This window comes from Brevibacterium sediminis, assembly GCF_013623905.1.
Classification (GTDB): domain Bacteria; phylum Actinomycetota; class Actinomycetes; order Actinomycetales; family Brevibacteriaceae; genus Brevibacterium; species Brevibacterium sediminis.
In genome coordinates this window covers 1-115343 of the sequence record NZ_JABKDD010000008.1, presented here as the reverse complement: position 1 = coordinate 115343, position 115343 = coordinate 1, and the positions used below count along the sequence as shown (strand labels likewise).

The 115343-nt window shown below is 64.1% G+C and carries 92 protein-coding genes, 1 tRNA gene and 1 pseudogene (1 of these 94 running past the window's edge); 60 read left to right on the top strand and 34 right to left on the bottom strand.

Annotated features, from left to right (window positions below):
- The 3 genes from der to HK108_RS12335 form a co-directional block, all read left to right on the top strand.
- On the top strand, window positions 1-1004 hold the 3' portion of the coding sequence (gene der / locus HK108_RS12345) for a ribosome biogenesis GTPase Der (RefSeq protein WP_139469735.1). The gene continues 508 nt to the left of window position 1, outside the view; 1004 of the gene's 1512 nt are visible here — the last part of the coding sequence; its start codon lies off the left edge, out of view; it ends in the stop codon at window positions 1002-1004.
- Window positions 1005-2315 (top strand): AI-2E family transporter, encoded by a 1311-nt coding sequence (locus tag HK108_RS12340; protein WP_229664123.1) that lies wholly within the window; start codon window positions 1005-1007, stop codon window positions 2313-2315.
- Between the two features lie 147 nt (window positions 2316-2462).
- The gene (locus HK108_RS12335; RefSeq protein ID WP_101546252.1) at window positions 2463-3089 is read left to right on the top strand and encodes an L-threonylcarbamoyladenylate synthase; all 627 of its coding nucleotides are present in this window, start codon (window positions 2463-2465) and stop codon (window positions 3087-3089) included.
- A 158-nt stretch (window positions 3090-3247) separates the two neighbouring features.
- Here HK108_RS12335 and HK108_RS12330 read toward each other — a convergent pair whose 3' ends face one another.
- The 5 genes from HK108_RS12330 to HK108_RS12310 all read right to left on the bottom strand — a co-directional run bounded on the left by HK108_RS12330 (window position 3248) and on the right by HK108_RS12310 (window position 7934).
- Window positions 3248-3952 (bottom strand): ABC transporter ATP-binding protein, encoded by a 705-nt coding sequence (locus tag HK108_RS12330; protein ID WP_139908273.1) that lies wholly within the window; start codon window positions 3950-3952, stop codon window positions 3248-3250.
- On the bottom strand, window positions 3952-4719 hold the full coding sequence (locus HK108_RS12325; protein ID WP_181271740.1) for an ABC transporter ATP-binding protein: 768 nt from the start codon (window positions 4717-4719) through the stop codon (window positions 3952-3954). Before HK108_RS12325 ends, HK108_RS12330 begins: the two co-directional genes overlap by 1 nt.
- A 2-nt stretch (window positions 4720-4721) precedes the next feature.
- A complete protein-coding gene (locus HK108_RS12320) occupies window positions 4722-5828 on the bottom strand; it encodes a branched-chain amino acid ABC transporter permease (protein ID WP_229664122.1) in 1107 nt (368 codons plus the stop codon).
- A 5-nt stretch (window positions 5829-5833) separates the two neighbouring features.
- Window positions 5834-6700: a branched-chain amino acid ABC transporter permease gene (locus HK108_RS12315; RefSeq protein WP_139469740.1), complete on the bottom strand. Its 867-nt coding sequence runs from the start codon at window positions 6698-6700 to the stop codon at window positions 5834-5836.
- Window positions 6701-6785: 85 nt separating this feature from the next.
- On the bottom strand, window positions 6786-7934 hold the full coding sequence (locus tag HK108_RS12310; protein ID WP_229664121.1) for an ABC transporter substrate-binding protein: 1149 nt from the start codon (window positions 7932-7934) through the stop codon (window positions 6786-6788).
- Between the two features lie 512 nt (window positions 7935-8446).
- Here HK108_RS12310 and HK108_RS12305 point away from each other — a divergent pair.
- Both HK108_RS12305 and HK108_RS12300 read left to right on the top strand, forming a co-directional pair.
- Entirely contained in the window at window positions 8447-9190 is a 744-nt protein-coding gene (locus tag HK108_RS12305) for an SDR family oxidoreductase (protein ID WP_181271738.1), read from the top strand.
- A 51-nt stretch (window positions 9191-9241) separates the two neighbouring features.
- Window positions 9242-10441 carry an acetyl-CoA C-acyltransferase gene (locus HK108_RS12300; protein ID WP_181271737.1) on the top strand — a complete coding sequence of 400 codons (1200 nt, stop codon included), beginning with the start codon at window positions 9242-9244 and terminating at the stop codon, window positions 10439-10441.
- A 162-nt stretch (window positions 10442-10603) separates the two neighbouring features.
- On the opposite strand, the gene HK108_RS12295 is transcribed toward HK108_RS12300, so the two are convergent.
- Window positions 10604-13531, bottom strand: a complete 2928-nt coding sequence (locus HK108_RS12295; protein ID WP_181271736.1) for an HNH endonuclease signature motif containing protein — start codon at window positions 13529-13531, stop codon at window positions 10604-10606.
- A 295-nt stretch (window positions 13532-13826) separates the two neighbouring features.
- Between HK108_RS12295 and HK108_RS12290 the strand changes: the two genes are divergently transcribed.
- Window positions 13827-15143: an MATE family efflux transporter gene (locus tag HK108_RS12290; RefSeq protein ID WP_181271735.1), complete on the top strand. Its 1317-nt coding sequence runs from the start codon at window positions 13827-13829 to the stop codon at window positions 15141-15143.
- Complete coding sequence (locus HK108_RS12285) at window positions 15140-16030, top strand: GNAT family N-acetyltransferase (protein WP_181271734.1); 891 nt, start codon at window positions 15140-15142, stop codon at window positions 16028-16030. The genes HK108_RS12290 and HK108_RS12285 overlap by 4 nt, the downstream gene beginning before the upstream one ends.
- An 84-nt stretch (window positions 16031-16114) precedes the next feature.
- Here HK108_RS12285 and HK108_RS18915 read toward each other — a convergent pair whose 3' ends face one another.
- Together HK108_RS18915 and HK108_RS12270 are read right to left on the bottom strand one after the other, a co-directional pair.
- Window positions 16115-17578, bottom strand: coding sequence for a M1 family metallopeptidase (locus tag HK108_RS18915; protein WP_229664127.1), 1464 nt, complete (start codon window positions 17576-17578; stop codon window positions 16115-16117).
- Complete coding sequence (locus HK108_RS12270; protein ID WP_181271733.1) at window positions 17571-21530, bottom strand: Pls/PosA family non-ribosomal peptide synthetase; 3960 nt, start codon at window positions 21528-21530, stop codon at window positions 17571-17573. The genes HK108_RS18915 and HK108_RS12270 overlap by 8 nt, the downstream gene beginning before the upstream one ends.
- A gap of 256 nt (window positions 21531-21786) precedes the next feature.
- Between HK108_RS12270 and HK108_RS12265 the strand changes: the two genes are divergently transcribed.
- The 4 genes from HK108_RS12265 to HK108_RS12250 all read left to right on the top strand — a co-directional run bounded on the left by HK108_RS12265 (window position 21787) and on the right by HK108_RS12250 (window position 26411).
- On the top strand, window positions 21787-23001 hold the full coding sequence (locus HK108_RS12265) for a metal-dependent hydrolase family protein (protein WP_181271732.1): 1215 nt from the start codon (window positions 21787-21789) through the stop codon (window positions 22999-23001).
- A gap of 151 nt (window positions 23002-23152) precedes the next feature.
- Window positions 23153-23656 (top strand): DedA family protein, encoded by a 504-nt coding sequence (locus HK108_RS12260; protein WP_181271731.1) that lies wholly within the window; start codon window positions 23153-23155, stop codon window positions 23654-23656.
- Window positions 23657-23850: 194 nt separating this feature from the next.
- Entirely contained in the window at window positions 23851-25242 is a 1392-nt protein-coding gene (locus HK108_RS12255) for a sodium:proton antiporter (protein ID WP_139469748.1), read from the top strand.
- Window positions 25239-26411, top strand: a complete 1173-nt coding sequence (locus HK108_RS12250) for an MFS transporter (protein ID WP_139469749.1) — start codon at window positions 25239-25241, stop codon at window positions 26409-26411. Before HK108_RS12255 ends, HK108_RS12250 begins: the two co-directional genes overlap by 4 nt.
- Before the next feature lie 165 nt (window positions 26412-26576).
- On the opposite strand, the gene HK108_RS12245 is transcribed toward HK108_RS12250, so the two are convergent.
- A tRNA-Pro gene (locus HK108_RS12245) sits at window positions 26577-26653 on the bottom strand.
- Between the two features lie 230 nt (window positions 26654-26883).
- Between HK108_RS12245 and gcvH the strand changes: the two genes are divergently transcribed.
- Genes gcvH through HK108_RS12225 form a run of 4 tightly spaced genes read left to right on the top strand, consistent with a single transcriptional unit; the run spans window position 26884 to window position 30346 of the window.
- Window positions 26884-27288, top strand: a complete 405-nt coding sequence (gene gcvH / locus HK108_RS12240) for a glycine cleavage system protein GcvH (RefSeq protein WP_139469750.1) — start codon at window positions 26884-26886, stop codon at window positions 27286-27288.
- Complete coding sequence (locus HK108_RS19120) at window positions 27288-28445, top strand: FHA domain-containing protein (protein ID WP_139469751.1); 1158 nt, start codon at window positions 27288-27290, stop codon at window positions 28443-28445. The genes gcvH and HK108_RS19120 overlap by 1 nt, the downstream gene beginning before the upstream one ends.
- 10 nt (window positions 28446-28455) lie before the next feature.
- Entirely contained in the window at window positions 28456-28941 is a 486-nt protein-coding gene (locus HK108_RS12230; RefSeq protein ID WP_101546269.1) for a bifunctional nuclease family protein, read from the top strand.
- Window positions 28942-28951: 10 nt separating this feature from the next.
- Window positions 28952-30346, top strand: coding sequence for a class II 3-deoxy-7-phosphoheptulonate synthase (locus tag HK108_RS12225; RefSeq protein ID WP_139469752.1), 1395 nt, complete (start codon window positions 28952-28954; stop codon window positions 30344-30346).
- Window positions 30347-30515: 169 nt separating this feature from the next.
- Here the strand turns inward: HK108_RS12225 and HK108_RS19115 are convergent, their stop codons facing one another.
- Window positions 30516-32783 carry a protein kinase domain-containing protein gene (locus tag HK108_RS19115; protein ID WP_181271730.1) on the bottom strand — a complete coding sequence of 756 codons (2268 nt, stop codon included), beginning with the start codon at window positions 32781-32783 and terminating at the stop codon, window positions 30516-30518.
- On the bottom strand, window positions 32780-34018 hold the full coding sequence (locus HK108_RS12215) for a lytic transglycosylase (protein ID WP_181271729.1): 1239 nt from the start codon (window positions 34016-34018) through the stop codon (window positions 32780-32782). Before HK108_RS12215 ends, HK108_RS19115 begins: the two co-directional genes overlap by 4 nt.
- 129 nt (window positions 34019-34147) lie before the next feature.
- Here HK108_RS12215 and HK108_RS12210 point away from each other — a divergent pair, with 129 nt between their 5' ends.
- The gene (locus HK108_RS12210; protein WP_101546273.1) at window positions 34148-34498 is read left to right on the top strand and encodes an Rv2175c family DNA-binding protein; all 351 of its coding nucleotides are present in this window, start codon (window positions 34148-34150) and stop codon (window positions 34496-34498) included.
- Window positions 34499-34599: 101 nt separating this feature from the next.
- Here the strand turns inward: HK108_RS12210 and HK108_RS12205 are convergent, their stop codons facing one another.
- Together HK108_RS12205 and HK108_RS12200 are read right to left on the bottom strand one after the other, a co-directional pair.
- The gene (locus tag HK108_RS12205) at window positions 34600-35880 is read right to left on the bottom strand and encodes a polyprenyl synthetase family protein (RefSeq protein WP_229664120.1); all 1281 of its coding nucleotides are present in this window, start codon (window positions 35878-35880) and stop codon (window positions 34600-34602) included.
- Window positions 35877-36422 (bottom strand): hypothetical protein, encoded by a 546-nt coding sequence (locus tag HK108_RS12200; RefSeq protein ID WP_229664119.1) that lies wholly within the window; start codon window positions 36420-36422, stop codon window positions 35877-35879. Before HK108_RS12200 ends, HK108_RS12205 begins: the two co-directional genes overlap by 4 nt.
- A gap of 60 nt (window positions 36423-36482) precedes the next feature.
- Here HK108_RS12200 and dinB point away from each other — a divergent pair, with 60 nt between their 5' ends.
- The 3 genes from dinB to HK108_RS12185 all read left to right on the top strand — a co-directional run bounded on the left by dinB (window position 36483) and on the right by HK108_RS12185 (window position 39005).
- Window positions 36483-37718 (top strand): DNA polymerase IV, encoded by a 1236-nt coding sequence (gene dinB, locus HK108_RS12195; protein ID WP_181271728.1) that lies wholly within the window; start codon window positions 36483-36485, stop codon window positions 37716-37718.
- Window positions 37719-37849: 131 nt separating this feature from the next.
- Window positions 37850-38257 carry a DUF3040 domain-containing protein gene (locus HK108_RS12190; RefSeq protein WP_139469756.1) on the top strand — a complete coding sequence of 136 codons (408 nt, stop codon included), beginning with the start codon at window positions 37850-37852 and terminating at the stop codon, window positions 38255-38257.
- Between the two features lie 61 nt (window positions 38258-38318).
- Window positions 38319-39005, top strand: a complete 687-nt coding sequence (locus tag HK108_RS12185; RefSeq protein ID WP_229664118.1) for a YdcF family protein — start codon at window positions 38319-38321, stop codon at window positions 39003-39005.
- A 123-nt stretch (window positions 39006-39128) separates the two neighbouring features.
- Here HK108_RS12185 and HK108_RS12180 read toward each other — a convergent pair whose 3' ends face one another.
- Genes HK108_RS12180 through HK108_RS12170 form a run of 3 tightly spaced genes read right to left on the bottom strand, consistent with a single transcriptional unit; the run spans window position 39129 to window position 43907 of the window.
- Window positions 39129-41657 (bottom strand): transglutaminase TgpA family protein, encoded by a 2529-nt coding sequence (locus HK108_RS12180; RefSeq protein WP_181271726.1) that lies wholly within the window; start codon window positions 41655-41657, stop codon window positions 39129-39131.
- Window positions 41654-42913 carry a DUF58 domain-containing protein gene (locus HK108_RS12175; protein WP_181271725.1) on the bottom strand — a complete coding sequence of 420 codons (1260 nt, stop codon included), beginning with the start codon at window positions 42911-42913 and terminating at the stop codon, window positions 41654-41656. The genes HK108_RS12180 and HK108_RS12175 overlap by 4 nt, the downstream gene beginning before the upstream one ends.
- A gap of 4 nt (window positions 42914-42917) precedes the next feature.
- Window positions 42918-43907 (bottom strand): AAA family ATPase, encoded by a 990-nt coding sequence (locus tag HK108_RS12170; RefSeq protein ID WP_101546280.1) that lies wholly within the window; start codon window positions 43905-43907, stop codon window positions 42918-42920.
- A gap of 458 nt (window positions 43908-44365) precedes the next feature.
- Here HK108_RS12170 and mraZ point away from each other — a divergent pair, with 458 nt between their 5' ends.
- The 22 genes from mraZ (at window position 44366) to nrdR (ending at window position 70399) form a co-directional block, all read left to right on the top strand.
- Window positions 44366-44797 carry a division/cell wall cluster transcriptional repressor MraZ gene (mraZ, locus tag HK108_RS12165; RefSeq protein ID WP_039208349.1) on the top strand — a complete coding sequence of 144 codons (432 nt, stop codon included), beginning with the start codon at window positions 44366-44368 and terminating at the stop codon, window positions 44795-44797.
- 165 nt (window positions 44798-44962) lie between these two features.
- The gene (gene rsmH / locus HK108_RS12160) at window positions 44963-45925 is read left to right on the top strand and encodes a 16S rRNA (cytosine(1402)-N(4))-methyltransferase RsmH (protein ID WP_181271724.1); all 963 of its coding nucleotides are present in this window, start codon (window positions 44963-44965) and stop codon (window positions 45923-45925) included.
- Window positions 45922-46488 (top strand): cell division protein FtsL, encoded by a 567-nt coding sequence (gene ftsL, locus HK108_RS12155; RefSeq protein ID WP_229664117.1) that lies wholly within the window; start codon window positions 45922-45924, stop codon window positions 46486-46488. Before rsmH ends, ftsL begins: the two co-directional genes overlap by 4 nt.
- Before the next feature lie 75 nt (window positions 46489-46563).
- Complete coding sequence (locus tag HK108_RS12150) at window positions 46564-48345, top strand: peptidoglycan D,D-transpeptidase FtsI family protein (protein ID WP_139908253.1); 1782 nt, start codon at window positions 46564-46566, stop codon at window positions 48343-48345.
- Entirely contained in the window at window positions 48342-49916 is a 1575-nt protein-coding gene (locus HK108_RS12145) for a UDP-N-acetylmuramoyl-L-alanyl-D-glutamate--2,6-diaminopimelate ligase (RefSeq protein WP_181271723.1), read from the top strand. The genes HK108_RS12150 and HK108_RS12145 overlap by 4 nt, the downstream gene beginning before the upstream one ends.
- A 1-nt stretch (window position 49917) precedes the next feature.
- Window positions 49918-51384, top strand: coding sequence for a UDP-N-acetylmuramoyl-tripeptide--D-alanyl-D-alanine ligase (locus HK108_RS12140; protein ID WP_139908251.1), 1467 nt, complete (start codon window positions 49918-49920; stop codon window positions 51382-51384).
- Window positions 51381-52469 carry a phospho-N-acetylmuramoyl-pentapeptide-transferase gene (gene mraY, locus HK108_RS12135; RefSeq protein WP_139469765.1) on the top strand — a complete coding sequence of 363 codons (1089 nt, stop codon included), beginning with the start codon at window positions 51381-51383 and terminating at the stop codon, window positions 52467-52469. The genes HK108_RS12140 and mraY overlap by 4 nt, the downstream gene beginning before the upstream one ends.
- Window positions 52462-53982, top strand: coding sequence for a UDP-N-acetylmuramoyl-L-alanine--D-glutamate ligase (gene murD / locus HK108_RS12130; RefSeq protein ID WP_219922352.1), 1521 nt, complete (start codon window positions 52462-52464; stop codon window positions 53980-53982). The genes mraY and murD overlap by 8 nt, the downstream gene beginning before the upstream one ends.
- Window position 53983: 1 nt before the next feature.
- Window positions 53984-55594 (top strand): putative lipid II flippase FtsW, encoded by a 1611-nt coding sequence (ftsW, locus tag HK108_RS12125; protein WP_181271722.1) that lies wholly within the window; start codon window positions 53984-53986, stop codon window positions 55592-55594.
- A 1-nt stretch (window position 55595) separates the two neighbouring features.
- Entirely contained in the window at window positions 55596-56696 is a 1101-nt protein-coding gene (murG, locus tag HK108_RS12120) for an undecaprenyldiphospho-muramoylpentapeptide beta-N-acetylglucosaminyltransferase (protein WP_181271721.1), read from the top strand.
- A gap of 2 nt (window positions 56697-56698) precedes the next feature.
- Window positions 56699-58114 (top strand): UDP-N-acetylmuramate--L-alanine ligase, encoded by a 1416-nt coding sequence (gene murC, locus HK108_RS12115; RefSeq protein ID WP_181271720.1) that lies wholly within the window; start codon window positions 56699-56701, stop codon window positions 58112-58114.
- A gap of 5 nt (window positions 58115-58119) precedes the next feature.
- Window positions 58120-58875: a cell division protein FtsQ/DivIB gene (locus HK108_RS12110; RefSeq protein ID WP_181271719.1), complete on the top strand. Its 756-nt coding sequence runs from the start codon at window positions 58120-58122 to the stop codon at window positions 58873-58875.
- Window positions 58876-59145: 270 nt separating this feature from the next.
- Window positions 59146-60333 carry a cell division protein FtsZ gene (ftsZ, locus tag HK108_RS12105; RefSeq protein WP_139469770.1) on the top strand — a complete coding sequence of 396 codons (1188 nt, stop codon included), beginning with the start codon at window positions 59146-59148 and terminating at the stop codon, window positions 60331-60333.
- 1 nt (window position 60334) lies between these two features.
- Window positions 60335-61093, top strand: a complete 759-nt coding sequence (gene pgeF, locus HK108_RS12100; protein WP_181271718.1) for a peptidoglycan editing factor PgeF — start codon at window positions 60335-60337, stop codon at window positions 61091-61093.
- Between the two features lie 78 nt (window positions 61094-61171).
- Window positions 61172-61690, top strand: a complete 519-nt coding sequence (locus HK108_RS12095) for a cell division protein SepF (RefSeq protein WP_101546293.1) — start codon at window positions 61172-61174, stop codon at window positions 61688-61690.
- 93 nt (window positions 61691-61783) lie between these two features.
- Complete coding sequence (locus HK108_RS12090; RefSeq protein WP_101546294.1) at window positions 61784-62083, top strand: YggT family protein; 300 nt, start codon at window positions 61784-61786, stop codon at window positions 62081-62083.
- 303 nt (window positions 62084-62386) lie between these two features.
- The gene (locus HK108_RS12085) at window positions 62387-63190 is read left to right on the top strand and encodes a DivIVA domain-containing protein (RefSeq protein WP_181271717.1); all 804 of its coding nucleotides are present in this window, start codon (window positions 62387-62389) and stop codon (window positions 63188-63190) included.
- Window positions 63191-63314: 124 nt separating this feature from the next.
- Window positions 63315-63851 (top strand): signal peptidase II, encoded by a 537-nt coding sequence (locus HK108_RS12080; RefSeq protein ID WP_139469774.1) that lies wholly within the window; start codon window positions 63315-63317, stop codon window positions 63849-63851.
- Window positions 63844-64767 carry an RluA family pseudouridine synthase gene (locus HK108_RS12075; RefSeq protein ID WP_139908244.1) on the top strand — a complete coding sequence of 308 codons (924 nt, stop codon included), beginning with the start codon at window positions 63844-63846 and terminating at the stop codon, window positions 64765-64767. Before HK108_RS12080 ends, HK108_RS12075 begins: the two co-directional genes overlap by 8 nt.
- Before the next feature lie 240 nt (window positions 64768-65007).
- Window positions 65008-68517, top strand: coding sequence for a DNA polymerase III subunit alpha (gene dnaE / locus HK108_RS12070; protein WP_219922360.1), 3510 nt, complete (start codon window positions 65008-65010; stop codon window positions 68515-68517).
- A gap of 71 nt (window positions 68518-68588) precedes the next feature.
- Window positions 68589-69899 carry a histidinol dehydrogenase gene (hisD, locus tag HK108_RS12065; protein WP_181271715.1) on the top strand — a complete coding sequence of 437 codons (1311 nt, stop codon included), beginning with the start codon at window positions 68589-68591 and terminating at the stop codon, window positions 69897-69899.
- 2 nt (window positions 69900-69901) lie between these two features.
- Complete coding sequence (gene nrdR, locus HK108_RS12060) at window positions 69902-70399, top strand: transcriptional regulator NrdR (protein ID WP_025777954.1); 498 nt, start codon at window positions 69902-69904, stop codon at window positions 70397-70399.
- A gap of 257 nt (window positions 70400-70656) precedes the next feature.
- Here nrdR and HK108_RS12055 read toward each other — a convergent pair whose 3' ends face one another.
- Complete coding sequence (locus tag HK108_RS12055) at window positions 70657-72888, bottom strand: HelD family protein (RefSeq protein WP_181271714.1); 2232 nt, start codon at window positions 72886-72888, stop codon at window positions 70657-70659.
- 233 nt (window positions 72889-73121) lie between these two features.
- Window positions 73122-73874 carry a spermidine synthase gene (locus HK108_RS12050; RefSeq protein ID WP_229664115.1) on the bottom strand — a complete coding sequence of 251 codons (753 nt, stop codon included), beginning with the start codon at window positions 73872-73874 and terminating at the stop codon, window positions 73122-73124.
- Between the two features lie 295 nt (window positions 73875-74169).
- On the opposite strand from HK108_RS12050, the gene HK108_RS12045 reads away from it, so the two are divergent.
- Both HK108_RS12045 and HK108_RS12040 read left to right on the top strand, forming a co-directional pair.
- The gene (locus tag HK108_RS12045; RefSeq protein WP_181271713.1) at window positions 74170-75342 is read left to right on the top strand and encodes a DUF4192 family protein; all 1173 of its coding nucleotides are present in this window, start codon (window positions 74170-74172) and stop codon (window positions 75340-75342) included.
- Window positions 75343-75637: 295 nt separating this feature from the next.
- The gene (locus HK108_RS12040) at window positions 75638-77107 is read left to right on the top strand and encodes an RNA polymerase sigma factor (RefSeq protein WP_181271712.1); all 1470 of its coding nucleotides are present in this window, start codon (window positions 75638-75640) and stop codon (window positions 77105-77107) included.
- A gap of 84 nt (window positions 77108-77191) precedes the next feature.
- Here HK108_RS12040 and HK108_RS12035 read toward each other — a convergent pair whose 3' ends face one another.
- Window positions 77192-78040 carry an N-acetylmuramoyl-L-alanine amidase gene (locus tag HK108_RS12035; RefSeq protein ID WP_181271711.1) on the bottom strand — a complete coding sequence of 283 codons (849 nt, stop codon included), beginning with the start codon at window positions 78038-78040 and terminating at the stop codon, window positions 77192-77194.
- A 126-nt stretch (window positions 78041-78166) separates the two neighbouring features.
- On the opposite strand from HK108_RS12035, the gene HK108_RS12030 reads away from it, so the two are divergent.
- A complete protein-coding gene (locus HK108_RS12030) occupies window positions 78167-80278 on the top strand; it encodes a DNA gyrase/topoisomerase IV subunit B (protein ID WP_181271710.1) in 2112 nt (703 codons plus the stop codon).
- 75 nt (window positions 80279-80353) lie between these two features.
- Here the strand turns inward: HK108_RS12030 and HK108_RS12025 are convergent, their stop codons facing one another.
- The gene (locus HK108_RS12025) at window positions 80354-81247 is read right to left on the bottom strand and encodes a M56 family metallopeptidase (protein ID WP_181271709.1); all 894 of its coding nucleotides are present in this window, start codon (window positions 81245-81247) and stop codon (window positions 80354-80356) included.
- 18 nt (window positions 81248-81265) lie between these two features.
- The gene (locus tag HK108_RS12020) at window positions 81266-81628 is read right to left on the bottom strand and encodes a BlaI/MecI/CopY family transcriptional regulator (RefSeq protein ID WP_092013109.1); all 363 of its coding nucleotides are present in this window, start codon (window positions 81626-81628) and stop codon (window positions 81266-81268) included.
- Between the two features lie 242 nt (window positions 81629-81870).
- Here HK108_RS12020 and HK108_RS12015 point away from each other — a divergent pair, with 242 nt between their 5' ends.
- The 3 genes from HK108_RS12015 to cydC are packed head-to-tail and all read left to right on the top strand — an operon-like array spanning window position 81871 to window position 88025.
- Window positions 81871-83442 (top strand): cytochrome ubiquinol oxidase subunit I, encoded by a 1572-nt coding sequence (locus tag HK108_RS12015; protein ID WP_172169970.1) that lies wholly within the window; start codon window positions 81871-81873, stop codon window positions 83440-83442.
- A 12-nt stretch (window positions 83443-83454) separates the two neighbouring features.
- Window positions 83455-84477, top strand: coding sequence for a cytochrome d ubiquinol oxidase subunit II (cydB, locus tag HK108_RS12010; RefSeq protein ID WP_181271708.1), 1023 nt, complete (start codon window positions 83455-83457; stop codon window positions 84475-84477).
- Window positions 84474-88025: a thiol reductant ABC exporter subunit CydC gene (gene cydC, locus HK108_RS12005; RefSeq protein WP_181271707.1), complete on the top strand. Its 3552-nt coding sequence runs from the start codon at window positions 84474-84476 to the stop codon at window positions 88023-88025. Before cydB ends, cydC begins: the two co-directional genes overlap by 4 nt.
- On the opposite strand, the gene sepH is transcribed toward cydC, so the two are convergent.
- Complete coding sequence (gene sepH / locus HK108_RS12000; RefSeq protein ID WP_181271706.1) at window positions 88000-89121, bottom strand: septation protein SepH; 1122 nt, start codon at window positions 89119-89121, stop codon at window positions 88000-88002. The genes cydC and sepH overlap by 26 nt on opposite strands.
- 328 nt (window positions 89122-89449) lie before the next feature.
- Between sepH and HK108_RS11995 the strand changes: the two genes are divergently transcribed.
- Window positions 89450-90562 (top strand): ferrochelatase, encoded by a 1113-nt coding sequence (locus HK108_RS11995; RefSeq protein ID WP_181271705.1) that lies wholly within the window; start codon window positions 89450-89452, stop codon window positions 90560-90562.
- 70 nt (window positions 90563-90632) lie between these two features.
- On the opposite strand, the gene HK108_RS11990 is transcribed toward HK108_RS11995, so the two are convergent.
- The gene (locus HK108_RS11990) at window positions 90633-90860 is read right to left on the bottom strand and encodes a hypothetical protein (protein WP_139469789.1); all 228 of its coding nucleotides are present in this window, start codon (window positions 90858-90860) and stop codon (window positions 90633-90635) included.
- Window positions 90861-91147: 287 nt separating this feature from the next.
- Between HK108_RS11990 and HK108_RS11985 the strand changes: the two genes are divergently transcribed.
- Entirely contained in the window at window positions 91148-91447 is a 300-nt protein-coding gene (locus tag HK108_RS11985) for a DUF4193 domain-containing protein (protein WP_135541258.1), read from the top strand.
- Between the two features lie 132 nt (window positions 91448-91579).
- Here HK108_RS11985 and HK108_RS11980 read toward each other — a convergent pair whose 3' ends face one another.
- Window positions 91580-92035 (bottom strand): DUF3093 domain-containing protein, encoded by a 456-nt coding sequence (locus tag HK108_RS11980; RefSeq protein ID WP_139469790.1) that lies wholly within the window; start codon window positions 92033-92035, stop codon window positions 91580-91582.
- Window positions 92036-92099: 64 nt separating this feature from the next.
- Between HK108_RS11980 and dut the strand changes: the two genes are divergently transcribed.
- From dut to HK108_RS11965, 3 genes are read left to right on the top strand one after another with little or no spacing between them, the layout of a single operon-like run.
- Window positions 92100-92573 (top strand): dUTP diphosphatase, encoded by a 474-nt coding sequence (gene dut / locus HK108_RS11975; RefSeq protein ID WP_229664113.1) that lies wholly within the window; start codon window positions 92100-92102, stop codon window positions 92571-92573.
- Window positions 92574-92579: 6 nt separating this feature from the next.
- On the top strand, window positions 92580-93428 hold the full coding sequence (locus HK108_RS11970; protein WP_181271704.1) for a DUF3710 domain-containing protein: 849 nt from the start codon (window positions 92580-92582) through the stop codon (window positions 93426-93428).
- 6 nt (window positions 93429-93434) lie between these two features.
- Window positions 93435-93812 (top strand): OB-fold nucleic acid binding domain-containing protein, encoded by a 378-nt coding sequence (locus HK108_RS11965; protein ID WP_139469793.1) that lies wholly within the window; start codon window positions 93435-93437, stop codon window positions 93810-93812.
- 65 nt (window positions 93813-93877) lie between these two features.
- On the opposite strand, the gene HK108_RS11960 is transcribed toward HK108_RS11965, so the two are convergent.
- Together HK108_RS11960 and HK108_RS11955 are read right to left on the bottom strand one after the other, a co-directional pair.
- Window positions 93878-94564, bottom strand: coding sequence for a potassium channel family protein (locus tag HK108_RS11960; protein ID WP_181271703.1), 687 nt, complete (start codon window positions 94562-94564; stop codon window positions 93878-93880).
- Window positions 94561-95235 (bottom strand): potassium channel family protein, encoded by a 675-nt coding sequence (locus HK108_RS11955; protein WP_181271702.1) that lies wholly within the window; start codon window positions 95233-95235, stop codon window positions 94561-94563. The genes HK108_RS11960 and HK108_RS11955 overlap by 4 nt, the downstream gene beginning before the upstream one ends.
- A 136-nt stretch (window positions 95236-95371) precedes the next feature.
- Between HK108_RS11955 and HK108_RS11950 the strand changes: the two genes are divergently transcribed.
- Both HK108_RS11950 and HK108_RS11945 read left to right on the top strand, forming a co-directional pair.
- The gene (locus HK108_RS11950) at window positions 95372-97282 is read left to right on the top strand and encodes an APC family permease (protein ID WP_181271761.1); all 1911 of its coding nucleotides are present in this window, start codon (window positions 95372-95374) and stop codon (window positions 97280-97282) included.
- Between the two features lie 7 nt (window positions 97283-97289).
- Window positions 97290-98675 carry a class I SAM-dependent RNA methyltransferase gene (locus HK108_RS11945; protein ID WP_181271701.1) on the top strand — a complete coding sequence of 462 codons (1386 nt, stop codon included), beginning with the start codon at window positions 97290-97292 and terminating at the stop codon, window positions 98673-98675.
- Window positions 98676-98688: 13 nt separating this feature from the next.
- Here HK108_RS11945 and HK108_RS11940 read toward each other — a convergent pair whose 3' ends face one another.
- Window positions 98689-98883: a hypothetical protein gene (locus HK108_RS11940; protein ID WP_181271700.1), complete on the bottom strand. Its 195-nt coding sequence runs from the start codon at window positions 98881-98883 to the stop codon at window positions 98689-98691.
- Window positions 98884-99193: 310 nt separating this feature from the next.
- Here HK108_RS11940 and acnA point away from each other — a divergent pair, with 310 nt between their 5' ends.
- Window positions 99194-101878 (top strand): aconitate hydratase AcnA, encoded by a 2685-nt coding sequence (gene acnA, locus HK108_RS11935; protein WP_219922351.1) that lies wholly within the window; start codon window positions 99194-99196, stop codon window positions 101876-101878.
- Between the two features lie 667 nt (window positions 101879-102545).
- Here the strand turns inward: acnA and HK108_RS11930 are convergent.
- The 4 genes from HK108_RS11930 to HK108_RS11915 are packed head-to-tail and all read right to left on the bottom strand — an operon-like array spanning window position 102546 to window position 106966.
- A complete protein-coding gene (locus HK108_RS11930; protein WP_181271699.1) occupies window positions 102546-103691 on the bottom strand; it encodes an NAD(P)/FAD-dependent oxidoreductase in 1146 nt (381 codons plus the stop codon).
- Window positions 103688-105121, bottom strand: a complete 1434-nt coding sequence (locus tag HK108_RS11925; protein ID WP_181271698.1) for a sodium:solute symporter family protein — start codon at window positions 105119-105121, stop codon at window positions 103688-103690. Before HK108_RS11925 ends, HK108_RS11930 begins: the two co-directional genes overlap by 4 nt.
- On the bottom strand, window positions 105118-106269 hold the full coding sequence (gene solA, locus HK108_RS11920) for an N-methyl-L-tryptophan oxidase (protein WP_229664112.1): 1152 nt from the start codon (window positions 106267-106269) through the stop codon (window positions 105118-105120). Before solA ends, HK108_RS11925 begins: the two co-directional genes overlap by 4 nt.
- Window positions 106256-106966: a GntR family transcriptional regulator gene (locus tag HK108_RS11915; RefSeq protein ID WP_172169937.1), complete on the bottom strand. Its 711-nt coding sequence runs from the start codon at window positions 106964-106966 to the stop codon at window positions 106256-106258. Before HK108_RS11915 ends, solA begins: the two co-directional genes overlap by 14 nt.
- Before the next feature lie 257 nt (window positions 106967-107223).
- Here HK108_RS11915 and HK108_RS11910 point away from each other — a divergent pair, with 257 nt between their 5' ends.
- The 3 genes from HK108_RS11910 to HK108_RS11900 all read left to right on the top strand — a co-directional run bounded on the left by HK108_RS11910 (window position 107224) and on the right by HK108_RS11900 (window position 110464).
- Entirely contained in the window at window positions 107224-107793 is a 570-nt protein-coding gene (locus HK108_RS11910) for a helix-turn-helix domain-containing protein (RefSeq protein WP_181271697.1), read from the top strand.
- A 115-nt stretch (window positions 107794-107908) separates the two neighbouring features.
- Window positions 107909-109309 carry a peptide MFS transporter gene (locus tag HK108_RS11905; protein WP_181271696.1) on the top strand — a complete coding sequence of 467 codons (1401 nt, stop codon included), beginning with the start codon at window positions 107909-107911 and terminating at the stop codon, window positions 109307-109309.
- 27 nt (window positions 109310-109336) lie between these two features.
- Complete coding sequence (locus HK108_RS11900) at window positions 109337-110464, top strand: FAD-dependent oxidoreductase (RefSeq protein WP_181271695.1); 1128 nt, start codon at window positions 109337-109339, stop codon at window positions 110462-110464.
- An 83-nt stretch (window positions 110465-110547) separates the two neighbouring features.
- Here the strand turns inward: HK108_RS11900 and HK108_RS11895 are convergent, their stop codons facing one another.
- The 3 genes from HK108_RS11895 to HK108_RS11885 are packed head-to-tail and all read right to left on the bottom strand — an operon-like array spanning window position 110548 to window position 113380.
- The gene (locus HK108_RS11895; protein ID WP_181271694.1) at window positions 110548-111690 is read right to left on the bottom strand and encodes a histone deacetylase-like amidohydrolase; all 1143 of its coding nucleotides are present in this window, start codon (window positions 111688-111690) and stop codon (window positions 110548-110550) included.
- On the bottom strand, window positions 111687-113177 hold the full coding sequence (locus HK108_RS11890) for a sodium:solute symporter family protein (protein ID WP_181271693.1): 1491 nt from the start codon (window positions 113175-113177) through the stop codon (window positions 111687-111689). The genes HK108_RS11895 and HK108_RS11890 overlap by 4 nt, the downstream gene beginning before the upstream one ends.
- 2 nt (window positions 113178-113179) lie before the next feature.
- Complete coding sequence (locus HK108_RS11885; RefSeq protein ID WP_181271692.1) at window positions 113180-113380, bottom strand: hypothetical protein; 201 nt, start codon at window positions 113378-113380, stop codon at window positions 113180-113182.
- A gap of 170 nt (window positions 113381-113550) precedes the next feature.
- Between HK108_RS11885 and HK108_RS11880 the strand changes: the two genes are divergently transcribed.
- Complete coding sequence (locus tag HK108_RS11880; RefSeq protein ID WP_181271691.1) at window positions 113551-114546, top strand: LacI family DNA-binding transcriptional regulator; 996 nt, start codon at window positions 113551-113553, stop codon at window positions 114544-114546.
- 623 nt (window positions 114547-115169) lie between these two features.
- Window positions 115170-115343 (top strand): annotated as a pseudogene (locus HK108_RS19230) (IS1634 family transposase); the annotation flags it as partial.

Sequence of the window (115343 nt, the reverse complement as noted above, 5' to 3'; positions counted from 1 at the left end):
TGCGCCGGAAGAAGAAGCCGGTCCTCCTCGCCGCGAACAAGGTTGACGACGAGCGCGGCGAGCTCATGGCCGCCGAACTCTGGGGCCTGGGCCTCGGCCAGCCGTGGACCGTCTCGGCTCTGCACGGTCGGGGAGTCGCCGACCTGCTCGACGAAGTGCTCACGATCCTGCCGGAGGTCTCGGCCGTCGACACCCGCGTCGAGGAGGGCGGACCGCGTCGTGTGGCCCTCGTCGGCCGTCCGAACGTCGGCAAGTCGTCCCTGCTCAACCAGCTCATCGGTTCCGACCGGGTGCTCGTCGACAATGTCGCGGGCACCACTCGTGACCCGGTTGACGAGCTCATCGAGCTCGGCGGTAAGCAGTGGCGCTTCGTCGACACTGCCGGTATCCGCCGTCGCGCTCATCAGGCCAGCGGTGCCGACTTCTATGCAGCGCTGCGCACGCAGACCGCGCTCGAACGCGCCGAGGTGGCTCTCGTCCTCATGGAGGTCCAGGATCCCCTGAGCGAGCAGGACGTCCGCATCGTCACGACCGCCGTCGAGGCGGGACGTGCCGTGGTGCTGGCGTTCAACAAGTGGGATCTGCTCGATGACGAACGTCGCTTCTATCTGGAGCGGGAGATCGAACGGGATCTCGGCCATGTGGCATGGGCACCGCGCGTGAACATCTCGGCGAAGACCGGCCGCCATGCGGAGAAGCTCGTACCGGCGATGGAGACCGCTCTCGAAGGCTGGGACACCCGTATTCCGACGGGACGACTCAATGCGTTCCTCGGTGAGCTGGTCGCGGCCAACCCGCACCCGGTGCGCGGCGGTAAGCAGCCGCGCATCCTCTTCGGCACTCAGGCGCAGTCGCGTCCGCCGAAGTTCGTGCTCTTCACCACCGGCTTCCTCGATCCCGGTTACCGCCGGTTCATCATCCGTCGCCTGCGTGAGACCTTCGGCTTCAAGGGCACTCCCATCGAGGTGTCGATGCGCATTCGCGAAAAGCGTCGGGGACGCTGAATGAACGAGGACGAGCGGGCGCAGGCGTCGGGCGCCGCTGACGGTGCGGTCGGATCAGCCGGCGATGCCGCGCGCCCGGCCGAGCCTGCACCGTCCTCAACACCGTTAGCCGGTTCGACGTCCGGGCACACGGGCCCTGTGGCGGACTCGGAGTCTTTACACGCTGACTCTGCGTCAGGGAAGGTCGGATACGCCGCCTCCGACGCAGCGGGCGAGGCACGGCCCTGGCATGCGCGGCCGCCGGCACGGGCGCTGATGATCGCGGTGACGCTGGCGGGCCTGGCGTACGCGCTGATGTTCTTCCGCGGACTCCAGGACATCGTGGCTCCGGTGTTCCTCGCGCTCAACTTCTATATCGTCGTCTACCCGGTGCAGAGGCTGCTCACTCGGATCAAGGTGCCGCGGGCGATCGGGGCGTGCATCTCGGTCGTGCTCGTGCTGTGCATGATCTTCGCTTTCTTCGGCCTCACGGCATGGTCCGTCGCCGAGCTCGTCATCCTCATCCCCAGCTACAGCAATGAACTCGTGGCCACCTACCAGAGCACTCTGGCGCTGCTGTCGGACATCGGGGTGACATCCTCGGTGATCCAGCAGCAGCTCTCGGCTTTCGACGTCCGCTCCGTCCTCGACGCCGTCTATCCGCTGCTGACGAACCTGTCGTCGGTTGCGGGCCTGCTGACCACGGTGATCATGGCGGTGTTCTTCGTGGCGATGGACTCGATGGGCATCGACAAGCGGATGGCGATGCTGCTCGATGTGAAGCCCTCGCTGACGGCGTCGATCGGCGACTTCGCCAGTGGCGTCCGCCGCTACTGGGTGGTCGCCACGGTCTTCGGCCTCATCGTCGCATTCCTCGATGTCATCGCCTTGGCGATCATCGACGTCCCGCTCATCTGGGTGTGGGGAGTGCTCGCATTCCTGACGAACTACATCCCGAACATCGGCTTCGTCATCGGCCTCGTCCCACCGGCCCTGCTGGCACTGGTCGACAGCGGCTGGCAGTCGGCTCTGTGGGTGGTCATCGCCTACAGTGTGCTCAACTTCGTCATCCAGGCGATCATCCAGCCGAAGTTCACAGGTGAGTCGGTGGGGGTGACCCCGCTGATCTCCTTCCTGTCACTGCTGTTCTGGGTGTGGATCCTCGGCTGGCTCGGCGCTCTGCTCGCACTGCCGGCGACACTGCTCATCAAGGCTCTGCTGGTCGACGCGGATCCCAGAGCCAGGTGGGTGAATATCCTTCTCGCCTCCGATCCGCGCACCGGCCGAGCCGAATTGGTCAAGGGCCTGAAGAAGCCAGTGACGGCGGACTGATCAATACCTCTTGCTCGGTCTGGGAATCTGACGGACCGGCCCGACGCCGCCGAAAGGTTTCGGCTCGAAGAGCCCACCGTTTTCGCATTGCCGGGCACTTGTCCGTCAACCCCTCGCACTGTGGCGGCAGAGTGGTTAGCATGAAGTATGGCGACACTACTGAATATCCATCCGGAGAACCCGCAGGACCGACTGATCGAGAAGGCCGCTGAGTCACTCAGGAACGGTGGCCTGATCGCCTATCCGACTGATTCCTGTTATGCCCTCGGCTGCGCATTGGACAACAAAGAAGGCATCGAACGGATCACCCGCATCCGGCATCTCGGTTCGAAGCACCATTTCACGCTGATGTGCCATGACTTCGCTCAGCTGGGTCAGTTCGTCATCGTCGACAATTCCGATTTCCGAGCCATCAAATCGATGACGCCGGGGCCGTACACGTTCATCATGAAGGCGACGAAGGAAGTCCCGCGCCGGATGATGCACCCGAAGAAGCATTCGGTCGGCGCTCGGATTCCGCAGAACGTCACGGCCCTCGCCCTCGTCGAGGCGATGGGGGAGCCGATCCTGTCCTCGACGCTGCTGCTGCCCGGCGATGAGGATCCGCTGACTCACGCCGAGGATGTCATGGACCAGCTCGGCAATGACCTCGATATCGTCATCGAGTCCGGTGTCCCCGGAGTCGTGCCGACCTCGGTCATCGACTTCACCGGACGGTACCCCGAGGTGGCTCGCGTCGGAGCCGGGGACGTCTCCCGGTTCCAGGATGAGTGAGACGGCCGGGCACGCCCAACCGAATTGAATGAGTGTGACTGACCGTTCTGGACGTTCGGAACGATCAACTCAGCGAAATCTCGCCGAGGTGGCCGGGCCGCCTCGGCGAGATCTTTGTACTGCGCAGTCTTCCTGCACGAATGGGAGGCGTCCGCTCGTCAGAGGCCGAGGTAAGCCGCCTGCACCTCGGGGTTGTCGAGCAGCCGAGAGGCATCATCAGCGAGGACGATCCTCCCCTCAGCAAGGACGTATCCTCTGTGGGCGATCGCCAGCGATGCCTTCGCGTTCTGCTCGCTGAGCAGGACGCCGATGCCGTTTCGATTGATCTGGGCGACTGACTCGAGCACCTGCTCGACGACGATGGGAGCCAGGCCCATCGACGGCTCATCCAGGATCAGCAGGCTCGGGTCGGACATCAATGCTCGTCCGATTGCGACCATCTGCTGCTGTCCGCCGGACAGGGAGCCTGCTGGTTGCTTCGCCTTCTCTTTGAGGATCGGAAACATATCGAGGACCTCAGCGTAGACCTCTTCTGTTCGCGATCTGTTCCGGTGAGGATAGGACCCCAGACGCAGGTTCTTCTCCACCGACATCTTGCCGAACAGGTGGCGACCTTCCGGGCAGTGCGCGATACCGGCTTTGACGATGGCATTCGGGCGAGCTCGTTGCAGCTGACGACCCTCATAGGTGATCGACCCGGCACGGACACGCATCAGTCCGCTGATGGTTCTGAAGAGTGTCGTCTTGCCTGACCCGTTCGCTCCGAGGACCACGGTGAGCTCTCCTGGATTCGCCGTGATGCTCACCCCGTGGAGAACGTTCGTGGCATCGTACCCGGTGCTGACATTGTCGAGCGTGAGCATCAGTTCTCCTCCTGTGCTGTCGAACCGAGATAGGCACGGATGACATCCGGATTCGTTTGGATCTCCGCCGGTGCGCCGAGCGCCAGCTTCTGCCCGTGGTCCAGGACGAGGATCGTGTCCGCGAGGTCCATGATCATCGTCATCTTGTGCTCGACGAGGAGGACGGAAACGCCTCGCTGTGGCAACGACCGAATCAGGTTGCCGAAATCGACGGTCTCCTCTTCGGGGATGCCGCCGGCGGGTTCGTCGAGCAGCAGCAGCTCGGGCTCCGTGGCCAGCGCCATGGCCACTGCGGTGCGTTTCTGCACCTCCTGCGGAACATTGGACGCCAGATCGTGCCGATATTCCGCGACCCCGCAGGACTCAAGAGCTTCCATCGCCTTGTCTTCGTTGATACGTGATTCACGACGATGGCGAGGCGTGTGGAAGACCGCGTCGAAGACGTTGGACTTCGAACGGACGATTCGACCGGCCAAGACGTTTTCCAACAGAGTGCTGTCATCGAACAGGTTCGTTGTCTGGAATGTGCGGGCAATGCCGCCGGCCACAGTCCGGTGTGGTGAGGAATGAGTGATGTCCTCACCCTTGAAGCTGATGGTCCCGGCTGTGGGCCGATAGAATCCATGGACAAGGTTGAACAGCGTTGACTTGCCTGCTCCATTGGGACCGATGACTGCAGTGATCTGACCTGCCTCGACGTCCAGATTGACGTCCTTGACCGCATCGAGCCCGCCGAAGCGCTTACCGAGGTCTCGTATTTCAAGCATTGTCATTTCGTCTCCTCGGAAGAGGGGGTGCCTCCGGTCCGGCCGGCACCCGATTCGATCCCGTCGGCGACGTTGCGTGCGCGGTGGTCGCCTGTTCCGCCGGAGGTCGAAGCACCTGTCGAATCGAGATCGTCGTCGGCACCACGGGCTTCCTCCGCCCTGCGCCGTCGATTGCGTCTGTCGACGAAACCGCCGAGGTATCCGACGATTCCCCGCGGCGCGAAGATCACGAGGGCGACGATGATGGGACCCAGCACGATGAATCGATAGGCCTGGAAGTCCTGGAAGAGTTCGAACAGGAATGTCACGATCATGCTTCCGAGCAGAGGACCCGCGACAGTGCCCATGCCTCCGACGAGAATGAACATGAGGAATTCGAAGGTCTTGTCGATCGATGCCGCGTCGGGTCCGATGAAACCGACCACTGTTGCGTAGAGGCCGCCGCCGACTCCGCCGAAGACAGCCGAGGCGGCGAAGGCGAGCTGTTTGCTGAAGCCGACGCGCACTCCGATCGCATCCGCCAGGTCTTCGCTCGTCCTGATGGTCAGCAGTGTGCGGCCTACGCTCGAACGCCTGATCGCATAGGTCGTGTAGACACAGATGAGCAGGATTGCGAACACCAGGTAGAACATCGCGACCGGAGATTCGAAGTCGATGAGCCCTCCGCCTTCGGGGAATTTCACATTGTTGACCCCGGAATGGGCATGAGTCACGGGCTCCCAGCGGCTGATGACGAGGAAGATGATGAAGCCGATGGCCATTGTGAAGATGGCGAAGTACTCATCCTTGGTCCGCAGGGCGATCAGCCCGCAGAGGTAGCCGATGACCGCAGTCCCGATGACTGACACGACGAAGGCTGCCCAGAAGCTCCAGTCGTAATCGGTGGTGAGCAGCCCGACTCCATAGGCGCCGATTCCGAAGAACCCGCCTTGAGCCAGGTTCAGCTGTCCCGTGAAGCCGAGGATGATGTTGAGGCCGTAGACAGCGATCGCCGCACACATGCCCACGGTGATCACTCGCATCGCGTAGTTCTCCTGTGCAAACGCCAGGGGCGTCAGACCGAGCAGAATGATGACGGCGATGGTGCCGATGATTCGAGGATTCTTCATTGGGTTCATCGCTGCACCGCCTTCGTGAACAGTCCGTTCGGCTTGATGGCCAGCACGGCGACGAGAACGATGAATGCCACGGCCTCACCGACGGCTGAGGAGATGTAGGTCGCCGTCATCGTCTCTGCGATAGCGAGTGCGAAACCGCCGACGATGGCGCCGGGAAGCGACCCCAGACCACCGAGGATGATGATGGCGAACACCTTGAGATTGAGTGCGTCGCCCATCGTCGGAGACAGGAGATTGATCGGTGCGACGAGGCCCGCCGCGATCGTGGCCAGGAGGGCGGACAGCCCCAGTGTCAGCATTGAAACCATCGACGGGTTGATGCCGACCAGCGATGCACCGACGCGGTCCTGTTCGATCGCTTCGATCGTCTGGCCATGGATGGACCGCTTGATGAACAGCGCCAACAGGGCCAAGACGATCACAGCGGTGACGATGATGACGATTCGCTGCGCAGAGATCTCGGCGCCGAGAATGCGGAGTTCGCCGGTGATCGGTGTGTCCATGCGTCGGAAGTCAGCGCCCCAGATCGCTTGAGCCAGTGCTTGGAAGAAGAACATCGCACCGACGGCCGCGATCATGTGGTGAGTATGCGGGGAGTTGCGCAAGGGGTGGAAGACGAGGCGCTCGAGACCGACTCCGACAATGAAGAGCATGATCGCAGCGATGCCGATTGCGGCGATATAGGGAACGCCGACGGTTGTCAGGAAGAAGTAGGTGATGTAGGCGCCGAGCATATACAGCGCACCGTGAGCCAGGTTGGGAATGCGCAGCACTCCGAATACCAATGTCAGCCCGATCGCAGCGAGACAGTAGACACCGCCCAGCGCGAGGCCATTAAAGAGTTGTTGGATGAAGAGGGTCATGATTGTCGGGTCCTCTGCAGGCATGAGTGCGGCCCGGGTGAGGCGCACCGATGCGCCTCACCTTAAGAACGGCCGTTGACGGAGATTACTTGTCGTCGGATACCTGTTCGATCGGCACCTTGGTGTATTTGCCGTCCTCATTGAGGAAGGTTGCTTCCAGGTTGGGATTGAGGAGGTGGCCCTGTTCTGTGATCTCGTCGGGGAAGCCATTGACCTTGTACTTGTCATCGACCTCAGGCAGTGCCTCGCTGATGGCTTCGCGAATCTTCTCGGGGTCGTCGGTCGTCCCCGCAGCTTCCATCGCCTTCGCGATGATCGCAATTCCCTGGTAGTTCAGTGCCGTTTCACTGGTCGGGACCTTCTTCTCTCCGGCCTTCTCAGCAAATTTCTTCAGGAAGTCCTCGGTACCGGGATCCTCATATTCGGAGACTGGCAGGACACCGACCGAATTCTTGAGATTGTCGAGCTTCGTCACCGTGGCCATTTCATCCAGTTTCGCCTGGTCCATGACGAGGAAGCTGCCCTTGAAGCCCTGCTTTCGAGCTTCTTCCATGATCAGCGCTGTCGGTTGGGAAGGTCCGCCGACGAAGATGGCGTCGGGCTTCTCTGACAGGGCTTTCGAGACGGGGCCCGCAAAGTCGGACACGGTGGCGTAGTCGACACTGTTGTCGCCGCCGATCTTCCCGCCGGCTTCACTCCAGGCATCCTTGATCGACTTGGTCCACTGTTGTCCGTACTCACTCTGAGTACCTAGCAGAGCGAGCTTCTTGCCTCCGTGCTCCATGGCAGTTTCGGAGAATTCCTCGGCATAGGACTCGAAGTTCGGAGGAATCATCATCGTCAGAGGGTTGTCGGCCTGCACGATCGCCGGGTCAGAGGTGTAGGCGGAGATGAGGAAGTTCGACCTGCCGCTGTTGATCTGCTGAATCGCCTTGATCGCTCCGGCGTTCGGGGAGACGACCACCGGGGCCTTGTCCTGATCGGCCAATCGTTGAGCATTGCTTGCCGCGGTGGATGGTGCGTATTTGTCGTCGAGGGACTTCAGCTCCAGTGTCACGGGATTGCCGTCGACCTCTACACCGTCTGCGTTGAGGTCGTCGATGGCCATTTCGAGACCGATCTTCACGTTCTCGCCGTACGCGGCGCCTCCTCCGCTGAGCGGTCCGGTGTAGCCGATGACAACCGTGTCACCCTCACCCGAGCCACCACCTCCTCCGCAGGCTGTGGCAGTCAATGCGATTGCTCCCAAAACTGCGGCTGCCGAGAGTCTGCGGCGGCGACTTCGCGAGACAGAGTTCATCTTTTCTCCTTTGAAAAGCTCCTGGAGCGGGCTCGCTCCACACGTTGCCCGAGCCGTCGTCAGTGACGGTGCTCGGAGTCGTCGGCAATCCGTAATGGACTTCGACTGATGTGAACACTTCCAAATCACTCTGGTGAAGTCAATGGTTTTGAGCTAGTTTTTTGAACGTTCGATAATCTGCCGGGCGAGCCGGGCAGGGAGAACAAAAGGCGAGGTCGGGGTGCTTGTGAGCGGAGCTTCGCAGAACGGCGTCGAGGTTTTGAGTCGCTGGACCCAGCTATATGTCTGAAAGATGAGCAAACAATCGTTCAGTGACGGAATTGGTCTACAGTGGCCTTAGCTGCATGGGAGAGCTGTGTCACATCGGTTCCGGTGCAGACGCGAACCGCAGTCGAACACTCGGTTCCCCACGGCAATGACGCAACATCATCTTTAGGAGCTTGTTCATGACTCGTACAGCAATCGTCACAGGTGGAGGCCGCGGCATCGGAGCCGCCATCGCCAAGCGACTCGGAGCCGACGGACTCAAGGTCGCCGTTCTTGATATGGGCCCCACCGATGAGACCGTTGCCGCCATCAAGGAAGCCGGCGGCGAAGCGCTCGGCCTCGAAGCCGATGTCTCTGACGAAGGCTCGGTCAACGCTGCGGTCAAGCAGGTCGCCGAGACCCTCGGCGCGCCGACCGTTCTGGTCAACAACGCAGGGATCCTGCGTGACAACCTCCTGTTCAAAATGACTCACGAGGAGTTCAACAAGGTTCTCTCCGTCCACCTCGGGGGAGCGTTCCTCATGGCTCGGGCCGTGCAGTCGTACATGGTCGAAGAGAAGTTCGGCCGCATCATCTCGATGTCCTCCACCTCGGCTCAGGGCAACCGCGGACAGACGAACTACTCCGCTGCCAAGGCCGGCATCCAGGGAATCACGAAGACCTGGGCGATCGAGCTCGGCAAGTTCGGCATCACCGCGAACGCCATCGCTCCCGGCTTCATCGAAACCGATATGACCAAGGCCACCGCCGAGCGCGTAGGTATGGGCTTCGAGGAGTTCGTCGAAGCTTCGGTCAAGCAGATCCCCGTGGCACGATCGGGCAAGCCCGAAGACATCGCCCACACGGCATCGTTCCTCGCCTCCGAGGGTGCCGGATTCGTCTCCGGTCAGGTCATCTACGTCGCCGGTGGTCCGAAGGACTGATCGCCACCGTCCTCACGACGAGTTCACGAACATCTTCGAAAGGTGAGACCCATGAGAGAAGCAGTGATTGTGTCGACGGCTCGCACGCCGATCGGCAAGGCCTACCGTGGTGCCTTCAACGACACCCAGGCTCAGGAGTTGGCCGGCCATGCGATCAAGCATGCTGTGGAGCGCGCCGGTCTGGAAGGCGGTGAGGTCGAGGACGTCGTCTTCGGTGCCGCTCTGCAGCAGGGCAGCCAAGGGACGAATGTCGCTCGACAGGCAGCGCTGCGAGCCGGTCTTCCTGTGACGGTTCCAGGCATGTCGATCGACCGGCAGTGCGCTTCCGGGCTGATGGGCATCACGACCGCGGCGAAGCAGGTCCTCTTCGACGGCCAGGAGATCGCCGTCGGCGGTGGCGTGGAGTCGGTGTCGCTGGTCCAGAATGACAAGATGAACACGTTCCGGGCCAAGGATCCGTGGCTCGTGGAGCGCATCCCGGGCATCTACTACCCGATGCTGGCGACGGCCGAGGTCGTGGCCGAACGTTACGGCGTCAGCCGTGAGGCTCAGGACGAGTACTCCTTGTCTTCGCAGCAGCGTACCGCCGCTGCTCAGGAGGCCGGACGGTTCGATGACGAGATCGTGCCTCTGCCGACGACGAAGGTCGTCGTCGACAAGGAGACGAAGGAGACCTCGCGCCAGGATGTGCTCCTCGAAGCCGACGAGGGCAACCGCCCATCGACGACGCTTGAGAGCCTTGCCGGACTCAATCCGGTGCTCGATCCCGGCGTGGCGTCGAAGGTTCCGAGCATCACCGCCGGCAACGCCTCGCAGCTCTCCGACGGAGCCTCTGCTTCGGTGGTCATGTCGAGCGACGAAGCCAGTCGGCGCGGACTCGAACCGCTGGGCGTCTACCGCGGTATGGCCGTGGCCGGCTGTGAGCCGGACGAAATGGGCATCGGACCGGTGTTCGCTATTCCGAAGCTGTTGAAGACCCATGGCTTGTCGATCGATGACATCGGACTCTGGGAACTCAACGAGGCCTTCGCCGTGCAGGCGCTGTACTGCCGTGACCGCCTCGGCATCGACCCGGAGAAGTACAACGTCGACGGCGGCGGTATCTCCGTTGGACATCCCTATGGAATGACCGGTGCCCGTCTCGTCGGTCACGCTCTCATCGAGGGACGTCGCCGCGGAGTGAAGTACGTCGTCGTCACGATGTGCATCGGCGGCGGCCAAGGCGCAGCCGGACTGTTTGAGGTCTGCTGAGGCATTCCGCCGGCAGCTCAGCAGGAACGGAGGGCCGACGATTCTCTGGTCATTCTGACCGAGAACCGCCGGCCCTTTCTGCGTGCTCCGTTGATGTGGAGAGCGACGACTCTCAGGTTGAGAGGACCTGCCTCAGGGCATTGCGGGGTTGTCGGAGTCGTCTCAGAACGGTGGAGGTTCGCCGTTGTCCCAGAACCAGCTGCGCAGTTCGGCGTTGTCCTCGTCTGTACGCGCGGTGCCAGATGTGGTGCCGGAACTGCTCGGAGCAGGTGCGGGTGTGAAAGCGAAGAGGTCCTCGCCGGTGAGCTCCCTCCAGCCAGGGGATCCGTCGGCCGCGGCCGGTTCAGGGCATTCCCGTGCTCGCTTCCGATCGCCGGGCGCGGGATCAGCGGTGTGTGCATCGCCGCTGTGTGCATCGCCGCTGTGTGCATCGCCGCCCTGTGCGGACGACGTCTCGGCGCCAGACTCAAGATCGCTGCCGGACCCAGGACCGCCGTTTGACCCAGGACCGCTGTTGGACCCAGGACCGCTGCCGGACTCGTGCTCGGCTACTGGAGCGCTTTCGCGAGTCAGAGGACCCTCTGTGCTCAAATCCTCCGGTGCTGCTGCTCGTCCCGTGCGCGAGAGGCCCCTGCCGAACCGTTCGAGGAACAGCCGCGCATGCTCAACGCTGATCGGGTTGTCCGGTGAGACGACCTCCACGGTGACGCCCTTGCGGAAGACGTACTCCAGGTGGCCGGGTTCGGCCATCCGCACGTCGAAACTGCCGTTGGTCTTCTGCATGTGGTGGGCTTTGCACAGGCAATGGAGATTTCCGAAGCGAGTAAGACCACCCTGGGTCGGGTCGGAGCGGTTGAACGGGTCGATGTGGTCCACCTCTGACACCTCGGCGGGCTGAGTGCACCCGGGGAAGGTGCACGTAACGAACTGAGCGACGAGTGTTTTGCGTACGCTGTTGGGAATGGCGTAGGACGTTGCCTTCGCATCGACCGGTGTTCCGGTCGCAGGGTCGGTCAGCAGCCGGGTCCAGGTGGTGGAGTATCCTGCGACCCGCCGTGCCATGTCGGCGGGAATCGGCGACCCGTCTGGAAGCATGCCCGCCAGATCGCACACCTCATTTGAGGTCAGCGGTCCGTCAGGTCCTGTGGTCGGTGTGTTTGAGTTGGTCGGTGTGGTCGGTGCGGTCGGTGGTTCGGCCGTGGGCGGCAGGTCCGGGGAAACTATGGGCGGCGGTGGCGCATCAGGGGGATCGGTGCTCAGTGGCGGTGGACCCGGCGGATCGTTTGTCGGCGGCGGCGCACCCGGGGGATCGGCGGTAGGTGGCGGAACGTTGCCGTCTTCCGACTGGAATTGGGTGAGCAGAGTCAGCAGAGGAACGGTGATGAAGGTGCTGGCCTGATTTGCCAGCCAATACTCACTGGTCGGCATATCAAGCAGGAACTCGAAACTGATGCGGCGCTCGCCGGCGTCGAGGATGGGATTGCCGAAAGCATCGATTACTCCCGCTGTCTCTGCTCCGGTGCCCTCAACTGCGGGGCGAGCTCCGCTGGCACGCGATCCGATGAAAGTTGAGAGCGCGTCGACCTTGTCGCGGTCCGTGGCGCTGTTGCTGCTGAGGATGGCCTCGAGCATCTGGGATTCGAAGACGCGGTCGGCCGGTGTGGTGGGTGCATCGGTGGTGGAGCCATCTTGAGCGGAGGTTTCCGAATCGGTTGGCACAGGTTGAGCCTGTGATTGGCAGCCGGTCTTGTCCATGTCGTCGAATACCCGCTCGATGTAGTCGAGCAGGGACTCACCCTCGTGCATCGGTGTGCCGTCGGGTCCGGCGAAGAGGCCGTCGAGAGGGAAATCGGTGCTTGTCGACGAGCTGTCGGTGTCGTTCGTGCTGATGATGCGCAGCTTCAGCTGCGGACGCGTGCGCGTGAGGATGTCGAACATGAGAGCCGAGATCGTACGCTCCTCATCAAAGCAGTCTCCAGCCTTCAACTGACCTGAGAACGCACTCGTATTGCTCTTATGCACTGCCCGGGCAAAGGCGTCGAGCCTTCTGAAGCACGCTTGAAGCTCCGGTGCGGGCCCGGTCAGGGTGAGGTACGCAGTCCCATCGTCGCCGCTGCTGAAATCGACCCGACGACGCAGTGAAACACTCTTCAGAGTGTCCTCGGCCGGTTGGATTACCGCGATTTTCAAGGCGACCGAGCGCTTGAACGTCTCGATCGTGATGTCGGCGCGTCTGTGCGCCAGATAATCGTCGAACTCCGGCAGGTGCTCGAAGTGCAGGTCACGGCATGCGCGAGTGACACAATCGACGTGCTCGATCGTGAAGTCCCCATCGAGGCATCGCTTGAGGAACTTCGGAAGTCCCTGGGTCAGCGTCATCGACGAGGTCATATGCCTGAGCGAGTTACTCGTCGTTGCCCCGAGGAGACTCGAATAGACCCCGGCCTCGGTCGGTTCGATGCTGCCGCGCAGCCACGTGAAGAACGTCAGTTTCGGGTCGTAGCCGGGAAAGTCGGGCAGCAGAGCGGGGTCGGTCAGCAGCTGCTTTGCCAGCTTCTTCACGCGACGAGTGCGGCGACCGGCAGCGCGGTCCTTCTTCCGTCCTTTGTCTGCGTCGATCTTCCTCCCGGTTTCGGCCTCGACGGCGGCCAGTGCCTGGGTCCATGCACGTGTCTCTCTTCGGGTCCAGCTTCTGGTCGACGAGAATGCGTCGTCGTCAGCAACGTCGACGATGCAGTCGTCGCCGTCGGACTCACGATCGACTCCCTTGTCCTCGGGCAGACGGTGCCGGGCAGCGGTTCTGGTAAAAGATGCGAATTCGTAGACCGTATCGAGCCGAGTGCCCATGAGCCCCAGAGCGTAGGCGACATCCTGGGCCACGACGTGGCTGGTGGCGATAAAGGAATTGACCTGGGCGAGGCTGCTCTGCGCATAGGTGCTCAGCAGGTCGACAAGCTCATTCTCCTCGGCGATCTCCATGCGACGTCCGTGAGCGCGGCGGAACTGGGACAGAGCTCGACGGTCAGCCCCTGCAGGGGGAGCGGTGGGCAGACCGAATGCCTGTCCGTCGCTGTCTCCGATGTTCTTCATCGGTCTCTCACCTCTCCACGCCTCTGTGGAAGTCAGTCGTCAGGGAAGTCGGCTATCTCAATTATACGATCCCCAGAATGAATTGAAAGTCACAATTCGATTGCAAATAGAACTGATAATACATAATGTTGCGTCCAAGGTTGTTAGTTTGAGTCCGGTCGGTCACTGACCTGTTTGTCGTCCGACTCTACAGTTCGGCACTGACACGACATTGCGATCCGGCCTGAACTCGCGTCCCCGCTACAGCATTCCTGCGAAACCGTCCCCGGCGCACCGGTTCGCTAGAATCGGGGACGTGGCAGCGATCGACAAAGACATTCTCCGTTTGGCCCTACCCGCACTCGGAGCCCTGATCGCCGAACCCATTTTCCTGCTCACGGACACGGCCATGGTGGGCCACCTCGGTGCCGGTGCCCTGGGATCGCTGGCGATCGCCTCGACGATCCTGCAGACGGTGCTCGGCCTGATGATCTTCCTCGCCTATGCTACGACGCCGCGGGTGGCGAAACGGATGGGATCGGGGGACCGGCCGGGCGCGATCACGGCCGGATTCGACGGAATCTGGCTGGCACTGGGAACCTCCGTCCTGCTCATCATCATCGGGCTGCCCCTGCTGAATACAGCGATCGAGGCCTTCGACCCGGATCCGATCATCACCGCGGGTGCACACTCCTACCTTGCGATCTCATGGTGGGGGCTGCCATTCATGCTCATGGTCATCGCGGCCACCGGACTGCTGCGCGGACTTCAGGACACGAAGACCCCGCTACTCGTCGCGGCCGCCGGCTGCATCGCCAATATCGGCCTCAACGCCATCTTCATCTACGGCCTCGACATGGGAGTCGCGGGATCGGCGATGGGCACGGTCATCGCGCAGGCCGGAATGTGCACGGTCTACCTCACCATCTCCATCCGCGCGGCCCGTCGCCTCCACGCCAGCATCCGCCCTGACTGGACAGGCGTGTTCACCTCGGCGAAGACCTCCGGATGGCTGTTGGTGCGCAACGCCTCGCTGCGTGCTGCCCTCATCCTCCTCGTCTTCCTGGCCACGGCGATGGGCACGACGGACCTCGCCGCGATCCAGGTCGCTCAGAGCATCTTCTTCGCTCTCGCTCTCGCCCTCGATTCCTTGGCCATCGCGGGCCAGGCGATGATCGGCCTCGAGCTGGGGGCGAAGAACACCGAGGCGGTCGCCGCGATCAACCGCCGCCTGTGCCTGTGGGGGATCGTCTTCGGCATCGTCGTCGGCGTCGTCCTGTTCGCCGGCTCCGGAATCATCCCCCGTGCCTTCGCCTCGGACCCGGCCGTGGTAGCGGCACTGGCCGCCCTCCTGCCGGTCCTCGCCTTGAGCATGCCGATCGCAGGCTTTGTCTTCGTCCTCGACGGAGTGCTCATGGGAGCTGAGGACGCGAAGTATCTGGCTCTGGCACAATTGGTCGCTGTGATCGGATACGCAATTCTGCTCATCCCGATCATCAGCATCTGGCCGGGAGCACCCGGACTCTGGGCCGGCTTCTGCATCGGATTCGTCGGTTTCCGCGCCCTGACACTGGGCTGGCGAGTACGCAACCGGGCGTGGATCGAACGCGCCGTCGAGAAAGGAATCTCATGAACGCTGCACACACTGACGCTCATGATTCGCAGAACACTTCCGCTGATTCGCAGGACACTTCCGCTGATTCGCCGGACACCACCGCTGATTCGCCGGACACCACCGCTGAGGCGGCCGCCGCCTCCCTGCGCGGACGGATCCGTCCGCTCCCGGCCGAGACCGATGACGAGACCTTCCTGCCCTTCCTCGATCTGTGCTTCAACTGGTCGATGGACAGACCCCGGATCGAAATCGAGGACCTCCGGTACCGCAGCGATGCCGTCTTCTACTACCGCGGCTGGGGACGCGAGGGAGATATCGCCGTCGCCGCGCACGCCGAAGCCGATGCGCAGTCACCGATCGTTGGACTCGCCTGGGTTCGCCTGGCCGATATCGACGATGTCGTCGGGAGGGCCGACGAAAAGGTGGGTGGAGACTTCGCCGCCGCCCTGGACAAGACCGGCACCGAGGTGGTGCGCAGCGAAGTCGTGACCGAGGGTGACGCTGATGCTGATGCTGATGCTGATGCTGGGGCTGTGGCTGGCTCGGGTTCAGACGTACCGGCCGGCACCGACACCGACGGGTCCGCTGACGCAGACGACGCAGCCACTGAGCCAGCGGCCGCCGATCTGACGCCGTCGGATGAGCAGATGCCCTTCACCGGGTACGGCTGGGTCGCAGCCGACATTCCTGAACTCTCGATGGCAGTGCTGCCCGACCACCAGGGGCAGGGAATCGGCGGAGCCCTTCTCGACACGGTCTGTGCGCTGGCGCGGATGAGCGGCTTTCCCGCCGTCAGCCTGTCCGTCGAGGACGGCAACGGGGCGGCGAAACTCTACACCGACCACGGATTCGTGTCCGTCGGACGCAACGGCGACTCGAACGTGCTCGTCCGCAAGCTCGGCTGAGGCACACCGCTGCCGAGAGTTCGCAACAGCTTCTGGAGCTGGAATTTACTTAGGCGCAGTCAGCTCCTCAGCCCCCTGGCCCTTTTATGGAAGGTCCGGAAGATTCGGAAGTTCGAGTTCCTCGAGCCAAGGCCGGACCACCTCGGCGATGTCACGGTCTGCCACTTCGGAGACACAGCGGATGAACTCCTCGGTGCTCACCGACGAATGACGGTACCGCTTCGTCCACTCGCCGACGGCGGTGAAGAACTCCGCATCGCCGAGTTCGATGCGCAGAGCATGCAGGCACAGGGCACCGCGCTTATACACGCGGTCATCGAACATGTCCGGCCCACCCGGATCACCGAGCAAGATGTCCTGAGGCTGAGCGGACAGCTCCTCCCACCACTGCCGCGCACGCTCATCGGCACTCGCACGCCCGGACTCCTCCGACCACAGCCACTCCGCATAGCAGGCGAAGCCCTCATTGAGCCAGATGTCCCTCCACCGTGACGGTGTGAGCGAGTTTCCGAACCACTGGTGCGCCATCTCGTGGGCGACGAGACGCTCGGCCTCCCACTCCGGTCCCAGATGATTGGGACCGAGCACGGACAGCGGCTGCGACTCGAGCGGGATCTCGAGCACATCATCGGTCACGACCACGTCATAGACGTCGAACGGATAGGGTCCGAAGCGGTCGATGAACAGGTTCATCATTCCGTGTTGGACGCCGAGGCGTTCGACTGCCACATCCCAATGATCATCGGCATAGACACCGAGGGAAACAGGGGACTCGCTGCGGCTGTGCCTCGTTCGCTTGCCCGACGAATCGTGAACAGACACGTCCTTGCCGGCAGCGCCGGCGACTCCTCGGACAGCGCTCGATAGGGCGTCTCTGGCCGAACCGGCAACGGCATCCTTCGCCGCCCCGCGCATCGCGGCGCCGAACCTCGTCGCACCGGAGCTCAATGGAATCTGCCCGTACTTGTAGCGACCGATCTGCACCGTCGCCAAATAGGTCGCCAGGGGAGTCGTCGACTCATAGGTCCAGCGGGTCCGCCCTGCCTTGCGCGTCTTCTTCGTCAGCGACCCATTGGACACCACCGTGTACTCGGACTCGACGAGCACCGAGACCCTGTACTGGGATTTGTTCGAGGGATGGTCATTGCACGGGAACCAGGTCGAGGCACCGACGGGCTGACCGGCCACGAGCACCCCGTCTTCGAGCTCCTCCCAGCCGACGTCTCCCCAGGTGCCGATCGCCGGTTCCGGATTGCCCGTGTAGCTGATGTCGATGACCACAGGCTGGTCGCTCTTTAGTGCAGGGGTCGTCAGCCGCAGCTTCTTCCCTCGTGCGGAGAAGCGGACCTTCTTGCCGTTGACGCTGGCTTTCGTCACCCGCAGACCCGTGAGGTCGAGGACGATCGACGAAGTTTCCGTGAGGACGCGTCCCTTGAGCACCGCCCTGGCGGAGAGCCGATTCGGGCCGATCCGGTAGTCGAGGTCGAGATCGTAGTGGTCGATGTGAAGGTCCGCATTGCCGACGCCCTGGGTGTAGGAATCAAGCATGCGATCGGCTCGATCGGTCGCCGTCTCGGTCTTCTTCTTCGAGTGAGGGAAGTTCTGGGGCATCCACCCAGGGTATGACAGGATTGCCGCTGAAGTAGGCATGGGCCGGCACGAACTCGCCGCGCATGACCAGCGACGTCGCCCCGACAGTGGCGTTCTCCCCCAGGGTGGAGGCTGGGAGGATGACGCTGTTGGGTCCCAAAGTGGCACCGGGATCGAGTTGAACGGTATCAAGGCTCATCACCCGATCGTGGAACAGGTGAGTCTGGACCACACAGCCGCGGTTGACCGTCGAGTTGTCCCCGAGGTCGACGAGGTCGGCCTCCGGCAGCCAGTAGGACTCGCACCATACGCCGTGCCCGATCTTCGCACCCATCGCCCGCAGGTACCACACGATCGCCGGCGTGCCCACGGCGTTCCGGGCGAACCAGGGAGCGGCCACGAGCTCGACGAAGCAGTCGGCGACCTCGTTGCGCCAGATGAATGACGACCACAGCGGATGCTCCCCGGGCCGGATCGGACCGGCGAGGATCCATTTCGCAGCCACGGCCAGTCCCGCCGCCACGGCACCGGCGGCCATCATCACGACCCCCGAGGTGAGCAGGGCCAGCAGCACGGAGGTGAGGAACGTCGTCGACTGAGCGGCCACCCCGCCCGGTAGCCCGAGGAAGAACCAGATGGTGAGCACGACAGCTGTGATGAGCACGCCGCCGGCGATGATCGATGAGATCCGCAGGGTCTCCCAAAAGGCACGGGCGGCCTTGACCCCGAAGGTCGGAGCGTAGGTGAGCGACTCGTCGGATTCCACGGCGGCGCGGCGCAGCTGCACCGGGGGAGAGCCGAGCCACGACGATCCCTTCTTCGCCTTCGCCGGTGCCGCCGACAGCACCGCCACGAGGGAGTTCTTCGGCACTCTGCGGCCGGGTGAGGCGATTCCCGAGTTGCCGAGGAAGGCGCGTTTGCCGACCTTCGCGCGCCCGGCCCGCATCCAGCCGTGGCCGAGTTCGTAGCTGGCGACCATGGTGTCATCGGCGAGGAAGGCACCGGCCGCGATCGTCGTCATCTTCGGAACGAAGACAACGGTGGAGATCTCAGTGCCCGGACCTACCTTCGCACCGAGGAGGCGCAGCCACCACGGGGTGAGCATCGACGCGTAGAGGGGGAACAGCAGGTCCCGGGCCATGTCGAGCAGCCGCTCCGTCGCCCACACCCGGTAACCGCGGGCCGAGCGGACAGGGAACTCTCCCTCTTCCATGCCGATCGCCAGGATCCGCACAGCGATGAGGATGAACAGTGCAGTGGTGAAGAACCACAGACAGGCCACGACCGGTGACCACGCCACCAACAGCCAGGGCGACTCGACGACCTCGATCCCGGACAGCGCGAGCATCAAGGCAATGCCCGGCACCACAGCGAGATACGGCAGCAGCGCATTGATCTGCGAACCGATGGCATAGAACAGGAACGGCAGACGCCGCCTAGGCGGGGGAGCAGGCCAGGACTTCTTCGCCTTCCCGACGCGCACGGCCGGTGAACCCGAGTAGATCTGATTCTTCCGCACCCGCCCGGTCACTGCGGATCCGGCTTCGATGAGGGCCCCGACGCCCACCTCGGCGCCGGGCATGAGCGTCGACCGGGCGCCGATCGTGGCATTGCGACTGATGTCGATAGGTCCGATGCGCAGCAGATCGCCATCGACCCACCAGCCCTTGAGATCGACCTCGGGTTCGACCGCCGCACCCTCGCCGAGGGTGAGGAAACCGGTCACCGGCGGCACCGAGTGCAGATCGGCATCGGGCCCGATGCGGTTGCCCAACAGCTTCGCATACCAGGTCACCCAGGGTGCGCTCGCCACCGAGACCGCCGCAGCAAGATCGGCGATATGCTCGGCCAGCCACAGTCGCTTGTGCACCCAGCCCGATCGCGGATAGTCCCCGGGCCGGATCCCGATCATGAGCAGACGCGCCGCTCCCGCAGAGATGAGCATTCGTCCCCAGGCGGTGACGAAGACGAGGAAGAGGACGATGATGACCGGCCACGGAGTCAGCGGCAGATCCGCGCCTAGTCCGACACCGATATTTGCCGCCAGCATCGCCAGCACCACCCACCGAACCCCGCCGAGGATGTGCACCGGGATCCCGAGCAGAACCTGGAAGGCCTGCATCCCCCGGGAAGTGCGTGTGATCGTGCGCTTGGGACCCGTCGGTCCGATGCCGGATCCTTCTTCGCCGCGGCAGAGCCTGGACAGGGCGCCGAAGCGCGGATGGGCGTAGATATCGCCGACGGTGACGCTGGGATGGCGGGTGCGCAGCCGGGACACGAGCTGCGCTGCTCCCAGTGAACCGCCGCCGGCGGTGAAGAAGTCCGTAGCGCTGCCGGGTCGGGCACCGAGGACCGCGGCCCACTGCTCGGCGACCCACTCCGTGTCCTCGTCGAAGACCTCATCGGATCCGGCCGCCTCGGCGCCGTCATCGAGCGGCCACGGCAGGGCATTGCGGTCGACCTTGCCCGAGGTCTTCGTGGGCAGATCCTCGACGAGAGCCAGACGGGGAACGAGCGCGGCCGGCAGCTCGTCACGCAGTCGGGCCTCCCAGGCGGAAAGATCGGCCTCGCCGGAACCGGCACCGGGGGCGAGATAGCCGATGAGGACGTCCGTGCCGGCCGCGGTCTTCTTCACCGCCGCCGCGGCACCCTCGACTCCGGGCAGAGCCTGCAGGGCGGCATCGATCTCACCGAGCTCGATGCGCCTGCCCCCGAGCTTGATCTGCTCGTCGGCGCGACCGACGAAGATCAGCCCGGCCGGATCGTTGACGACGAGGTCGCCCGACCGATACGCCCGCTCCCAGCCGAGACTCGGCATGGGGGCGAACTTCTCGGCGTCCTTGGCCGGGTCGAGATAGCGGGCCAGACCGACCCCGCCGATGATGAGCTCACCGGTCTCTCCATCGGCGACGGGCACGCCCTCGGCATCGACGACGGCCAGGTCCCAGCCCTTGAGCGGCAGGCCGATGCGCACCGGCTCGGATCCGTCGAGCACGGCGGCACAGGCGACGACGGTCGCCTCGGTGGGACCATAGGTGTTCCACACCTCGCGGTCATCATCACTGAGCCGCCGTCCGAGTTCGGGTGGACACGCCTCGCCGCCGAAGATGAGGAGGCGGACATTGTCGAGACTCTCCGCCGGCCACAGCGCGGCCAGGGTCGGCACGGTCGAGACGACGGTGATCTGCCGCGACGACAGCCACGGACCCAGATCCATCCCGGACTTCACCAGCGCACGCGGGGCCGGGACCAGGCATGCTCCGTGCCGCCATGCCAACCACATCTCCTCGCAGCTGGCGTCGAAGGCCACGGACAGTCCCGCCAGAACGCGGTCGCCGGGACCCAGCGGCTCCTCGACGCAGAACAGGGCCGCCTCGGCGTCGACGAAGGCCGCGGCCGAACGGTGGGTGACGGCAACGCCCTTCGGGGTGCCCGTCGACCCGGAGGTGAAGATCACCCAGCAGTCGTCATCGGGAGTGGGGGACCGCAGCTCGGAACGGTCGAGGGGTCCGCGGTCGGTGCGGGATTCGATGTGTGGTCCGGCGGTGATCACTCCGGTCACGGCCGCCTCGGCGAACACGGTGCGCGCCCGCTCATCCGGATCGTCGACGTCGACGGGAACGTAGGCCGCGCCGAGCATGAGCGTGGCGAGGATCGCCAGGTACAGATCCACCGACCCCGAGGGGACACGGACGCCGACCTTGTCACCGGGGCCGATCCCGGTCTCGGCCATCTCCAGTGCGAGATCGCGGATCGCAGTGATGAGCTCCGAATAGCTGAGCACCCGGGTGCCGTCGTCGAGGGCCGGCTGATCGGGATGCGCGGCGGCCGACTCGAGGAGGACGTCGATGAGGGTGCGGTCCTCACGGGGCCTTACGGGGGACGGGAACTGCGGTGCGTATTCTCTCACGTGTCTTCCGGGTCGTTCGGGAGCTGATCGGCGCCGGGCCGACCGGTACCGCCGGTGACCATAACCCAGGAAGGTGTCGCGGACGTGAACACGGGTCGGGGCGCGAACAGTGCGCGTTCCGGTTCCGATGTCTGATCTTAAGTCACTGTTCTCCGTGTCACCGCCCTGATCGTCACGGAGAGGTCGTTCGTGATAGATGTGAGGGGACGGCCGTTCACGGTCGACCAGCTGATTTTCAACGATGAGGAGCACGCCCATGGTCACAGTTCTCACCCACGCCACGGTCTTCGACGGAACTCGCTTTCTGCCCGGCACCCGGGACGTCGTCATCGACGGCGGACGGATCGCCTCGGTGGCGGAAGGAGGGCAGGGTTCGCACAACGCCGGAGACGACCACATCGACTGCGCGGGGAAGACGATCATCCCCGGAGTCATCGACTGCCACGTCCACCTCACGAGCAGCGGCGCGGCAGCCACCTCGAACTTCCACGACCCGTTCTCGCTCCAGTTCTATAACTCTGTGAAGAATATGGAAGCCACTCTCAAGGGCGGAGTGACGACCGTGCGCGATGCCGGAGGCACAGACCTCGGTGCGAAGGTCGCCGTGGAGACCGGAGTGGTGCGCGGTCCGCGGCTGACGATCGCCGTCAACATCATGTCCCAGACCGGTGGCCACGGAGACTTCCACCTCGTCTCCGGGGCGGAGTCTCCTTTCCTGGCCCCGCACCCCGGCCGGCCCTCGGGCGTCGCCGACGGACTCGAAGAGGTGCAGAAGAAGACCCGCGAACTGCTGCGGGCCGGGGCCGACCACATCAAGATCTGCTCGACCGGGGGAGTGCTCTCCCCTCGCGACGATCCGCGGCACTCCCAATTCACCGAAGCCGAGATCGCTGTCATCGTCGCCGAGGCGGCCGCCCAAGGCGCGTATGTGATGTCCCACGCGCAGGGCGCACCGGGAATCAAGAACGCCGTCCGTGCCGGGGTGCGCTCGATCGAACACGGAATCTACCTCGACGACGAAGCCATCGACCTCATGCTCGAGCACGGCACCTTCCTTGTCCCGACCCTGCAGGCCCCGCAGGCCGTCATCAAGGCCGCCGATGCCGGTGCCGGGCTGCCTGCCTCCGTCGTGGACAAGGCCCGACGCGTCGTCGACGCCCACCAGGAGTCGATCAGCCGGGCCCACGAAGCAGGAGTCCCGATCGCGCTGGGCACCGATGCCGGAGTCGGCCCGCACGGGGAGAACCTCGAAGAGATCAGCCTGCTGGCCGAGGTGGGACTGTCCACGACGGAGGCGCTCGCCGCCGGAACCTCCGTGGCAGCCCGCCTGCTCGATGAAGATCGGGTCGGCCGAATCGGTGAGGGCGGACTGGCCGACCTCGTCGTCGTGGACGGCGACCTGCGCACCGCCGACGTCCGTGGAATCGAGAACCGGGTCAACTCGGTCTACCTCGATGGTGGGCGCGTCTGAGCGGTCACCGCCTCGGTGGGTGAGATCGGTCTCGACCGGCCGCTCTGTGAGGGAAACCTAACCTAACGGGGCTATGATGGGAGCGACCGATCCGTGAAGCCGCAGTGCGTCCGCGCAGCGGAATGCCCAGAGTGAGGAGTGCGCCGCACCGATGAATCCGCTCGACTGGTCGTTTCCGATCGCAGTGACATGGCTGATCATGTTCGGCATCATTGTCGTCCGCGCCGGCGGCACCTTCGTCCTCGGCCGCTTCGCCCGCAAGGGAATCCGCAAGTTCCACCGGGTCGAGAAGATCATGGCCGGACCCAAATACCGCCGCGCCGAGGACACCATCGACCGCTTCGGGGCGCCCGTCGTGGCCCTGAGCTTCCTCACCGTCGGGCTGCAGACCGTGGTCAACCTCGCTGCCGGAACCACGGGGATGCGCTACCGCCGCTACGTCCCGGCGCTCGCCGTCGGAGGATCGCTGTGGGCGCTCATCTACTCGACCGTCGGGTTCCTCGGCTTCAAAGCAGTGGCCAAGGCCTACCAGGCCGAACCGGGACTGACCGTCGGGCTCGGTCTCGTCTTCGTCGTCGCGATCGGCGGTCTGCTCATCGGACTGCGCAAGGATCGCATTCCCGCCGAGGAATCGGCCTCCGCCTCGGCGAACTGACCGGCACCTCTGCTGACTCACCGGCCGCCTCGGCGAACTGAACGATCTTCGCCGGCGGCTCTTTGCATCCATGGGCAAGCTACGTCCGTGTGGCAGACCGTGGTCCGATGCGCTGCGCGAGTTCAGTAGAGTAAGACAGCGTCAACGTCGACTGGACGAGCCTGCTCGTCGACACTGAATAAAGGAGTCCCCGGATGGTCGTGGCCTGGTGGAGCATCATTCCGTTTGTTCTGCTGCTCGGATGCATCGCGGTGCTCCCGCTCATTCCGGCCACGGAGAAGATCTGGGATCGCAACCTCGTCAAGCTCATCGTCGCGCTCATCCTCGGTGTGCCGATCGCCGTGTGGTTCCTGCTCAGCGGAGAGTCGACGACCGTCATCCACGCGCTGCTCGAGTACTTCCAATTCATCATGCTCATCGGCAGCCTCTTCGTCGCCTCGGGCGGAATCTTCCTCGTCGGCGACATCAAGGCGACTCCGCGGAACAACACGATCTTCCTCGCTGTCGGCGGTGTGCTCGCCTCGTTCATCGGCACCACGGGTGCGGCTATGCTGCTCATCCGCCCGATCCTCAACACGAATCAGGACCGCAAGCACCGCACCCACACCGTCATCTATACGATCTTCATCGTCGCGAACTGCGGCGGTCTGCTCACACCGCTGGGCGACCCGCCGCTTTTCCTCGGCATGCTGCGCGGAGTGCCATTCGAATGGACATTCGGGCTCTGGCCGTACTGGCTGTTCGTCAACGCCCTGCTGCTCATCAGCTACTTCGCACTCGATAAGAAGATGTATGCGAAGGAACCGGCCGAGGCGCTGGCCAAAGATGCCGAGTATGTGACCAAACTCGGCCTGCGCGGCGCCAGCGGTCTGCTGTTCCTCGCGATCATCATCGTGGCCGTCGCTTTCATCCCTTCGGTCGACCTGCATGCGATCGAAACAGGACATGCGAGCGCCTCGGACTTCGTGCCGTGGCGTGAGCTCGTCATGCTCGTCTCCGCGGTGACGTCATTCCTCGTCGGTGACCGCGGTGCACGGTTCAATCTCAACAAATTCACCTGGACGCCGATCCTCGAGGTCGGGTCGCTCTTCATCGGCATCTTCCTCACGATGATGCCGGCCCTGCAGTACCTGGGGCAGATCGCCCACAAGATCCCGCTGGGCGAGATCTCCCTGTTCATCTTCACCGGCGGTCTGTCCTCCGTGCTCGACAATGCTCCCACCTATGTCACCTTCTTCGAGATGGCCGCCCAGGTGCCGGGTGAACCGAAGGTGGCGGGAGTGCCCGAGACCCTGCTCATCGCGGTCTCGCTCGGCGCTGTCATGGGTGGGGCCATCACCTACATCGGCAACGGACCGAACTTCATGGTCAAGTCCGTCGCAGATTCGGCGAATGTGGCGATGCCGAGCTTCGGCGGCTACGTGTGGTGGTCGCTGCGCCGTCTGGTGCCGATCCTCGCCTCGATGGTGCTCATCTTCATGACCGGTTCACTGTGGTGGATTCTGCTCGGAGTCCTGGTCGCGCTCGTGATCCTCGGGCAAGCTGGACGTGACCTGCGCGCGGCGAAAGTCGTCAAGGCAGAGTGAGGGCCGCAGCCGGCGTCGGCCTCTACTTCACCGGCAATGGTGCCGTCTTCGCCGCTCTCCTGCCGTGGTATCCGCTGCTCGTCGACCGACTCGGACTGAGCTCCTGGCAGTTCGGCCTCGTCGTCGCCTGCTTCGCCGGCGGGTCGCTGCTGTCCTCGGTCCTGCCCGCCGCCCTCATCGCCCGATTCGGAGCGCACCGTGTCGTCATCGTTGGGACGGTGATGCTCGGTGTGGCCGCCTCGGCGACGGCGTGGTCGGTCAACGGCGTGATGATGGCGATCTGTCTGCTCCTGTTGGGGTGCTGCGATGCCATCGTCGATGTCGCGCAGAACGTCGTCGGCATCTCCGTCCAGGAACGGGCCGGTCGCACGATCCTGTCGTCGATGCATGCGCTGTGGAGCCTCGGCGGTCTGCTCAGCGGAGCCGCCGCAACCGCGGCCGCCAGCTCCGGTGCCGACATGCGGGCGTGGCTGGGGCTCATCGGAGTCGCAGCCGTGGTCATCACGATCGTTGGGCGCCGCCTCATCGGAGACTACGCCTCGCCGAGGCGGGTCGCCGATTCCGACGCCGCTCCTGTTGGCCGTGGCGGAGACGGGGCCGTGGGGCGATCGAAACGGATGGTCCTCTGGGCTGCGCTGCCCTTGGCGATCGTCGCGATCTGCGGTGCCGCGGTCGAGGACATTGCGAACAACTGGGCGGGGCTGGCCGCGGTCGAATTCGCAGGAGTTCCGGCTGCCTCGGCGGGGATCGCCTTCAGCATCGTCATCGGCAGCCAATGCCTCGGACGATTCAGCGGGGACGTGCTCGTGACGAGGTTCGGGGCCGGTCGGATCGCGCGCCTCGGGGGCGGACTCATCGCCGTCGGCGGAGTCGGCATCATCGCAGCCCAGGAACCCGTTCTGCTGCTCGTTTCGATGGGTGCCCTCGGATTCGGGTCAGCGACGCTCGTGCCCGGCGCACTGGGAGCGGCCGCTCGTCTGCCCGGTGTCGGGCGTGCCGGGGGAGTGACGCTGGTGAACTGGCTGATGCGGGTGGGGTACCTCGGGACGAGTCCGCTGGTCGGGGTCGTCGCCACGGGAGCGGGACTGCGGTGGGGACTCGGCATCCTCGTGCTCGTCGGCCTCCTGACCGTGGTCTTCGCGAACCGCTTGGACGTCCGTCGGACCTGACGAGCGTGGGCGGGATGTTCCCTGGCTCGAGTCAAGTCCCCTGGCTTGGATTGAATAGACGTCGCCACAACGCGGGGCTGACAGGTTCGGGGAACGAAAAATGTGCCGCTCCTTCGTCTCAGCGAAGTGGCGACACATTCTATTGAAAGCGGGTGATGACCCGGGTGGTCGGGCTAGCGGGATTTGAACCCACGACCTCTTCACCCCCAGTGAAGCGCGCTACCAAGCTGCGCCATAGCCCGTTACCGTACTCCCTCGTGGGCAACGAGAACTAGCTTATACCGATCGGAGGCCAACTGCCAAAACCGCGTTCCGTGACCTTCGAAAAACAGGTATCATCCCAGGTAGATACCGAAGAAGCGGGTCCTGCAGATGCCTGACAGGGTGACTCAGTAACATTTCCGTTTCGTGATTGTTATGAAAGTGGCCCAGGCGGCTATGCTTGGTACACCGACAAACTAGAGGAGTCGACATGGCAGATCTGGATTATCCAGTGTCTTTGCGGTACTCGCGCGACCACGAGTGGGTCGCGACCACGGAAGACAACGCAGTAGTCCGTGTGGGTATCACTGATTTCGCCCAGGAACAGCTGGGTGACGTCGTCTATGTCGACCTGCCTGAAACCGGGGATTCGGTCACCGCAGGGGAGTCCTGCGGCGAAGTCGAGAGCACGAAGAGTGTCTCCGATCTGATCGCACCTGTGTCGGGGACCGTCACAGAGGTCAACGACTCACTCGACGATTCACCGGAGACGGTGAACTCGTCTCCCTTCGAAGACGGGTGGATGTATCTCGTCGAACTCAGTGACCCCACACAGCTCGAATCGCTGATGGACAGCGAGACGTACAAAGAGCTCATTCAGAGCGAGGAGGCGTAATGTCGCAGAACCACGATCAGAATCGTCCGACCCCCTCGCAGCCCTGGTATGACAACGGACAGGTCCCGCAGTCGAAGAAGTTCCCGTTCGGGGCCGGAAACGGCAATGGCGCTGACGAGTCCGCGACTCGGATGAACCCTCAGGTCGACCAGAACGGTCAGGGGAACACCCCTCCCTACGGTCAGCAGCCTGCCGACGGTGCCCCGCAGGCACCGCAGTACGGCAATGGCCAGCAGTTCGGCGGAACGCCCCAAGGTAGCCAGAACTACGGCGGAACGCCCCAGGGCGGCCAGAGCTATGGCAATGGTCAGCAGTTCGGCGGCACCCCGCAGGGCGGGCAGAACTACGGTGCGTCGCAGCCGGCGAATCAGCCGTATGCCGGACAGGGGCAGGGCAGCCAGGGGCAGCCGCAGTATCAGCCTCAGCAGAATCAGTATCCGCCGCAGAACTACGGCCAGCCGCAGAGCGGTCAGCCTCAGGGCGGCCAGGGTCAGCAGCAGTACGGCTCCAATGGTGCCGGTCAGTTTGCGCAGCCTCAGGGCAGCCAAGGTCAGCCGCAGTACGGGAACCATCCGCAGCAGGGCGGCCAGCAGCAGTACGGTTCGAACGGTGCCGGCCAGTACGGCCAGTTCGATCCCAACCAGCAGCAGGGCAGCCAGCCCGGCCCCGGCCAGTATGGTCAGCCACAGTCCGGTCAGCCCCAGTCGGGTCAGCCCCAGGGCGGCCAGCCGCAGGGCGCTCCGACGAACGGCGGACAGGACCCGATGAACGATTCGGGCAGCCAGCAGTTCCAGGGAATCCTGGATCCGCACACCGGCGAGATCCACCCCGTGCCCGACCTCGAAGGTCTGCAGGACGCCGATGCTCTGCTCGTCGTCGTCTCCGGACCGGACTCTGGTTCACAGATCCTGCTCGACACCGACGTGGTCACGGTGGGTCGCAGCCCGAATGCCGACATCTTCCTCGATGACGTCACGGTCTCGCGTAAGCATGCCGAGTTCATCCGCACTCCCAGCGGGTTCACTCTGCGCGACACGGGTTCGCTCAACGGCACCTATGTGGGCCGTCAGCTCATCGACTCCATCGAACTGCAGAACGGAGCCGATGTGCAGATCGGCAAGTTCCGAATGATCTTCCAGCAGCGTCCGCGCTCCTGACCGGGGGATAATGTCAAAAGTCGAAGTCGAGGTTGTCGGCGTCCGCATCGAAATGCCCGCCAACCAACCGATTCTGCTGCTCAAGGCCAGCGAACCTGCTTACTATCTGCCGATCTGGGTCGGTGCGATCGAGGCCAATGCGCTCTCGATCGCGCAGCGGGGACTGACCCCGCCGCGCCCCATGTCGCACGCTCTGCTGCTCGACGTCCTCGAGAAGTACGGGGCCGAGCTGCAGGACGTGACGATCACCGGCAAGGACGGTCAGATCTTCCTGGCAGAGCTGCACACGAATGACGGGAAGTCGATCTCCGCGCGCCCTTCGGACGCGGTGACACTGGCGCTGACAGCCGACTGCCCCGTGTTCGTCGAAACACAATTGCTTGAAGAGTCCGGAATCGAAGCCCCCGAGGCCGATGAAGAGGAAGTCGCACAGTTCAGAGACTTCCTCGACAATGTCTCGGCCGAGGACTTCGAGACCGGTACCGAAAACCCATGAAAGTGAAACATTGAGTCTCCACACCGATCCGGTCCTGTCCAACAGAGAAATCGCCGCTGCCGGCCACGACAATCTCCGCGGTCTCGACGACTGGCGAGAGATGGATCCGAAGCAGCAGCCGACGTATCTTGACAGTGCTGCGCTCGACGAGGTGCTCACCGATCTGCGCAACTCACCCCCGTTGGTCTTCGCCGGTGAAGCCGATGTGCTCAAGCAGCGGATCGCCGCCGCCTCGCGCGGAGAAGCCTTCGTCCTGGCGGGCGGCGACTGCGCCGAATCCTTCGACGGAGCCCAGGCGGACAAGATCCGGGCTCGTGTGCAGACGGTTCTGCAGATGGCGGCCGTGCTGACCTACGGCGGATCGATGCCCGTGGTGAAGATCGGCCGCATGGCCGGTCAGTTCGCGAAGCCGCGTTCGGCCGATATGGAGACCCGTGACGGAGTCACCCTGCCGTCGTTCCGCGGCGACATCGTCAACGGCTACGAGTTCACCGAGGAATCCCGCCGCCACGATCCGGAACGTCTGCTCAAGGCGTACCACATCTCCGCTTCCACGCTGAACCTCATCCGTGCGTTCACCCAGGGCGGCTTCGCCGATCTGCGATTCGTCCACGACTGGAACCGCGGTTTCCTCGCATCGAACCCCGGCTACCAGCGCTACGAGCAGACCGCTGCCGAGATCGACCGTGCCATCCGCTTCATGGATGCCTGCGGAGCCGACTTCGATGCGCTCAAGACCACCGAGTTCTACGCCGCCCACGAGGCGCTGCTGCTCGAATACGAACGTGCACTGACTCGCATCGACTCACGCACCGGTGAAGCCTACGACGTGTCCGGACACTTCCTGTGGATCGGCGAACGCACCCGCGAGATCGACGGCGCCCATGTCGACTTCCTGTCCAAGGTGCGCAACCCCATCGGCGTCAAGCTCGGACCCACTGCCACGGCTGATGACGCCCTGGCCCTGGCCGAGAAACTCGACCCGGACGCCGAGCCCGGCCGCCTGACCTTCGTCACCCGCATGGGTGCCGGTCAGATCGGTGAGTCGCTGCCGGCTCTGCTGTCGGGAATCGGCGACCGTCTGCCGCATGTGACCTGGGTCTGCGACCCGATGCACGGCAACACGATCACCTCGAACACCGGGTACAAGACCCGCCGCTTCGAAGACGTCATGGCCGAGGTCGAAGGATTCTTCAACGCGCACGCTGAGGCGGGCACGATCCCCGGTGGACTGCACATCGAACTCACCGGCGATGACGTCACCGAGATCATGGGCGGGGCCACCGAGATCGACGACGAGGGCCTGCGTCGCCGCTACGAGACCCTCGTCGACCCGCGCCTCAACCACGATCAGTCGCTGGAGATGGCGTTCCAGGTCGCCGAGTACCTCACCCGACGGCAGTAACCGCCACAACTGACAAAGCCGGGGGCTCCGCAGAATCTCTGCGGAGCCCCCGGCTTTGTCGTCTGACCGACCGGAATCATCTGCGCCCGAGCGACCAGTCGTGCCTGTCCGCCCGTCGTGCCTGTCCGCCCGTCGTGCCTGACCGACCGACACGTCTGACCGACGAGTCCTATTTGTCTTTGTCGTCCTTCTTGTCGTCAGACTTCTTGTCCTTGGAATCGTTCTTCTCGTCCTTCTTGTCATCCTTCGAGTCGGAGTCTTCTTTCTTCTCCTTGCCCTTGGACACGCGGACGATGATGAGAGAGTTCGCGGGCTTCGCCTCGGTGCTCTTCGGGAACTGCGAGACAACCTTGCCCTTGGGTACGTCGTCGGAGAACACCTCGTCCTTGCCGACGCGGAATCCGCGCTTGGCCAGGGTCGCATAGGCGGCGTCGAAGGTCAGCCCCTCGACGTTGGGAACCGGGATCGGCGCGACGCCCTTGGACACGACGAGATCGATCTTCTCGCCTTTCGACAGCTTGGTTCCGGCCTTCTGCGATGCCGAGATGACGGAGTCCTTGGCGACAGTGTCGCTGTACTTCTCCTCGACCTTGCCGACCTCGAGGTTGACCTTCTTCAGCGCGGCCTCTGCTTCGTCGCGGGTCGTGCCCTCGAGCTTCGGAACCGCGAACTTCTCCTCACCCTTGGACACGACGACCGTGACGGAAGAGTCAGGAGCGAGTTCTGCACCGCTGACGGGTTCGGTGCCGATGACAGTCCCGGCGGGAACCTTGTCGTCGAAGACCTCTTTGGGCTCGGCCTTGAGATCGTTGTCCTCCAGCTGCGAGGTGACTTCCCCGACGGGCTTGCCCGCCAGCTCACCGGGAACGATGGATTTCGGTGTCGGCAGGTTCGCCACCACGAACCAGGCGACCAGAGCGAGGACGGCAACCACGGCGACGAGTCCCGTAAGGACACGACGTCGGCGACGTCGGACGGGAGATGCCCCCGCAGAGGCGGCCGCGGAGCCGGCGACCACCGCAGCCTTATCGTGGCGGTCGGAATCCGAATCCTTCGACACCGGTTCGTCGTCGGAGTCCTCTCGATCAGCGGAACCGTCCGAAGCGTCAGAATCAGCTGAATCGGCGGCAGCGCCTGCGGCTTGCGCGCCCGACGTGTCTGCGTCGGGGGATTCCGAGACGGCACCGGCACCGGCACCGGCAACCGCGGCGCCGGCCACTCCGACTTCGGCCGCAGCGACGGCGGCCGCGCCGGCGGCACCGTCAGTGTGGTCGTCATCGCCACGATCGGCGTCATCGGAGTCGGCGTCAGCGTCAAGATCAGAGTCGCCCGATTCGACACCGTCGACCCCGTCGGCATCGTCGTGGGAAGCTTCCGCGGCAGCCGCCTCGGCGGAGGACTCGTCGTCATCGGCATCGTCGGGATCCGCCGCACCTGTGTCCGCCTCGGTGTCGTCCTCTTCGCCTTCGAGATACGGGATCTCGTCGGTGCGGGAGCGCTTCTCCTTCGGCACCTCCTCGCCGAGGTCGATGCTCGCGGTGAGCACGGGGGAGTGCTCACCGGTGGCGATCTGCGGATCTCCGAGGTCGAGCTCGGCCTCGGACATCTCCGCACGCGCTTCTGCCAACGCTAAGCGGAACTCGGCGGCATCGGCAGGACGGTCCTCGGGGTCCTTCGACGTCGCCCACAGCACGAGCGCATCCAGGCGCGGACTCAGGCGGGTGACGACGTCCGACGGCGGCGGAACCGTATCGTGGACGTGACGGTACGCGACCTGGATCGGGACGTCATCGGTATACGGCTGAGCGCCGGTGAGCATCTCGTAGAACATGATGCCGACCGTGTACAGATCGGTGCGGGCATCTGCTCCGGCTCGGGTGACGAGTTCGGGAGCAACATAGCCGACCGTGCCGATGAGGGTCTTGGTCGTCGTCGCTGTGGTCACGGCACGGGCCAGACCGAAGTCGGCTAGCTTGACCTGACCGTCGGTGCCCAGCAGCACATTGTCGGGTTTGAGATCGCGATGGATGATCCCGGTCGAGTGCACGGCCTCGAGCGCGGCGAGGATCGCATCGAGGACGACGATCGCCTGTCTGGGCGTGAAGGTTCCGCGGTGCTTGAGCTCGCGGCGCAGCGTCACCGACGGCAGGTATTCCATGACGAGGTAGACGATGTCGCCGTCGCGCGCCTGATCGTGGATGGCCACGAGGTTCGGGTGGGTGAGCCGACCGGCGTTGATGGCCTCCCGGCGGAAGCGTTCGACGAAGGTGTCATCGGAGATGAGGTGCTCATGCATGACCTTGATCGCGATCTCACGGTCGAGTCGCAGGTCGGTGCCGCGGTAGACCATGGCCATGCCGCCGCGGGCGATCTTGGCATCGATGCGGTAGCGCTCATTGAGCACCGTGCCGATGAGGGGATCTCGGCGGGCGGTCACAGGGCCTCCTCCAAACGCGCGCGCTGCAGTTGGACGGCGCGGACGAAGGCCTTCGTCTCCGGCAGCAGTCCGTCGGCGCGAACCGAGCGCAGGTCCTGGTAGTAGCCGGCGATGGCTTCGTTCTCCGATTCGGCGGTTTCGATGAGCCAGCCGAGGATGACGGTGCCGGCGACGATATTGTCTTCGATGTCGAGCAGGTCGAGTCCGCGACCGACGATATCGGACGCCCAGCGACCGGATCGGGGAGTGATCTGCATGATCCCGATCGCGTTGCCGGCCGAGACCGTCGTGTGCTGGAAACCGGATTCGGCAGCGGCGAGGGCCTGCATGAGGGCGGGATCGGCGCCGAGCTCGACAGCCAGCGAGGCGACGAGCAGCTTCGCCTGCGCCGGGGCCGGATGGCGGCGGTGCAGCAGAGTGTATTTGTTCAGTCGCGCCGCGTGGAGCACCGAGGGGCGGATGCCCTCGACCTGCGCGCTGGCGGCAACGCGGGGGACGTCGCTCGGCGGTTCGGCCGGGGTGCGACGTGGGCGGGCCTTCGACGGACGCAGCAGGAGGAGTTCGCCGACCGTGATGAACGAGTCATCGCCCATGGCGTTGGCCTGCCGCAGGGTCGCCGGCGAGATTCCGTGCCGCGCCGCGATTCCCTGCAGGGTGTCACCGGGGGCGACGACGTGTGAGGGATCATCATCGGGCAGATCGTTCTTCTCCGGCAGGGACAGGACCTGACCCTGGTGGAGGTTCTGACGCGGCGAGATGCGGTTGAGTTCGGCTAACGCGGGCACTGAGACGCCGTGTTTGCTGGCCACACCGTAGAGGGTGTCGCCCTGCTTGACCTTGTATGTGCGGCCGCCGTGGGTGACGGGAACGGTGGCACTCGTGGTGCCCGAGATCCACTGCGGACCGGTGCTCGAGGTGGCTGCGTCCTCGTCAGCGGGGCGACGGTCGGATGTGTCCTCGACGCCGTCATCGGACTGATCGTCGGGGGTGGCCGATTCTGCTGCGGCGGCGGGAGACCGATCGTCAGCGGACACGTTAGAGCCCGGGTTCATCGTCGCCGAGACGGCCGGTGAGTTCTCGTCGGGGGATTCGGCGGTGGGGGTCACCTCGGTGGGGGAGTCGTTTTCGGGGTCGACCCGTTCGGCTCCTGGGATCGGACCGGTCGAATTCACCTTCGATGCGGCGCGGATGTCAGGAGCGGCGGTGACGGGCCTGTGCCGTCGCGGTCGTGTCATCTGTCACCTGTTGACTTCATGTCGAGTGGGGAAGCTACGGTCTCCAGCCTAACGAGTAGGCGGGCTCGACCCGAGCATTCGGCACCGCATGGCGGGGTGTTTCTGCCGAATATTGCTACGCTTGAGGGCGTGAATACCGAAGAACTCGTCCAGGACTGGGCCCCGCTGCCCGACATCGCAGAGCTCACCGGGCTCGGCATCTCCCAAGTGCGGAGGCTACTCGAAGACGGCGCCATCTGCGGAATCAAGATCGGCAATCCGAAGGTTCTGCGGGTTCCGTTGGCCTTCTTCGTCGACGGCGAGGTCGTCAAACCGCTCAAAGGCACCCTGCACACCCTCTACGACGCCGGATTCGACTACGAAGAAGCCATCGTGTGGCTCTTCACCCATGACGAGTCCCTGCCCGGCCGGCCCATCGACCTGCTTCGCTCGGGTAACAAGAAGGAAGTGCGCCGCCGCGCTCAAGCCCTCGCGTTCTGATCTGCGCGGGCTCGAGGAGAGCAGCGCAACACCCTTGAGGTGAGCAGCGTTTGACGTGGTCAACGCGGCACCCTCGAAGCGAGCAGACCTGTTCGCCGGCCTCAGCTGGTGCGGTAGCTCAGCGCTTTCGCAAAACCCTTGAGTCGCTCCTGTGCGGCCGATCCGATGCGCACCTGCGCCGAGGCGGTCGGCCCTGCCGCTGAACCTGCACCGGCATCGGCTTCTGCCCACGTATCGACGATCGTCGCTGCGTGGGCATGCTTGTCCGCGATGAAGGATTCGACGGCGGCGAGCCCGCCCGAGTCCGTGATCATGTCAACGCATTCGGCCACCTCGGCGTCACTGAGATCCGGATCGCCCAACCGCGCGGCGAGGATCTCGAGCTGGTCCGCCGAGATCCGGGCCGCGGTCTCGGCGATGAGCACGGTCCGCTTGCCCTCCCGGATATCGTCGCCGGCGGGTTTGCCTGTGGCCTCGGGGTCACCGGCGATGCCGAGCACATCGTCGCGCAACTGGAATGCCTGTCCGAGGGGAAGACCGAAAGCGGAGATCTCCTGCAGCTGTCCAGCGTCCGCTCCGGCCAGGGCCGCGCCGAGGAGGAGCGGCTGTTCGACCGAATACTTCGCCGACTTGAAGCTCAGCACCTCCCACGCGCGATCGGCGATCCGGTCGTCGCCGAGGGGGATGACCTCGGCGAGTACGTCGAGGTACTGGCCGACCATGACGTCTCGACGCACGGTTCCGCGCAGCTCGAGGGCGGCGCGGCTGTTGCCCAGGGCCTCCTGCGATCGTTCGAAGAGCTCCTCGCTCAGCGCCAGGCAGATATCGCCGATGACGATGGAAGCGGAGACGCCGAAGGACGCGCCGTCGCCATGGAAGCCGGAGCGCTGATGGCGGTCCTCGAACTGTCGGTGCAGGGCCGGCCGGCCACGACGGGTGTCCGAATTGTCGATGACATCATCATGGATGAGCGCGGCGGCGTGGAGCAGCTCGAGCGAACCGGCCGCCTGCGCCAGACCCGCGGTGACGTCGGCTGCGGAGCCGGCTGTCCGGTCGGCTGTGGTCCCGCCTGCCTCGCCGGCGCGGACGTCACCGCCGGCGAGCTGGAAGCCCCACCACAGCAGGACGGGGCGGATCCTCTTGCCGCCGCGGGTGAACTCGATGAGCGCGTCGCCGATCGCTGTCGCATCGGGTGAGATCGCCTCGAACTCGGCAGCCTTCTCAGCGAGGAAGGCCTCCAGTTGGGCGGACACCTCGGCGGCGATGGACTCGGGAGAGTCGAGGAACTCGACGAGGGCGGGAGGGGCGTCGGCCGAGCCGGGTGCCGTGGACGGGCCGGGCTCAGGGGCGTCGCCGGTCATCCCCGATCTGTGCGAGGTCATGAACCGATGTTTCCGCCGACGGTCACGATCGAATTCGCTTTGTCCTCCGAATCCTCGGCGACCGTGACGACGAGGACGCTGTCATTGTCCTTGTGCTTGAAGTTGACCACGCGGGCGCTCTTCGTCTTCACCTCTTCGCCGAGGCGTTCGAAGTCCGCCTTGCCGAGCTCCTTCTCGTAGAACTCGAAGATGTCCTTGGCATCGGCCTTCGCCTTGACGACGAGGCTGACCTGTTCGGGCAGCTTCTTGTCCTTGTCGTTGTGAGCCTTGACGCTCGACGCGGAGAGCACCTCGGAATCCGGGTACGGCTTGATGTACTCGGGCAGATCCTTCACATCGTTCGATGTATCGGGGTCCGAGCCTGTGGCCTCGGTCGATGCTTCGGCCGAGGCGGTCTCGGATTCGGCAGGGGATGCGGAGGCAGGGGCCTCCTGAGAAGCCGAAGGGGTCGATTCGGCCTTGTCTCCACCGTTTCCCGAGCAGCCCGCGAGAGCGAGCGCGGCAACGATGGGCAGTGTCATGACAGCGGTGCGCGATACCATGCTTCAAGAGTACCTGGACTGTTCGGCGGAGCCGAAAGGAACAAGCGCGAGGGGCAGGCGATGAGTCGGAAGCAGCTGGCACGATCCGGAGGTGATCTGAGCCGTCTGGGCACGGACGACTCCGGCGCCACCATGCTCCACCTCGACATGGACTCGTTCTTCGTCTCCGTCGAGCTGCTCAGTCGCCCGCATCTCGTCGGCCGCCCCGTCATCGTCGGCGGACGCAGCGGACGCGGAGTCGTCGTCTCGGCCAGCTATGAAGCCCGCGAGTTCGGAGTCCATGCGGCGATGCCGATGTCGCGGGCCATGAACCTGTGCCCCGTCGCCGAGGTGATCCCGCCTTCCCACGGTCTGTACTCCTCGTACTCCCGCCAAGTCTTCGATCTCGTCGCCGAGGTGACCCCCGACGTACGGCAGGTCAGCGTCGACGAAGCCTATATCGATGTCTCCGGAGCCGTGCGCCGGCTCGGCTCTCCGGTGGAGATCACCACCCAGCTGCGAGCCCAGATCCAGGAGCGCACCGGTCTGAGCGCCTCGGTGGGCATCGCCGTCAGCCGCGTCGTGGCCAAACTCGCCTCGACGAGGGCGAAGCCGAACGGCCAGCTGCTCGTACCCGCGGCCGCGACCCAGCAGTTCCTCGACCCGATGCCGATCGAAGCCCTGCCCGGGGTGGGGGAGAAGACGCAGGAGGGCTTCTTCCGCTATGGAATCCGCCTCATCGGCGACCTCGCCGCAGTCGACGAGGATTGGGCCGCACGAGTCTTCGGTGCGCACGGCCATCAGCTGTGGCGGGCTGCCCACGGTCAGGACTCGTCCGGTTTCGACCACCAGGCCAAGGAACACTCGATCAGTGCTGAGAACACCTTCGGCGAGGACATCTGGGACATCGCCGTGCTCGAACACGAACTGCTGCGCCTCGCTGACAAGGTCGCCTACCGAGTCCGCGCAGAAGGAAAGGTCGCCACAAGCCTCGGACTGAAGTACCGTCTCGGCGATTTTACGACTCTGTCGAGGTCTGTGACTCTGTCGGCGCCGACGGATCTGGCCCGGGAGATGTACGAGGCGCTGCGCCCGGCTCTGCGCAAACTGCGTGAGCAGCGCTCCCAGGGAGTCAGGCTGCTCGGCGTCCGAGCCGCCGGCCTCAGCGATTTCGCCGTCACCGGACGGCAGGCCACCTTGGACGAACCAGAACATTCCGGACGTGAAGCCGAGGTCGCCCTCGACGAGGTGAGGCGGCGATTCGGCAGCGAAGCGATCTCGCAGGCCTCGCTTCTGCGCAAACGCCCCGAGGCCTGAGAGCGGGTGAGCGGGAGCACAGTCTGAAGACCCCGTGGGAATCCGGCTCCTGACGGCCCCCGGAGATGTTTTTTCGGCCCTCAGAGACTATGATTGGGGGAAAGACTTGGGAAGCGAAACGGGGGTTCGAGATGCCACTCTCCGATCACGAACAGCAGCTGTTGGATCAACTTGAGAAGCAGCTGCGCAGTGAAGACCCTCGTTTTGCCCGGAATATCTCGGAAACCCAGGCCGCTGCCACGGGGCCCGGGTTCTCGGCGAAGCGCTTCGTCCTCGGTATCCTCATCGCACTCGCCGGGCTGGCCGCGACGATCCTCGCGATCTCGCTCGTCTCCAGCTCCGCCTGGTGGATCGCCCTCGGCGTCGTCGGCTTCGGCCTCATGGTCGCCGGAATGTACTGGGCGTTCAGCCGTCCCGGCCATGTGCACACCACTCAGACGGACTCTCGGAACTCCGGAGCGAAGACCGGTGCCAAGGGCAACTCCGGCTTCATGAGCCGAATGGAAGACCGGTGGGAGAAGCGCCAGCGCGGCGAATGATCCTGCTCAGGACGATCAAGGCACTCTCGATATGAGAGTGCCTTTTTCAAAGCCGGTCCGCGTGTTCGCCGGTACTGTCCTTGGCGTCTTTGCCGGCGTCTTCCTCTTCGCCGAGGCGGCCCACTGGCGATCGAGCCGTCGTCGGCTGGGAGACTGTGATAGCTCTGGCTCTGCTGACCGGCGACCACGGAGCGACCGGTGGTCGTGTCCGGACACTCGGGCCCTGACCACAGCCGACAGTGACCAGATCATCATCGTCCTCGGATATGCAAACCGCGGTCAGCGACCGAACGGAATCAACCGGTTTAGGGTCCGCGCGGGTCTGCGGTCGATCGATCCGACAGCCCGGTCGACTCTCCTCATCCTCTGCGGAGGGGCCGTCACAGGACGAACACCGGAGGCCCTCATCCTCGAACGCTTCGCCCGGGACGAACTCGGCTTCGCCGGCCGAACTGTGCTGGAAGCGCAGAGCACAACGACGTGGGAGAACATCGCCAACGCGATCCCCATCATCGACCGCGAACTCACCCCGGCCACAACGATCAGCATCGTCTCGAACTCCCATCATGCCGAGAAAGCCCGTGACCACCTGTGGCAGATGCGCCCGGACCTTGCACGACGACTGGTCCGCGGGGGAGACTACCGGTTCGGAGAACATCCGCTGGTGAAGCCCATCGCCGCCGTGCGCGGCCTGCTCGCCCTGCGTGTACTCGATCGTGAGAACGCGAAACACGCGGCAGTGCACTGAGGTCCCAGACTCTCGCATGGAGGGTCCAGGCTCTGCGTGACAGCGAAGAGGCGGCCCCGCAGGACCGCCTCTTCGCACATCGACCAGGACCGCCAGGTATCGGCCTGGATCGTCAGCTCCTCGTCATTTCGGACGATTGAACAGGCTGGCCGGCCAGATCTTCGCAGAGATCCGACTGCCCGGCGTGGCCCGCTCCGACAAGTCCGTCCTCACCTCGTCGACGAGCGCTTGCACCTCCGAGTCATCGAGCGCCTCGGTAGCCGCACCGTAGCGCTGAGCTTCGAGGGCATCGACGAACGCTCCGAGCGCAGAGTCATCATGACCCGACTCTGACGGACGCGACGGGGCCGGACTGCTCAGACGTCGCAGCCGTTCATCCGAACGATCGAACGTCGAGAAACCGGCAGCTTCTGCGTTCTGCACGGCGGCACCGGAACCGGCAGCCGCCTCGGCGGCGGTCTTTCGCATCGGTTCGCCGGTGTCCGGATCGATCTCTGGCGCCGTGGAGCCGGCATCCGTACCGGTGGTACTCGAGGTATCCGCAGCCTCGGTGCCACCACCGCCGGCAGCGCCGGTTGCAGGGACGGCACCGGCGAGCACGAGCTCGTTGAAGCGCAGTGTCCGACTCGAATCCAAGCTCTGCCCGTAGTCGGTGGCCAGAGCACGGACCTCAGTCCACACCGCCTCGAGGTTCTGCGGATCCTTCGTCCTGCGCGAGCGCAGGATCGAACGCCAGATCGCAGGCAGTGCCGCGAGCAGCAGCAGGACGAGCACGATCGCAGCGATGCCGAAGACAGTGCCGAAGTTCGAACCGGCCGGCTCTGCGGCCGGAGTGCTCGTCTCCTCCTCGGTGGGTTCCTCGGAGCCACCGGTCGGCGAAGCAGATTCGCTCGGCTCTTCGCTCGGGCTCGCAGACTCCGACTCGTCGCCCTCCTCCTGCTGGTCGGCGCCATCGGCGAGGGTCCACTTCGGCGGATCTCCGGCGGGACCGCCGGGGGTGGGTTCGAAGCGCACCCAGCCGGCACCTTCGAAGTAGAGCTCCGGCCAGGCATGCGAATCCTGCATGCTCACGTCGACGCCGTTCTCGGCTTCGTCCCCGCCGGCGTATCCGACGCCGATGCGGGCCGGAATTCCCATCGTCCGGGCCATGATCGTCATGGCCGAGGAGAACTGGACGCAGTAGCCCTGCTTATCCGCCAGGAAGTCCGAGATCGCGTCGCCGCTGGCCCGTTCGGGGGCATCGAGCGAATACTCGAAATCGCCGCCGCGGAAGTACGCCTGCAGCATGACTGCGGCCTCCCACTGGTTATCCGCATCGGCGGTGACCCGCTCTGCGGTCTCCTTCACGCTGGTCGGCAGGGAGTCGGGGACGGCGAGTTCGGTCTCGAAGTCGCTCTCGGACACCGGAGTTGCCGACTGCAGATCCTCGACGTCGGGATTCGGGGACAGATAGTCCATCGAATACTGCAGTCCACCGGTCTTCTCACCGTTGCCGACGACCGTCAAGGTCTTCTCGTCGAAGATCCACCGACGACTCAGGTCCTTCGGCTGCTGCGGAGCATACGGAGACGGCAGGTACTGCTGGTCGTAGTCGTCGCCGACGGCGACGCTGATCGTCTGCTCCTTGAAGTTCTTGTCCCGCGGCATCCCCGCGGGCCATGGCATTCCGTCGGCGGCGATCGCGAACGGATCGAGGCTGAACGGGCTCGGTGCCCAGTTCTCACCGTCGAAGTCATCGATCGAGGTCAACCGGATCGGATCCGCGTCCTCGTCCGTCGTCTGGTAGCTGAACAGCGTCTTGTCATCCCGGTCGCCGAGGTTCTGGCGCAGGTTGAGGAATGGGTTCGTCACCGTCAGGTCGCCCTGGCCCTTCGAGGCCCGGTCGGGCAGGGTGGGCACCGGGGGCAGCAGAAGGGGCAGGCCGATGCCGATCGCCAGAGCCAGAGCTCCGGCGAGGATCGCCGTCATTCCTCCGCGCCACCGGGTCGCGGGCAGATAGGGGCTGAGCAGGAGCAGCAGGAACGCCGCGAGGATCGCGACGATGTGCCACCACTTCACCTCCTGCGCGGCGAAGTAGACGGGGATCATCCACAGCACGAGCAGCAGCACACCGCCGACCTTCGGTGCCCGCAGATCCGAGACGAGGCCGTCGATGAGGATCGTGATGAGGGTGAAAGCGATCGTGAGCATCGCGATGAAGCCCGGTGTGCTCGCCGCCGGGGGAGCGGTCGCGTAGAGGTCGCTGACCCCCTCGGAGAGCAGATCGATCACCGTTCCGAAGGACTCACCGGTCGGGATGAACCCGAGCAGAAGCGAATCCCCGGCGCAGACGATGAAGACCGCGATGAGACCGGCCACGCACTGGGCGATGACCGCGGTGCCGGTCGAGCGCAGTGCCGGAACGGTGCGGAACACGGCGCCGACGATGACGACGACGGCGACGGCGACCAGGACGGGCGAGACCCAGGCGAAGTCCTTGAACACCGCCGATACGGCGACAGCGGTAAGGGCCATGGCGACGAAGACGACGATCGCCTCGAGCCAGCCCGTGCTCGGGCGCTCATCGCCCGTCGACGAGGGAGCCGAATAGCCGTTCGCCGGAGACTCGGAATCGGCTCCGCGCAGACGTGTGTCGGGAGTATTCAGACTCATCGGCGCACCCCCTGCGGAGTCGAGCTCGCACCACCCGGAGCCGCGGACGCGCTGCCGGCACCGGCAGTTCCCGGTCCGGGTTCGGCCGAGGTCCGACCGGTGCCGCTGCGAGAGCGCTTGGACTCGAACGTCGTCCAGGACTCCGGCAGGTCCTCGCTGAGACCGAGCATCGTCAGATCGTCGATCTCGCTGAGCGTGCGCAGAGTCACCGGCACGCGGCGGGAGAAGTGCGAGGCGAGTTCCTGCCCGCGCTGGTCGCCGACGGAGCAGATGACGATGTGGTTGGGGTTGTCGTGCGAGGGCAGTTCGACCCTGCCCGGGCGCACAAGGGCGGAGAGCAGACGCAGCTTGTCGATCTCGCGGGCTCCTTTGAATCTGATCTGGTGTCCGGGAGCGACGACATTGACTTCGTAATCGGCCTTGAGGAACGCGGTTCCGGCCGCGGTCGCCGCGGCCAGCAGGAACTCGATCTCGAGGTCGCTCGGCTCCTCGGCGCCCTCATCGGCGACGAGGTCGATGAGGATGAGCGAATGGAGCGTCTCCTCATCGGCTTCGTGCCGGACCATGAGCTCGCCGGACTTCGCCGTCGAGGGCCAATGCACATGCCGCAGATCATCGCCGGGCACGTACTCACGTGTGTGGAAGTCCCGGGTGGTGTGTCCGGTGCGGACCTTGCCGTCGTCGAGGCGGGAGGGCCGGATCGACGAATCCTGCGGGATGCGCGCAGGCAGAATCGGCACGGACACGGCCACGGGGAAGGCCCCGTGGGCCTTCTTCTTCATCTTCACCAGGCCGAAGGGTCCGAACACGGTGATGAGGACCGCATCGATCCCGGAGACACCGCGGCGATTGGGGGTGAACGACGTCAGCACCGTCTGCGATGCCCCATGGGCCAGAGCCGGGACATCACCGGAGGTGGAGTCGCCGAATCCCTCGGCCGGGGTGAAATCGATCGTCGCGGCGGGAATCGCGAGCTGGCCGACATTCGTCACGCGCGCCTGGACTTCGACCTCTTTGCCTTCGGCGGCCAGCGGGTAGCGGTCTCCCGAAGGAGACAGCGCCACTTCGTGGAGGTTCGTGCTCATCGCGATCGACACCCGACGGGTGCCCCACAGGATGAGCAGCGCAGAGAGCAGGACCAGGCCGAGCAGCAGCAGACCGGCCGGCAGCAGGCCAGGCAGCGCGAAGCGGTAGGCCGTGATGATCAGGGCCGCCCCGGCCAGGACGAAGATGATGCCCGAAGTGCTCAGTCGCATGCGGTCACTGGTTCGCGGAGACGGGCACGCGGGACAGCACCCGACCGATGAGGTCAGCAGCTAGATCTGCGTCGTCTCCGTCGCGGGGGATGATGCGGTGGGCGAGGATGTACGGGGCCAGGGCCTGCACATCGTCGGGGGTGACGAAGGTGCGCCCGGACAGGGCCGCGCGGGCCTTCGCCGCACGCAGCAGATGGACGCCGCCGCGCGGGGAGCTGCCGAGCAGGATCGCCTGATCGTTGCGGGTGGCGTGGAGGATCGCCACGATGTACTCGCGCAGCTGCCGGCTCGCGGAGACATGGCGGACGATCGTGCGCGCCTGAGTGATCTGCTCGAGGTTCGTCACCGCGGCGGCGGTCTCGAGGGGATCGTTCTGGATCTGGTTGTCCAGCAGGTCGACCTCGTCGGACGTCGCCGGATACCCCAGGGAGATGCGCGTGAGGAAGCGGTCACGCTGCGCCTCGGGCAGAGCGTAGGTGCCCTCCATATCGATCGGGTTCTGAGTGGCGACGACGATGAACGGGGTGGGCATCGGATAGGTCTGCCCGTCGATCGTCGCCTGCCCCTCGGCCATGCACTCGAGCATCGCCGACTGCGTCTTCGGGGACGCACGGTTGATCTCATCGGCGATGACGATGTTCGCGAACACCGGGCCCTGCCGGAACTCGAAGTGACGAGTCTCCTGGTTGAACAGGTTCACGCCCACGACGTCGGTGGGCAGCAGATCCGGAGTGAACTGGATGCGGCGCACGGAGCCGTCGACGACCTTGCCCATGGCACGGGCCAGCAGGGTCTTGCCGACGCCGGGGACGTCTTCGAGGAGGACGTGTCCGCCGGCGAGCAGCGCGATGAGCGAGAGCCCGACGGCCTCATCCTTGCCCTCGAGGACCGAGTTCATCGCTGTGCGTGCCCGCGAGGTCAGATTCTGCACCCACTCGATGTGTTCGGCGCCGATCACGGAATTGGTCTGTGTACCTTCTTGGCTGGTCGACATACCCTCCATTGTCCCTTAAAGCCGACACCCCAGCCACACGAGTTTCTTTCAGCTTCGTCACTCCCTTCGCCTCCCCACTCCCACGCCCTCCCCGAGGCGCCCCACCCCACTCCCCACCACTCTCCCCACTTTCCTCCACGCGGACCCTCCACTTTCCTCCCCACTCGCCTCCACCTCGGCGCGGGTCTCGCCCGTGATCCCCGGATTCTCGCGGATCTGTGCCGTTCTCATCGTCCTCGCCGAGGCGGCCCACCGCCTTCGCGGGCCCGCCGTTCTTCCCGCGTCCGACACTCCCGCGACGCGCCCTCGAGAAATTTTCCCCACTTTCCTCCACCTATCTGACCTGGGAAAACAATGAGTCGTGAGCATCGTTGAAGCGAAAAGCTGGAATATGTGGAGGGAAGTGGAGTACTGTGGTTGCTATCGGAGCCGATGGGTTTCGAAAGGGGTGAGACGACATGTTCTTGGGCACTCATATGCAGAAGCTCGACGACAAAGGTCGCCTCATCCTGCCCGCAAAGTTCCGCGAGGAGCTGTCGCCCGGACTCGTTCTGACCCGTGGCCAGGAGAACTGCCTCACCCTGTTCCCCACCACGGAGTTCGAAGCCGAGCACGCGCGAATCCAGAACGCGCCGAAGACGAATAAGGAAGCCCGCGATTACCAGCGCGTGTTCCTGTCGGCGGCATTTGCGGACCAACCGGACAAACAGGGACGCATCACGGTCCCGAACATATTGCGGCAGTACGCATCACTCGATCGGGAAGTCGCAGTGATCGGCATGGGCAACCGAGTCGAGATCTGGGATGCACCGACCTGGGAGGACTACCTCGTGGGCGCTCAGCAGGCCTTCGCCGAACGCGAGGAGGAGGTGATCCCCGGAGTGATCTGATTCTGCTCGGGTTTGATCCTTGCCCGCCGTGCTCGAGTTTCGGGGAACTTCCCCGTTTCCGAAGCTCGGACGTCCTGACACACTTCCCCGGTGGCAGGGCCACGGCGGTCAAGGTTCTGGCTCCAGCAGCGCACCCCCGACCACCCCCGTATGAAGGACCCACGAATGACAGCTCAGCACGTACCGGTGCTCCTGACGCGCGTGGTCGAACTCATCGGCGTCGGCGTCGAAGCCGCCAGGGACGCGGGTCTCACCCCGGTCGTCGTCGACGGCACACTCGGAATGGGCGGTCACGCCGAAGCCGTCCTCACGGCCTTCGACGATGTCCACCTCGTCGGCATCGACCGTGATCTGCAGGCCATCGACATCGCCGCGAAACGCCTGGCCCCCTTCGCCGACCGCATCGATATCGTCCACGCAGTCGACGACGAGCTGCCCGAGGTCCTCGACGACCTCGGCATCTCAGAGATCAGCGCGATCCTGCTCGACCTGGGAGTGTCCTCGCTGCAGCTCGACGAGGACGAACGCGGATTCTCCTACTCCCGGCCGGCGCCCCTGGATATGCGCATGGACCGCACCCAGGAGCTCACCGCCGAGAAAGTGCTGGCCACCTACTCGGAATCCGAGCTGCGCCGCATCCTCCGCGAATACGGAGAGGAGAAGCTGGCCGGCAAGATCGCGAAGATCATCGTCACCGACAGGGTCGACACCCCATGGGAGACCTCGGACCAGCTCGCGGCCATGCTCTCCCGAGTGATCCCGCAGACGAAGAAGAAGTCGCACCCCGCCAAACGCACCTTCCAGGCCCTGCGTATCGAGGTCAACGACGAGCTCGGGGTGCTGCGCACCGCACTGCCGGCGGCACTGGAAGCGCTGCACATCGGGGGAGTGGCCGTCATCGAGTCCTACCAGTCATTGGAGGACACGATCGTGAAGAAGACCTTCCGAGCGGCCACGACCTCCTCGGCGCCGCCGGATCTGCCGGTCGTGCCCGAAGAGCACCAGCCCTGGCTGACCGAGATCATCCGGGGCGCCGAAATGGCTGATGAGCAAGAAGCAGAGACCAACCCGCGGGCGGCAAGCGTCCGACTGCGGGCAGTGCAGAAGATCAGGGAGGCACGATCGTGAGCAATTCCTCGGCAAGAGCCGGTCAGCATAACTTCCCCGAACGTCCGAGCCGGTTCGAAGAGGCCGGTGGTCAGCAGGGTGGGGCGAGGCTGCGGCTGCTCAAGTTCGAACTGCCGAAGTCCCGTCTGCCCTTCTCCATGCTGTGCGTGGGGATCCTTCTCGCCACCCTCGTGGCCGTGCTGCTGCTCAACATCTTCGTCGCCAACACCTCCTACAAGGTCGACCAGCTGACGAGTGAGAAGGAAGCTCTGGCCGAGCAGAAGGACCGCCTCGTCGAAGACAACTCGTACCGTGAGTCCCCGCAGAACATCGCCTTGGCCGCCGAAGAGCTCGGTCTCGTCCGTGATTCCTCACCGGAATTCCTCGACGCGAAGACCGGGAAGATGATCGACGCCCCCGGAATCGACGTCAGCGGTGAGAAAGAGCCCACAGTCGTGCCCGGCCCGCGCGCCGATACACGTGATGACATCCGACCCAATCTACGATCGGATGAGAAGCTCCCGGTCGTCGGGGGCAGCCCGAGCCAGGACGTGGCGGCTCCGAGCCAGGAGGCGCCGAAGTAGTCCGAGCTCACCGGGACCAGGGAACGGCCTGACCGACACATTCGCCGACCACACCAAGGACCGAGGACTCAAGCTATGGGCCCAGCCAAGACCCGACTGAAGAAGAAGCGCAAGGGCGGTGGCCCCGATCTGCGTTGGCGGATGGGCTTCATCGCCGCGGTGTCGGTCCTCGTCCTCCTCATCACCTCCGTCCGCCTCGTATCGATCCAGGGTATGGACTCGATGAAGCTGGCGGAGAAGGCGCTGTCGAATCGCCTGGTCACTCGGACCCTGCCGGCCGATCGCGGACAGATCCTGGCCGCCGACGGCACAGTGCTCGCCGACAGCGTCTCCCGTTACCAGCTCGTCGTCGATCAGCAGAACGTCGCCCAGTACGAAGTCGACGGCAAGCTCGTCGGAGCCTGGGGCGCAGCCGAAGCCCTGTCGAAGCCGCTGAAGACCGACCCCGGTGTCCTCTATCCGAAACTCGTCGGCGACAAGCGATGGAACCCCGTTGCGAAGGGGCTGACCTCGGAGACCTGGCGTGCGGTGAAGAAGCTCGAGGTCCTCGGCATCTCCGCCGAGGAGTACTCCGTGCGCTCATACCCTGCCGGCGGAGTCGCCGGCAACCTCGTCGGGTTCCTCAGCTCCGACGGCACGGCCCAGGCCGGTCTCGAATCGGCCTATGACGAACAGCTGTCGGGCAAGGACGGCCAGCAGCAGTACGAACGCGGAGCACGCGGAGAGATCATCCCGCTCGGCGACAACAACATGAAGGACGCCGTCGACGGCCAGGGCCTGCAGACGACGATCGACCCGGCGATGCAGTACTACGCACAGCAGGCCATCGAAGAGCAGCGGAAGAAGCACGAAGCCGAATCCGCGTCGATCGTCATCAAAGAGATCAAGACGGGACGCATCATCACCGCCGCGGATGCTCCCACCGTCGACCCGAACTCCCCGGGCAAGGTCGACGGCCCCGACCGCGGTTCGCGCATCTTCACCGACATGTTCGAGCCCGGTTCGACCGCGAAGATGGTCACCGCCGCAGCGCTGCTCGACCAGGGACTCGTCACTCCCGAACAGGAGTTCACCGTCCCGGACAAGTGGAAGGCACCGAACGACGAGGAGTTCCGCGACTCCCACGAGCACCCCGACGAGAAGCTCACCTTCGCCGGAATCCTCGCCCAATCCTCGAACACCGGCACCGTGCTGGCGGGCAAGGAACTCACCGAAGCCCAGCGCTACGAATACATGAAGAAGTTCGGCTTCGGCACCAGTTCGGGAATCGACTTCCCGGCCGAGACCTCGGGCATTCTGCATCCGTACGAGGAGTGGGACGGACGTACGAAGTACACCGTGATGTTCGGTCAGGGTGTGGCCGCGAACGCGATCCAGACGACCGACGTCATCTCCACCATCGCCAACGGGGGAGTCCACGTGCCCTCCCGCCTCGTCGACGGAATGATCTCCCCGAACGGACGCACCATCTCCACCCCCGCAGGAGAGAAGGAACGCGTCGTCAGCAAGAAGGCCGCCGACGAGACCCTGCGGATGCTCGAAGGCGTCGTGGCCGAAGGCACGGGCAAGTCCGCCCAGGTCTCCGGCTACAGGGTCGCAGGGAAGACCGGCACCGCGCAGGCTCCGGCAGCCGAGGGCGGAGGCTATGACGGATACACCGCCTCCTTCGTCGGCGTCCTGCCCGCCGAAGATCCCGAACTCGCGATCTCGGTGACTTTGCAACGTCCTCGGAACGGCTACTACGGTGGACAGGCCGCAGCCCCCGTGTTCTCCGATGTCGCGGGCTTCGCCATGCGGCATCTCAAGATCCCACCGTCGACGCAGAAGCCCGACCTGCCCGCCCGAGAATGGAAATGATGCGCTTTTCACAGCTGCTGCCGATCGCACCCGGCACCCTCCACGGTGACCCCGAGACAGAGGTCACCGGAGTCTCCCACGACTCGCGAGCGGTCTCACCCGGTCAGCTCTACGCCGCCCTGCCGGGTGCGAACGTCCACGGTGCGAAGTTCGCACCCGAGCTGATCCGCGGCGGGGTCGACGCCATCCTCACCGACGACGCCGGCTGGCACCTCATCACCGAAGCGCTGAGCACGGACGAGGCGGACCGGGACCTGCTCGCCGGAGTCACCGCTCTCATCGTCGAAGCACCCCGCGCCGTACTCGGGTTCGTCTCCGCTGCCGTCTACGGGACCACCTCGGTGCCGGAGCTCATCGGAGTCACCGGAACGAACGGGAAGACGACGACGACCTACCTGGCCGACGGGATGCTCGCGGCACTGGGCCACCGCACCGCCGTCATCGGCACTGTCGCCATCCTCATCGCCGGCGATACGGTGCCCAGCGTGCGCACGACTCCGGAGGCCCCCGAACTGCACGCCCTGTTCAAGAAGATGCGCGCGGCCGAGGTCGACACCTGTGCGATGGAGGTCTCCTCCCACGCGCTCAGCCAGCACCGCGTCGACGGGGCTCACTTCAGCGTCGCCGGGTTCACGAACCTGTCCCAGGATCACCTCGACTTCCACAACACGATGGAGGAGTACTTCGAGGCGAAGGCCCAGCTGTTCACCCGCACATTCTCCGACAAAGCCGTCATTGTCGTCGAAGACGAATGGGGCGAGCGGATGACGGCGGCCGCACAGGTGCCCGTGCGCACGCTGGGACGAGACGAACGCAGCCAGTGGCGCATCGAGCACACCCCAGGCGTTTCGGACTTCGTGCTCCACCTCGACGACGGGGAGAGCATCCGGCTCCGCTCACCGCTGCCAGGCGATTTCAACGTCACGAATACGGCCCTGGCAGCCTCGATGCTCATCGAGGCCGGCGTCAGTGCCGAAGAGATCGATGCCATCGGCCGCAGCTTCGTGGCCACGGTGCCCGGACGGATGGAGATCATCGATGTCTCCGGTCCGCGGGCGCTGAGCGAATCCCACCCGGACATCCTGCCGCGGGCCATCGTCGACTACTCGCACACCCCCGACGCGATCGCGAAGGCGCTGGCGACGCTCCACGCCGACTCCGATGAGCTCATCATCGTCTTCGGCGCCGGAGGCGACCGCGACCGCGGCAAGCGCTTCGGCATGGGTCAGGCGGCGGCACGTGAAGCCGATGTGATCGTTCTCACCGACGACAATCCGCGCACCGAGGATCCCGACACGATCCGTGCAGCCATCAGGCAGGGAATCGACGCCGAGGTGGATGCGGGACGGGCCCGTGTGAAAAAGATCATCGAGGTCCCGGACCGCGGTGCCGCCATCGATGAGGCGATTGCCGAAGCAGATGCCTCGGCGACCGTGCTCATCGCGGGCAAGGGGCATGAGACAGGCCAGACCGTGGGCACCACGGTCACCGATTTCGACGACCGGGCCAGGACACGCTCAGCGCTGTCCATGCGACTGGGCGGCGCACAACCAGGTAAAGTTCACAGATGATATGAAGCGACTGACTGCAGCCGAAATCGCAACCGCCCTGGGCGGCGAGTTGTACGGCATCGACCCCGAGACCCCATTGACCGCCGGTGTGGTGACCGACTCGAGAGAAGTCGGACCCGGCGATATCTACGTCGCCCGCCGAGGCGAGAGCTTCGACGGCATCGAATTCGCCGCCGCCGCCGTCGAGGCGGGAGCGGCCCTGATCATCGGCGAATCCGTCCCCACCATCGACGACGAACCTCTGCCGGTCGTCGTCGTCGCCGATGCCACCGAAGCGCTCGGCCAGTTGGCCAAGCACAGCATCGAAGGCCTGCGCACAGACGGCGAACTCACTGTCATCGCGATCACCGGTTCCGTCGGCAAGACCACGGTGAAGGACCTCGCCGCGGATCTGCTCTCGGGTGAGGCGGAGACCGTGTGGCCGCCGAACTCCTACAACAACGAGGTCGGAGTCCCATTGACGGCTCTGCGTGCGGTCGAAACCACCCGTTTCCTCGTCCTCGAGATGGGCGCACGGTCGATCGGCAACCTCGCCTATCTGACGAGCCTCATCCGACCAGATATCGCCGTCGAGCTGGCCGTGGGCACCGCCCACTCCGGAGTCTTCGGTTCGATCGAGAACACCGCGCGGGCGAAGGCCGAACTCGTCGAGTCCCTGACGGCCGGATCCACCGCCGTGCTCAACGCCGACGACACCCGCGTATCGGCGATGCGCGAGGTGCTCGCTCCAGAGGTGACCACCCTGTGGTTCTCACAGCGTGAGTCCCTGCCCGAATGGGTCGGTGCCGACGACCTGGTCGTGCGCGGTACCTCGGTGTCCACGGATTCCTCCGGTCATCCGACGTTCACCCTCACCCTGCCCGGTGAGGAGCCCCGCGATGTGCGTCTGGCGCTCATCGGCGAGCACCACGTCGGCAACGCTTTGGCGGCAGCCGCCATCGCCCACGCCTGCGGCGTAGCGGCCAGATCGATCGTCACGACGCTGTCGACCTCCTCGGCGGCCAGTCGCTGGCGGATGGAGCTCATCGATTCGCCGTCGGGCGTGACCGTGCTCAACGACGCCTACAATGCGAACCCCGAATCCATGCGGGCCTCCTTGAAGACCCTGGCCTCGATGGGCCGCGGTGATGAGGAGAACAGCCCACGTCGCACCTTCGCCGTGCTCGGCGAGATGCTCGAACTCGGGTCCGAATCGGTGTCCGCGCACTCGGACATCGGCGAACTCGTCGTGCGCCTCAACATCACTCGCACCATCGTCGTAGGAGAGGGCGCGAAGCCGATCTTCAACGCTGCGAACCTCGAAGGCTCCTGGGGCAACGAGGCGGCCTGGGTCGCCACCGCGGCCGAGGCGAAGGACCTTCTGAGCGCCGAACTCGCTCCCGGCGACATCGTTCTGTTCAAATCCTCCCGCGATGCCGGTCTGCGCTATCTGGGAGACGAAATCGCCGGAGTATCGGGGGCCCAATGATTGCCGTACTGCTCGCAGCCTGCCTGGCTCTCATCTTCGCTCTCGTCGGGACACCGCTGTTCATCCGGGTGCTCGTCAAGAAAGGGTACGGCCAGTTCGTCCGTGACGACGGTCCGACCTCGCACGCGACGAAGCGCGGAACCCCGACCATGGGCGGAGTCGTCATCATCGGCGCCGCAGTGCTCGCCTACCTGCTCGGACACCTGTTCACCGGTTCCGTGCCCACAGCGTCGGGTCTGCTCGTGCTGTGGCTGGCCGCAGGACTGGCGGTCGTCGGCTTCCTCGACGACTTCATCAAGATCAAGAAGCAGCGGTCACTGGGACTGCGCCCCATGCCGAAGCTCATCGGCCAGGCCTTCGTCGGAATCTCGTTCGCCGTGCTCGCGCTGCAGTTCCCGAACTCCTTCGGTGAAACCCCGGCGTCGACGAAGGTGTCGTTCATCCGCGACACGAACCTCGACCTCGCCTTCGGTTCGGCGATCCTCGGCCTCATCCTGTTCGTCATCTGGGCGAACCTCATCGTCACCGCTGTCTCGAACGCGGTGAACCTCACCGACGGCCTCGACGGACTGGCCGCCGGCGCCTCGGTGGTCGTCTTCGCCGCCTATGTCGTCATCGGCACCTGGCAGTCGACCCAGAACTGCAATCTCATGTCCGAGGCCACGAACGCCTGCTACTACATGCGCGACCCCCGCGACCTCGCGATGGTCGCCGGCGCCATGGCCGCGGCCTGCTTCGGCTTCCTGTGGTTCAACACCTCGCCGGCGAAGATCTTCATGGGCGACACCGGTTCGCTGGCCATCGGCGGTGCCTTCGCCGGACTGGCGATCATGTCGCGCACCGAGCTGCTGCTCATCGTCCTCGGCGGACTCTTCGTCATCATCACCCTGTCGGTGATCATCCAGGTCGCTTCCTTCAAGACCACCGGCAAACGCGTGTTCCGCATGGCGCCCCTGCAGCACCACTTCGAACTCAAGGGCTGGGCCGAAGTGACGATCGTGGTGAGGTTCTGGATCATCGCCGCCCTCTTCGTCATCGCCGGAATCTGCCTGTTCTACGCCGATTGGGTGGCGCGCATTGGCTGATGAACCCACCACCAAGGAGATCCCGGCCGCACTGCACGGACCGAGTTCATCCCTGGCCGGACTGCGCATCCTCGTCACCGGTCTCGGGGTGACGGGATTCCCCGCTGCCGTCCACCTCGGCGAACGCGGCGCCGATGTCATCGTCATCGACGGCGACGCCACCGCCGATGTGAGCGAGAAGGCGCAGATCCTCGAGGTCTTCGACGTCGACATCCGACGGGGACCCGAACACGTCGAAGCTCTGCCCGAGGGCGAATTCGACCTCGTCGTCACCTCACCCGGATGGCGTCCGGACCAGCCGGTGCTCGCGGCCGCAACGAAGGCCGGCATCCCGGTCATCGGCGAAGTCGAACTCGCGTGGCGGATCCGCGGCACCAACGACGCCAAATGGCTCGCCATCACCGGCACCAACGGCAAGACGACGACCACGACGATGCTCGAATCGATGCTGCTGGCAGCAGGGCTCAAGGCCAAGGCCTGTGGCAATATCGGCACCCCGCTGCTTGAAGCCGTGCTCGAACCCGGCCTCGAGGCCCTCGCGATCGAACTCTCGAGCTTCCAGCTGCACTGGCAGGAGTCGATGAGCGCCGACGCCGCAGCCGTGCTCAACATCGCACCCGATCACCTCGATTGGCACGGCAGCGCCGAAGCCTATGCGGCGGACAAAGCGAAGATCTTCCACAATGCGAAGCTCGCCTGCGTGTACAACTGCGCCGACGAGGTGACTCTGCACATGGTCGAGGACGCCGACGTCATCGAAGGAGCCAAGGCCATCGGCTTCACCACCGGTGTGCCTCGCCCCGGCGAGCTCGGCGTCGTCGAGGACCTGCTGGTCGACCGGGCGTTCATTCCGCAGCGCTACTCATCGGCCGCCGAACTCGCCTCCCTCGACGATGTGGCGACGGCCACCGGGGTCGCGCGTTCGCGGCCCGCCTCCCACCAGGTCGCCAATGCTCTGGCCGCAGCCTGTCTGGCCCGCGCCATCGACGTGCCCGGTCAGGCGATCGCTGCGGGACTGCAGAACCATTCACTCGGCGCCCACCGCATGGTCACCGTCGCCGAGGCGGACGGCATCCGCTGGGTCGACGATTCGAAGGCGACGAACACCCACGCCGCGAATGCCTCGCTGGCGGCCTTCGACTCGATCATCTGGATCGCCGGGGGACTGCCCAAAGGCGCCGACTTCACCTCGCTGTTCGCCGACCACCGCGAACGGCTCAAGGCACTCGTGCTCATCGGATCGGACGACTCGGCTTACCGTGAGGCCATCGCCGCGACCATCCCCGACCTCGAAGTCGTCCGCATCGAACCGGCCCTGGCCGTGGACTCCGGAGTCCCGAAACGCCGCGGAGAGGCCGTCGCCGCGGCCGCCGTCGACGCAGCCGCACGGTTGGCCGAAGCCGGAGACACCGTTCTCCTGGCACCGGCGGCCGCGAGCATGGACCAGTTCCTCAACTACAACACTCGCGGCGACCTCTTCGCCGAGGCCGTCAACTCGCACCTGGAGCGCTGAGATGGGACGGCAGACCACCGCGAAGGCGGATGAACGCCGCCGCCGCAAGCTGGCGAGGACGTCTGTCTCCGCATCCGCTCCGACGACGTCGACCACGTCACGGTCGACGACCGGGCGGCAGCAGACGGGGGTCAAGACCGCACCGAAGGCGCGAAACGCGAAGTCTGCCGGCACAGCGTCTGCCGCGAAGACAGCGCCGACGACGACCGCAGGCAGGCGCTCGTCAGGAACCGGCAGGTCGGCATCTGCCGCACGCGACTCCAGACCGAAGGCGGGGGCGGCGAAGAAGCCTGCGAAGGCCGCGGGGAAGAGTGCCGCGAAGGCCACCTCGAAGAAGCCTGCGAAGGCCGCGGGGAAGAACAAGACCGCCTCGGTGCTCAAGAAGGCATGGATCCATCTGCGCGATGACATCTCCAGCCTCTCCGCGCACCCGCTGACGACCTACTTCCTCATCCTCGCCTCCGTCGTCCTGCTCACAGGACTCGGCCTGGTCATGGTGCTCTCCGCCTCATCGATCACTTCCTACGACGGGGGAGCCGGCTCCTCATTCGCCTACTTCAACAAGCAGGCGATGTTCGCCGGGGTCGGCCTCGTCCTCATGTACATCGCGAGCCGGATGCCGCTGCAGTTCTGGAAGCGGATCGCATGGTTCGCCATCATCGGCGGACTCCTCATGCAGGCGGCGGTCTTCGTCCCCGGACTCGGCAAAGAGACGAAGGGCAATGCGAACTGGATCGGGTTCGGCGGATTCCAGATCCAGCCCTCGGAGTTCCTCAAGGTCGCCCTCGCCCTGTGGCTCGGCTTCATCCTCGCCCAGAAGGCCGGGAAGATGACCACCTTCGGCCATGCCATGATCCCCGTCGTGCCCGGAGTCCTCGGCGCCGCCGGACTCGTCGTGGCCGGCAACGATCTCGGCACCGGCCTGGTCATCATGGCCATGGCCGTCGTCTGCCTGTTCGTCGGCGGATTCCCGATGAAGTACTTCATCCTCCTGGGTGGCGTGCTCGCCGCGGCGGTCACCTTCTTCGTCCTCAGCTCCCAGAACCGTCTTGACCGCATCCAGGCGATGCTCACCGGTCACGCGGATCAGAGCGCTGCAGACACCATGGGCCAAGCCTGGCAGTCCAACCACGGGCTGTTCTCGCTGGCCTCCGGCGGATGGTTGGGGGTCGGGCTCGGCGCCAGCCGTGAGAAATGGTCCTGGCTGCCCGAAGCCCACAACGACTTCATCTTCGCCATCATCGGAGAGGAGCTGGGCCTCGTCGGCACCCTCGTCGTCATTCTCATCTTCGCCGTCCTCGGCTTCGCCATGGTCCGCGTGGTGATGCGTTCGAACAGTCTCATGGTCCAGGTCGCCACTGCCGGCTTCTTCGCCCTCATCATCGGGCAGGCCGGAATCAACATCGGCGTCGTCACCGGACTGCTGCCGGTCATCGGTCTGCCGCTGCCGTTCGTGTCCTACGGCGGCTCCTCGATCATCGCCTCTCTCCTCGCAGTGGGAGTGGTGCTGTCGTTCGCTCGCACCGAACCGGGCGCCGAGGCGGCCATCGCTGCCAACAAGGAACGTCTGCGATCCTCACTCGCCGTGCTTGCCCGCAAGAAAAGGAAATGAGATGACGAGTATCCTCCTCGCCGGTGGAGGCACCACCGGCCATATCTCGCCGATGCTGGCGATCGGCCGCGAGCTGCGCCGGCAGCACCCCGACTGGGATGTCGTCGCGTTGGGCACCCCAGACGGGCTCGAAGCCGAAATCGTACCGCGTGCCGGGTTCGAACTGCTCACCATCGACAAGGTGCCCATGCCGCGGTCGATCAGTCCCGCCCTGCTGAAGTTCCCGGGACGCTTCCGCGGCAATATCTCCGCCGTCAAGCAGATCATCGCCTCCCGCAGCATCGACGCCGTCGTCGGCGTCGGCGGCTACGTCTGCCCGCCGGCCTTCCTCGCCGCCAAACAGGCGAAGATCCCACTGATCGTCCACGAAGCCAATGCGAAGCCGGGAATGGCGAACCGCCTCGGCGCCCGACTGACCACCACCGGGCGCGTCGGGATCACCTTCCCGGACACCGAGCTGCGGAATTCTATCCTCGTCGGCATGCCCATGCCCACCGAGATCACGGATCTCGACCGCAGCGACGCGGGACAGCGCGCGGGGTTCCGTGCCGATCTCGGGCTGCGCGACGACCGTCCGGTCCTCGTCGTGACCGGCGGTTCCTCCGGTGCGCAGAAGATCAACGAAGCGTTCCTGGCCACCGCGACCGCGTGTCAGGAGGCCGGCGTCCAAGTCCTCCATATCACGGGGGCCGGAAAGGGCGAGGCCCTGCGGGAGGCGGCGGCCGAGCTGCCCGACTACCAGGTCGTGGACTACGTCGACGGAATGCATCGGGCCTATGCGGTCGCCGATCTGCTCGTCGCCCGCTCCGGTGCCGCCACGGTCTCCGAAGCCACGGTCGCCGGAGTCCCGGCGGTCTACGTGCCGCTGGCCATCGGCAACGGCGAACAGCGACTCAACGCCTCCGGAAGCGTCTCGGCCGGTGCCTCACTCATGGTCGACAATGCAGAATTCTCACCGTCGACGGTCGTCGACACCATTCTGCCGCTGCTGGCCGACCAGCCCCGTCTGACGCAGATGAGCCAGGCGGCACTGCATCTCAACTACCCCACCGATGCCGCGGCCCGCATGGCCGCCATCGTCAACCGCGCGCTGGAAGGCTGACCATGACCTCTGCGAACACGAGCCCCGCGAACATCGTTCCCGTCGGCGAACTCGGAGCCGTCCACTTCATCGGCATCGGCGGATCGGGAATGTCCGGAATCGCCCGGATCATGGTCATGAACGGAGTCACCGTCTCCGGTTCGGACGCGAAGGAATCCAACGTCGTCGACGTTCTCCGGACGCTGGGCGCCACGGTCACGATCGGGCATTCGGCCGACAACCTCGGCGAGGCCGATACTCTCGTCATCTCATCGGCCATCCGCAAGGACAACCCCGAACTCGTCGAAGCACAGCGCCGGGGACTGCGCATCCTCCACCGGTCCGGAGCGCTCGCTTCGCTCATGGTCGACCGGCGGGCCGTGGCCGTGGCGGGCACCCACGGGAAGACCACGACCACGTCGATGACCACCGTGGCGCTGCAGGCCTGTGGAGTCGACCCGTCCTTCGTCATCGGGGGAGTGCTGTCGACGACGGGCACGAACGCCCATCTGGGCACTGGAGACGTCTTCGTCGCCGAAGCAGACGAATCCGACGGGTCGTTCCTCCTCTACGAACCGGCCATCGGCATCCTCACGAACGTCGAAGCCGACCACCTCGATCACTACGGCACCCCGGAGAAGGTGCGCGAAGCCTTCATCGAGTTCTGCGACGGCATCCAGACCCGAGGTGGAACGATCATCGCCTGCGCCGACGACCCCGGCTCCCACGACGTCGCCCTGCACTCCCGCAGTCAGGGAGCCAACGTCGTCCTCTATGGCACGTCCGAGGATGCCGATATCGTGCTGCGTGACCTCGACTCCGGAATCGGCTCGAGCTTCGTCCTCGACCTGCCCGGCCGGGACGGCGAGCTGCGAGTCGAACTGCGGCAGCCGGGGATGCACAATGCACTCAACGCCACAGCCGCCATCGCCGTGGCACACAGCCTCGGCGCAGATGTCGAACGTGCGGCCACGGGTCTCGCCGGCTACGGAGGCACCCGCCGCCGCTTCGAAGAACGCGGAATCGCCGCCGGCGTGCGCGTCATCGACGACTACGCCCATCACCCGACCGAGGTGCGCGCGGTGCTCAGCGCCGCCCGCGGGGTCGTCACCGACGGGGGACGGGTCTGGGCCGTCTTCCAACCCCACCTGTACTCGCGGACGATGGAATTCCGGGAGGAATTCGGACAGGCCCTCGGTCTGGCCGATGAGGTCGTCGTCCTCGACGTCTTTCCTGCGCGCGAAGATCCCGTGCCCGGAGTCACCGGCGCGCTCATCGCCGACCGTGTCCCGCACGAGAACGTGACCTTCCTGGAGTCCTTCGCCGAGGCGGTCCCCTTCGTCGCCGCTCGCGTGAAGCCAGGCGATCTCGTGCTCACTGTCGGTGCCGGTGACGTGACCATCCTCGGGCCCGAGCTGCTGAGCGCGTTGGAGGGCTGACGCCCATGGTGCCGCTTCCCCCGGCTCAGGCCGGTGACAACTCCACCGCGGACCTCACCGGAGTCATTCGGGCCCGCCGCCTCAAGACCTGGCGTCGACGCCTCATCGGCATCGGCATCGTGGCCGCCCTCATCGCGCTCGTCGCCGTCGCCTGGTTCTCGCCCCTGCTGACACTTAAGAAGGTGCAGGTGAGCGGCAGTCGACTGCTTGACATCGATGAGGTCAGCAATTCCGTGCTCGACGACCAGGGCGGCCGACCGCTTCCGCAGGTGCGTCCCGGTCGCGTCGAGGACGCCGTGCTGGAGGAATTCCCGAAAGCCGAGGCGGCTTCCGTCCACTACGCGGGTCCCAGGGCGCTGAAGATCGAGATCACCGATCGCACCCCCGTCATCGCCATCAGAGGCGAATCCGGCTATCGCCTCTACGACTCCGAAGCCGTCGACCTCGGCACGGTCGACACGGCACCGAAGAAGCTCACGGTGCTCAGCGGCGGAGGACACCAGCCGGACAGAGAGACCGTCTCCGCGGTCATCCGCTTCATGGGCGAACTGCGACCGGAGCTGAGGCGTCAGCTGGTGACGATCGAGGCCAAGGACGCAATGAGCCTCAAGGGACGCCTCGACACCGGAAAGCAGAAGGCCACGGTCGTCTTCGGCGATTCCTCGGACTCCAGCCTCAAAGTGCGCACCGCCGCCCAGCTGGCCGCCGAGGGCCGCACCGAGATCGATGTCTCCGTGCCCTCGGTGCCCGTGACCGACTGAGTCCCACCCGGCCGGTCGTCGGTCCGAGCCGGTGTCGAACACTTCGCCGCGGCCGCCCCGGGCCTCCGTGAGCTGCCCCGTATGGGCAAGTCGCTGCGATTGCCTCCGTTTGGCCCCGACACACCGGGTGTGAAGTTTGGCCGAACCCCGACACTCCGGCGAGAATGGTTGCAGTGAGATTGCCCCGCCCAATAGCCTCAGGGCAGAGAACACAGACCGAATGCGCACGCAGACCCTGCGGAGCGCAAGCGCTTGAGACGAGGAACCGACTTGGCTGAATTCCCACAATCCGGAGCGGACATCAAAGTTGCCGGAACTGGCGGCGGCGGTGTCAACGCTGTACAGAGGATGATCGACGTCGGCCTGCGCGGCGTGGAGTTCATCGCGATCAACACCGACGCCCAGGCTCTCGTCCTCTCCGACGCCGATGTCAAGCTCGAGATCGGCCGTGACCAGACTCGAGGCCTCGGCGCCGGCGCAGACCCGGAGATCGGCAAGAAGGCCGCCGAATCATCCGAAGACGCCATCCGCGACGCTCTCGAGGGCGCGGACATGGTCTTCGTCACCGCCGGCGAAGGCGGCGGCACGGGAACCGGTGCCGCCCCGGTCGTGGCCCGCGTGGCCCGGTCGCTCGGCGCTCTGACCATCGGCGTCGTGACCCGCCCCTTCACTTTCGAGGGACGCCGTCGTTCCGCGCAGGCAGAAGCCGGCATCGCGGCGCTGCGCGAAGAGGTCGACACCCTCATCGTCATCCCCAACGACCGTCTGCTCTCGATCTCCGATCGCAGCGTCTCCGTCGTCGAAGCATTCCGCTCCGCCGATGAGGTCCTGCGCTCCGGTGTCCAGGGCATCACCGACCTCATCTCGGTTCCGGGTCTGATCAACCTCGACTTCGCCGACGTCAAGTCGGTCATGCAGGATGCCGGGACCGCGCTCATGGGCATCGGTGCGGCAACCGGCGACGACCGTGCCGTGCAGGCGGCCGAATCCGCGATCGCGTCCCCGCTGCTGGAAGCCAGCATCGACGGCGCCCACGGAGTGCTCTTCTGCATCACCGGCGGCGGCGACCTCGGACTCTTCGAGGTCAACGAGGCCGCACGCCTGGTCCAGGAGGCCGCGCACCCCGAGGCGAACATCATCTTCGGCGCCGTCATCGATGACAACATCGGCGACGAATGCCGAGTGACCGTCATCGCCGCCGGATTCGACAACACCTCCCCGAACGCGGAGGTCGCCGGATCCGACCAGATCCCCGCGCCGATTCCGGCCGCCGCTCCGGCCGAGACCGAGTCCGAGTCGCCCGTCATCGCCGAATCCGAGCCCGAGGCCCCCGAAGCCGACGAGCCTGCACCTGCGCCGCGCCGCAGCGAGGAACACCAGATTCCCGCTTCGCTGCCGGGCGAACGCAGCAGCTCGAACTTCGACTCCGACCTCGATATCCCGGACTTCCTCAAGTAATATGCTGCGCTCGAGGTTCGTCATCCCGGGCGGGCGCACCGCCCACATCGCCTTCACCGACCGGCACGGCGGATACTCGAGCGGGGACTTCTCCTCGTTCAACCTCGCCCGCCACGTCGGAGACGATGACGAACTCGTCGCAGCCAACCGAGCCGCTCTCGCTCAGGTCATCAGCCTGAGCGGCGAGCGGCTCTCGTTCGTCTCCCAGGTCCACGGCACCGATGTGCACATCATCGGCGACGAAGCACAGCTGCGGCAGACTCCGGTGGAGGCCGACGCCCAACTGACGACCGTCCCGGGGATCGGACTGGCGATCATGGTCGCCGACTGCACCCCTGTCATGCTCGCCGATGCCGACGCCGGAGTCATCGCCGCCGTCCACGCGGGTCGCCCGGGAATGGCCGCAGGAATCGTCGGCAGAACAGTGGCCGCGATGCACGACGCCGGTGCACGGGACATCCACGCGGTCATCGGTCCCTCGGTGTGCCCGCGCTGCTACGAAGTCCCAGCCGAGCTGAGGAGCGAGGTCGCGGCGATCGAGCCGACGGCCGCCTCGGTGTCGGTGACCGGAACACCGGCACTCGACGTCGCCGGAGCCGTGGCCGAACAGCTGCGCCGGAACGATGTGACCATCGATCATTTCTCGCGCACCTGCACGAAGGAATCCGAGGACCTCTTCTCCTACCGCAGGCAGAAGCGCACGGGCCGATTCGCAGGGATCATCTGGCTGCAGGAAGAAAACACCGCGACACACCCATAGGACTCACCGGCCCAGATGCTCGCGTGCGATAGTTTGGGCGACAGGTGAGCAAGTGCCGAAGTCCGAGGAGCTTTAGACATGTCAGCAATCAAGAAGACGCTGGAATACCTGGGTTTCGTCGAAGAAGAGGACGAGACCACCCAGCACACCGACCGTCGTGAACCCGCCCGCCGGGACCGCGAGGTCGTCGAGACCTTCGACGAGGACGACCAGTACGACGAACCAGCCGCAGCCGAGGAACGGACTCCGGCTCCGGTGACACCGATCCACCCGTCACCGATCCGTCCCGTAGACACCCCGGCGCCAGGAACCTCAATGAACCGCATCAGGACCATCCACCCCCGCAGCTACAACGACGCCATGGTCATCGGTGCCGCCTTCCGTGAGGGCACCCCTGTGATCATGAACCTCTCGGAGATGGACGAGAACAACTCCAAGCGCCTCGTCGACTTCTCCGCCGGTCTCATCTTCGGCCTCCACGGGTCGATCGAGCGCGTGACGAACAAGGTCTTCCTGCTCACCCCCGAGAACATCGAAGTCGCCGGCGAGAGCGAAGCCGATTCGGATACTCAGGCCAGCTTCTTCAACCAGAGCTGAGTGCGCTGGAGAATCTCTCAACTCGTCCTCAGCTGGAGCCGATAGGCTGAAGCCTCAGAACTCAAGCAACAACGAAAGGCGCGGGGGACCCACGTGGCCATCATCTTCTACATCCTCGGTACTGCACTGAGCCTCTACGTCTACGTGCTCCTGGCGCGAGTCGTGCTCGATCTGGTCCAGGTGTTCTCCCGCGATTGGAGGCCCACCGGCTTCCTCCTCGTCCTCGCCGAGATCGTGTACACACTCACCGATCCGCCCCTGAAGCTGCTGCGCAAGATCATTCCGCCGCTGCGGCTGGGACAGGTCTCGCTCGACCTGGGATTCATCGTCCTGCTCATCGGCATCCAGATCATCGCGTCGGTGTTCTTCAACCTTTCGCACACCTCCGCCTGATGCCCGCCATCACAGTGTTCTCCGCTGAAGAATCACTGTGAATGGATATGGGGGACCGCGTGAAGAATGTGCCGGTCGATTAAGAGTATTCGATTGATCGAATACCGGATAAATGGTGAATATGCCCACCAGAATTGGCTGTTCGTGTGCTCGAGTTGTTAGCCTCGAATGCGGAAAACTTCGTCATTGAAGCGAGACACGCCATTACTGCGGGACAAAACTGCAGGTGTTACGCTAATGTGACGTTGAAGCCGTCCTTCTGGGCGGCAGCGTAATGAATGTAGATCGACCGAAGGTGACCTCATGGCGCTCACGCCTGAAGACGTAGTAAACAAGCGGTTCCAGCATGTGAAGTTCCGCGACGGGTACGACCAGGACGAAGTCGACGATTTCCTTGATGAGGTCGTCGTTGAGATTCGCCGTCTCTACCAGGAGAACGACGAACTGCGTCAGAAGCTCTCCACCGCCGAACAGCGTGTGAAGGAACTCGAAGCCGGCGGCGCCTCCGCCGCACCGGCACAGGACATCGACGCCACTCAGGCGATGCCCGCCGCTGTTCCTGCTCCCGAAGAGAAGGAAGAGGCTCCGGCTCCGGCCGAGGCACCTGCCGCTCCGGCACCGGTCGAAGAGACCCCGGCCCCGGTCGTCAAGGAAGCCGCTCCCGCTCCGCAGGACAACTCCGCTGCACCAGCGATGGCCGCCGGTGCTGCCGGTGGAGCCGCGGGTGCCGGACTCGGTGCTGCCGCGGTCGGCGGCGACGGAGACGCTCATGGTCTCATCGCTCTGGCCCAGCGCGTCCACGACGAGCATGTTGCCGAAGGTGAGCGCAAGCGCGACGAGCTCATCAAGGGCGCCGAAAAGGAAGCCGCCGACATCGTCGGCAAGGCCGAATCCAAGCGCGACGAAACGCTGTCGACCCTCGAATCGCAGAAGTCGACCCTCGAGCGCTCCATCGACCAGCTCTCGAACTTCGAGCGCCAGTACCGCACTCGACTCAAGAGCTACCTCAACGATCAGCTGCGTGACCTCGAGAACTCCACGAGCCTGGCTCCGGAGACCCTCGACGGAAACGGCCCACTGGGCGGTTCCTCGAACCACAAGCTCTGATCTCAGCGCATCACCGACCGAGGTCCGGGAACTCCGCGGAGTACCCGGGCCTCCGTCGTGTCCGCACACTGCACCGTCGTGCGGGTGAATCCCGCGGCCTCGGCGGTGGTCTAGAATGAACCAAATGAACGATCCTGCCTCACGGGTGAAACGACCTCGCGCCGCCATGATGGCCCTGCTGTTCACAATCGCGGCAGTCGTGCTCGTGATCGATCAGTTCACCAAATTCCTCGCCGTCAGTCTCCTCGAAGACCAGCCTCCGGTGCCTGTGATCGGATCGCTGGCCGGATTCACCTTCTACCGCAATCCCGGAGCCGCCCTCGGCCTCGGCTCGAGCGTGACGTGGATCTTCCCGATCATCGCCATCGGCGTCTTCGTCGCGATCCTCGTGATCTCGCGCAAACTCGGCTCGAGAGCCTGGGCGATCGGTCTCGGTCTGCTCTTGGGCGGACTCTTCGGCAACCTCGTCGACAGGCTCTTCCGCGAACCCGCATTCCTGCACGGAGCCGTCGTCGACTTCATCGATCTGTCGCTGTTCATCTGCAACGTCGCGGACATCGCGATCTCCGCTGCCGCGGTGACCTTGGTCATCGTCAGTCTCAGAGGCATCGACATCGACGGATCGGACTCCACCCGCGTGAAAGAGGACTCTCATGACTGAACGCTCCATCCTGGTCCCCGAGGGACTCGACGGTCAGCGCGTGGACGCTGCGATGTCGAAGCTGCTCGGCCTTTCCCGGACCGCCGCCGCCGATATCTGCGCCGACGGGGGAGTGGAGATGTCCGGGCGTCCGGTCATCAAGTCCGATCGCGTCATCGCCGGCGAACGGCTCGACATCATGATGCCCGAACCGAAGAAGCCCCTCGAGGTCGTGCCCGATCCAGTGCCGGGAATGCGCATCGTCCACGACGAGGACGCATTCGTCGTCGTCGATAAGCCCGTCGGGGTGGCAGCACACCCGGCTCTCGGTTGGACCGGACGCACCGTCGTCGGCGGGCTCGCCGCCGCTGGATTCCGCATCGCGACTTCCGGCGCCCCCGAACGTCAGGGCATCGTGCAGCGACTCGACGTCGGAACCTCGGGGCTCATGGTCGTGGCGAAGAGCGAATACGCCTACAGCGTGCTCAAACGCGCCTTCAAGGAACGCACGGTGGAAAAGACCTACCATGCGGTCGTGCAGGGACTGCCCGATCCAGTGCTCGGCACCATCGATGCCCCGATCGCCCGACACCCCAAGCACGACGGACTCTACGCAGTGCGCACCGAAGGCAAGAACGCGATCACCCACTACGAGGTGATCGAAGCCCACCGCCGCGCCGCACTCGTCGAGGTCCACCTGGAGACCGGACGCACACACCAGATCCGCGTCCACTTCTCCGCCACCAAACACCCCTGCGTCGGCGACCTGCCCTACGGTGCCGATCCGGTGCTGGCGAAGGAACTCGGTCTGGAACGCCAATGGCTGCATGCCGTCAAACTCGGCTTCCACCACCCCGACACGCAGAAGTGGGTCGAATTCGAAAGCGGCTACCCCGAGGACCTGCAGACCGCGCTCGACCGGATCCGGCCGCACTGACGCCGCGGCCACGCGCTGCCGCTTGCCGGACTGTGTCGGAGACTGACTGCTGAGCGACGCGCCGACGGGACCCGCACAAACCGGAACCTCGTCGTGAAGTGCCCGGAACAACAGTCGCGGGAACCCGCTCCACGGGTGCCGATGGACTAAGCTGGAACGGCAACACCGGCAACTTCAGGAAGGCGGCGCCCAGTGCCGAACGAGGACTTCGTCCACCTCCACGTCCATACCGAATACTCCATGTTGGACGGTGCGGCCCGCCTCGCCGATCTGATGGCGGCGACGAAGGCATCGGGAATGTCCGCTATCGCCACGACCGATCACGGATACCTGTTCGGCGCCTTCGACTTCTGGTCGCAGGCGACAGCCGCCGGAATCAAACCCATCATCGGCGTCGAGGCCTATGTCACCCCCGGCACGGACCGTCGGGACAAGACCCGCGTGAAGTGGCGCACCGACGAATCGCAGAAGAGCGACGACCTCTCCGGCGGCGGTCTCTACACCCACATGACCCTGTTGTCTCGGAACAACACAGGCATGCGCAACCTGTTCAAGGCATCGTCGTATGCCTCCCTGGACTCGGTGACGGCGAAATGGCCTCGACTGGACCAGGATCTGCTCGAGAGCTACTCCGACGGACTCCTCGCCACCACCGGCTGCCCGTCGGGAGAGGTGCAGGTGCGGCTGCGCCTGGGACAGTACGAAGAGGCCAAGGCGGCCGCCGGGAAATACCGTGAGATCTTCGGCAAGGACAACTACTACGTCGAACTCATGGACCACGGTCTGTCCATCGAGAAGCGAGTGACGAAGGACCTCATCCGGCTGTCGAAGGAACTCGACATTCCGCTGGTCGCCACCAACGACCTCCACTACACGCACGAATCGGATGCGAAGGCGCACGAGGCGCTGTTGGCCATCCAGTCCGGCTCCAAGCTCATCGAACCCACCTACGATCAGGGCGGTTCGCGATTCGCCTTCTCCGGTTCCGGCTACTACCTCAAGACCCCCGCAGAGATGCGGACCCTGTTCAAGGAATTTCCCGAAGCCTGCGACAACACCCTCGAGATCGCCGAGAAGTGCGAAGTCTCCTTCGACACCTCGGCGAACTACATGCCGAAGTTCCCGTGCCCTCCCGGTGAGGACGAGACCTCGTGGCTGATCAAGGAAGTCGCGAAGGGTCTCGACTACCGGTACCCGAACGGCGTACCCGACGACGTCCGCCGGCAGGCCGACTACGAACTCGACATCATCATCTCGATGGGCTTCCCCGGCTACTTCCTCGTCGTCGCCGACTTCATCAACTGGTCGAAGGACAACGGCATCCGCGTCGGACCCGGCCGTGGTTCGGGAGCCGGCTCCATGGTCGCCTACGCCATGCGCATCACCGACCTCGATCCGCTGCAGCACGGACTGTTCTTCGAGCGCTTCCTCAACCCGGACCGTGTGTCCATGCCCGACTTCGACGTCGACTTCGATGATCGTCGCCGCAGCGAGGTCATCGACTATGTGACCGAGAAGTACGGCGATGAGCGTGTGGCGATGATCGTCACCTACGGCACGATCAAGACGAAGATGGCGCTGAAGGACTCCGCGCGGGTGCTCGGCAAACCCTTCTCGATGGGTGAGCGGCTGACGAAGGCGCTGCCGCCGGCGGAGATGGCCAAGGACATCCCGCTCAAGGACATCGAGGACCCGGAGTCCAAGCGGTACAAGGAAGCCGGGGAGTTCCGCGAACTCGTCGACACCGATCCGGAGGCGAGGGAGACCTTCGAGACCGCGAAGGGCCTGGAAGGGCTGAAGCGTCAGTGGGGCGTCCACGCCGCCGGTGTCATCATGTCCTCGGATCCGATCATCGACGTCATCCCGATCATGCGTCGGTTCCAGGACGGTCAGGTCATCACCCAGTTCGACTACCCGACATCTGAGGGCCTCGGGCTCATCAAGATGGACTTCCTGGGGCTGCGGAACCTCACGATCATCTCCGATGCGGTGGAGAACATCAAAGCCAACCGGGATTTCGATCTCGACCTCGAGCACCTCGCCCTCGACGACCCGGCGGCGTACGAGCTGCTGACCCGCGGCGACACCCTCGGCGTGTTCCAGCTCGACGGTGGCGGTCTGCGTGCCCTGCTGCGGATGATGAAGCCGGATAACTTCGAGGATATCTCCGCGACCCTGGCGCTCTACCGCCCCGGTCCGATGGGCGCGGATTCGCATACGAACTATGCCCTGCGCAAGAACGGTCTGCAGGAGGTCACCCCGATCCACCCGGAGCTCGAGGAGCCGCTCAAGGAGATCCTCGACACCACCTACGGTCTCATCATCTACCAGGAGCAGGTGATGGCGATCGCGCAGAAGGTCGCCGGCTATTCGCTGGGCCAGGCCGATATCCTCCGCCGCGCGATGGGCAAGAAGAAGAAGTCCGAGCTCGACAAGCAGCAGGTCGGATTCTTCGGCGGAATGAAGGAACGCGGCTTCTCCGAAGCCGCCGCTCAAGCCCTGTGGGACATCCTGCTGCCGTTCTCGGACTACGCGTTCAACAAGGCGCACTCGGCCGCCTACGGCGTCGTGTCCTACTGGACCGCCTACCTCAAGGCGCATTACACGGCCGAATACATGGCGGCCCTACTGACCTCGGTCGGTGACAACAAGGACAAACTCGCGATCTACCTCAACGAGTGTCGTCGCCTCGGCATCACCGTGCTGCCTCCGGACGTCAACGAATCCGCCCTCCACTTCACCCCTGTCGGTACGGACATCCGCTTCGGCATGGGAGCGGTGCGCAACGTCGGCGCCCACGTCGTCGAGGGCATCGTCGAGGCCCGCGGAGAGAAGGGCTCCTACTCCTCGTTCACGGACTTCCTCGACAAGGTGCCCAGTCACGTGTGCAACAAGCGCACGATCGAATCGCTCATCAAGGCCGGCGGCTTCGACTCGCTCGGCCACAGCCGCCGCTCACTCGTCGAAGTCCACGAGGAGGCCGTCGACTCGGTCATCGGCGTCAAGAGGCAGGAAGCCAACGGTCAGTTCGATCTCTTCGCCGGTCTCGGCGGGGGAGACGACTCACCCGGATTCTCCGTGACAATTCCCGACCGTCCGGAGTGGGAGAAGAAGGAGAAACTGTCCTTCGAGCGCGATATGATCGGCCTCTACGTCTCCGACCACCCGCTCAACGGGCTCGAAGGCGTGCTGGCCGCTGAATCCGATGCCTCCATCGCCGAGGTGGTCGACCCTGAATCACACCGTCATGACGGATCCCAGATCAAGGTCTGCGGAATGATCACGCAGGTCACCCGCAAGGTGTCGAAGAACTCCGGGCGTCCCTATGCGATCGTGACCTTGGAGGACCTCGAAGCCGAGATCGAAGTGATGTTCTTCGGCGACACCTACGAGCCCGTGGCGAGCCTTCTCGCGACCGACCTCGTGATCTCCCTGACCGGACGCATCCGCACCTCCGATGACCGTCCGACCTCGCTGATGGCGATGTCGATGACGATTCCCGATGTCACCGACCCCAACGATCGGCCGCTCAACCTCATCATGCCGATGGAGAAGGCGACAGAGGAGATGGCGACGAAACTCAAGCAGATCCTCGAATCAAACAAGGGCCAGACCGATGTCCACATCACTCTGTCCCAGCCGGGACGGCAGACGGTGATGCGCCTCGACAGGTCGATCCGAGTCGACCCGAACCCGAGCCTCTACGGAGACCTCAAGGCGCTGCTGGGATCCCGCTGCCTGAGCGTCTGAGGCGCGAGCGCCGAGCCCGCCCTCGTCCGCACTTCGGGCGGGAGGAGAGCGGTGCTGCTGTGGAGACTAGAATGGTGCGGGTGAACATTCTGGACTTCCGTGGTGAGACCCTCAACAAGCGATTCCTGGCGCAGAAACTGCCTCGGGCCGCCGAGACCCATGCCGATATCGAACGACGGGTGGCTGAACTCCTCGACACCGTCGCCGGTGGGGGAGCGGCCGCGGTGAAGGACTTCACCGAACGCTTCGACGGAGTGCGCCCCGAAACGCTGCGGGTACCGGAATCCGCGCTGGCCGAAGCAGCGGCAGAACTCGATCCCGCAGTCAGGGCCGCGCTCGACGAATCGATCGCCCGCGCCCGGAAGGTCGCCGCCGATCAGCGCCCCGTCGATGTCCGCACCGAACTGGCCTCCGGTGCCTTCGTCACCACCCGTCACCTGCCGGTCGAACGGGTCGGACTCTATGTGCCCGGCGGACTGGCCGTCTACCCGTCGACGGTGATCATGAACGTCGTGCCAGCACAGACGGCCGGTGCACGCTCGTTGGCGATCGCCAGCCCACCGCAGAGCAATGGTCTGCCGCACCCGATCGTGCTCGCCACCGCACACATCCTCGGCGTGGACGAGGTCTGGGCGATGGGTGGGGCACAGGCGATCGGTGCTCTGGCATATGGCTTCGACGACGGTGAGGACCTCGAGCCGGTCGACCTCATCACCGGTCCTGGAAACGCCTATGTGGCTGCGGCGAAGTCGCTCGTCCGCTCCCGGGTCGGCATCGACGCGGTCGCCGGCCCTACAGAGATCATCATCCTCGCCGACGAACAGGCGGATCCGCGCTTCGTCGCCGCCGACCTCATCAGTCAGGCCGAACACGACGAACTGGCCGCCTCGGTGCTGGTCACCGACTCCGTCGATCTCGCCGACGCGGTGCAGAAGGAGCTGGACGTGCAGGTGCCGGAGGCGATGCACACCGAGCGGATCGGGACGGCTCTGGCCGGACGGCAGTCGGCGATCGTGCTCGTCGACGACCTCGACGCCGGGATCACCGTCGTCAACGGCTATGCCGGTGAGCACGTCGAGGTCCACACGGTCGATGCGGAAGCGGTCGGGGCACGAATCACGAACGGAGGCGCGGTCTTCCTCGGCGATTGGGCCCCGGTGTCACTCGGTGACTACTGTGCCGGGTCGAACCACGTGCTGCCCACGATGGGCACCGCCGCGCACGGCTCCGGGCTGGGCGTGCACTCATTCATCAAGGTCAGCCAGGTCATCGACTATGACCGACAGGCACTGTCCGCGGTGGCAGAGCACATCGGTGTTCTCGCCGACGGCGAACAGCTGCCGGCCCACGGCCGGGCTGTCGACATCAGGTTCGAGGAGTAGAGATGCGCTGTCCGTTCTGCCGTGAGTCCGATTCTCGGGTCGTCGATTCGAGGACCAGCGAAGACGGCGCTGCAATCCGCCGGCGCCGGCAGTGCCGTCATTGCGGTCGCCGCTTCACCACGATGGAGGCCACGAGCCTGTCGGTGATCAAACGCTCCGGAGTCACCGAGGAATTCTCCCGTCAGAAGATCATGTCGGGTGTGCGCAAGGCCTGCCAGGGACGTCCGGTCAGCGACGATGATCTCGCGAAGCTCGCTCAACGGGTGGAGGAGAATATCCGGTCGCGCGGAATCGCCGAGATCGACGCCGACGAGGTGGGACTGTCGATCCTCGAACCGCTGCGCGAACTCGACCAGGTCGCCTACCTGCGATTCGCCAGCGTCTACCAGGGATTCGACTCGCTCGAGGACTTCGAGGCAGCGATCGATTCGCTGCGCGCCGATGCGCTGCTGCAGTCCGGTCAGACTCGGGAACCCACCCCCGACGACTTCGCCGACTGAGCTGCTCGGGGACCCGGCCGACCGGATCCTGAGACTGCTGAGATTTCTGTCAGAAATCTTCGTTTCGAGTACCGCGGTACAGAAATAGTTGTGTAGTATTGAACGTGCGCGCTACGGCGCGCGGCCGCTTGCGGTTCGGAGGGGAAGCCGAACCCAAGCGGCCTTTCACATTCACCCCTCAATTACTACCTGACGGCGGCCCAGCAACCTCGCGCGAGGTTGCTGGGCCGCCGTCAGGTAGTAATACGGGGTTTGGGTCAGCCGGCTTGGCGGATCGTTTCGGCGGAGAAGAGCTCGGTGAGTTCCGTCGATGCCGATGCCAGGACACGCAGACGTTCAGTCGTGCGGGTCAGCGCCACATAGAGGCCGCCGACGCCCTCTTCGCCGCCGAGCGGAGCGATGCAGCCGGGTTCGACGATGATCACCGCATCGAACTCGAGGCCTTTGGCCTGCTGCGGGGTGATGAGGGCGATCTGATGATCCAAGCCCGTGACCGACCGCCCGAAATCGAAGTCCGCGATCGCCTCGGCGATGGGCTCGATGAGTTCCTCATCAGCGATGACGGCGATCTTCCCACCTTCGGCGGCGGACACCTCGGCCGCGACCGCCTCGGGGAGGGCGCCCAGCATCTCCGATTCGTCGGCGAAGGTATCCAGGCGCGGATCCGATCCTCCCTGGCGCACCGATTCGACGAGCTCGAGCTGCGGGAAATGCCGGTGCAGGTAGCGATTGGCCAGATCCATCACCGACTGCGGGGTGCGGTAGGAGACCGTGAGCACCTGGAGGGCGAAACGATCTCCGACGAATTCGCTCAGGATCGATGACCAGGTGCGGGCGTTGTCGACCTGCGAGGACTGGGCGAGGTCACCGACGACCGTGGCCGACTTCGACGGCACGCGACGGAAGAGCACCCGCCACTGCATGGGAGAGAGCTCCTGCGCCTCATCGACGACGAGGTGGCCGTACGTCCACTCGCGGTCCTCGAGAGCGCGTTCGGCCAGCGTCATCGTCGGTCCCTGTTCCTCCCAGCGGGCAGCGAGGGTCTCGGCGGAGACCATCCCTCCGGTCTCGGTCATGTCGACGACGGCTTCGGCGTATTCGCGTGCCGAGTCATCCCGCGCCTGCGTCTGCTGCGGGGCGGAACCGAGCAGCTCGGCCAACTCGTCGAGCAGCGGCACATCGTCGACCGTGAACTCATCCCGACGCTGCTCGAGCAGCATCGACTGCTCGGCAGGAGTGAGGACCTTGCGGGCAGCGGCCTGCAGCTTGTGCGGCCTGCCCAGCAGAGACCGCAGCGCGGCGGCCGGGCCGATGGGGAACCATGCGAGGTTGAGGGCGCGTCGGACGTCGACGGAGGAGCGCAGGTCTTCGAGCAGCTCGGGCAGCCGTTCGCCGGCCGCATCCATCCCCATCTCACGGGCGAGATCCTCGGCGAGGATCTTCAGCAGACCGGTGACGAAACCGGTGCGGGCGGCATTGTGCGGGTCCCCGCTGCGACGAGCCCGATCGCGCGCGGACTGAACGTCCTTACGACGCAGCACGATCGTGTGCGAACGCACCCGCATCTCGACATCGTGATCGGGAATGCGCTGGTAGTTCGCAACATGGTTCTTCAGCACCCGAGCCATGACGGAGCGGCCCTTGATCTCGGCGACAGCCGGTGCATCTGCGGCATCCGTATCGAGTCCCGGATACAGCTGACCGGGAGTGAGCAGAACGGCCCCGGTTTCGCCGAGGCTGGGCAGAACCTTCTCGATGTACTTGAGGAACACAGTCGACGGGCCGACGAGGAGGACACCGGACTTCGCGATGCGCTCCCGGTGACGGTAGAGGAGGAAAGCGGCACGGTGGAGCGCGACGGCGGTCTTGCCGGTTCCCGGCCCTCCCTGGACGACGAGCACGCCGGAGAGCGGGCGGCGGATGATCGCATCCTGCTCGGCCTGGATGGTTGCGACGATATCGCCCATCCGTCCGGTGCGATGAGTGCTGAGGGCGGCGAGGAGTGCGCCTTCGCCCTGGAGATTCGACCGCTGAGCGTCATCGAGTGCGTCGATGTCGAGCACATCGTCTTCGATGCCGGTGACCTTCCGGTTCGCGGTGACGAGGTGACGTCGGCGGGCGATCCCGTCGGGGTTGGCGGCCGTCGACTGGTAGAAGCGCTCGGCAGCCGGTGCCCTCCAGTCGATGAGGATCTGCTGACGCTGTTCGTCGGTGAGTCCGATGCGACCGATGTAGGTGGGGTCGTCTTCGTCGATGATGTCGAGGCGACCGAAGCACAGCCCCTCCTCGGCGCCGTCGAGACGGATGAGCTGATCTTCGTACATCGTCGCGAAGGCATCGCGTTCGGTGCGGTGCTGGTGGTTGCCTCCGACCTCGGAGACCCTCACCGTGCCCAGGCGGGCCGTCGTCTCCTCCCGGAGCTCATCGAGGCGGGCATAGAGCTCGTCGAGCTTGGTCTGCTCGACACGAATTTCTGAAGTTTCGGTCATCTCACCTTCTTGGGTCGGCATTCAATTATGCCGAACTTTCCCCGGTGTCTGTAGTCGCATCGTCATTTCGGACCGGGGCGTACCTCACATTCCCTGTCTGCCGGGGGTAGGCAGAGCCAGCCGGGTCAGCAGGGCGAGGGGAGAAGAGCCAGCTGGGTCGGAAAGTGCAGGAGCGTGGGACCCGAGAGGCGGCCGGTGCCGACGTGAAGGTCAGAGTCCCGATCTCGTGAAGATCAGAGGCCCAACCTGGAGCGCAGTTCTGCTCCCGCCAGGAAGGTCGCTGAGGAGGCGGCGGTGCGCAGACTGCGGTCGAGCCCGCCCGTGTCGAGGGGAGTATTGGAGGCGAGGACGACGACGTTTCCGCGTCGACGTCCCTTGAGGATCGCCGGTTCCGTGGCAGCGGCAAGATGGGCGAAGTGGTCGCCGAGGCTGCGGAGTTCGGACCGGAGGACGCGGTGGTCACCTGAGTCAGGCACATTGGCGACATAGATGCCGGAGCCCTTGACCGCCTCGGCGCAGGAGGCGAAGAACTCCGAAGTCTGCAGAGAGGCAGGAACCGAGTCGTGGTCGAAGGCGTCGCGGACGAGGACGTCGAGGGTCTCGGGCCGGAACTTGCCGATCTCCACCGCTCCGTCGCCGGCGCGCAGCGCCAGGGCGGGGGAGCGGGGCAGGTCGAACCAGTCGCGAGCGAAGTCGAGCAGCTTGGCATCGATGTCGATCGCCGTCTGCTTCGATCCCGGTCGTGCCGAGTTCAGCGCCCGGGCCAGAGCACAGCCGGCGGCACCGATGTGTGCGGCCCGCAGCGTCCGGTCAGGGAGCTGAACGTCGATGATGCGTCGCATCCAGTCCAGGTACTCGAAGTCCAGTCGCTGCGGATCGCTGAGCGTGATCGACGAAGAAGGGACCCCATTGACGTGGAGCACATAGGAATCGGCCTCACCGTCGAGCTTCTCCAGCCGGGCTTCACCCGTCGAGATGTCGACCACTTGAGAACCAGGAGCTGTGTATATCCGTCGCTTCGCCACTCCTCACTTGTATGCCAGTAAGGCGTGTGAGGCAATTCGGCCCGGATTCTCGTGGGGATGACGGATGCGACTCGCCCACCAGAGCGCTGTGGACCCGTGTGGTCCATCCACAGGCGCAGACCAGGATCTGGAGGAACGGATGCGGGATCGGTTGAAGTGGGTACCCAGACAGGCAGCCCATCCCAGGCATGGGCCTCGCCTCAGTCACAGGAACCGCTCCGCATCAGCCGGTTCCACACTGATCAAGGAGGACGCAGTGAAGACACCGGCCCGCACACCCGAGGACATCATCGGGATCATCCCCCATACTCTCGGGTACACCCCGCGTCGCAGCCTCGTCGCTGTCATCGTCGGCACCGAGCTCAACGGGTCCCAGACCAGCTCGACCACGATGCGCATCGACTTCGACCGGGAGAGCGCGGCGCAGACGCTGTCCGAAGGCGGCGGCTGGTACGCCGACCTCGTCATGCGCGCCGGTACGGTCACCGGGGTCTTCCTCGTTCTCTACGATGATGACTATCAGCCGGTCAGCGCCTTCGGCGCCGGTGCAGACGCCGAATACGCAGAGGTCCACCGTGGTCTCATCCGGGCGGCGATCGACGAACTGGCCATCACCTTCGCCGCCAGAAGCGTCGACGCCCTCAGCGCATGGTGGGTCAACCAAGAGCACTTCGGACGCATCGACGAGGACGGCTATGACTGCACACCGCTGATCGAGGCAACCACCTCGGCGTGTGCCACGGAACTTGTCGCCGGCGGATCCAATCCAGTCAACGATCCGGAGGATCTCGTGATCGCCCCGATGCCCGCCGAAGCCTTCGCCGACAGTCGTCGCGGACACGCCGAGGAGTGGATGGGCACGGACGAGGCCTTCGCGATCCTCGCCGAGTTCTACCCGCGCCTGGACGCCATGCGGTGCGAGGAGGACGCGATCGACGAGGCGCGCATCCACGACCTCATGGACCTGCCCACCGTGATGGCACTCGATACCCTGCTCGTCGAGAAATGGTCGCGCGACGCACTCGAGATGATCCTCAGCTTCGACCACCCAGACTTCCCACCCTCCCTGGTCAAGGGACTCGACGGTGACGAACTCATCGTGATGAGCCGCCGTGTGGTCTCTCAAGCACGGGCGGCTCAACAGCTCGTCGGGCTCTCAGCGCGTGCACCCAGGCCGCGCGACATCATGCTCACCATCGCCTTCCTCAAGGACTACCTGCAGGCCGGCCACCCGCGGGCCAGAGCCAACACCTATGCCGTCATCGCCTGGTTCGAATGGTCTCTGGGCGGATCGACGATGGCGTTGAACTATGCCCGTGCCGCCCTCGGGCTCGAAGCCGAACACGGGCTGGCCGAACTCATCGTCAGCGCGGTCGATATGGGGTGCCTGCCCCGCTGGCTGACGGAGGCTCAGCGTACGACCATCTGATCGGGCCGCCGTGTACGGCGCGGACGGTCGGTCTCCCCGATGCGGACGGTCGGCCGCCTCGGCGAGATCGTTGCGAGGGGAAGGTGAGGGGGAGGCGAGGGGAACAGATTCGCAGGTCACATTGTTGTCGGGGACAGGCCGGACGGATCGTCCCGGAGTCTTCGACGGCCGATTCGCAAAGCGGGGAATAACGTGAGAAAATTAAGCGTTGACCCAGTCATTGCATGATGGGCGAACTCTGCGTTCGCCCCGGACCGCACGCGGACCACTTGACTTGGGTCTTAGTACTGTCCGAATGCATGGGGAAGTTTCAACGCTCGCGAAAGGTGAACACGTGCCCAGAGTCGACAAGGAATCCACAACGGTGACGGAGAAGTCGGAGGGAACGGCCGGCACGACCTCGACCGGTGGATCCAAGACCACTGCGGCGTCGAAGTCCACTGCGAAGAAGACGACCGCTGCCGGAGCCAAGAAGACAGCGACCGCGAAGCCGACGACCGCGAAGTCGACGGCCGCAAAGACCGAGACGGCTGCGTCGAAGAAGACGACTGCTGCGAAGAAGACAGCCGCCGCGAAGTCGACGGCTGCTCCGGCGAAGACCACGACGAAGGCCACCGCCGCCAAGGAAGCCAAGAAGGCGACCAAGGCGAAGAAGGCCGACGACGATATCGACACCACCGAGGAAGTCGAACCGGCCGCGGACGCTCTGGCCACAGAGGAGAGCCCCGCCGAGGCGACCGAGACGAAGAACTCGGAAGAGAAGGAGAAGAATGCCGCCGTGGCCGAGGCCGGTGGCTTCATCGTCTCCGATGCCGACGAAGAGGACGCGCCCGCTCAGCAGGTCGTCTCCGCCGGTGCGACCGCAGACCCGGTCAAGGACTACCTCAAGCAGATCGGCAAGGTGGCCCTGCTCAATGCCGCCGAAGAGGTCGATCTCGCCAAGCGCATCGAAGCCGGAATGTACGCCGAGCATCTGCTCGACGGCGGAGAGGTGACCGACCCGCGCGAAACGATGGACTACAAGTGGATCATCCACGACGGTCGCATCGCGAAGAACCATCTGTTGGAAGCCAACCTCCGACTCGTCGTGTCCCTGGCCAAACGCTACACCGGCCGCGGAATGCTGTTCCTCGACCTCATCCAGGAAGGCAACCTCGGCCTCATCCGCGCCGTCGAGAAGTTCGACTACACGAAGGGCTTCAAGTTCTCGACCTACGCCACGTGGTGGATCCGCCAGGCCATCACCCGCGCGATGGCCGACCAGGCTCGGACGATCCGCATTCCGGTGCACATGGTCGAGGTCATCAACAAGCTCGCCCGCGTGCAGCGCCAGATGCTGCAGGACCTCGGTCGCGAACCGACCCCGGAAGAGCTCGCGAAGGAACTCGACATGACACCCGAGCGTGTCGTCGAGGTCCAGAAGTACGGTCGCGAGCCCATCTCGCTGCACACCCCGCTCGGTGAAGACGGCGACTCGGAGTTCGGCGACCTCATCGAGGACTCCGAGGCAGTTGTGCCCTCGGACTCGGTGAGCTTCACCCTCCTCCAGGAGCAGCTGCACTCCGTGCTCGACACGCTCTCGGAACGTGAAGCGGGAGTGGTGTCCATGCGCTTCGGACTCAACGACGGTCAGCCGAAGACCCTCGACGAGATCGGCAAGGTCTACGGCGTCACCCGTGAGCGCATCCGCCAGATCGAGTCGAAGACGATGGCTAAGCTGCGTCACCCGTCCCGCTCGCAGGTGCTGCGCGACTACCTCGACTGATTCTCACCTCGGCCGGTCCACGAGCCGGATCAGTCAGCTGCGAACGCCCCTGGGATCGTCCCAGGGGCGTTCGGCGTTTCCGGGTCAGAACCAGTCGACGATGCCGTCGAACAGGGCATCGGCATATTTCCTCTGCCCGGATTTCGACTCCATGAGCTCTGCCTCCGACGGGTTGCGCATCTCTCCGCATTCGACGATGACGGCGGGAACAGATGCGTTGTTCAACCCGGCCAGATCCGGGCGACGGCTGATCGCATCCTTTCCATAGGCCCTGTTCGGGGTGAACTCCTCACCCATCGAACTCCCCACGGACTTCGCCAGGTCCCCGGAGGCCTTCTCGGTCTTCTCGTCCTCACCGGGATCGGCGACGATGATGTGGAAGCCCTTCACCGAACTCGACTCGCTGCCGTTGGCATGGATGCTCACCAGCACGTCCGCGTCGTCGGCGAACTGTCCGCGCTCGTCCACGCACGGTCCGACTCCTGCGTTGTCCTTCCGGCTGAGCACGACCTCGGCTCCGGCGTCGGTCAGCGACTTCTGCAGCTTCTTCGCCACGGCCCAGGTGAAATCGGCTTCCGGATAGTCGGAATTCGTCGAGGTGCCCGTGGTGTTGCAGGCCTTCGTTCCGCCGCGTCCGTCCGGAACCTGCCGGTTGATCCTCTCCGGATGGTCCGCATTTCCGCCGTTGTGTCCCGGATCGATCGCGATGACCTTCCCTTTGAGATCCGCCTCTTCCTCCTTCGCCGAGGCGGTGCCCGACTTCGCGTCGTCGCCTCCGTCCGCACCGTTGCCGGCAGTCGGAGACGCGTCGGTTGTCTCGGCCGCCTGACTCGTTCGTTCGGGGGCACCTGCGTCCTGGGAGCAGGCCGCCAGTCCGGGCAGGCTGAGAGCGGCGGTGAGAAGGAGACTTGGGACGAGGAGGCGATGCGGCATGACTCCATTGTTTCAGCAAAGGCGTGCCCATGGTCGGGGTCGACCGGATGCATTTCCGACACGAGCCCGAGGGAATAGGGTCCTGAGCGCGCAGCGATTAGAATTTAATCGAACGAGAGGAATTGTGTGGAAGACGAAAGCTACGGCGCCAGGCACCTGTCCGTCCTGTCCGGTCTTGAGGCGGTTCGCAAGCGACCCGGCATGTACATCGGCACGACCGATTCCCGTGGACTCATGCACTGTCTGTGGGAGGTCATCGACAACTCCGTCGACGAGGCGCTCGGAGGACACGGTTCAGAGATCCTCATCGAACTCGCCGCTGACGGATCGGTGGCCGTCACCGACAAGGGCCGCGGCATCCCCGTCGACATCGAACCGAAGACCGGGCTGACCGGCGTCGAAGTCGTCATGACCAAGCTCCATGCCGGCGGAAAGTTCGGCGGCTCCTCCTACGCTGCTTCGGGCGGACTGCACGGAGTCGGCGCCTCGGTCGTCAACGCCCTGTCCGCTCGCCTCGACGTCGAGGTCACCCGCGGATCGAAGGTGCACAAGATGTCCTTCCGCCGAGGCGTTCCCGGACGCTTCGACGACTCCTCCGGCACAGCGAGCCCCGACAACCCCTTCGAGGCCTTCCAGGAGCCGACCGGTCTCGACATCGTCGGCAAGGCCAAACGCGGCGCCACCGGCACTCGGGTCCAGTACTGGGCCGATCCGCAGATCTTCCTGTCCAAGGCTCAGTTCGACTACCCGCATCTGGTCGAACGCGCCCGTCAGACCGCATTCCTCGTGCCCGGTCTCGAGCTGCGCATCGTCGATCGTCGCGGTGCCGCCCGTGACGAGACCGGCGCCGTCATCGAGGAGCGCGAAGAGGTCTTCAAGTTCGACGGCGGAATCACCGAATTCGTCGATCACCTCTCCATCGACCCGCCGATCACCGACACCTGGCGATTGCAGAACACCGGCACCTTCAAGGAGACCGTCCCGGTCCTCAATTCCTCGGGTCACCTCGAGTCCAAGGAAGTCGAACGCGAGGTCGGCGTCGATATCGCTCTGCGCTGGGGGACCGGCTACGACACGAAGCTGAAGTCCTTCGTCAACGTCGTCGCCACTCCACAGGGCGGCACACACCTCGCCGGGTTCGAACAGGCCTGCCTGAAGGCGATGCGCAAGGCCGTCGACGCCAACGCACGCAAGCTCAAGGTCGGCAAGGACAAGCTCGAGAAGGACGATGTGCTCGCCGGCATCACCGCCGTCGTCACCGTGCAGCTGGCCGAACCCCAGTTCGAAGGGCAGACCAAGGAGGTCCTCGGCACCGCGGCAGTGCGACAGATCGTGGCGAAGACCGTGGAGTCTCAGCTCGGCGAGGTGCTTGCCTCGACCAAGCGTGCTGAGAAGCAGCAGGCCGCCGTGCTCATGGAGAAAGTCGTGGCCGAGATGAAGTCACGCATCTCCGCCCGCACCCACAAGGAGAACCAGCGACGGAAGACCGCGCTGGAAGCCTCTTCGCTGCCGGCGAAGCTCTACGACTGCCGTGACAACGGGGTGGAGAACACGGAGCTGTTCATCGTCGAGGGAGACTCGGCGATGGGTACGGCGAAGGCCGCTCGCAATTCCGACCATCAGGCGCTGTTCCCCATCCGCGGGAAGATCCTCAACGTGCAGAAGGCGACTCTGGCCGACATGCTCGCCAATGTCGAATGCTCAGCGCTCATCCAGGTCATCGGCGCCGGCTCCGGGCGCAGCTTTGATATCGACGCTGCACGGTACGGCCGAGTCATCATCATGACAGACGCCGATGTCGACGGAGCGCATATTCGCACTCTCCTGCTGACTCTGTTCTTCCGGTACATGAAGCCGCTGGTCGAGGCCGGTCGCGTCTTCGCGGCCGTGCCTCCGCTGCACCGAGTCGAGGTCGTGACGAAGCGCGGAACGCCCAATGACATCGTCTACACCTACACCGAAGCCGAGCTCCACGCTCTGCTGAAGAAGCTCGAGAAGCAGAAGAAGACCTACAAGGAGCCGATCCAGCGGTACAAGGGCCTCGGCGAGATGGATGCCGATCAGCTGGCCGAGACGACCATGGACCCGAGCATGCGCACCCTGCGTCGAGTGACGATGGAGGATGCCGAGATGGCGGAGAACACCTTCGAGCTCCTCATGGGATCATCGGTCGGGCCGCGCAAGGAATTCATCGTCTCCGGCGCTGCCGTCCTTGATGCCGAACGCATCGACAGCTGACCTCGACTGCTGAGTCAGCACCAATGCTGAGTCAGCACCGACAGATCTGAGCCCGGACCGAGAATCGGTCCGGGCTCAGATGCCGAATGAGGACGGTGTGACGATGAGCAGGGTCGGCAGGAGCAGCAGCAGAACGGCCAATCCGATCGACATCAGCCGCACGGGGATCCGCGCCGGATCCAGGGGATGCGACAGGCGCTGGATACGCTGCGCGGACAGATCACTGCGGTGATCGGGGCTGATCGCGGCGGCCGATCTCACTGCCTGAGCCAGGATCTGCGGATCGACATGGTCGCGGGCCTGATCATCGGCCATGAGCTCGATGAGCCGATTCACCGAGTTCAACCCGATCGCCGTGGCCGAGAAGTACGGCAGGGCCCGATGCCAGGCGGCGAAGGGGATGACGAGCACATCGTGCCGGAAATCCAGATGCGCCCGCTCATGGGCGATGACGGCGGTGCGCTCATCCTCGTCGAGGGCCTTGAGCAGACCGGTCGACAGGACGGCAGTGCCCTTCCGGGGCCCCTTGGGCAGGCAGTAGGCGACGGCCTCATCGGTGGTGATGATGCGCGTGTCGGGATAGGCGATCGACGGTTCGCTGAGCAGATGCAGGATCTCGTCGTGGCGCAGGCGAGTCTGCCGAGCCGAATAGAGGGTCAGGACCAGGCAGCCGAGCAGCCGACCGATGAGGAGCACGGCGATGACGAGGAAGATCCAGGCTAAGAGTGAGAGCTGAGTGTGGTCCTTGCCCCGGATGAGGTCGAAGAGTCCCTGCGGGAGACTCGTGGTCCCCGGGGCGACCGCGAAGGCGAGCGCAGCGCCGATGAGGGAGAGTCCTCCGGAGAGTCCGACAGCCTGCCAGAGGACGACCTCTGAGATCGGGTCACCGCGGAAACGCGCGAGGGCCGCAGGAATAGGCCATGCCAGCAGAAAAGCCAGCACGGCCAGAACGATTCCCACGATGGTCATTGAGGTGACCGGCCTGAGTCAGGACTGCGTCGAGTGATTGCGCCCGAGCAGATTGCGCAGCGCCTTGGTGTCGGCCTCCGAGACGGTGCCGAGGAAGCGAGCGAGGACAGCCTGACGATCCGGTGCCTGAGACAGCATCTCGGTCATCAGCTCCGCAACGTGATCCTCACGTGTCGATACCGCGACGTAGCGATGCGGACGGATGCTGCGATCGCGAGTGACAAAGCCCTTCTTCTCGAGTCGAGACAGGACAGTATGGACCGTTGTCAGCGCGAGCTCGCGATCCGAGAGGACTTCGCGGAGTTCAGCGGCACTCAACCCGTCGTCGTGGACCCAGATGGCGTCCATGACGCTGCGTTCGAGTTCACCCAGTGTTCCCACAGTTCTTTCGCCCTCAATTTCTTTGTCGGTCTGATCGCTCCAGTATATCTCTACAGCCTGTCGAATTCCACATAGGCGCGTGTGTATCGGCAGAGGGGCGGCCCTGGTCAGGGAGCTTGCCCGAGAGCATACTTGGAATGGGGAGTCTTGAATGATGAAACCACCCGGGCAGCGTTTCTACGGACTGTAGAATTCTACGTGACGTAGAAACATTGCTCGCGTGAAACCTGAATGGAGCACCCATGGAGCTGGACCCGGTCCTCATCGGACGGTGGCAATTCGGAATCACAACGGTCTACCACTTCTGGATGGTGCCGTTGACCCTGGGACTCGGCATGCTCGTGGCGGTCCTGCAGACCATCTACCATCGCACCGGCAACGAGGTGTACCTGCGGAGCACGAAGTTCTTCGGCAAGCTCTTCCTCATCAACTTCATCATGGGCGTGGCCACCGGCCTGGTCCAGGAATTCCAGTTCGGCATGGCGTGGAGCGAATACTCCCGCTTCGTCGGCGACGTCTTCGGCGCGCCCCTTGCGTTGGAGGCCCTGCTGGCGTTCTTCCTCGAATCGACCTTCCTCGGCCTGTGGATCTTCGGTTGGGGCCGACTGCCGCGGGCGGTTCACCTCGGCTCGCTGTGGCTGGCCGTCATCGGCACATGGATCTCGGCCTACTTCATCATCGTCGCGAACTCCTGGATGCAGCATCCCGTCGGCGTCGAAATGGTCGACGGCCGGCCCGTGATGACCGACGTCTGGGCGGTCCTCGGCAACAACACCGCAATCGCCGCATTCACGCATACGATCTTCGGTGCCCTGGCAGTGGGCGGATCCTTCCTCCTCGGCATCTCCTGGTACCACCTCTACCATCGGCGCAAGGCCGGAATCGACACCGTCGGTGCCGACGGCAAAGTCATCGTGGGCTCCTCGAAGGAGCTTCCCGGACGGGACAAGACGGACCATGCGGTGTGGATCAAATCCCTGCGCATCGGCGCGATCGTCGGGGTCCTCGCCTTCGCCGGCGTCTCGATCACCGGTGACGTCCAAGCCAAGCTGATGTTCGATCAGCAGCCCATGAAGATGGCCTCCGCCGAGGCGGCCTGCCACGACGGCACCCAATTCTCCGTCCTCACGATCGCCGATCCGTCGTCGAACGACTGCGACGGAGTGCAGAACATCTTCGAGATCCCCGGTCTGCTGTCCTTCCTGGCCAACGGCGACTTCGACACCCCGGTCCACGGTGTGACGACGCTGCTGCCTGAATACCAGGAGCGCTACGGCACGCATATCCCCGACGACCCGCGGTACGGCGACCATGCCGGCGAACCCATCGACTACCAGCCGATCATGATCGTCACCTACTGGGGCTTCCGCATGATGATCGGCTTCGGCGCCCTGGCCGCCGGCGTCTGCGTCATCGGACTGTGGCTGGCCCGCAAGGGCACGGTGCCCGAGTCGAAATGGCTCAGCCGCGGATTCGTCCTGGCCATCACGGCACCGTTCCTCGCGAATTCGGCAGGATGGATCTTCACCGAAATGGGACGCCAGCCCTTCGTCGTCGCACCGAACCCGGCTCAGCTCGACGGAGTGTACATGTACACCCAGGCGGCGCTGTCACCCGAGGTGACACCGGCGATGCTGCTGTTCTCACTGATCAGTCTCACCTCCGTCTACGGAATTCTGATGGTCGTCGAACTGCGGCTGATCACTAAATACGTCAAGGGGGGAGTCGCCTCGGCGATGCCCGAACTCGACCAGACGAATACGAAACCCACGATCACCGACAACGGCGACGACGTCCTGTCGTTCGCGTACTGAGGGAAGGTCACGATGGAAATCCTCGCCACAATCTGGTTCGTCCTCATCGTCGTGCTCTGGATGGGGTACCTGTTCCTCGACGGCTTCGACCTCGGCGTGGGCATGATGATGCCCTTCCTCAGCCGCAGCGAACGCAGCAAGCGCGTTCTGCTCAACTCGATCGGTCCGGTCTGGGAAGGCAACGAGGTCTGGCTGATCACCGCGGCCGGAGCGATGTTCGCCGCATTCCCACACTGGTACGCTTCACTGTTCTCCGCGCTCTACATTCCACTGACCATCTGCCTGCTCGCGCTGATCTTCCGCGCCGTGGCCATCGAATACCGCGGCAAAGGGCACTCGGAGAGGTGGAAGACCTTCTGGACCTGGGCTCTGGCCGTGGGATCGGCCGGAACAGCCTTCTGCATCGGTGCGATGCTCGCACTGACGACCATCGGGCTGCCGCTCAATGATCATGGCGACATGATCGGCGGTGCCTTCGCCTGGATGTCGTGGCCGGCTCTCGCCGGCGGACTCGGCGGGCTCGGCTTCTCCCTGGCCCACGGGCTCATCTTCCTCGGTCTCAAGACGCAGGGCGAGGTCCGGGCGCGGTCGCGGCGCTGGGCCGGTCGGATCATGCTGCCGGCCGCGATTCCGTTCCTCATCTGGTTCGCCTCCTCGATCACCCAGCGGACCTGGCTCATCGTGCCAGTGCTCGTTGCGGTCGTCGCTCTCATCTTCGCGTTCGTCGCGGTCCGCGCCGGTGCCGAGAAGCGCGCCTTCATCCTGCACGGGATCTATCTCATCGCCGGTCTGACCGCCGTCTTCGCCGGTGTCTTCCCGAACGTCCTGCCCTCGACGATCGACCCGGCGAACTCGCTGACGATCGCTGCGGCATCCTCGTCGGACTACACCTTGAACGTCATGCTCATCGTGACGATCGTGATCCTGCCGATCATCATCGCCTACCAGATCTTCAGCTACCGGATGTTCCTCGGCCGCATCGCCGAGACCCACATCCCCGAAGCTCACAAGCTGCCGGTGGCGATCCGATCGTGAGCTCACCCCTGTCGATCCTGCTCGAGCTGCCCACCGGTCGGCGGGGGTTGGCACTGTCGGTGCTCTCCGCCCTGTGCCGGTCGGTGGGAATCGTCCTCATCGCCGAAGCCCTGGTGAGAGCCATCATCGGCCACAGCGCGCCCGGGCTGTGGGTGGTCCTCGGCGCCCTCGGCGCGCTGCTGCGCGGCGGCGGACTCTGGCTCGACCGCAGTCTGGGCACCAGCCTGGCAGCCGTTTCGAAACAGGGTCTGCGGCGCTCGATCCTCTCCGGTCTGCTGCGCGGCCGGGGACGCCCGCGGACGAATGCGGCGGTCACGGTCACCCGCGGAATCGACGATCTCGACGACTACTTCACCACGGTGGTGCCGGCCCTGACCGCGGCCGCGGTGGTGCCCATCGTGCTGCTGGTGCGCATCGTCTTCAGCGATGTCCTCTCGGCGGTCATCATCGCGGTGTGCCTGCCGTTGGTGCCGATGTTCATGGTGCTCATCGGCCGCTACACGGCAGAGTCGACCTCCGAGACCATGGCGGCTCTGGAGCGGCTGTCGGATCACCTGGCCGAACTCGCCGAGGGGCTGCCCGTCCTCATCGGTCTCGGCCGTTCTCGCGATCACGCGCGCCGGCTGCGGGAACTGGGGGAGCGCTACCATCAGGCGAACCTCACGACGCTGCGCATCGCGTTCCTCTCCAGTTTGGCGCTCGAGCTCATCGCCACGATCTCGGTGGCGCTCGTGGCCGTGGTCATCGGTCTGCGCCTGGTCAATGGGTCGATGGAGCTGGGCGATGGCCTGTTGGTCCTGCTCATCGCGCCCGAATGCTTCATCCCTCTGCGGGAGCTCGGGGCCGGCTATCATGCGAGCGAGAACGGACGCGAAGCTCGTGAGAGAGCCCGGTCGCTGCTGTCGGAGACACGGTCGGCAGATGCGGAGACGCCGTCGGCGGCTGCGGGGGCACGCGCGCTCGATGCCTTCGGCTGGCCGGGGGACCAGTGGGTTCGCTATGCCGACGGCACACTCATCACGTGGTCGGGCGACATCGACACCCGGCCGGGAGTGACGACGATCAGCGGCCGGTCCGGAACCGGCAAGTCGACCGTGCTCGGTGCGCTGGTCGGCAGTCTGCCTGCCGACGCGCACACCACCGCCGATCCGGTGAGCGCGGCCTACGTGCCGCAGGCTCCACTCATGTTCGCCGAGACCATCGGCGCCGAACTGGCACTCTTCGGACTCGACGACGACCAAGCTCGGACGGCCCTGTCCGCCGCCGAACTGCCCACCGATCTGTGTGTGCAGACGGCGGCGCTAAGCCCCGGCCAACAGCGTCGGCTGGCCCTCGTGCGAGTGCGGCACCGCCTCGGTGACGGGGCCGAGCTGCTCGTCCTCGACGAACCGACCGCCCACCTCGACGCCGACAATGCCGCCATCGTCATCGACATGATCGCCGAGGCGGCCGCCACCCACCGCGTGATCCTCGCCAGCCATGACGAACAGGTTCGCGCGCTGGCCGACACAGAGATCCGCCCGGAGAAGACGCACTTTGAAGCGGCAGAGAACGGTGCACCAGCGGAATCAAAGTCGACCGTGATCGCGGATCAGGCCCGAACCGACGCCGCCGAGGTTCCTGCAACAAGGGCGCGGACTGAAGTTCCCGCTCCGGCGGAACGGACGGGTTCGGGCAGCGAGCCCGGGCCTCGGTCCGACGTCGAGCGGCACCCGGATGTCTCGACGCAGCACTCCGGAGGCGAGTCCTGGACAGCTGCACTGCGACGTCGCTGGTCGATACTGGGCTCGAGCCTGCCGCTGTTCACCCCGACCATGCTGGTGGCCGCGCTCACCGCCTGCGCGTCCAGCCTCGCGGCCATCGCTCTGACTGCCGTCTCCGCATGGCTCATCGTCGAAGCTTCGTACCAGCCGCCGATCATGCTGCTCATGATCGCCATCGTCGGTGTGCGATTCTTCGGGCTCAGCCGCTCCGTGCTGCTCTACGCCAGTCGGCTGAGACTCCACTCGGCGATCTTCGCCGCGCTCACGAAACTGCGCACACGGCTGTGGGAGCACTTCGAGCGCGTAGGCATGAGTGATCGGCGGCTGCTGACCTCGGATTCGGCGCTGCGCGCCATGGTCGCCGACGCCGACGACGTCCGCGACCTGGTGCCCCGGACTCTGTTCCCGCCTTTCGTCTCCATCATGGTCGTCATCGGCGTGAGCATCACCGCAGCACTTCTCGACGTGAGGTCACTGGTCTGGTTCATCCTGGTGGGCGCCGTCAACCTCGTCATCGTCCCGATTCTCGTCATCCGGGCAGAGAGCCGGTTGGCGTACGGAATCAGGGAGGACCGCAACCGGATCCTGTCCGTGCTCACTCGCGCTCTGTACGCAAAGGACGACCTGCGCACGAACCGGGTCGACTCTGCGGTCCTCGGCCTGTTGGCCGACTTGGAGGCCGACCTCGAGAAGAAGCAGAAGGCCTCTGCCCGCAACTTCGGGCTCGCCCAACTGTGGCTGCAGCTGAGCACGTTCACCACCGCAGTGATCCTCGCGGTGTCCACGGTTGCTCCGACCGAGATCGTCGCGGTGCTCTCCCTCATGGCCTTGGGCCTGGGCGAAGTGTTCGCTTCGGCACTCGAAGCGTTCCGCCAGCTGCCCGCCCTGGGGTCGGCACTGGACTGTCTGCCCAATGCGGACAGTGCGGCGGACCGCGAAGCCGAGGACTCGGGACTCGACGTCGAAGTGCAGGCTCCTGCTGCCGGAACCACGGCCGGCGAGAGCGACGACTCGTCGTGCCGCTCTGGCCCGGTCGAGCTCGTCGGCGTCGACGCCCTCGAATTCGATGAGATCACCGTCGGATGGGACGATCAGGCTGTCGTCGCAGGACTGGACCTGAGAGCTCAACGCGGCAGTTGGACCGTGCTGTGCGGTGACAGCGGAACCGGTAAGACGACGAGCCTGAGCGTGCTCCTGCGGTTCCTCGACCCCTGGTCCGGCAGCTACCGCGCCCGTGACCGGAGCGGGACCGACCACGATATGCTCACCTGCTCACCCGAAGACCTCGTCGGCCGAATCGCCTGGTGCCCTCAGGAGGCACACGTCTTCCGCTCCACAGTGCGCGGCAATCTCGCACTCGCCGGGCGGTCGGTCCCCGGGGACGACGAGATGATCTCCGTGCTGAAAGCGGCAGGGCTGAGCGACTGGGCCGATGCAGAGGTGCTCGAACGGTGGGTCGGCGACCACGGAGCGGAGATCTCCGGCGGTCAGCGACAGCGTTTGGCGGTGGCCAGAACCCTGCTGACCGGAGCCGATGTGATCGTCCTCGACGAACCGACAGCGCACTTGGACGATGAGACGGCTCGGCTGCTCATCGACGATCTCCGTGGGAGCCTGGGCGACCGCACGGTCGTCATGGTCACCCATGACAGGACACTGATCTCGGACGGCGATGAGGTCGTCGACCTCGGCACAGTCGAACCGGGTGCAGCGGACCTCGGCTCACGCGATCCGAGGGCGAACACTCGAGAGTCTGAGGTCAGTCCCGCTTCGATCCGAACATGATCTCGTCCCAGCTCGGGATCGAGGCTCGCGAGTTCTTCTTCGACTTCGGCTTCGTATCCTTCGCCGAGGCGGAGTCCTTGAACTGGTCGTCGTGATCGCTCACTCCGGGCTCGTTGAGCAGGGAGAGCTGATTCTCGTCGTCGAAGACGCCGACCTTCTCGGTCGGCTCCTGCGGTTCCTCAGCCGAGGCAGCCGCATCTTCGAAGGCGAAGACTTCGTCATCGGTGGCGGCTTCGGGCTGGCCTGGAGCGGTGTGCGCTCCCTGTGGGTGAGTCTCGGGGTCCTCGGTGACTGCACGCAGACGGGTCCGCGGCTCTTCCTCGGCGTGGCGGCGCTTGCGCAGGTTCTCCAGGATCCGGCCGGTCTCGGCCTGATGATCGCGGGCCTGCTGCGACGGCGCCGAACCGGCGGTGGGCCGGACCGGTCCGTCGGCGGCGATCGACGCGGACGACTGATCGGTCGCCGGGAGGACATCGACCTCCTCGGTGGTCCTCTGTCGTTCGGCACCGCTGCCGTAGTTCGGGATCGGTCCGGTGTCGGTGGGACCGGAATCGGCGAGCCACTTCGCCTCGTCGTCGATCGGGGTCAGCGAACGGCGGTAGTAATGCCAGCTGGCGGTGCGGACACGATCAGCGGCGGTGAAGCTGAGTTGGATGTACCAGTTGCCGTCCTGCTGCTTCCAGGAATCCCACTCCATCGTCTCGATATCGACGTCGCGCATCGCCAGGCGTTCCTGACACAGCTCGATGAGCGGAGTCGGTTCGCCGTTGGGATCATGATCGGAATAGATGGGATGGCGGCTGGCGAGGTAGGCGGTGCGTTCGCGTTCGGCCATCGCCGGACCTTCGTAGGTGCGCACGTATTCGATGTCGGCACCGGTGGCGGCCACGACCTCCTCGGCGTCCATGCCGCCGCGGATCATGGCCTGGATCTCTTTCGGGCGCACGGGAGTCTCGGACTTGGGGTGGGAGCGGTCCCTGCGGACCGCGGCGAAGAGAGCCTCATCGAGGACGACTCGGTACTGAAGCCCGTTCTCGTCGTTCAACAGCAGATGTGTGCCGTCTGCGTTGACTCCGTTCAAGATCAGTTCACGCATTGCCTTAAGCTCCTTTGTCGCGTCTCAGAAGCATCGTGTCACGTTCGGCGCGTCGTGCCGGGCAGATTTCCGCGCGAGTCGCGAAATCACGGGGCAGATCGGGAGCCGGCGGGGTGATTCTGTGAGACCGGCCACGCACGTGCGAGAAATGTGCGAAAGGGGAACCTGCGCGTCGGCTCCGACAGCGTCGCCACCACGCCGCCGGCGTCGCCACGACACCGGCGAGGGCGGGCGTCGGACCCTCCGGTCGGCGTCTGCACCGTGAGTGGGCGCGGCTCACTGTGCGGACAGCGGGCCGAGCGGCTCTACAGTCTGTAAAATCGGGAAGGTGAATACGACTGCACCCATCGACGCCCTGATCCTCATGTCATTCGGAGGACCGGAGGCCCCAGAAGAAGTGGTTCCATTCCTGCGCAACGTCACCGCCGGCCGCGGGATTCCCGAGGAACGGCTCGAGGAGGTGGGGGAGCACTATTTCGGTTTCGGAGGCAAGTCTCCGATCAACGACCAGAACAAGGCGCTGCTGGCCGCGCTGCGCGACGAACTCGATCGCCGCGGAATCGAGACCCCGCTGATCTGGGGCAACCGCAACTGGGATCCTTATCTCACCGACGAGGTGCGCAAGCTGGCACAGGACGGTGCCACGCAGTTCCTCTCGATCGACACCTCCGCGTATTCCTCCTACTCGTCGTGCCGGCAGTACCGTGAGGACTTCGCGAAGACGATCGACACGCTCAAGGACGAGGGTCTCAACGTCTCGATCGACAAGATCCGTCAGTTCTACAACCATCCCGGCTACGCCGACGCCTGCGCCGACTGCCTGGGCGACGGCGTCGCCGATTTCCGGTCGAAGGTCGGGCAGATCGATTCGACCAAGCACCGGATCCTCTTCGTCACCCACTCGATCCCGAACGTCATGCAGGACGCCTCAGAGGTGACCACCAACGGATACCGGGCCCAGCACGAAGAACTCATCGACCACCTCATGGGGCGCATCGATGAGGCCGATCGTGTTCCGTCCGAACTCGTCTACTGCTCACGTTCCGGCTCACCTGAGGTGCCCTGGCTCGAACCCGATGTCAACGACCGGATGACCGAACTTGCCGAGGAGGGGGTGACCGGTGTCGTGCTCGTGCCCATCGGTTTCATCTCCGACCATATGGAGGTCGCTTTCGACCTCGACACCGAAGCGAAGGAGACTGCTGAGGAACTCGGTCTCGACTTCACCCGGGTCGACACCGTCGGCACTCATGTCGCCTTCGTCAGGGGACTCGTCGACCTCGTCGAGGAGCGCGTGGCTCAGCTGCGCGGGGAAGACGTCGACGTTCCGGCTCTGCCCGGGACGAAGGCTCTGGTGCCTGGCAGCGGAGCCTGCAGCATCGACTGCTGCCGCGGCCGCATCGAACGTGCAACCTATCCGAACTGGGCCATGGCGAACTGAGTCCTGAAGACGAATGAACCCTCCCTCACCGAATCGGTGGGGGAGGGTTCTTCTCTCTGCGTGTGTTCTTTCAGTAGTCGTCGGGACTCGGGATGACCGGCAGGGCTCCCGTCTCGGCCTGGATCACCTCGGCGATGGGACCGGTGTCGACATCGTTGCGTCCGGCCAATTCCATCAGGTTCTGCAGGTCGTCGATGAGATTTTCGACGAGAAAGTCGTCACCGGCGGAACGGGCCTCGTGAATGCGATGACGGACATCATCGATTCGTGTGTCGAGCTGATCAGCGAATTCACTCATTGTGGATCCGTCCTTCCTCGGGCCGCCTCCACAGGGGACGAACCCGGTATTCGACCGACAGAGCGTGCTGTCGGTGCTGTCCATCACAAGCATTCTTGCAGAGCATTTCGTGAACTCTATGTGTGCTCCGTCCATGCGGACAAGCTGGTGACGAGAATCACCGCATCAGGTGCTCATTCCATCTTGCCAACGGCAAGCATACAGTGCACAATGCTGGGGACACATCTCGGAAGAGGAGAAGATGCTCCTCTTCGGCACCCCCTCCGGACAGAGAGCGATGAGGCCATATGGCAACAGACTACGACGCACCTCGCAAGCAAGACGATGAGATCAAAAGCGATTCGATCGAGCAGCTCAAGGCCCAGCGTTCCCAGGCTCAGGCGAGCAAGATCGACGAAGACGAGACTGCAGTAGCCGAAGGCTTCGAACTTCCCGGTGCGGACCTGTCGAACGAAGAGCTCTCCGTTCGGGTCCTGCCGAAGCAGAACGATGAGTTCACCTGCATGGAGTGCTTCCTGGTCCGCCATCGTTCTCAGCTTGCGACCGAAGAAGGCGGTGTCCCCATCTGCACAGACTGTGCAGGCTGAATCGCTTCTCTTCGCGAAAACCCGAAAACGGACCGCGCCCTCGACAGGGTCGCGGTCCGTTCTTCTCCCCTTACTACCTGACGGCGGCCCAGCAACCTCGCGCGAGGTTGCTGGGCCGCCGTCAGGTAGTAATCAGGGGGTGAGGGCGGCGGCTAGTTTGTGGGGGTGACGGCTCGAGACGAGCCAGTACGGGGTCGGATCCGTCTCATCGTCGAGATCGATGCGGACGACGGATTTCACCCACGGGCGGATCTTGAGGAAGGCGCGGGCGTCGAGATCGACACCGCGGGCCTGCCGGGCCTCCTCGCCGTCGAAGGCGACCGCACCCGGAACGAACGTGCGGTCGATATGAGCTTCGCCGACGAACAGCTGTCGTTCGGTGACGATGATCGTCAGCGTCAGCGAATTCAGCCACCAGGCGAAGAGGACGAAGCTGACGACGGGAAGGATGATGGTGCCGAGCTGCCAGACGGGCATGACCATGAGTGCCGTGGACAGAGCGGCCACCACGACGAGGATCCACATGCCGACCGAGGGGCGGACCTTCTCCTGATAGACCACGTGGGTTCCGGATTGAGTTGTTGCCATGCGGCCATTGTCCCATAGCGAGAAGTTTGGCCACGCTCAGGCTGGAGCGTTAGAGTGCATCTTTGTGACGGAAACCGTGAAGATCAACCTCCAGCTCCTTGACGCGGGCATGAGCGCGCCCGGCTACGCGCATGCGAGCGACGCCGGTGCAGACCTGCATTCGGCGATCGACTTCGTGCTCGAACCGTTCGAGCGCCGTGTCGTTCCGACCGGAATCGCGATCGCCCTGCCAGAGGGCTATGCGGCCTTCGTGCATCCGCGTTCGGGCCTGTCGAGCAAGCACGGAGTCACGGTCGTCAATGCGCCGGGCACCATCGACGCCGGCTACCGCGGCGAGATCAAGGTGCCGCTGATCAACCTCGACGCGAAGACCCCGCTGCGCGTCGTGCGCGGAGACCGCATCGCCCAACTCGTGATCCAGAGGATCGCCCACGCCGACTTCGACATCGTCGAATCCCTCGAAGACAGCGCCCGCGGCGCCGGGGGATTCGGATCCACCGGCGGAATCGTCGCCGGCCTCAGCGAAAAGGAGAAGTGAGGACTTATGGGACTGTTCTCCCGGTTCAAGAAATCCACACCGACCGATGACGACGTCCGCGCCGACGACGAACTCACCGACGACGATGAGCTCGACGCTCAGGACACCGACACCGAGGCGGCCGATCGTGCAGACGACGACGCCGATGACGACGAGGCAGAGTCCGCCGCAGAGGCGGCCGAGTCCGATGACGATGTCGACGAGGAAGAAGCGCGGCTGGAGAAGTCCGCACCCTTCGACCGGTCCGAGAATGGCCCCTTCGACATCTCCGAGGAGTACCCGGAGCATGACCGCCTCGACCTCGGCGCGCTCAAGGTGCCCGTCGTCGACGGCATGCAGGTGCGCCTGGACACGGACGACGATTCTCAGCGCGTGCTGGCCGTCACCCTCATCCACGACGGTGGAGGCATCCAGCTGCAGGCGTTCGCAACCCCACGCTCCGAGGGCCTGTGGAACACGGTGCGCGGTCAGCTCGCCGAATCCGTGACCAAACAGGGTGGGGAATCGACCGAGCTGCACACCTCTCTCGGCAAGGAGCTGGCCATCGAGGTTCCGGCGAAGACGGAATCCGGTCGCCCCGGCAAACGCGCCATGCGCTTCGCCGGCATCGACGGACCACGCTGGTTCGTCCGCGCCGTGTTCTCCGGCAAGGCCGTGACCGATGACGAGGTGCGTGCCGAACTCTCCGCACTCTTCCGCGGAGTCGTCGTCGATCGCGGTGAGGAGGCGATGGCTCCCCGCGAGCTCATCGCACTGACCGCACCGCAGGTCGACCAGGACGAGGCGGAGGAGAAGAAGGACGAGGACGAACTCAACCCCTTCGAACGCGGCCCCGAGATCACAGAGGTCCGCTGAGCGCTGATGCGGAACCTCATCCCTCGCCTCGTGCGCGACTTCGGATCCCGTGAGGCCGAGGCCCGGGCTGATCTGCGACTGGTCAGCCAGATCCCCGGGGTCATTCCGGTCGAAGAGCTGGAGGCGCGAAAGACCTCACGCATCGCCGGAGTCGTTTCAGCGACCACTCAGTCGTGCAGCGCCGACAGCCCCAGGCTCGACATCACCGTCGCCGATGGCACCGGCGAAGCCCGCGCCCAGTTCCTCGGACGCCGGGAGATCAGCGGCATCCGTCCCGGGTCCCTCATCGTCTTAGAAGGACGGTTCTGCGGCAAGGACGGAGTGCTCACCGCACACAATCCCGTCTACGAACTCCTGCAGACCCGCGACGACTCCGACGACTGACCGTCCCGAGGGGCCGGGCGGCCGTCGGCCGCAGAACTGACGATCTCGGCCGCAGACGACCGGGCTCAGCCCTCTACGCTCTCGTCGGCCTTCGCAGTCTCCTGCAGCAGCGCTAGCAGCGCCGGCTCCTGATCGGGGGAGGAGAGGAAGAACAGTTCGTCTCCGGCCTCGATGACATCATCGGCGCTCGGAGCGAACGCCCGCGAATTGCGGATGATCGCCACCAGCACCGTATCGAGCGGGAAGGTGATCCCACCGACGCGCTCGGCCACGAGTTCGGCGTTCTCGTGCACTGTGAACTCGAGCAGGCCCGCCTGCCCGCGTTCGAAGCTCATGAGGTGGACCAGGCCGCCGACTTCCACGGCCTCCTCGACGAGCGCGGTCATCAGGCGCGGAGTGGAGACGGCGACATCGACGCCCCAGTTGTCGTCGAAGAGCCATTCGTTCTTCGGATTGTTCACCCGCGAGACCGTCCTGGGCACCCCGAACTCGGTCTTCGCCAACAGGGAGAGCACCAGATTGGTCTTGTCATCTCCCGTCGCGGCCACGACGACATCGGCCTCCTCCAGCCCCGCCTCGGCGAGACCGGCGAGCTCGCACGCATCGGAGAGCAGCCATTCGGCACCCGGAATGCGCTCATGGCCCAGCGCCTCCTTGCTCTGGTCGATGAGCAGGACCGAATGGTCCTTGTCCAGCAGCTCCCTGGCCACCGAACGTCCGACGGAGCCGGCTCCGGCGATGATGACCCTCATTCTTCTTCCTCCACGGTTCGCACGGGCTGATCGAGGATCCGTTCGATCTCGCCGAGGCGGTCGACCGGAGCCATGAGATGGACGAGGTCGCCGTCCTGGAGTAGCAGATCATCGTGGGCGACGATGCCCTCGGACAGGCGGGTGACATAGGAGACCCGAGCCTTGGTCCGTGTTTCGATCTCCTTGATCGGACGGGCCACCCAGCCAGGATCCAGATGCACCTCCGCCAGGACGAGGTTGCCGGAGGGCTCACGGTATTCGGTGATCGACCCCTGCGGGACGAGCTTGCGCATCACCTGCTCGGCCGTCCACCGCACGGTGGGCACGGTGGGGATGCCGAGACGTTCGAAGACCTGCGCACGGTCAGGATCGTAGATGCGGGCGGCGACATTGCTCACCCCGAAGGTCTCACGAGCGACACGCGCGGCGAGGATATTCGAATTGTCACCACTGGAGACGGCGGCGAAGGCGAAGGCCTCGGCGGTCTTCGCCTGGGACAGAGTCTCGCGGTCGAAACCGACGCCGGTGATCGTCGAACCGCTGAAATCCCGACCGAGCTTGAGGAATGCGTCGGGGTCTCGGTCGACGACTGCGACGGAGTGCCCATTCGCATCAAGGGCTTTGGCCAGGGAGGCCCCGACTCGACCGCAGCCCATAATCACGAAGTGCATGGGTAATCCTTCCCGCAGTGATCTACCATTGGTTGCCGTGGCCAGCAGTTTTTCTGATGCCGTCAAAAGACTACTCGTTGGACGGCCCTTCCGCAGTGAGGACAGGCGTGCGCCTGCGCTGAAGAAGCGCATCGCGATGCCCGTCTTCGCCTCCGACATGCTCTCCTCGGTGGCCTATGCCCCCGATGAGATCCTGCTGGCACTGTCGCTGACGTCACTTGTGGCCCTGACCGTTGCCCCCTGGATCGGTGTGGCCGTCGGCATCGTCATCCTCGTGATCGTCGCCTGCTACCGCATCAACGTCAAGGCGTACCCCTCCGGCGGCGGTGACTACGAGGTGGCCTCGAAGAACCTCGGCTCCGGTGCCGGGCTCGTCGTCGCCGCGGCCCTCCTCGTCGACTATGTGCTCACCCTGGCCGTGTCGATGACGGTCTTCGCCGCCTACATCACCACGGCGTTCCCGATGCTCGCGCCCTACCGTGTGCCCGTGGCCATCGTCGGCATCCTGCTCATCTGCTTCGCCGGTCTGCGCGGTTCCCGGGCCACTCCGATGCTGCTGGCCGTGCCGACCTACCTGTTCCTCGGTGCCGTGTTCCTCACGATGTCGGTCGGTCTCATCCGCGTCGGGCTCGGTGACACCCCGCACGCCCAGACCGCCGACTACACGGTCGTGCACAGCAACATCGGCGATCAGGCGACGCTCGGCCTGGCCACCGTCCTTATCGTCCTGCGCGCGTTCTCGTCCGGTGCCGTCGCACTGGCCGGCGTGCAGACCGTGGCCACGGCGGTTCCGGCGTTCAAGAAGCCGCGCGGCAAGAACGCCGGAAACACCCTGCTGCTGTCGGGTCTGCTCGCCGCCCTCATGCTCACAGGGCTGACCTATCTGGCGTCGGTCACTGGAATCAAATACGTCGACGACCCGCATCTCTATCTCGTCCGCGGCGACGGCAGCCCGGTCAGCGCCGAATACGAACAGGAGCCCGTCCTCGCGCAGCTGGCGCACGCGATCTTCGACAATGCGCCTGCGATGTTCTTCATCGTCGTCCTCATCACCGCGCTCGTGCTCATCGCCGCTGCGAACACTGCGGTCGAGGGGTTCCCCGGACTGGCCTCTCGGCTGGCCCGCGATGAATTCCTGCCAAGGCAGCTGGCGACAAAGGGCGATCGACTCACCTTCTCCAACGGCATCCTGCTGCTGGCCGCAGCGGCGATCGTCCTCGTCGTCGCCACGTCCGCCTCGGCGACGGTGCTCATCCAGCTCTACCTCGTCGGGGTCTTCGCCAGCTTCGTCCTCGGCCAAGCGGGAATGGTCCTGCACTGGCGCAAACGGCTGCGCCTGGTCATCGATTCGAAGACCCGGATGCGGATGTACTTCAACCAGGTCGTCAACGCCGTCGGCTGCGTGCTCGCCGCCGGCGTCCTCATCGTCGTCATCGTCTCGAAGTTCCTCGCCGGCGCCTGGCTGGCGGTCGCCGCCATGGCCGGACTCTACCTCGTCATGGGCGCCATCCACCGACACTATTCGCGGGTGGCCCGCGAGCTCGCCCCCGACGCGGACGTGAACTCACGGACGATCCCGTCGAACACCCACGCCATCGTCGTCGTCAGCGAAATCGACAAACCGACGATGCGGGCCCTCTCCTACGCCCGAGTGACCCGGTCGAGTCAGCTCGAAGCTGTCACCGTGGCCGTGGACGAAGAGGCCGCGGCCGGTCTGCAGAAACGATGGAACGAGATGGAGCTGCCGGTGCCGCTGACCGTGCTCGGCTCGCCGTACCGCGAACTCGTCCGTCCGATGCTCGCCCATATCCTCGCCATCCGCCGTAGGTCGCCCAGGGACCTCGTCATCGTCTACATCCCGCAGTTCGTCGTCGGTCGCTGGTGGGAGCACATCCTGCACAACCAGGTGGCTCTCAAACTGCGCACCCGACTGCTGCTGGTGCCCAACGTCGTCGTGGTCTCCGTGCCCTGGCGACTGAAATCCTTCTCTCGACAGTACGGCGGAGACGGACCCGATTCCGACACCTCGCTGTACAGACAGGCCTAGAAGACGCATGAGCGACACTTCGGTTCCCGCCCAGGACCTCACCCTCGACATCGAGGCACCGGCGGCCGGCGGCACCTCCATCGCCCGACACGACGGTCAGGTCGTCTTCGTCTCCGGGGCCCTGCCCGGTGAGAAGGTCCGAGTCCGCACCCAGGCAGGACCGCCCGCCCGGTTTCTTCGCGCCGCCGTCACCGAGGTGATCGAGGCCTCGGCTCACCGCGTCCCCGATCGTCGCCTCGACTATGTCCCCGGTGGTTCGACCGACGGTTCCGGTGCGGGGTTCGCTGCGGGCCCCGGTGCTGGGGCCGTGCCGGATTCGGCCGGGTTCGGCGGAATGGAATTCGCCCACGTCGACCTCGCCCATTCCCGCACGCTCAAGGCCGAGGTGCTGAATGACCAACTTCAGCGCATCGGACATATCGACCGCGCCGCCGAGGTGCTGCCCGCGCCGGGCGAGACCGACGGCACGGACTGGCGCACCCGTGTGCAGCTGGCCGTCGACGATGAGGGCCGTGCCGGAATGCTCGCCCCCAGATCACATGCGGTCATCCCTGTGACCACGCCCCCTCTGGCCGCCGGGCCCTTGCACGACCTCGACATGACGACACTGCATGTGCCGGGAGTCCGCCGACTCGAATTCGCGTGGGCCGGCGACCATGGCGCGCTCATCGTCCGTGGTCGGCCCACTGCGCAGGTCCTCGATGAGATCGAGTCCTGGCTGCCGACGTCGTTCTCCCTCCTCGCCGAGGCGACCGGACCGGAGCAGAGTCGTGGTCGTGGTCGCGGGGGTCGTCCCCGTGGTCGCGGTCGTTCCCATGCGCCCGCTCCCGCCCTGCGCGTGATCCGTGGAGACCGCACCCTGACCGAAACGGTCGACGGTCGTGACTTCACCGTCGGCGCCGACGGCTTCTGGCAGGTGCACCGGGATGCGGCCGCACTGCTCAGCTCGGAGGTCGTCAGAGTCCTTCCTGCCGACGTCGGGGCGATCACCGACCTCTACTGCGGGGTCGGACTCCTCGGCATCACTGCCGCCCGGGCCACCGGAGCGCCCCTGTTCGGGGTCGAAGGGGTGGAGACAGCCATTGCTCATGCTCGAGACAATGCCGCCGATCTCGAGTCCCGATTCCTCGCTCTCAGCGTGGATCGGGCCCGACTGCCCGATTCGGAGGTCATCATCCTCGACCCGCCACGGGCGGGCGCCGGGAAGAAAGCCACCTCGGCGATCATCGAATCAGCGGCACGCACCCTGGTCTACGTTTCCTGTGACCCGGCCACGTTGGCCAGGGACCTCACGGCTCTCACAGGCGGGGGATTCGCGATCGAGAGCCTCACCGGCTTCGACCTCTTCCCGCTGACCTCGCACCTGGAGACGGTCACCGTGCTCCGGCGGTGACCGACCGGTGACCTCAGGCGGTGACCGAGCGGCGGGGGAGGATGACGAGCGCGATGAGGGCGATGAACGTCGTGAGGAAGCCCCACAGCCCCCACCAGCCGCCCGACCGGCCCTTCTCCTTCGCGAATGAGCTGCAGACGACGGCGAAGATGATGCCGACGAGCAGTGCGCCGAAGCCGAATCCGGCGCCTAGTGTGAACGGGTCCATGGAATCTCCTCGGGGGTGGCAGGCGAGTGCGCTGCTGCTTTGAGTGTGCTGTCCAGGCTAGGCCGCGCGACCCGGCCGCGGCCCTGGTGATGACCGCACGAGGGCCTGCGGAAAACCCGATCGCAGGGTTTCGCACCTCCGTGTGCCATGGTGGTCAAAGCCCCTCAAATGCGATAGAATTTATCTTGACGTCAAGATACTTTTGGAAACATATGTGTCGCGTAAATCGGTGCGTGATGCAAGGATCCGACCGCCGAGTCGGACGGACCCGGTTTCTTGGATGAGTGTCGGATGAAACAGGAGAATCACGATGAGCAACGTCGATACGTTCAAATCGAAGAGCACCCTGACCGTAGGCGATAAGGATTATGAGATCTATCGCCTGGACCAGGTCAAAGGGTCGGAGAAGCTTCCCTTCAGCCTCAAGGTGCTGTTGGAGAACCTGCTGCGCACGGAAGACGGCGCAAACATCACTTCGGAACATATTGAAGCCCTCGGCAGCTGGGACCCCAATGCCGAACCCGATACGGAGATCCAGTTCACCCCCGCCCGCGTGGTGATGCAAGACTTCACCGGTGTGCCCTGCATCGTCGACCTCGCCACCATGCGCGAGAAGGTCGTCGAGCTCGGCGGCAGCCCGGATCAGGTCAACCCGCTGGCTCCGGCCGAGCTGGTCATCGACCACTCGGTGCAGATCGACCGCTTCGGCACCGCTGACGCCGTCGAGCTCAACATGGACATCGAATACCAGCGCAACGGTGAGCGCTACCAGTTCCTGCGCTGGGGCCAGACCGCATTCGAAGACTTCAAGGTCGTGCCTCCGGGCATGGGCATCGTTCACCAGGTCAACATCGAGCACCTGGCTCGCGTGGTCATGCCGCGCGAGGTCGACGGAGTCCTCCGGGCCTACCCGGACACCCTGGTCGGCACCGACTCGCACACCACGATGGTCAACGGCCTCGGTGTGCTCGGTTGGGGCGTCGGCGGCATCGAGGCAGAGGCCGCCATGCTCGGCCAGCCCGTGTCGATGCTCATCCCGCGCGTCGTCGGGTTCAAGCTCACCGGTGAGATCCCCTCGGGTGTCACCGCAACCGACGTTGTGCTCACGATCACCGATATGCTCCGCCAGCACGGAGCCGTCGGCAAGTTCGTCGAGTTCTACGGCAAGGGCGTCGCCGAGGTGCCGCTGGCCAACCGCGCCACCATCGGCAACATGAGCCCCGAGTTCGGTTCGACCGCCGCGATCTTCCCGATCGACGAAGTCACCATCGACTACCTCAAGCTCACCGGCCGTTCGGAAGAGCAGATCCAGCTCGTCGAGGACTACGCCAAGACGCAGGGACTCTGGCACGATCCGGAGAACGAAGTCGAGTACTCCGAGTACCTCGAACTCGACCTGTCCACCGTGGTGCCCTCGATCTCCGGACCGAAGCGCCCGCAGGACCGCATCGAGCTCTCCGATGCCAAGAGCCAGTTCGCCAAGGACATCCACAACTACGCCGCTCCCGGCGAGGAGTCGAAGTCCGTGGACGTCAGCACCGCCGACGGACGCAACTTCGAGCTGGCCAACGGTGCCGTGGCGATCGCTTCGATCACGTCCTGCACCAACACCTCGAACCCCTCGGTGATGATGGCCGCCGGCCTGCTGGCACGCAATGCCCGCAAGCGCGGACTCAACTCGAAGCCGTGGGTCAAGACCTCGATCGCACCGGGTTCGAAGGTCGTCACCGAGTACTACAACAAGGCCGGCCTCATCGAGGACCTCGAAGCGCTGAACTTCTACATCGTCGGCTACGGCTGCACCACCTGCATCGGCAACTCCGGTCCGCTGGACTCGGAGATCTCGAACAGCATCCAGGACAACGACCTCTCGGTCACCGCAGTCCTGTCGGGCAACCGCAACTTCGAGGGCCGCATCAGCCCGGACGTGAAGATGAACTACCTCGCTTCGCCTCCGCTGGTCATCGCCTACGCACTGGCCGGCACCATGGACTTCGACTTCGAGAACCAGCCCCTGGGCAAGGACTCGGACGGCGTCGACGTCTACCTGGCCGACCTGTGGCCCTCGCCTGAAGAGGTTGAGTCGGTCATCGCCGATTCGATCTCGACCGATATGTTCGACAACGAATACGGTCGCATCTTCGACGGTGACGAGCGCTGGCAGCAGCTCGACACCCCCGAGGGCAAGGTCTTCGAGTGGGACGACGAGTCGACCTACGTGCGCAAGCCCACCTTCTTCGACGGCATGGGTCTCAAGCCCGAAGCCGTCAAGGACATCAAGGGCGCCCGCGTGCTCGCGAAGCTCGGCGACTCGGTGACCACCGACCACATCTCGCCCGCAGGTTCCTTCAAGGCCGACACTCCGGCCGGCAAGTACCTCGTCGAGCACGGCGTCGAGCGCAAGGACTTCAACTCCTACGGCTCGCGTCGCGGCAACCACGAAGTCATGATCCGCGGAACCTTCGCGAACATCCGTCTGCAGAACCAGCTCCTCGACGGAGTCCAGGGTGGCTTCACCCGCGACTTCTCGCAGGAGGGCGGACCGCAGACCACGATCTACGACGCCTCCGTGAACTACCAGGCTGCCGGCACCCCGCTGGTCGTCCTCGGTGGCAAGGAGTACGGCTCGGGATCCTCGCGTGACTGGGCTGCCAAGGGCACGAAGCTGCTCGGCGTCGAAGCCGTCATCACCGAAAGCTTCGAGCGCATCCACCGCTCGAACCTCATCGGCATGGGCGTTCTGCCGCTGCAGTTCCCCGCCGGCGAATCCGCTGATTCGCTCGGACTCGACGGCACCGAGACCTTCTCCATCGAAGGCGTCACGGAGCTCAACGAGGGCAAGACCCCGGCGACCGTCAAGGTCACCGCCGAAAAGGAAGACGGCACAAAGGTCGAATTCGACGCCGTCGTCCGCATCGACACCCCGGGTGAAGCCGACTACTACCGCAACGGCGGCATCCTGCAGTACGTTCTGCGTCAGCTCGCAGAAGCCTGATCGCAGGAGACGGGGCCTGAGCGGCGACTTCGCCGCACCAGGCTGCGCTGTGAGTCTCCGACTCGCGGCAGTCGGTTCGCGCTGAGGCGCTGAGCCGGAGCTGATCGAAGGCCGGTGGGATTGTTCCCACCGGCCTTCGTCGTGCCCGGACGCGTGCGACGGTGCCGTTGATCGAGCATCCCTCACCGTTCGCGTCACGTCCTCCACGCAGTTCGGCTTCCGTCACCTTTCGTGGCAAAACACACTGCTGCCAAGGAATCCGTCACCGTTCGTGGCAAATCGCCTCGTTGCAGCGGTGCGCTGTGCGGCGAAAGGTGAAGGACGGTCGCTGCCGGTCAGTAACTTGAGAGGGCGTGAGCATTCCAGCAGCAGACGACGGTCGGAGTCGGTCGCCAAATGGGTCAATACTCACGATTTCGACTAGTACGCGCAAGTATTCGACGCCCAATATGCTGAGTGTGTGGCCAACAGGTTTGAGGTGTCTTTACTCTCCAGACAATGCACTGATATGAGACCGGGCGTGGTCGAACCGCGTCCAGGCCAGCTCAGCGCCTTCTCCTACGAGCTAAAATTGCATCTGATTCTACTGCTTTGAGATACGGCTGATGTTTGAATTTAGCGGTGCCTGGGGAGAAGAACTTGTTCGGCCACTCCACACCAGCGGCTATTACTGTCGGCCAATAAAGTTCGTCGGCGACTCCTGGGTGATTCCCTTTGTGAAGCGTGACGGACGAAACGTACTGAGGAGGTGCGAACTGTCGCCTCGAACTTCATCAGCGACGAGCCGTCCCAGCAGAGGAGCCATTGTCATTCCGCTGTGGGTGACTAACGAATAAGCCCGGTGGTGTTCGTCGAGGTATCCGACGATGCTCAGCCCATCTTCGGGGAAGCTTCTTCCGCTGAAGATGACGCGACTCACCGGAATACGCTTTCCGAAGAGTGCCTGAAGCTCGGCTTCCATGACGACCCGGACCTCGTCGAGCAGCTCCGGGCTCTCTCCTTCCTCGGTACGAGCTTCCACTGAAGGGATCTGGACAAACATGCTGCCGTCATGGCGGGGCCTCACGTTGATCTTGTCCGAAATGATGATCCGGCTGAGACTCACGTCTGTGGGAACAGTGACACCCAGCAGACTGTGCGTCCGTGGTCCGGGCTGAGACAGATCGGCCACTGGTAGTAGGAGACCCGATCGAAATGCGATGGCTCCGGAGTCTGCTCCGGCGGCGATGATCACTTGGTCGAAGTTCCGAGTGTCTCCGTCGGCGAATTCCGCTGAGGCCCCGTCTGCGTTGGTGTCCACGCGGACAACTTCTGCAACTTCCGGCGTTACGTCGGCCTCTTCGAGGAAGCTCTCGACGAGGCTGCCGAACGCTTCGTTGTCCAGGTGGGCTTCGAGAGGAAAGAACAATCCTGAGTCCGTCGGCCAGCTGACAGCGGGTTCAAGCTCGCGTAGGCGGTCGGAGTCAATTCGTTCGACCGGGTAGTCGAACTCAGCCGATTCAGTGAATCGCTCGTCATATCCGGTTGCTTTGTCGGGTGTGCTGTCGAACATGATGCACCCGTGCTGGTGGAACCACGTTCCGTGACTGGCGAAACGACGCTGGAACTCCTCGTGAGCTGCGATTCCGGCGCGGTTGAGCCGGTGGTATTCGGCGGGGAGTTTGTGGTTGGCGTTGATCCAGGCGAATGAGCGACTGCTCGCTTGTGCGTACGGTCCAGTCTTGTCGACGATCGTAACGTCGTGCCCGTCTTCGACGAGGTTGAATGCGGTGGTGAGTCCGAGGACTCCTGCACCGACGACGAGTATCTTCATGAAAGGGCTCCTTCTTCAGAGAGGGCACGGGCTTGCGGTTTCTTCACGGCAAGCATGATTAGGTAGGCGACGAAGCTCGCAATGATGCCGAAGACTGCGTAGGGAATGGTGGTTCCTGCGATGTGGGCAACCGCGCATACGACAAGACCAGCAGCCATTGAGACGTATCCGATTGATACGTCGAGGATCCATTTGTTGGTCAGGACCATGCCGAGAAGGAACGGTACCGCCAGCATCGAAGCCGAGTATGCGTACGTTGCGACGAGCCAGTTGAGCGCGGTCGGAAAGACGATGGCAAGGACTGCAGCGATTGCGGAGACTGCGACTGTGCACCAGCGAGACATCGCAACAAGGTCGGAAGATGTGTCCTTGTTCTTGACGAATGCAGGTCTGAGGTCATTGACCAAGTTGACCACGACAGAGTGCAGTGCCGACCCGGTGGTCGAGACAATCGTGGCCATGAGGAACGCACCGTAGATCGCGATGAGCCAGACTGGCAGTTGGGCGAGGAACCATCCTGCTGCCTGTTCGCGTCCGTCGACGCCGAACTGGTCGGTCATGCTGCGCACCGAAACTCCGACGATGAGTGCATAGATTCCGGAGATTCCGATGAGGATGCTGCTGAGATAGAGGCCCTGTCGGGCTTGTTTGACGTTGCTGGCAGCGAAGATTCGCTGGTAGTAGAGCTGGTTGGTCAGAGTTCCCGGGAGGATTGAGAATAGCCACAGCAGGATGGTCAGTCCACCTGCGGCCGTGAGTCCGGTGGGCATCGTGGTCAGCTCGGCCGGAAGGTTCTTCACGATCGTCGACGGTCCGCCTGCGTTGACGATCGCATAGACACCGACGACGACTGACGCGATGACCATGAAAACGCCGAAGAAGAAGTCCGACCACGCGACTGACGTCAGCCCGCCTGGGAGGACGAAAGCGATGGAGACCACAGCCATGATGATGATCAGCGGAGTGATCCCGATGCCCGTCACCGCGTTGAAGAGGTTGGCGAAGGCGATGAACTGCGTAGCCAACCAGCCGAACGGGACGACAATGACGGCCAGCGCGACCATGGAGAGCATGAGTCGGTGCTCGCCGTAGAGCTTCGTGAAGACCTCGGGAATGGTGGAGAAGGTTCGGCGGCGCAGCCATCCTGCGAAGATAGCAATGATGAGGAGGCCGACGATGACGAAGATTTCGTACCAGAAAACCGATAGGCCCCAGGCGTAGGCGATGCCGACGTGGGCGACGAGTACGCCTCCGCCGACTGCGGTGGCGTATTGGGTGAAGGCGATGACGTAGAGCGGGAGGTTGCGGCCGCCGACGACCCAGGAGTCGTTGGATTTGGCTCTTTTTCCGACATAGAACGAGATGAGGGCTCCGATGCCGATGACGATGGCAGCAGTGACTGAGATGAGGACTGTGGTGCCGATGTTCATGACGAGCTCCGATCAAAGCGCTGAGAGTCCATGATGGCGATCGCATCTGATGAGGAACCGGTTTCAACGAAGTCGCTGACGATGGAGCCCATCATCGGTGAGAATTTGAAGCCTTGACCGGACATGCCCACAGCCAACACGATGCGTGAGTCGGCACTTGACGGGCCGACGATCGGAGCACCGTCGACAGTGAATCCTTCAGTCCACGTGGACACGCGGTAGGGAATGGGGTCGACCCCGGGCATGAGGCAGGCAACAGCGTGCTCGGTCGATTGCACGACTTCGTTTTCGATGAAACGAGGGAGGTCATCGACCGAGTCGAGAGTCTTCCATGCCAGGTGGTGCGGCAGAATCTTGATTCCGAGTCCGTCGAGGGCAGGGAAGCAGGAGAATCCGCCCTCTGGATGTCGACGGATGGAGATCGGCATGTGTTCTGGCGTGTGCAATGCGACGTCTTTGGCTGGGAACCACATGGCGACCAAGCGCAATGCCTCGACGGTGCTGGAATCGAACTCGGTCAATTCGTTCACCCAAGGGCCGGTGGAGACGACGATCTTGTCGAACGCGTAAGCTCCATCGGCGGTGTCGACCATGACTGAGTGGCTCAGTGATCGGATGTTGAGCACTCGAGTATAGGCCTTGAAATTGGCCCCGAGTCGCTCGGCTTCCTTGCGTGCGGCGAGGACGGCAGCTTCTGGCCTAAACACTCCGGCAACCGGATCGAAGACGCCTACTTCATCGCTGTCGAGCCCGAACTGTGGGTACCTTTTCGCCATCTCCGTTTGCGAGAGCACTTCATGGTCAAGGTCCGCGGCCTGAGCACAGTCGATGACGGCCGCGACGTCTTCAATGTCGGGATGGCCGATCATGAGTCCTCCGCACATGGTGAGCACGGAGGTGTTCTGGTTCGTCTGCAGCTCTTGCCACTTGTCGAAGGACTTCCTCAGGATGGGCACGTATTCCGGGCCCTCCTTGTAGATGGTTCGAAAAATGCGGGATTCGCCAGCCGATGCGCCCCGGTCGTTGGGGGAGTTCCACTGGTCGAACACGGTGACGTCGTATCCGCGGGTGGCCAATTGCCATGCGGTCATTGTTCCGATGATGCCGGCACCGATGACGGCGACCTTCTCGGGGTTAGCTGTTATCAATTTGACTGACCTCCAGAGTCATATTGCGGGGGTGGATGTAGAACTCGGCGACCTCGATGATGGAGTCATCGACCAGATGGGTGGTGCGCTGTTGGCAGACGACTGGCTCCGAGGGAGGAATCTCGAGATGGCTGGCGTCGAACGTTTCCAGGAGAGCTGCCCTGAGGACGGTGTTTGCTCGTCTGATCCCAAGGCCGAGAGAGTTGTAGTACGCGATTGTCGTCAGGTGTTCCAGGTTCTGCGAGAGGACTTCTGGCGCACGGCTGAGGTTGATGCAGCACCGTTCAAGAGCCAGTGGTTGACCATCGGCGCTGTATTTCATCCTCGTCAGCGAAGCTGTCGGCTGCCCTTTTGGGAACACGTTTCGACTGAGCGGAAATGATTCGGCTGAGGACACTTCGACGCTGACGACTTTGTGGTCGCCGTCGACCTCTGGGCTAGTCAGCGATGGATCCATCATCCGGAGCAGGTTGGTGCGCAGGCCAGTTGAGGCGACGATCGTTCCGGAACCGCGTTTGCGAGAGACGAGGCCAGCTTCAACCAGGGCGTTCATGGCCTTCTGCACGGGGTTGCGACTGACGCCAAAACGCTCCATGAGCTCCTTCTCCGTGGGAAGTTTCTGCCCCACGTCGAAGAGCCCTCTGTGGATATCTGCTTCGATGCTCTCGCGGATCTCTAGGTGCTTCGCCGTCGCCATACTGTGATGCTAGACACACGGATAAGAGATTGCAATGGTGTAAAGGTAATTACTTTAAGCTTACCGAGTGATGGCAGCTCGGGATGGTCCTCTATGGAGCGAACTTGTACGTGCCTGGGGTCGAGCTGAGCGAGATCTTTTGTGCCTGTCTTAGGATCGAGCGATCAAGTTCGCCTTGGCCTGCAACTTCCATCGGCGAGACGGAGGCCGACTCAACCTGATTGACTTCAGAGTAAAAATAATTGTACTTTTGGTAAATGAGATCTGAGCCACAGAGTGAGAATCTTCTCGGAGAGCGCTTAAGGAAACGTCGTTTGGCGCTACAGCTGACCCTCAAGGACGTCGCAGAGGAAGCCGGCATCACCACGGGGTATCTCTCCCAGCTCGAGCGCGGCATGGCAATGGGAAGCGTGGCGACCCTCCAGAGCGTCTGCGGTGTGATTCGACTCAACGTCGGCGACCTGTTCAATGAACCGAATGCTGAAAGCAGTCCAGTACTCCGGTTCGCGGATGCCGCACGCAAGAGATTCGGGAACGAGGCGTCCAAGGTCAAGATTTCTCCGTCCCACTTCGACCATCTTGAAGTGCTCGTGGGGCATTTCGAGCCGGGAGGCGACACCGGAGTCGAGCCCTACACCCATGGGGCCTCAGAGGAGATCCTTCTCGTCATCGAAGGCGAGGTCGAGGTCACCGTCGACGGCACGACGAACCGACTGGCCGAATTGGATTCGCTTCACTACAAGAGCGACCGGCCCCACAAGGTGGCCGAAGCCACCGGCACCGCGGCCGCACGTGTGGTGTGGATGATGGCTCCGCCGACGTACTAAGACCTGCTGTTTGCACCAATGACGCTGCTCCCATGAAAGAAGGAAGACGTTGACATCGATCCACAATGACGTGAAGCCAGAGGCGCGCCGGGCCCGTGCGCGAAGCGTTGGAGGAATGGCCTTCACTGAACTCTGGGAGCGGTTCTCCTTTTATGGCCTCCAAAGCATCTTGGCCTTCTACCTCCTCTATGAGCTCGACAAAGGAGGGTTGGCGCTGGGTTCAGCGGCCTCGGCCGGCATCGTCGGTGCATATGGGGGAGCGGTCTACATCGCCCAACTCGTCGGCGCATGGCTGGGGGAGCGTGTCCTCAGCCCGAAGCGGCTCGTGCTCATCGGTGGAATCGTCATCGCCCTCGGCCACCTCGCGCTGGCATTCGTCGCGGGAATGCCAGGGCTCTCAGTTGGTCTCGTCCTCATTATCCTGGGCACGGGAGCGCTGAAGACCAACATCACGTCGATCGTCGGCTTCGTGCTCGAGAACGAAACCGACGCCAGGAGAGACGCCGGATTCTCGTACTTCTACATGGCGATCAACACCGGCGCGGTCCTCGGCCCCCTCGCGACAGGGTTCGTGCAAGAAAGCTGGGGCTTCCACCCCGGATTCGCTCTCGCTGCAATTGGAATGATCGCCGCCCTCGTCCAGTATGTGTTCTCATCGCGGAATCTTCCCGAGCGAGCAGGTCAGATCACTCGCCCTCTCTCACGCTCTGGTGCACGTAACGCCATCGTCGCGACCGTCGTCGCCATCATCGCCGTCATCATCGCCGCGTCGACCGGTCTTCTTGCGGCAGAGAGCCTCTCCACCGTCGCCACTGTGGTCGCCCTTGTCGCGGCAGCGATCTATTTCGGAGTCATGCTCGCGTCGAAGAAAGTCTCCCGCTCGGAGAAGAGGCGAGTTGGAGCGTATATTCCCTTGTTCCTCGCGGCTGGTCTGTACTTCGGCTTCCTGTTCCAAAAGTTCACCGCCGTCTCGATCCTCATCCAAGACCGGGTGGATCGTGACCTCGGTGGATGGTCGTTCCCAGTCGGGTGGGTCGCCATGGTCAGCCCGTTGGCAGGTGTGTTGGCCGCGCCGCTCATCGCGTCCCTGTGGAAGAAGTTGGGTGCACGACAACCACGGGCCGGAGCGAAGTTCTCAATCGGAATGATCCAGATCGGCGTAGGCTTCTTCTTCATCCTCCTCATCTCCGCGCTGGTGTACCAGGAAGCAATTCCGGTGCTCCTGGTCCTGCTTTTCATGGTGATCGTCGGCAGTTCCGAGAACTTCGTCGGGCCCATTGGACTTGCACTTGCGACACAAATCGCGCCTCAAGCCTTCACCGCTCAGATGGTCGCAGTGAACTTCTTGACGCTGGCGCTCGGTTCATCGCTCTCCGGCCTGCTTGGACAACTGTTCGCAGCTATCCCGAACAATACGTATTTCGCTGGTATCGGCACTGTCGCAATTCTCGTAGGACTGATCCTTCTGCTCGTTCGCAAACCGTTGCAACGCAACCTGTACGCCGGGCTGGACTGACTGAAGAACCTGAAGAAGGAGGACCTTATGAACACCCCACGCATTGCAGTCATCGGAACGGGAACCATCGGCGCACAGGTGCTGTGGCAGCTAGCCCGGCGAGGCGTCGACGCTGTCGGCTACGAACTTTATAGTCCCGGTCATCCGAGAGGAGCCGCAGGCGGCGAATCGCGTCTGTTCAGGTACATCGAGCTCGAAGACATGCGTTACCTCCCGGTGGTCCGACGTGCTGACGAACTCTGGAATGAGCTGCAGGAGACGGCCCTCCCTCGACTCCGCTCCCTCGATGGAGCACTGACGATTGTCGAAGAAGGCACTGTTGCATCGACTACAGCTCTGGAATCAGCCGAGCTTCTAGGCGACCGAGCCGAAGTGCTTTCGCAGGATGACATGCGACGCCAATATCCGGACTTCAGGCTTCATGAGAACGAGTTCGGGATCCTGGACCGAGACGCTGGAACCATCTATCCAGATCGCGCGATCCAAGCCGCAGCCAACGCTGCCATTGAAATGGGGGCGTCAATTCGCACAGAGTCCAGAGTGACCGGGATTGAACAGCGCGGGGCTCAGGTGCGGGTGACGACTGGCGACAGCGACGAACTGTTCGACAAGGTGGTCGTGGCAGCTGGAGCGTGGACTTCTGCATTGCTGCCTGAAATGGCACCATTGCTGGCCCCGCGCCGGCTGCTGTCGACGTGGTTCCTCCCGCGCCCTGGCAGTGACCTTTCCGGGCTCGTACCGTACATCCGGGCTGCTCCGAACTACTCGTACGGTCTCCCGACCGCCGACGGATCGGCGATGAAGCTCGGGCTCGGATTCGCCAATCACAAGGTGGTCGAATCTCCTGACAGCGCTGACGTCCGAGTCGTTGAGTCGGACCTGACCGCGGTGCGCGAACTAGTCCGTGATTTCTTCCCGAACCTCGAGTCGTATCCGATGCGAATCAACCCCTACTTCGAGTCGTATACGCAGTCCCGCATCGAGTATGTGGGCAAGCATCCGTCAACGAACAACGTCCTCGTCATGGCGGGCTTCTCGGGGAAGGGATTCAAGACGTCGCCAGCGATTGGTGAGCTCGGCGCGCAATTTGTTCTCGAGCAGGAAATTAGTGAGGAATACTCGTTCATTGTTGGACAGGACCATCAGCCCTTCTGATCCGATCAAATGTGCACACCTGAGGGCCCGTTCATGCTTACATGAGCGGGCCCTCAGGTGGGATTGGCCGATCGGATTTCGCCCTAGCGCATCGCTTTAATTGCCTCCTGAACGACAACGTGCCCTCGATCTATTGCTTCCCGTTGATCATGAGTTACCTCGTGAACGGGGTACTCGTCGAATGCCCAGTCGAACGGATCGGGAGAGAGTTCGTCGACGCCCGCAAGAGTTTCCACGACTGCAAGCCCGCACAACGGGACGTATGCAGGTGAGTAGCCTCCTTCGTGCGAGAACACCAGCTTTCCTTCGCAGAGAGAGTCGGCTGCAGACATGAGGACTTTGGTTATCTGCGCATATCCCGCGGCTGTAACGCACATACGACCCAAAGGGTCAGCCATCGACGCGTCGAATCCGCAACTGACGATGATCACTTCGGGGCGAAACGCTTCGAGAGCAGGGACAACGTTCTCGGCCACAGTGGCAACATACGCGCCGTTGCCGCAGCCAGCAGGAAGCGGAAGATTGATATTGGTTCGCTTGCCTCCCTCACTCCCGGTCTCGTCAAACATGCCACTGTCCAGAGGGAACAGGCGATCTTGGTGGACGGAGATCGTCAGGACTTCTGGATCATCCCAATAGATCTTCTGCGCTCCGTTTCCGTGGTGGACATCGATGTCGACGATAGCTATTCGGCGTGCCTTTCCCTGACGTCTGGCTTCGTTGATTGCGATGCTGACATTCGAGAATATGCAGAACCCGCGACCCTGTTGGGGCTCCGCGTGGTGGCCAGGGGGACGAACGAGCGCGTACGAGTTGTCGACGGTGCCGTCAAGCACGTTGAGGAGCGCCGATGTCGTTGCTCCGGCTGCCATCTGTGCAATTTCATAGCTGCCGGGGCCAAAGGGCGAGGAGCCGTCACCGGCGTCACCGCCTCCTGAATTGCTCTGATCGATGATGCGGTCGACGTAATCTTCCGTGTGTACCGAAAGGATTTGTTCCTTTGTGGCGGGGTCAAAGTCCAAGTCGGTCAGATTTCTCCGAAGTCCGCTGACCTCGATGAGGCTCGCCATTCTGGTCTTCGACGCCGAGCTTTCAAAGTGCTCAAGCGGCTGAAGCAAGCCGCCTGCGGGGAGGAAGCCGACGTGGGTAGAGGTATCGTGCCATCCAAACCTTTCGTGCCAAATGTAGCCGGTCCTGCGTGAAGTCGTGTGTTCTGCATGTGTCATGATGCTTGCTTCTCGTCCTTCTGATTCTGGTTGAGTTCGTCGAAGAGGTTGTCGACTCGCTTCTGTTCGTTCGCGCTATTGGGCATGAGCAGGCTGACTGCAACCATCACTCCGGTGTTGACTACCAGCCCGGCGATTCCTGAGGTCATCCCGCCTAGCCAGGGCACGGAGATCGGGTAGAAGATTTGCACGATCGCGGCGGTACCGAAGCCGAGAACCATTCCCAGGATGGCACTGAGAGCAGTTGTTCGTCGCCAAAAGATGCCAAGGAACAGTGTCGGGGCGAGCTGGCAGATTCCTTGGTAGGAAACTTGGGCCCACAACACGAGCCCTGTTGTGGTGGATGCGGTTGCCAGCGCCCCGAGCGAGGAAAGGATCGTGACAGCAGCAACGGAGATCTTGCCGATCCGTGCGTTCTGAATCTCTTGCTTCCTCATCGGTCCGATGATGTCGTTGGCAGTCATGGCTCCGATTGCCTGGAGGTTCGCGCCGACGTTGCCCATTGAACCGCACAATACGCAGATTCCGGCGAGGCCGAGCAGTAGGGGACCTCCGAATGAAGCCAAGACGAACCACACGGTATCTGGGGCTGCGGCGACTTCTGGCACTGAGGAAGCCAACAGTGCCATCACGTTGAGCGCGGTGGCGAAGATGAGCAGGATCGGAACTGCCTGGACTGATGTGCGCCGGATGGTGTTCACACCGCTCTGTGTGAAGAGGCGAACGAAGATGTCAGGCCAGCACCATCCACCCAGAGCTCCAGTAAGAACGAGCGAAAACAAATACAGTGGACCAAGCTCGCTTCCTGGCCCAGGCAGAATGAGGAGCGCCGGGTCGACTTGGGCGAATCCGTGGTTGTTGGCGATGAGCCAGACGATGAGTCCGAAGATGACAACGAACCCCATCAAATACGCGGCGATTCCCTGAATCAAGTCGGAGATCATTACGCCTCGCATACCGAACTTGACGGTCCAGATCTGTCGGATAGTCAGAACGATGACTCCCAGGACAACGGCGAGCACGGGCCCGATGACTCCGTCGGACGAGAAGCTGAAGATGAGCGCAAGCGACTGCATTCCCAGAACGACCCATGGGACTGATGCAACAACCCCGATGATTGCTGCGATAACGCGGACAGGAGTCGAGCCGTAGCGGAGTCCGAGCAGGTCTGCTTGGGTACGGAGATCGTAACGTTTTCCCCAGAGGTAGGCGGGCTTGGCCAACAGAAACATGATGATGGCGGCAAAGACGCTGTACTGGACCAGATAGAACCCTGTCACGCCGCTGCCAGCAGTGAGTCCTGCGAACGAAATGAAGACAGTACCCGGCAACCAGGTATTGATGAACGCGGCGGTTCCGTAGACGGAGTTGAACGACCGGCCGCCAGTTGCGTAGTCAGAAAAGGAAGAGTCTTTGGCTGAGGTGCGCTCCATGACGATGATGACGAAAATGAAGAAGACGGCAATCATGCCGAACGTGATCCACATGCTCAGTCGCCTCCCTCAGCGGTGAGAGTGATCCTGTTGAGAGTGAGAACCAATGCCGCGACGAGAGCAGAACTGCCGACGATGTAGGCAAATGACCACCAGGCTTGGCCAAAGATCCAGTGCAGGGGTGGGAAGAGTATGAGGACGGTGGCAAGAGCAATGATTGCTCTGACCGTTCGGGTGGGACTTGTCTTCTTTGACATGTGCATCAACCTTCGAAACGTTTGAATGCCATATGCCGGAACGTTCCGGCATTGATGTAGTGTAGTCATGCTCGTTAGCTCCGTGTCAAGAGCTCGGCCGCCAACGGCTGTCTGACTGACCGAAAGGCAAGCAGTCCGACGCTCGTCATCGGTGCTGATACTGTTCTCATATGACGCGCCCCTCGCCCACGCTGCATGATCTCGCCGCTCACGTCGGATTGTCCGTGACAACGGTGTCTGATGCGCTGCGTGGGCAAGGTCGAGTTGCCGAGGCCACGCGGTCCAAGATTCTCAAGGGCGCGGCCGAGTTGGGATACTCGCCAAATCGACCCGCGCAGTCTCTTCGTAGCGGGTCGAGCCTCAACGTCGGGATCTACATTCCCCGGCGGGTGCTCGGGATGGAGTTTTACATGGCGTTTGCGATGTCGGTCGCAGACGAGCTGGGACAGTATGGGTACGACCTGACGATCATTTCCGATGCGAAGGAACCGCGGCGGTGGACACAGTTCGCTGCGGTGGTGGTCGTAGACGCGTGCTTGGGCGACGGTCCTTTGCACGAGAATCTCGATAATGGGTCAACCGTATTTACCGCCGGTCGAATTGAGGGGTTGCCGGACAGTCGGTTAGCAGGTCTGATCGAGATTGACTATTGGAAGATGCTAACCGAGGCACTCGACGGGCTCGAACAGAAACGTGAAGTGACTTCGCCCTTCCTCATCGCGTTCGAGCCGTTGGACAAGTATTCGTGGTCTCAGATGCTCATCGACTCGTTCGAATATTGGTGCACCGTGCGGGGGTTGGAACCTGATGTGTTCACGGTCTCTCCAGACCCGAATTCGTGGTTGTTTTCTGACGATTTCTCACGACGAATCAGCGACGGGAAATCGTATGATCTGGTTGTTCACGGAGGGACGCTTCTGTCGATGGCCGCACGTTCCCAGAAGCTGTACACCGAGCTTATTGAACCGGAGTCAATACGCACGGCAGTTCTGACGACGAGTGAAATTGAAACCCGACTCATCGATTGCGACGTCGCTCTTAACATCCGCGCAAAGGAATTCGGAGCGGCAATGGCCCGTCTATGCCTGAAGCGGTTGCTCAATGGGACGGGAACCTTTACTCACGAATGGTTCGAGCACGAGGTAGTCATGACCGAAGCCTCCTAAGGAGGCGCTCCTTACCCTCTCGCCTCAGATCCGCCGGTCCAAGTCGATTTGCATAGTTCGGTGTTGCGAACACCACTTAAGTGAAACTTGGTGCATTCCCATGACACTGCGGGGCGAACAGACTGAGAAATCTGACTTCGCTCGATCCCTAGTGAGACCGATCCTCTTGGTTTGAATGCGGAGTGCATCCTGCATTTGATCAGTTCGGAGACACGACGTTGACATAGAGGCCATGGTTGTGACTTATGCACAATGGCGCAGGTCAAATGCTGTGAAAGTATTGTGGCATCTAGCGACCAGGCGGTGCATATTATGAGGAACATGCCAACGACTTTCAGTGCAACGCCGCCCGAATCTCTCCCACGCAACCACGTTTCAAAGCGGACGCAGGCAGTTTATTTACTCGTACAAAACGTTGCGGTCTCCGGGTTACCTCACTTGAACGATGAAACGCCACTAGTGGGCCTGATCGATCTCGACCTTGTCGACGTCCTCTTCAACGATCTTAAGGCACCTGACTTGCTTCACCTAGTCCGATTTTGGGGATAGGTTGGGCATTGTTACTGGTGAGACGGCTGCTTAGTGTAGAAACGGGACACTAAACGGGTCCGTAGAATGAGTGTATGAGCCTGCGACTGAGGAAAGTCCCGACCGCGTCCGGGGCAACCGCGGTCCAGATCGTGACGAAACGCCACGGCAAACTCACCGTTATTGAACACCTCGGTTCCGCACACACCCCGGCACAGTTGGCGGCTCTCGAAGAAGCCGGCCGCGAGAAGATCAACGAGTCCACCGGA

Coding starts and splice junctions, on each gene's coding strand:
- HK108_RS12340 (WP_229664123.1), top strand. CDS start 1,005: ATGAACGAGGACGAGCGGGCGCAGGCGTCGGGCGCCGCTGACGGTGCG.
- HK108_RS12335 (WP_101546252.1), top strand. CDS start 2,463: ATGGCGACACTACTGAATATCCATCCGGAGAACCCGCAGGACCGACTG.
- HK108_RS12330 (WP_139908273.1), bottom strand. CDS start 3,952: ATGCTCACGCTCGACAATGTCAGCACCGGGTACGATGCCACGAACGTT.
- HK108_RS12325 (WP_181271740.1), bottom strand. CDS start 4,719: ATGCTTGAAATACGAGACCTCGGTAAGCGCTTCGGCGGGCTCGATGCG.
- HK108_RS12320 (WP_229664122.1), bottom strand. CDS start 5,828: ATGAAGAATCCTCGAATCATCGGCACCATCGCCGTCATCATTCTGCTC.
- HK108_RS12315 (WP_139469740.1), bottom strand. CDS start 6,700: ATGACCCTCTTCATCCAACAACTCTTTAATGGCCTCGCGCTGGGCGGT.
- HK108_RS12305 (WP_181271738.1), top strand. CDS start 8,447: ATGACTCGTACAGCAATCGTCACAGGTGGAGGCCGCGGCATCGGAGCC.
- HK108_RS12300 (WP_181271737.1), top strand. CDS start 9,242: ATGAGAGAAGCAGTGATTGTGTCGACGGCTCGCACGCCGATCGGCAAG.
- HK108_RS12295 (WP_181271736.1), bottom strand. CDS start 13,531: ATGAAGAACATCGGAGACAGCGACGGACAGGCATTCGGTCTGCCCACC.
- HK108_RS12285 (WP_181271734.1), top strand. CDS start 15,140: ATGAACGCTGCACACACTGACGCTCATGATTCGCAGAACACTTCCGCT.
- HK108_RS18915 (WP_229664127.1), bottom strand. CDS start 17,578: ATGCTTGATTCCTACACCCAGGGCGTCGGCAATGCGGACCTTCACATC.
- HK108_RS12265 (WP_181271732.1), top strand. CDS start 21,787: ATGGTCACAGTTCTCACCCACGCCACGGTCTTCGACGGAACTCGCTTT.
- HK108_RS12260 (WP_181271731.1), top strand. CDS start 23,153: ATGAATCCGCTCGACTGGTCGTTTCCGATCGCAGTGACATGGCTGATC.
- HK108_RS12255 (WP_139469748.1), top strand. CDS start 23,851: ATGGTCGTGGCCTGGTGGAGCATCATTCCGTTTGTTCTGCTGCTCGGA.
- gcvH (WP_139469750.1), top strand. CDS start 26,884: ATGGCAGATCTGGATTATCCAGTGTCTTTGCGGTACTCGCGCGACCAC.
- HK108_RS19120 (WP_139469751.1), top strand. CDS start 27,288: ATGTCGCAGAACCACGATCAGAATCGTCCGACCCCCTCGCAGCCCTGG.
- HK108_RS12230 (WP_101546269.1), top strand. CDS start 28,456: ATGTCAAAAGTCGAAGTCGAGGTTGTCGGCGTCCGCATCGAAATGCCC.
- HK108_RS12215 (WP_181271729.1), bottom strand. CDS start 34,018: ATGACACGACCGCGACGGCACAGGCCCGTCACCGCCGCTCCTGACATC.
- HK108_RS12205 (WP_229664120.1), bottom strand. CDS start 35,880: ATGACCTCGCACAGATCGGGGATGACCGGCGACGCCCCTGAGCCCGGC.
- HK108_RS12200 (WP_229664119.1), bottom strand. CDS start 36,422: ATGGTATCGCGCACCGCTGTCATGACACTGCCCATCGTTGCCGCGCTC.
- dinB (WP_181271728.1), top strand. CDS start 36,483: ATGAGTCGGAAGCAGCTGGCACGATCCGGAGGTGATCTGAGCCGTCTG.
- HK108_RS12190 (WP_139469756.1), top strand. CDS start 37,850: ATGCCACTCTCCGATCACGAACAGCAGCTGTTGGATCAACTTGAGAAG.
- HK108_RS12180 (WP_181271726.1), bottom strand. CDS start 41,657: ATGAGTCTGAATACTCCCGACACACGTCTGCGCGGAGCCGATTCCGAG.
- HK108_RS12175 (WP_181271725.1), bottom strand. CDS start 42,913: ATGCGACTGAGCACTTCGGGCATCATCTTCGTCCTGGCCGGGGCGGCC.
- HK108_RS12170 (WP_101546280.1), bottom strand. CDS start 43,907: ATGTCGACCAGCCAAGAAGGTACACAGACCAATTCCGTGATCGGCGCC.
- mraZ (WP_039208349.1), top strand. CDS start 44,366: ATGTTCTTGGGCACTCATATGCAGAAGCTCGACGACAAAGGTCGCCTC.
- rsmH (WP_181271724.1), top strand. CDS start 44,963: ATGACAGCTCAGCACGTACCGGTGCTCCTGACGCGCGTGGTCGAACTC.
- HK108_RS12150 (WP_139908253.1), top strand. CDS start 46,564: ATGGGCCCAGCCAAGACCCGACTGAAGAAGAAGCGCAAGGGCGGTGGC.
- HK108_RS12145 (WP_181271723.1), top strand. CDS start 48,342: ATGATGCGCTTTTCACAGCTGCTGCCGATCGCACCCGGCACCCTCCAC.
- HK108_RS12140 (WP_139908251.1), top strand. CDS start 49,918: ATGAAGCGACTGACTGCAGCCGAAATCGCAACCGCCCTGGGCGGCGAG.
- mraY (WP_139469765.1), top strand. CDS start 51,381: ATGATTGCCGTACTGCTCGCAGCCTGCCTGGCTCTCATCTTCGCTCTC.
- ftsW (WP_181271722.1), top strand. CDS start 53,984: ATGGGACGGCAGACCACCGCGAAGGCGGATGAACGCCGCCGCCGCAAG.
- murG (WP_181271721.1), top strand. CDS start 55,596: ATGACGAGTATCCTCCTCGCCGGTGGAGGCACCACCGGCCATATCTCG.
- murC (WP_181271720.1), top strand. CDS start 56,699: ATGACCTCTGCGAACACGAGCCCCGCGAACATCGTTCCCGTCGGCGAA.
- HK108_RS12110 (WP_181271719.1), top strand. CDS start 58,120: ATGGTGCCGCTTCCCCCGGCTCAGGCCGGTGACAACTCCACCGCGGAC.
- pgeF (WP_181271718.1), top strand. CDS start 60,335: ATGCTGCGCTCGAGGTTCGTCATCCCGGGCGGGCGCACCGCCCACATC.
- HK108_RS12095 (WP_101546293.1), top strand. CDS start 61,172: ATGTCAGCAATCAAGAAGACGCTGGAATACCTGGGTTTCGTCGAAGAA.
- HK108_RS12085 (WP_181271717.1), top strand. CDS start 62,387: ATGGCGCTCACGCCTGAAGACGTAGTAAACAAGCGGTTCCAGCATGTG.
- HK108_RS12080 (WP_139469774.1), top strand. CDS start 63,315: ATGAACGATCCTGCCTCACGGGTGAAACGACCTCGCGCCGCCATGATG.
- HK108_RS12075 (WP_139908244.1), top strand. CDS start 63,844: ATGACTGAACGCTCCATCCTGGTCCCCGAGGGACTCGACGGTCAGCGC.
- dnaE (WP_219922360.1), top strand. CDS start 65,008: ATGTTGGACGGTGCGGCCCGCCTCGCCGATCTGATGGCGGCGACGAAG.
- hisD (WP_181271715.1), top strand. CDS start 68,589: ATGGTGCGGGTGAACATTCTGGACTTCCGTGGTGAGACCCTCAACAAG.
- nrdR (WP_025777954.1), top strand. CDS start 69,902: ATGCGCTGTCCGTTCTGCCGTGAGTCCGATTCTCGGGTCGTCGATTCG.
- HK108_RS12055 (WP_181271714.1), bottom strand. CDS start 72,888: ATGACCGAAACTTCAGAAATTCGTGTCGAGCAGACCAAGCTCGACGAG.
- HK108_RS12040 (WP_181271712.1), top strand. CDS start 75,638: ATGCATGGGGAAGTTTCAACGCTCGCGAAAGGTGAACACGTGCCCAGA.
- HK108_RS12035 (WP_181271711.1), bottom strand. CDS start 78,040: ATGCCGCATCGCCTCCTCGTCCCAAGTCTCCTTCTCACCGCCGCTCTC.
- HK108_RS12025 (WP_181271709.1), bottom strand. CDS start 81,247: ATGACCATCGTGGGAATCGTTCTGGCCGTGCTGGCTTTTCTGCTGGCA.
- HK108_RS12015 (WP_172169970.1), top strand. CDS start 81,871: ATGGAGCTGGACCCGGTCCTCATCGGACGGTGGCAATTCGGAATCACA.
- cydB (WP_181271708.1), top strand. CDS start 83,455: ATGGAAATCCTCGCCACAATCTGGTTCGTCCTCATCGTCGTGCTCTGG.
- sepH (WP_181271706.1), bottom strand. CDS start 89,121: ATGCGTGAACTGATCTTGAACGGAGTCAACGCAGACGGCACACATCTG.
- HK108_RS11990 (WP_139469789.1), bottom strand. CDS start 90,860: ATGAGTGAATTCGCTGATCAGCTCGACACACGAATCGATGATGTCCGT.
- HK108_RS11985 (WP_135541258.1), top strand. CDS start 91,148: ATGGCAACAGACTACGACGCACCTCGCAAGCAAGACGATGAGATCAAA.
- HK108_RS11980 (WP_139469790.1), bottom strand. CDS start 92,035: ATGGCAACAACTCAATCCGGAACCCACGTGGTCTATCAGGAGAAGGTC.
- HK108_RS11970 (WP_181271704.1), top strand. CDS start 92,580: ATGGGACTGTTCTCCCGGTTCAAGAAATCCACACCGACCGATGACGAC.
- HK108_RS11965 (WP_139469793.1), top strand. CDS start 93,435: ATGCGGAACCTCATCCCTCGCCTCGTGCGCGACTTCGGATCCCGTGAG.
- HK108_RS11960 (WP_181271703.1), bottom strand. CDS start 94,564: ATGAGGGTCATCATCGCCGGAGCCGGCTCCGTCGGACGTTCGGTGGCC.
- HK108_RS11955 (WP_181271702.1), bottom strand. CDS start 95,235: ATGCACTTCGTGATTATGGGCTGCGGTCGAGTCGGGGCCTCCCTGGCC.
- HK108_RS11950 (WP_181271761.1), top strand. CDS start 95,372: ATGCCCGTCTTCGCCTCCGACATGCTCTCCTCGGTGGCCTATGCCCCC.
- HK108_RS11945 (WP_181271701.1), top strand. CDS start 97,290: ATGAGCGACACTTCGGTTCCCGCCCAGGACCTCACCCTCGACATCGAG.
- HK108_RS11940 (WP_181271700.1), bottom strand. CDS start 98,883: ATGGACCCGTTCACACTAGGCGCCGGATTCGGCTTCGGCGCACTGCTC.
- acnA (WP_219922351.1), top strand. CDS start 99,194: ATGAGCAACGTCGATACGTTCAAATCGAAGAGCACCCTGACCGTAGGC.
- HK108_RS11930 (WP_181271699.1), bottom strand. CDS start 103,691: ATGAAGATACTCGTCGTCGGTGCAGGAGTCCTCGGACTCACCACCGCA.
- HK108_RS11925 (WP_181271698.1), bottom strand. CDS start 105,121: ATGAACATCGGCACCACAGTCCTCATCTCAGTCACTGCTGCCATCGTC.
- HK108_RS11915 (WP_172169937.1), bottom strand. CDS start 106,966: ATGGCGACGGCGAAGCACCTAGAGATCCGCGAGAGCATCGAAGCAGAT.
- HK108_RS11910 (WP_181271697.1), top strand. CDS start 107,224: ATGAGATCTGAGCCACAGAGTGAGAATCTTCTCGGAGAGCGCTTAAGG.
- HK108_RS11905 (WP_181271696.1), top strand. CDS start 107,909: ATGGCCTTCACTGAACTCTGGGAGCGGTTCTCCTTTTATGGCCTCCAA.
- HK108_RS11900 (WP_181271695.1), top strand. CDS start 109,337: ATGAACACCCCACGCATTGCAGTCATCGGAACGGGAACCATCGGCGCA.
- HK108_RS11895 (WP_181271694.1), bottom strand. CDS start 111,690: ATGACACATGCAGAACACACGACTTCACGCAGGACCGGCTACATTTGG.
- HK108_RS11890 (WP_181271693.1), bottom strand. CDS start 113,177: ATGTGGATCACGTTCGGCATGATTGCCGTCTTCTTCATTTTCGTCATC.
- HK108_RS11885 (WP_181271692.1), bottom strand. CDS start 113,380: ATGTCAAAGAAGACAAGTCCCACCCGAACGGTCAGAGCAATCATTGCT.
- HK108_RS11880 (WP_181271691.1), top strand. CDS start 113,551: ATGACGCGCCCCTCGCCCACGCTGCATGATCTCGCCGCTCACGTCGGA.